Source organism: Pseudomonas sp. MF6394 (genome assembly GCF_002018845.1).
Lineage (GTDB): Bacteria > Pseudomonadota > Gammaproteobacteria > Pseudomonadales > Pseudomonadaceae > Aquipseudomonas > Aquipseudomonas lactis.
On record NZ_MVOJ01000001.1, the window covers coordinates 224,972 to 332,383 of the forward strand.

At 53.5% G+C, this 107,412-nt stretch carries 145 protein-coding genes (2 of these 145 only partly in view); 17 read left to right on the plus strand and 128 right to left on the minus strand.

What is annotated here, in order from left to right:
* The 7 genes from MF6394_RS01160 to MF6394_RS01195 all read right to left on the minus strand — a co-directional run.
* Positions 1–444, minus strand: the 5' portion of a protein-coding gene (locus MF6394_RS01160; RefSeq protein ID WP_078465888.1) for a hypothetical protein. Its footprint begins 24 nt before the window's first position; the window shows 444 of its 468 coding nt (coding positions 1–444); its start codon is at positions 442–444; the stop codon falls past the left edge of the window.
* A gap of 10 nt (positions 445–454) precedes the next feature.
* Positions 455–802: a hypothetical protein gene (locus MF6394_RS01165; protein WP_011923250.1), complete on the minus strand. Its 348-nt coding sequence runs from the start codon at positions 800–802 to the stop codon at positions 455–457.
* Positions 799–1,431, minus strand: coding sequence for a hypothetical protein (locus MF6394_RS01170; protein WP_177345121.1), 633 nt, complete (start codon positions 1,429–1,431; stop codon positions 799–801). Before MF6394_RS01170 ends, MF6394_RS01165 begins: the two co-directional genes overlap by 4 nt.
* Before the next feature lie 8 nt (positions 1,432–1,439).
* Positions 1,440–1,835 carry a hypothetical protein gene (locus tag MF6394_RS01175; RefSeq protein WP_078465891.1) on the minus strand — a complete coding sequence of 132 codons (396 nt, stop codon included), beginning with the start codon at positions 1,833–1,835 and terminating at the stop codon, positions 1,440–1,442.
* A 433-nt stretch (positions 1,836–2,268) separates the two neighbouring features.
* Complete coding sequence (locus tag MF6394_RS01185; RefSeq protein WP_078465893.1) at positions 2,269–2,598, minus strand: hypothetical protein; 330 nt, start codon at positions 2,596–2,598, stop codon at positions 2,269–2,271.
* A complete protein-coding gene (locus MF6394_RS01190) occupies positions 2,595–3,005 on the minus strand; it encodes a hypothetical protein (protein WP_078465894.1) in 411 nt (136 codons plus the stop codon). Before MF6394_RS01190 ends, MF6394_RS01185 begins: the two co-directional genes overlap by 4 nt.
* Positions 3,005–3,448 (minus strand): hypothetical protein, encoded by a 444-nt coding sequence (locus tag MF6394_RS01195; RefSeq protein ID WP_078465895.1) that lies wholly within the window; start codon positions 3,446–3,448, stop codon positions 3,005–3,007. The genes MF6394_RS01190 and MF6394_RS01195 overlap by 1 nt, the downstream gene beginning before the upstream one ends.
* Positions 3,449–4,523: 1,075 nt before the next feature.
* Between MF6394_RS01195 and MF6394_RS33645 the strand changes: the two genes are divergently transcribed.
* Positions 4,524–4,769 carry a hypothetical protein gene (locus MF6394_RS33645; RefSeq protein ID WP_153045965.1) on the plus strand — a complete coding sequence of 82 codons (246 nt, stop codon included), beginning with the start codon at positions 4,524–4,526 and terminating at the stop codon, positions 4,767–4,769.
* 96 nt (positions 4,770–4,865) lie between these two features.
* Here MF6394_RS33645 and MF6394_RS01200 read toward each other — a convergent pair whose 3' ends face one another.
* Together MF6394_RS01200 and MF6394_RS01205 are read right to left on the minus strand one after the other, a co-directional pair.
* Complete coding sequence (locus tag MF6394_RS01200; RefSeq protein WP_230383543.1) at positions 4,866–6,035, minus strand: replication protein; 1,170 nt, start codon at positions 6,033–6,035, stop codon at positions 4,866–4,868.
* Positions 6,036–6,201: 166 nt separating this feature from the next.
* The gene (locus tag MF6394_RS01205) at positions 6,202–6,612 is read right to left on the minus strand and encodes a hypothetical protein (protein ID WP_078465896.1); all 411 of its coding nucleotides are present in this window, start codon (positions 6,610–6,612) and stop codon (positions 6,202–6,204) included.
* A gap of 187 nt (positions 6,613–6,799) precedes the next feature.
* Between MF6394_RS01205 and csrA the strand changes: the two genes are divergently transcribed.
* Positions 6,800–6,988 (plus strand): carbon storage regulator CsrA, encoded by a 189-nt coding sequence (gene csrA, locus MF6394_RS01210; RefSeq protein WP_011923241.1) that lies wholly within the window; start codon positions 6,800–6,802, stop codon positions 6,986–6,988.
* Positions 6,989–7,420: 432 nt separating this feature from the next.
* Here the strand turns inward: csrA and MF6394_RS01220 are convergent, their stop codons facing one another.
* The 11 genes from MF6394_RS01220 to MF6394_RS01275 form a co-directional block, all read right to left on the minus strand.
* Positions 7,421–7,954, minus strand: coding sequence for a hypothetical protein (locus tag MF6394_RS01220; protein ID WP_078465898.1), 534 nt, complete (start codon positions 7,952–7,954; stop codon positions 7,421–7,423).
* Positions 7,951–8,427, minus strand: a complete 477-nt coding sequence (locus MF6394_RS01225) for a hypothetical protein (RefSeq protein WP_078465899.1) — start codon at positions 8,425–8,427, stop codon at positions 7,951–7,953. Before MF6394_RS01225 ends, MF6394_RS01220 begins: the two co-directional genes overlap by 4 nt.
* Entirely contained in the window at positions 8,424–9,116 is a 693-nt protein-coding gene (locus MF6394_RS01230; protein WP_153045966.1) for a hypothetical protein, read from the minus strand. Before MF6394_RS01230 ends, MF6394_RS01225 begins: the two co-directional genes overlap by 4 nt.
* On the minus strand, positions 9,109–9,354 hold the full coding sequence (locus MF6394_RS01235; RefSeq protein ID WP_078465901.1) for a hypothetical protein: 246 nt from the start codon (positions 9,352–9,354) through the stop codon (positions 9,109–9,111). Before MF6394_RS01235 ends, MF6394_RS01230 begins: the two co-directional genes overlap by 8 nt.
* A 44-nt stretch (positions 9,355–9,398) precedes the next feature.
* A complete protein-coding gene (gene rdgC / locus MF6394_RS01240; RefSeq protein ID WP_078465902.1) occupies positions 9,399–10,319 on the minus strand; it encodes a recombination-associated protein RdgC in 921 nt (306 codons plus the stop codon).
* Positions 10,320–10,419: 100 nt separating this feature from the next.
* Positions 10,420–10,809, minus strand: a complete 390-nt coding sequence (locus tag MF6394_RS01245) for a hypothetical protein (protein ID WP_078465903.1) — start codon at positions 10,807–10,809, stop codon at positions 10,420–10,422.
* A gap of 31 nt (positions 10,810–10,840) precedes the next feature.
* Positions 10,841–11,293, minus strand: a complete 453-nt coding sequence (locus tag MF6394_RS01250) for a hypothetical protein (protein ID WP_011923235.1) — start codon at positions 11,291–11,293, stop codon at positions 10,841–10,843.
* Positions 11,290–11,985, minus strand: coding sequence for a hypothetical protein (locus MF6394_RS01255; RefSeq protein ID WP_078465904.1), 696 nt, complete (start codon positions 11,983–11,985; stop codon positions 11,290–11,292). Before MF6394_RS01255 ends, MF6394_RS01250 begins: the two co-directional genes overlap by 4 nt.
* Before the next feature lie 121 nt (positions 11,986–12,106).
* Positions 12,107–12,610, minus strand: coding sequence for a hypothetical protein (locus MF6394_RS33650; protein WP_153045967.1), 504 nt, complete (start codon positions 12,608–12,610; stop codon positions 12,107–12,109).
* A 916-nt stretch (positions 12,611–13,526) separates the two neighbouring features.
* Positions 13,527–13,970, minus strand: coding sequence for a hypothetical protein (locus MF6394_RS01270; protein ID WP_011923229.1), 444 nt, complete (start codon positions 13,968–13,970; stop codon positions 13,527–13,529).
* A gap of 199 nt (positions 13,971–14,169) precedes the next feature.
* Positions 14,170–14,568: a response regulator gene (locus tag MF6394_RS01275; protein WP_011923228.1), complete on the minus strand. Its 399-nt coding sequence runs from the start codon at positions 14,566–14,568 to the stop codon at positions 14,170–14,172.
* A gap of 323 nt (positions 14,569–14,891) precedes the next feature.
* On the opposite strand from MF6394_RS01275, the gene MF6394_RS33655 reads away from it, so the two are divergent.
* Positions 14,892–15,077, plus strand: coding sequence for a hypothetical protein (locus MF6394_RS33655; protein ID WP_116827419.1), 186 nt, complete (start codon positions 14,892–14,894; stop codon positions 15,075–15,077).
* Here MF6394_RS33655 and MF6394_RS01285 read toward each other — a convergent pair.
* The 12 genes from MF6394_RS01285 to MF6394_RS01335 form a co-directional block, all read right to left on the minus strand.
* Positions 15,074–16,186, minus strand: coding sequence for a tetratricopeptide repeat protein (locus MF6394_RS01285; protein ID WP_153045968.1), 1,113 nt, complete (start codon positions 16,184–16,186; stop codon positions 15,074–15,076). The two genes, MF6394_RS33655 and MF6394_RS01285, sit on opposite strands and share 4 nt — an antisense overlap.
* 150 nt (positions 16,187–16,336) lie before the next feature.
* Positions 16,337–16,648: a hypothetical protein gene (locus tag MF6394_RS01290; RefSeq protein WP_011923225.1), complete on the minus strand. Its 312-nt coding sequence runs from the start codon at positions 16,646–16,648 to the stop codon at positions 16,337–16,339.
* A gap of 124 nt (positions 16,649–16,772) precedes the next feature.
* On the minus strand, positions 16,773–17,435 hold the full coding sequence (locus tag MF6394_RS33660; RefSeq protein ID WP_153045969.1) for a hypothetical protein: 663 nt from the start codon (positions 17,433–17,435) through the stop codon (positions 16,773–16,775).
* Between the two features lie 112 nt (positions 17,436–17,547).
* Entirely contained in the window at positions 17,548–17,799 is a 252-nt protein-coding gene (locus MF6394_RS01295; protein WP_078465908.1) for a YheU family protein, read from the minus strand.
* A 286-nt stretch (positions 17,800–18,085) separates the two neighbouring features.
* Positions 18,086–19,123, minus strand: a complete 1,038-nt coding sequence (locus tag MF6394_RS01300) for a hypothetical protein (RefSeq protein WP_078465909.1) — start codon at positions 19,121–19,123, stop codon at positions 18,086–18,088.
* Positions 19,124–19,192: 69 nt separating this feature from the next.
* Positions 19,193–19,507 (minus strand): hypothetical protein, encoded by a 315-nt coding sequence (locus MF6394_RS01305; RefSeq protein ID WP_078465910.1) that lies wholly within the window; start codon positions 19,505–19,507, stop codon positions 19,193–19,195.
* Between the two features lie 1,092 nt (positions 19,508–20,599).
* The gene (gene ssb, locus MF6394_RS35085) at positions 20,600–21,151 is read right to left on the minus strand and encodes a single-stranded DNA-binding protein (RefSeq protein WP_078465911.1); all 552 of its coding nucleotides are present in this window, start codon (positions 21,149–21,151) and stop codon (positions 20,600–20,602) included.
* 102 nt (positions 21,152–21,253) lie between these two features.
* Positions 21,254–21,667 (minus strand): hypothetical protein, encoded by a 414-nt coding sequence (locus tag MF6394_RS33665; RefSeq protein ID WP_153045970.1) that lies wholly within the window; start codon positions 21,665–21,667, stop codon positions 21,254–21,256.
* A gap of 56 nt (positions 21,668–21,723) precedes the next feature.
* Positions 21,724–22,251 (minus strand): HD domain-containing protein, encoded by a 528-nt coding sequence (locus MF6394_RS01315; protein WP_161952146.1) that lies wholly within the window; start codon positions 22,249–22,251, stop codon positions 21,724–21,726.
* On the minus strand, positions 22,244–22,819 hold the full coding sequence (locus MF6394_RS01320; RefSeq protein ID WP_078465913.1) for a hypothetical protein: 576 nt from the start codon (positions 22,817–22,819) through the stop codon (positions 22,244–22,246). The genes MF6394_RS01315 and MF6394_RS01320 overlap by 8 nt, the downstream gene beginning before the upstream one ends.
* A 436-nt stretch (positions 22,820–23,255) precedes the next feature.
* Positions 23,256–23,486, minus strand: a complete 231-nt coding sequence (locus MF6394_RS01330) for a hypothetical protein (protein ID WP_078465915.1) — start codon at positions 23,484–23,486, stop codon at positions 23,256–23,258.
* A gap of 557 nt (positions 23,487–24,043) precedes the next feature.
* Positions 24,044–24,577 carry a hypothetical protein gene (locus MF6394_RS01335; protein ID WP_078465916.1) on the minus strand — a complete coding sequence of 178 codons (534 nt, stop codon included), beginning with the start codon at positions 24,575–24,577 and terminating at the stop codon, positions 24,044–24,046.
* Between the two features lie 1,008 nt (positions 24,578–25,585).
* Between MF6394_RS01335 and MF6394_RS01340 the strand changes: the two genes are divergently transcribed.
* Positions 25,586–26,059 (plus strand): hypothetical protein, encoded by a 474-nt coding sequence (locus MF6394_RS01340; RefSeq protein ID WP_078465917.1) that lies wholly within the window; start codon positions 25,586–25,588, stop codon positions 26,057–26,059.
* 62 nt (positions 26,060–26,121) lie between these two features.
* On the opposite strand, the gene MF6394_RS01345 is transcribed toward MF6394_RS01340, so the two are convergent.
* Both MF6394_RS01345 and MF6394_RS01350 read right to left on the minus strand, forming a co-directional pair.
* The gene (locus MF6394_RS01345) at positions 26,122–27,495 is read right to left on the minus strand and encodes a hypothetical protein (protein WP_078465918.1); all 1,374 of its coding nucleotides are present in this window, start codon (positions 27,493–27,495) and stop codon (positions 26,122–26,124) included.
* Between the two features lie 81 nt (positions 27,496–27,576).
* Positions 27,577–28,224: a hypothetical protein gene (locus MF6394_RS01350; RefSeq protein WP_078465919.1), complete on the minus strand. Its 648-nt coding sequence runs from the start codon at positions 28,222–28,224 to the stop codon at positions 27,577–27,579.
* Between the two features lie 155 nt (positions 28,225–28,379).
* On the opposite strand from MF6394_RS01350, the gene MF6394_RS01355 reads away from it, so the two are divergent.
* Positions 28,380–29,087 (plus strand): YcbK family protein, encoded by a 708-nt coding sequence (locus MF6394_RS01355; RefSeq protein WP_233100525.1) that lies wholly within the window; start codon positions 28,380–28,382, stop codon positions 29,085–29,087.
* A gap of 3 nt (positions 29,088–29,090) precedes the next feature.
* Here MF6394_RS01355 and MF6394_RS01360 read toward each other — a convergent pair whose 3' ends face one another.
* The 12 genes from MF6394_RS01360 to MF6394_RS01410 all read right to left on the minus strand — a co-directional run bounded on the left by MF6394_RS01360 (position 29,091) and on the right by MF6394_RS01410 (position 38,618).
* Positions 29,091–29,753, minus strand: coding sequence for an OmpA family protein (locus MF6394_RS01360; RefSeq protein ID WP_078465920.1), 663 nt, complete (start codon positions 29,751–29,753; stop codon positions 29,091–29,093).
* A 130-nt stretch (positions 29,754–29,883) separates the two neighbouring features.
* A complete protein-coding gene (locus MF6394_RS01365; protein ID WP_078465921.1) occupies positions 29,884–31,485 on the minus strand; it encodes a DUF4942 domain-containing protein in 1,602 nt (533 codons plus the stop codon).
* Between the two features lie 59 nt (positions 31,486–31,544).
* Positions 31,545–32,042, minus strand: coding sequence for a hypothetical protein (locus MF6394_RS01370; protein WP_233100526.1), 498 nt, complete (start codon positions 32,040–32,042; stop codon positions 31,545–31,547).
* 481 nt (positions 32,043–32,523) lie between these two features.
* Complete coding sequence (locus MF6394_RS01375) at positions 32,524–34,017, minus strand: UvrD-helicase domain-containing protein (protein WP_078465923.1); 1,494 nt, start codon at positions 34,015–34,017, stop codon at positions 32,524–32,526.
* A 110-nt stretch (positions 34,018–34,127) separates the two neighbouring features.
* A complete protein-coding gene (locus MF6394_RS01380) occupies positions 34,128–35,006 on the minus strand; it encodes a hypothetical protein (RefSeq protein WP_078465924.1) in 879 nt (292 codons plus the stop codon).
* 60 nt (positions 35,007–35,066) lie between these two features.
* Entirely contained in the window at positions 35,067–35,441 is a 375-nt protein-coding gene (locus MF6394_RS01385; RefSeq protein WP_078465925.1) for a hypothetical protein, read from the minus strand.
* A 52-nt stretch (positions 35,442–35,493) separates the two neighbouring features.
* Positions 35,494–36,144 carry a hypothetical protein gene (locus MF6394_RS01390; RefSeq protein ID WP_177345122.1) on the minus strand — a complete coding sequence of 217 codons (651 nt, stop codon included), beginning with the start codon at positions 36,142–36,144 and terminating at the stop codon, positions 35,494–35,496.
* Positions 36,122–36,409 (minus strand): hypothetical protein, encoded by a 288-nt coding sequence (locus tag MF6394_RS32865; protein WP_234288206.1) that lies wholly within the window; start codon positions 36,407–36,409, stop codon positions 36,122–36,124. Before MF6394_RS32865 ends, MF6394_RS01390 begins: the two co-directional genes overlap by 23 nt.
* A gap of 108 nt (positions 36,410–36,517) precedes the next feature.
* Entirely contained in the window at positions 36,518–37,342 is an 825-nt protein-coding gene (locus MF6394_RS01395; RefSeq protein WP_011923203.1) for a hypothetical protein, read from the minus strand.
* Positions 37,343–37,354: 12 nt separating this feature from the next.
* On the minus strand, positions 37,355–37,963 hold the full coding sequence (locus MF6394_RS01400; protein ID WP_078466153.1) for a hypothetical protein: 609 nt from the start codon (positions 37,961–37,963) through the stop codon (positions 37,355–37,357).
* A gap of 63 nt (positions 37,964–38,026) precedes the next feature.
* On the minus strand, positions 38,027–38,359 hold the full coding sequence (locus MF6394_RS01405) for a hypothetical protein (RefSeq protein WP_078465926.1): 333 nt from the start codon (positions 38,357–38,359) through the stop codon (positions 38,027–38,029).
* A gap of 67 nt (positions 38,360–38,426) precedes the next feature.
* Positions 38,427–38,618, minus strand: coding sequence for a hypothetical protein (locus MF6394_RS01410; protein ID WP_078465927.1), 192 nt, complete (start codon positions 38,616–38,618; stop codon positions 38,427–38,429).
* A 984-nt stretch (positions 38,619–39,602) separates the two neighbouring features.
* Between MF6394_RS01410 and MF6394_RS01425 the strand changes: the two genes are divergently transcribed.
* Positions 39,603–40,058, plus strand: a complete 456-nt coding sequence (locus MF6394_RS01425) for an LTXXQ domain protein (protein WP_153045971.1) — start codon at positions 39,603–39,605, stop codon at positions 40,056–40,058.
* A gap of 80 nt (positions 40,059–40,138) precedes the next feature.
* Here MF6394_RS01425 and MF6394_RS01430 read toward each other — a convergent pair whose 3' ends face one another.
* The 8 genes from MF6394_RS01430 to MF6394_RS01470 all read right to left on the minus strand — a co-directional run bounded on the left by MF6394_RS01430 (position 40,139) and on the right by MF6394_RS01470 (position 45,986).
* The gene (locus MF6394_RS01430; protein WP_078465931.1) at positions 40,139–41,227 is read right to left on the minus strand and encodes a hypothetical protein; all 1,089 of its coding nucleotides are present in this window, start codon (positions 41,225–41,227) and stop codon (positions 40,139–40,141) included.
* A complete protein-coding gene (locus tag MF6394_RS01435; RefSeq protein ID WP_011923197.1) occupies positions 41,224–41,538 on the minus strand; it encodes a hypothetical protein in 315 nt (104 codons plus the stop codon). Before MF6394_RS01435 ends, MF6394_RS01430 begins: the two co-directional genes overlap by 4 nt.
* A 447-nt stretch (positions 41,539–41,985) precedes the next feature.
* On the minus strand, positions 41,986–42,510 hold the full coding sequence (locus MF6394_RS01445; protein ID WP_233100528.1) for a hypothetical protein: 525 nt from the start codon (positions 42,508–42,510) through the stop codon (positions 41,986–41,988).
* Between the two features lie 11 nt (positions 42,511–42,521).
* Positions 42,522–43,685 (minus strand): phosphoadenosine phosphosulfate reductase domain-containing protein, encoded by a 1,164-nt coding sequence (locus tag MF6394_RS01450; protein WP_078465932.1) that lies wholly within the window; start codon positions 43,683–43,685, stop codon positions 42,522–42,524.
* Positions 43,686–43,867: 182 nt separating this feature from the next.
* Complete coding sequence (locus MF6394_RS01455) at positions 43,868–44,236, minus strand: hypothetical protein (protein WP_078465933.1); 369 nt, start codon at positions 44,234–44,236, stop codon at positions 43,868–43,870.
* A gap of 250 nt (positions 44,237–44,486) precedes the next feature.
* Positions 44,487–45,242 (minus strand): hypothetical protein, encoded by a 756-nt coding sequence (locus MF6394_RS01460; RefSeq protein ID WP_011923192.1) that lies wholly within the window; start codon positions 45,240–45,242, stop codon positions 44,487–44,489.
* Positions 45,243–45,318: 76 nt separating this feature from the next.
* Positions 45,319–45,708 (minus strand): hypothetical protein, encoded by a 390-nt coding sequence (locus MF6394_RS01465; protein ID WP_078465934.1) that lies wholly within the window; start codon positions 45,706–45,708, stop codon positions 45,319–45,321.
* Positions 45,696–45,986: a hypothetical protein gene (locus MF6394_RS01470; protein WP_078465935.1), complete on the minus strand. Its 291-nt coding sequence runs from the start codon at positions 45,984–45,986 to the stop codon at positions 45,696–45,698. The genes MF6394_RS01465 and MF6394_RS01470 overlap by 13 nt, the downstream gene beginning before the upstream one ends.
* Before the next feature lie 219 nt (positions 45,987–46,205).
* Between MF6394_RS01470 and MF6394_RS01475 the strand changes: the two genes are divergently transcribed.
* Positions 46,206–47,363: a replication protein gene (locus MF6394_RS01475; protein ID WP_078465936.1), complete on the plus strand. Its 1,158-nt coding sequence runs from the start codon at positions 46,206–46,208 to the stop codon at positions 47,361–47,363.
* A 1,485-nt stretch (positions 47,364–48,848) separates the two neighbouring features.
* Here MF6394_RS01475 and MF6394_RS01480 read toward each other — a convergent pair.
* Both MF6394_RS01480 and MF6394_RS01485 read right to left on the minus strand, forming a co-directional pair.
* Positions 48,849–49,247, minus strand: a complete 399-nt coding sequence (locus MF6394_RS01480) for a hypothetical protein (protein ID WP_011923188.1) — start codon at positions 49,245–49,247, stop codon at positions 48,849–48,851.
* 19 nt (positions 49,248–49,266) lie between these two features.
* Positions 49,267–49,524, minus strand: coding sequence for a hypothetical protein (locus tag MF6394_RS01485; protein ID WP_078465937.1), 258 nt, complete (start codon positions 49,522–49,524; stop codon positions 49,267–49,269).
* Between the two features lie 394 nt (positions 49,525–49,918).
* Here MF6394_RS01485 and MF6394_RS01490 point away from each other — a divergent pair, with 394 nt between their 5' ends.
* Positions 49,919–50,182 carry a sulfurtransferase TusA family protein gene (locus MF6394_RS01490; protein WP_078465938.1) on the plus strand — a complete coding sequence of 88 codons (264 nt, stop codon included), beginning with the start codon at positions 49,919–49,921 and terminating at the stop codon, positions 50,180–50,182.
* 38 nt (positions 50,183–50,220) lie between these two features.
* Here MF6394_RS01490 and MF6394_RS01495 read toward each other — a convergent pair whose 3' ends face one another.
* Positions 50,221–50,481, minus strand: coding sequence for a YebG family protein (locus MF6394_RS01495; RefSeq protein WP_078465939.1), 261 nt, complete (start codon positions 50,479–50,481; stop codon positions 50,221–50,223).
* Between the two features lie 69 nt (positions 50,482–50,550).
* Positions 50,551–51,357 (minus strand): N-6 DNA methylase, encoded by an 807-nt coding sequence (locus MF6394_RS01500; protein WP_011923186.1) that lies wholly within the window; start codon positions 51,355–51,357, stop codon positions 50,551–50,553.
* Positions 51,358–51,550: 193 nt separating this feature from the next.
* Here MF6394_RS01500 and MF6394_RS01505 point away from each other — a divergent pair, with 193 nt between their 5' ends.
* Entirely contained in the window at positions 51,551–51,931 is a 381-nt protein-coding gene (locus MF6394_RS01505) for a hypothetical protein (RefSeq protein ID WP_078466155.1), read from the plus strand.
* Positions 51,932–52,151: 220 nt separating this feature from the next.
* Here the strand turns inward: MF6394_RS01505 and MF6394_RS01510 are convergent, their stop codons facing one another.
* The 14 genes from MF6394_RS01510 to MF6394_RS01570 form a co-directional block, all read right to left on the minus strand.
* Positions 52,152–52,640, minus strand: a complete 489-nt coding sequence (locus tag MF6394_RS01510; protein ID WP_078465940.1) for an Arc family DNA-binding protein — start codon at positions 52,638–52,640, stop codon at positions 52,152–52,154.
* Between the two features lie 164 nt (positions 52,641–52,804).
* Positions 52,805–53,302, minus strand: a complete 498-nt coding sequence (locus MF6394_RS01515) for a hypothetical protein (RefSeq protein ID WP_153045972.1) — start codon at positions 53,300–53,302, stop codon at positions 52,805–52,807.
* A 648-nt stretch (positions 53,303–53,950) separates the two neighbouring features.
* Positions 53,951–54,478 (minus strand): DUF262 domain-containing protein, encoded by a 528-nt coding sequence (locus tag MF6394_RS01520; RefSeq protein ID WP_078465942.1) that lies wholly within the window; start codon positions 54,476–54,478, stop codon positions 53,951–53,953.
* Between the two features lie 60 nt (positions 54,479–54,538).
* The gene (locus MF6394_RS01525; RefSeq protein WP_078465943.1) at positions 54,539–54,862 is read right to left on the minus strand and encodes a hypothetical protein; all 324 of its coding nucleotides are present in this window, start codon (positions 54,860–54,862) and stop codon (positions 54,539–54,541) included.
* A 238-nt stretch (positions 54,863–55,100) separates the two neighbouring features.
* Complete coding sequence (locus MF6394_RS01530) at positions 55,101–55,835, minus strand: hypothetical protein (protein WP_011923180.1); 735 nt, start codon at positions 55,833–55,835, stop codon at positions 55,101–55,103.
* A 90-nt stretch (positions 55,836–55,925) separates the two neighbouring features.
* On the minus strand, positions 55,926–56,453 hold the full coding sequence (locus MF6394_RS01535; RefSeq protein WP_078465944.1) for a hypothetical protein: 528 nt from the start codon (positions 56,451–56,453) through the stop codon (positions 55,926–55,928).
* Between the two features lie 59 nt (positions 56,454–56,512).
* Complete coding sequence (locus tag MF6394_RS01540; protein ID WP_011923178.1) at positions 56,513–58,177, minus strand: SNF2-related protein; 1,665 nt, start codon at positions 58,175–58,177, stop codon at positions 56,513–56,515.
* Positions 58,174–58,530: a hypothetical protein gene (locus MF6394_RS01545; RefSeq protein WP_153045973.1), complete on the minus strand. Its 357-nt coding sequence runs from the start codon at positions 58,528–58,530 to the stop codon at positions 58,174–58,176. The genes MF6394_RS01540 and MF6394_RS01545 overlap by 4 nt, the downstream gene beginning before the upstream one ends.
* A 170-nt stretch (positions 58,531–58,700) precedes the next feature.
* Positions 58,701–59,120, minus strand: coding sequence for a hypothetical protein (locus MF6394_RS33670; RefSeq protein WP_153045974.1), 420 nt, complete (start codon positions 59,118–59,120; stop codon positions 58,701–58,703).
* Between the two features lie 70 nt (positions 59,121–59,190).
* Entirely contained in the window at positions 59,191–60,174 is a 984-nt protein-coding gene (locus MF6394_RS01550; protein WP_078465947.1) for a hypothetical protein, read from the minus strand.
* A 68-nt stretch (positions 60,175–60,242) separates the two neighbouring features.
* A complete protein-coding gene (locus MF6394_RS01555; protein ID WP_161952147.1) occupies positions 60,243–60,743 on the minus strand; it encodes a J domain-containing protein in 501 nt (166 codons plus the stop codon).
* A 35-nt stretch (positions 60,744–60,778) separates the two neighbouring features.
* Positions 60,779–61,033 (minus strand): hypothetical protein, encoded by a 255-nt coding sequence (locus MF6394_RS01560; RefSeq protein WP_078465949.1) that lies wholly within the window; start codon positions 61,031–61,033, stop codon positions 60,779–60,781.
* A gap of 170 nt (positions 61,034–61,203) precedes the next feature.
* Entirely contained in the window at positions 61,204–61,581 is a 378-nt protein-coding gene (locus MF6394_RS01565) for a hypothetical protein (protein ID WP_078465950.1), read from the minus strand.
* Positions 61,582–61,626: 45 nt separating this feature from the next.
* Positions 61,627–62,091, minus strand: a complete 465-nt coding sequence (locus tag MF6394_RS01570; RefSeq protein WP_078465951.1) for a hypothetical protein — start codon at positions 62,089–62,091, stop codon at positions 61,627–61,629.
* A 147-nt stretch (positions 62,092–62,238) separates the two neighbouring features.
* Between MF6394_RS01570 and MF6394_RS01575 the strand changes: the two genes are divergently transcribed.
* Positions 62,239–63,045, plus strand: a complete 807-nt coding sequence (locus MF6394_RS01575; RefSeq protein WP_078465952.1) for a cold-shock protein — start codon at positions 62,239–62,241, stop codon at positions 63,043–63,045.
* A 162-nt stretch (positions 63,046–63,207) separates the two neighbouring features.
* On the opposite strand, the gene MF6394_RS01580 is transcribed toward MF6394_RS01575, so the two are convergent.
* The 39 genes from MF6394_RS01580 to MF6394_RS01780 form a co-directional block, all read right to left on the minus strand.
* A complete protein-coding gene (locus tag MF6394_RS01580; protein WP_078465953.1) occupies positions 63,208–64,182 on the minus strand; it encodes a hypothetical protein in 975 nt (324 codons plus the stop codon).
* A gap of 254 nt (positions 64,183–64,436) precedes the next feature.
* Positions 64,437–64,964 (minus strand): hypothetical protein, encoded by a 528-nt coding sequence (locus MF6394_RS01585; RefSeq protein ID WP_153045975.1) that lies wholly within the window; start codon positions 64,962–64,964, stop codon positions 64,437–64,439.
* 100 nt (positions 64,965–65,064) lie between these two features.
* The gene (locus tag MF6394_RS01590) at positions 65,065–67,005 is read right to left on the minus strand and encodes an AAA family ATPase (protein WP_078465955.1); all 1,941 of its coding nucleotides are present in this window, start codon (positions 67,003–67,005) and stop codon (positions 65,065–65,067) included.
* Entirely contained in the window at positions 67,002–67,418 is a 417-nt protein-coding gene (locus MF6394_RS33675) for a hypothetical protein (RefSeq protein WP_153045976.1), read from the minus strand. The genes MF6394_RS01590 and MF6394_RS33675 overlap by 4 nt, the downstream gene beginning before the upstream one ends.
* A gap of 83 nt (positions 67,419–67,501) precedes the next feature.
* Positions 67,502–67,873 carry a hypothetical protein gene (locus MF6394_RS01595; protein WP_078465956.1) on the minus strand — a complete coding sequence of 124 codons (372 nt, stop codon included), beginning with the start codon at positions 67,871–67,873 and terminating at the stop codon, positions 67,502–67,504.
* A gap of 2 nt (positions 67,874–67,875) precedes the next feature.
* On the minus strand, positions 67,876–68,358 hold the full coding sequence (locus MF6394_RS01600; RefSeq protein WP_078465957.1) for a hypothetical protein: 483 nt from the start codon (positions 68,356–68,358) through the stop codon (positions 67,876–67,878).
* Between the two features lie 86 nt (positions 68,359–68,444).
* The gene (locus tag MF6394_RS01605) at positions 68,445–68,984 is read right to left on the minus strand and encodes a hypothetical protein (protein ID WP_078465958.1); all 540 of its coding nucleotides are present in this window, start codon (positions 68,982–68,984) and stop codon (positions 68,445–68,447) included.
* Between the two features lie 30 nt (positions 68,985–69,014).
* Positions 69,015–69,260, minus strand: a complete 246-nt coding sequence (locus MF6394_RS01610) for a hypothetical protein (RefSeq protein WP_078465959.1) — start codon at positions 69,258–69,260, stop codon at positions 69,015–69,017.
* A gap of 586 nt (positions 69,261–69,846) precedes the next feature.
* On the minus strand, positions 69,847–70,221 hold the full coding sequence (locus MF6394_RS01620) for a hypothetical protein (RefSeq protein WP_153045977.1): 375 nt from the start codon (positions 70,219–70,221) through the stop codon (positions 69,847–69,849).
* A gap of 154 nt (positions 70,222–70,375) precedes the next feature.
* Positions 70,376–70,819, minus strand: a complete 444-nt coding sequence (locus MF6394_RS01625; protein ID WP_078465962.1) for a hypothetical protein — start codon at positions 70,817–70,819, stop codon at positions 70,376–70,378.
* Between the two features lie 25 nt (positions 70,820–70,844).
* The gene (locus MF6394_RS01630) at positions 70,845–71,165 is read right to left on the minus strand and encodes a hypothetical protein (RefSeq protein ID WP_078465963.1); all 321 of its coding nucleotides are present in this window, start codon (positions 71,163–71,165) and stop codon (positions 70,845–70,847) included.
* A gap of 680 nt (positions 71,166–71,845) precedes the next feature.
* Positions 71,846–72,001, minus strand: a complete 156-nt coding sequence (locus tag MF6394_RS34105; RefSeq protein ID WP_161952148.1) for a hypothetical protein — start codon at positions 71,999–72,001, stop codon at positions 71,846–71,848.
* A 361-nt stretch (positions 72,002–72,362) separates the two neighbouring features.
* Positions 72,363–73,232: an RNA polymerase sigma factor RpoH gene (rpoH, locus tag MF6394_RS01635; RefSeq protein WP_078465964.1), complete on the minus strand. Its 870-nt coding sequence runs from the start codon at positions 73,230–73,232 to the stop codon at positions 72,363–72,365.
* Positions 73,233–73,283: 51 nt separating this feature from the next.
* Positions 73,284–73,472 carry a hypothetical protein gene (locus MF6394_RS01640; protein WP_078465965.1) on the minus strand — a complete coding sequence of 63 codons (189 nt, stop codon included), beginning with the start codon at positions 73,470–73,472 and terminating at the stop codon, positions 73,284–73,286.
* Between the two features lie 31 nt (positions 73,473–73,503).
* Positions 73,504–73,773: a hypothetical protein gene (locus tag MF6394_RS01645; protein WP_078465966.1), complete on the minus strand. Its 270-nt coding sequence runs from the start codon at positions 73,771–73,773 to the stop codon at positions 73,504–73,506.
* A 101-nt stretch (positions 73,774–73,874) separates the two neighbouring features.
* Positions 73,875–74,027 carry a hypothetical protein gene (locus MF6394_RS34110; protein ID WP_161952149.1) on the minus strand — a complete coding sequence of 51 codons (153 nt, stop codon included), beginning with the start codon at positions 74,025–74,027 and terminating at the stop codon, positions 73,875–73,877.
* 298 nt (positions 74,028–74,325) lie between these two features.
* On the minus strand, positions 74,326–74,592 hold the full coding sequence (locus MF6394_RS01650; protein WP_078465967.1) for a hypothetical protein: 267 nt from the start codon (positions 74,590–74,592) through the stop codon (positions 74,326–74,328).
* Positions 74,593–74,668: 76 nt separating this feature from the next.
* Positions 74,669–75,244 (minus strand): hypothetical protein, encoded by a 576-nt coding sequence (locus MF6394_RS01655; RefSeq protein ID WP_078465968.1) that lies wholly within the window; start codon positions 75,242–75,244, stop codon positions 74,669–74,671.
* Between the two features lie 90 nt (positions 75,245–75,334).
* Complete coding sequence (locus MF6394_RS01660; protein WP_078465969.1) at positions 75,335–75,688, minus strand: hypothetical protein; 354 nt, start codon at positions 75,686–75,688, stop codon at positions 75,335–75,337.
* A gap of 46 nt (positions 75,689–75,734) precedes the next feature.
* Positions 75,735–76,370 carry a hypothetical protein gene (locus MF6394_RS01665; RefSeq protein ID WP_078465970.1) on the minus strand — a complete coding sequence of 212 codons (636 nt, stop codon included), beginning with the start codon at positions 76,368–76,370 and terminating at the stop codon, positions 75,735–75,737.
* Positions 76,371–76,912: 542 nt separating this feature from the next.
* Positions 76,913–77,245, minus strand: a complete 333-nt coding sequence (locus MF6394_RS01675) for an Arc family DNA-binding protein (RefSeq protein ID WP_011923151.1) — start codon at positions 77,243–77,245, stop codon at positions 76,913–76,915.
* A gap of 396 nt (positions 77,246–77,641) precedes the next feature.
* On the minus strand, positions 77,642–77,998 hold the full coding sequence (locus MF6394_RS01680) for a hypothetical protein (RefSeq protein WP_078465972.1): 357 nt from the start codon (positions 77,996–77,998) through the stop codon (positions 77,642–77,644).
* Positions 77,999–78,953: 955 nt separating this feature from the next.
* Positions 78,954–79,265 carry a hypothetical protein gene (locus MF6394_RS01690; protein WP_078465974.1) on the minus strand — a complete coding sequence of 104 codons (312 nt, stop codon included), beginning with the start codon at positions 79,263–79,265 and terminating at the stop codon, positions 78,954–78,956.
* A gap of 20 nt (positions 79,266–79,285) precedes the next feature.
* Complete coding sequence (locus MF6394_RS01695) at positions 79,286–79,768, minus strand: hypothetical protein (protein WP_078465975.1); 483 nt, start codon at positions 79,766–79,768, stop codon at positions 79,286–79,288.
* 344 nt (positions 79,769–80,112) lie between these two features.
* Positions 80,113–80,802 carry a hypothetical protein gene (locus MF6394_RS01705; protein ID WP_011923146.1) on the minus strand — a complete coding sequence of 230 codons (690 nt, stop codon included), beginning with the start codon at positions 80,800–80,802 and terminating at the stop codon, positions 80,113–80,115.
* A 67-nt stretch (positions 80,803–80,869) separates the two neighbouring features.
* A complete protein-coding gene (locus tag MF6394_RS01710; protein WP_011923145.1) occupies positions 80,870–81,196 on the minus strand; it encodes a hypothetical protein in 327 nt (108 codons plus the stop codon).
* Between the two features lie 50 nt (positions 81,197–81,246).
* Positions 81,247–82,164: a hypothetical protein gene (locus MF6394_RS01715; RefSeq protein WP_011923144.1), complete on the minus strand. Its 918-nt coding sequence runs from the start codon at positions 82,162–82,164 to the stop codon at positions 81,247–81,249.
* A 136-nt stretch (positions 82,165–82,300) separates the two neighbouring features.
* Positions 82,301–82,630, minus strand: a complete 330-nt coding sequence (locus MF6394_RS01720; RefSeq protein ID WP_078465977.1) for a hypothetical protein — start codon at positions 82,628–82,630, stop codon at positions 82,301–82,303.
* 272 nt (positions 82,631–82,902) lie between these two features.
* Positions 82,903–83,502 carry a hypothetical protein gene (locus tag MF6394_RS01725; RefSeq protein WP_078465978.1) on the minus strand — a complete coding sequence of 200 codons (600 nt, stop codon included), beginning with the start codon at positions 83,500–83,502 and terminating at the stop codon, positions 82,903–82,905.
* Positions 83,503–83,589: 87 nt separating this feature from the next.
* Positions 83,590–84,375: a hypothetical protein gene (locus MF6394_RS01730; RefSeq protein WP_078465979.1), complete on the minus strand. Its 786-nt coding sequence runs from the start codon at positions 84,373–84,375 to the stop codon at positions 83,590–83,592.
* A 114-nt stretch (positions 84,376–84,489) separates the two neighbouring features.
* Positions 84,490–85,431, minus strand: a complete 942-nt coding sequence (locus MF6394_RS01735) for a hypothetical protein (protein ID WP_078465980.1) — start codon at positions 85,429–85,431, stop codon at positions 84,490–84,492.
* A gap of 92 nt (positions 85,432–85,523) precedes the next feature.
* Entirely contained in the window at positions 85,524–85,934 is a 411-nt protein-coding gene (locus MF6394_RS01740; protein WP_078465981.1) for a hypothetical protein, read from the minus strand.
* Positions 85,935–86,198: 264 nt separating this feature from the next.
* Positions 86,199–86,477: a hypothetical protein gene (locus MF6394_RS01745; protein ID WP_078465982.1), complete on the minus strand. Its 279-nt coding sequence runs from the start codon at positions 86,475–86,477 to the stop codon at positions 86,199–86,201.
* Positions 86,478–86,602: 125 nt separating this feature from the next.
* A complete protein-coding gene (locus MF6394_RS01750) occupies positions 86,603–86,959 on the minus strand; it encodes a hypothetical protein (protein WP_078465983.1) in 357 nt (118 codons plus the stop codon).
* 77 nt (positions 86,960–87,036) lie between these two features.
* A complete protein-coding gene (locus MF6394_RS01755; protein WP_078465984.1) occupies positions 87,037–87,684 on the minus strand; it encodes a hypothetical protein in 648 nt (215 codons plus the stop codon).
* A gap of 60 nt (positions 87,685–87,744) precedes the next feature.
* Positions 87,745–88,077: a hypothetical protein gene (locus tag MF6394_RS01760; protein ID WP_078465985.1), complete on the minus strand. Its 333-nt coding sequence runs from the start codon at positions 88,075–88,077 to the stop codon at positions 87,745–87,747.
* A gap of 66 nt (positions 88,078–88,143) precedes the next feature.
* Positions 88,144–88,407: a hypothetical protein gene (locus tag MF6394_RS01765; protein ID WP_078465986.1), complete on the minus strand. Its 264-nt coding sequence runs from the start codon at positions 88,405–88,407 to the stop codon at positions 88,144–88,146.
* A gap of 157 nt (positions 88,408–88,564) precedes the next feature.
* On the minus strand, positions 88,565–89,074 hold the full coding sequence (locus tag MF6394_RS01770) for a hypothetical protein (protein WP_078465987.1): 510 nt from the start codon (positions 89,072–89,074) through the stop codon (positions 88,565–88,567).
* A 483-nt stretch (positions 89,075–89,557) separates the two neighbouring features.
* Entirely contained in the window at positions 89,558–90,256 is a 699-nt protein-coding gene (locus tag MF6394_RS01780) for a hypothetical protein (protein WP_078465989.1), read from the minus strand.
* A gap of 243 nt (positions 90,257–90,499) precedes the next feature.
* Here MF6394_RS01780 and MF6394_RS01785 point away from each other — a divergent pair, with 243 nt between their 5' ends.
* The gene (locus MF6394_RS01785; RefSeq protein ID WP_078465990.1) at positions 90,500–90,928 is read left to right on the plus strand and encodes a hypothetical protein; all 429 of its coding nucleotides are present in this window, start codon (positions 90,500–90,502) and stop codon (positions 90,926–90,928) included.
* A gap of 133 nt (positions 90,929–91,061) precedes the next feature.
* On the opposite strand, the gene MF6394_RS01790 is transcribed toward MF6394_RS01785, so the two are convergent.
* From MF6394_RS01790 to MF6394_RS01870, 14 genes are all read right to left on the minus strand, one after another.
* Positions 91,062–91,505: a hypothetical protein gene (locus MF6394_RS01790; protein ID WP_078465991.1), complete on the minus strand. Its 444-nt coding sequence runs from the start codon at positions 91,503–91,505 to the stop codon at positions 91,062–91,064.
* A 31-nt stretch (positions 91,506–91,536) separates the two neighbouring features.
* Positions 91,537–92,058: a hypothetical protein gene (locus MF6394_RS01795; RefSeq protein WP_078465992.1), complete on the minus strand. Its 522-nt coding sequence runs from the start codon at positions 92,056–92,058 to the stop codon at positions 91,537–91,539.
* 65 nt (positions 92,059–92,123) lie between these two features.
* Positions 92,124–92,489 carry a hypothetical protein gene (locus MF6394_RS01800; protein ID WP_078465993.1) on the minus strand — a complete coding sequence of 122 codons (366 nt, stop codon included), beginning with the start codon at positions 92,487–92,489 and terminating at the stop codon, positions 92,124–92,126.
* A 171-nt stretch (positions 92,490–92,660) separates the two neighbouring features.
* A complete protein-coding gene (locus tag MF6394_RS01805; protein WP_078465994.1) occupies positions 92,661–93,143 on the minus strand; it encodes a hypothetical protein in 483 nt (160 codons plus the stop codon).
* A gap of 28 nt (positions 93,144–93,171) precedes the next feature.
* Positions 93,172–93,594, minus strand: coding sequence for a hypothetical protein (locus MF6394_RS01810; RefSeq protein WP_078465995.1), 423 nt, complete (start codon positions 93,592–93,594; stop codon positions 93,172–93,174).
* A 132-nt stretch (positions 93,595–93,726) separates the two neighbouring features.
* The gene (gene orn / locus MF6394_RS01815) at positions 93,727–94,299 is read right to left on the minus strand and encodes an oligoribonuclease (RefSeq protein WP_078465996.1); all 573 of its coding nucleotides are present in this window, start codon (positions 94,297–94,299) and stop codon (positions 93,727–93,729) included.
* A 76-nt stretch (positions 94,300–94,375) separates the two neighbouring features.
* The gene (locus MF6394_RS01820) at positions 94,376–94,837 is read right to left on the minus strand and encodes a hypothetical protein (RefSeq protein WP_078465997.1); all 462 of its coding nucleotides are present in this window, start codon (positions 94,835–94,837) and stop codon (positions 94,376–94,378) included.
* Positions 94,838–94,934: 97 nt separating this feature from the next.
* Entirely contained in the window at positions 94,935–95,552 is a 618-nt protein-coding gene (locus MF6394_RS01825; protein WP_153045978.1) for a hypothetical protein, read from the minus strand.
* A gap of 990 nt (positions 95,553–96,542) precedes the next feature.
* A complete protein-coding gene (locus MF6394_RS01840; RefSeq protein ID WP_078466001.1) occupies positions 96,543–96,758 on the minus strand; it encodes a hypothetical protein in 216 nt (71 codons plus the stop codon).
* 834 nt (positions 96,759–97,592) lie between these two features.
* A complete protein-coding gene (locus MF6394_RS01850) occupies positions 97,593–98,111 on the minus strand; it encodes an NADAR family protein (protein WP_011923119.1) in 519 nt (172 codons plus the stop codon).
* A gap of 217 nt (positions 98,112–98,328) precedes the next feature.
* Positions 98,329–98,919 (minus strand): glutathione S-transferase family protein, encoded by a 591-nt coding sequence (locus MF6394_RS01855; RefSeq protein ID WP_078466004.1) that lies wholly within the window; start codon positions 98,917–98,919, stop codon positions 98,329–98,331.
* A 168-nt stretch (positions 98,920–99,087) separates the two neighbouring features.
* Positions 99,088–99,885, minus strand: a complete 798-nt coding sequence (locus MF6394_RS01860) for a hypothetical protein (protein WP_078466005.1) — start codon at positions 99,883–99,885, stop codon at positions 99,088–99,090.
* Between the two features lie 187 nt (positions 99,886–100,072).
* Entirely contained in the window at positions 100,073–100,399 is a 327-nt protein-coding gene (locus MF6394_RS01865) for a hypothetical protein (RefSeq protein ID WP_078466006.1), read from the minus strand.
* A 75-nt stretch (positions 100,400–100,474) separates the two neighbouring features.
* Positions 100,475–100,792: a DUF5983 family protein gene (locus tag MF6394_RS01870; protein WP_078466007.1), complete on the minus strand. Its 318-nt coding sequence runs from the start codon at positions 100,790–100,792 to the stop codon at positions 100,475–100,477.
* Positions 100,793–101,088: 296 nt separating this feature from the next.
* Between MF6394_RS01870 and MF6394_RS01875 the strand changes: the two genes are divergently transcribed.
* Positions 101,089–101,784 (plus strand): GNAT family N-acetyltransferase, encoded by a 696-nt coding sequence (locus MF6394_RS01875; protein WP_078466008.1) that lies wholly within the window; start codon positions 101,089–101,091, stop codon positions 101,782–101,784.
* A gap of 351 nt (positions 101,785–102,135) precedes the next feature.
* Here MF6394_RS01875 and MF6394_RS01885 read toward each other — a convergent pair whose 3' ends face one another.
* A complete protein-coding gene (locus MF6394_RS01885; RefSeq protein ID WP_078466010.1) occupies positions 102,136–102,456 on the minus strand; it encodes a hypothetical protein in 321 nt (106 codons plus the stop codon).
* Between the two features lie 515 nt (positions 102,457–102,971).
* Here MF6394_RS01885 and MF6394_RS01895 point away from each other — a divergent pair.
* Positions 102,972–103,274, plus strand: coding sequence for a hypothetical protein (locus tag MF6394_RS01895; protein ID WP_177345123.1), 303 nt, complete (start codon positions 102,972–102,974; stop codon positions 103,272–103,274).
* Between the two features lie 52 nt (positions 103,275–103,326).
* Positions 103,327–103,524, plus strand: coding sequence for a hypothetical protein (locus tag MF6394_RS33680; protein WP_153045979.1), 198 nt, complete (start codon positions 103,327–103,329; stop codon positions 103,522–103,524).
* A gap of 52 nt (positions 103,525–103,576) precedes the next feature.
* Here the strand turns inward: MF6394_RS33680 and MF6394_RS01900 are convergent, their stop codons facing one another.
* Complete coding sequence (locus tag MF6394_RS01900) at positions 103,577–104,890, minus strand: phospholipase D family protein (protein WP_078466012.1); 1,314 nt, start codon at positions 104,888–104,890, stop codon at positions 103,577–103,579.
* 123 nt (positions 104,891–105,013) lie between these two features.
* On the opposite strand from MF6394_RS01900, the gene MF6394_RS01905 reads away from it, so the two are divergent.
* From MF6394_RS01905 to MF6394_RS01915, 3 genes are all read left to right on the plus strand, one after another.
* On the plus strand, positions 105,014–105,445 hold the full coding sequence (locus MF6394_RS01905; RefSeq protein WP_078466013.1) for a hypothetical protein: 432 nt from the start codon (positions 105,014–105,016) through the stop codon (positions 105,443–105,445).
* A 106-nt stretch (positions 105,446–105,551) separates the two neighbouring features.
* Positions 105,552–106,064 carry a hypothetical protein gene (locus tag MF6394_RS01910; RefSeq protein WP_177345124.1) on the plus strand — a complete coding sequence of 171 codons (513 nt, stop codon included), beginning with the start codon at positions 105,552–105,554 and terminating at the stop codon, positions 106,062–106,064.
* 24 nt (positions 106,065–106,088) lie between these two features.
* Entirely contained in the window at positions 106,089–106,979 is an 891-nt protein-coding gene (locus tag MF6394_RS01915) for an ankyrin repeat domain-containing protein (RefSeq protein ID WP_078466014.1), read from the plus strand.
* Between the two features lie 288 nt (positions 106,980–107,267).
* On the opposite strand, the gene MF6394_RS01925 is transcribed toward MF6394_RS01915, so the two are convergent.
* Positions 107,268–107,412: the end of a hypothetical protein gene (locus tag MF6394_RS01925; RefSeq protein WP_078466016.1), read on the minus strand. It continues 314 nt past the right edge of the window; the window shows 145 of its 459 coding nt (coding positions 315–459); its start codon lies beyond the right edge, outside the window — the gene reads right to left on this strand; it ends in the stop codon at positions 107,268–107,270.

A 107,412-nucleotide genomic window follows, 5' to 3' on the forward strand; every position in this document is an offset into this window, starting at 1 on the left:
GTATTTACCATCGATCACAACGACCTTTGTACGGTTGGGCTCAACCTGGACGGTATCGGAGAACGCTTTATTACTCATGTTCACCTCTTGATTTTGACCGCAGGAAAAACGCTTGCCGTCGACCAGACTATCAAGGGTTGAGACCTGACCGATGACCTCGACAGGCTGCGAGCCATCAGCTGCTTTGGGCAAGGAGCGCAAAGAGAGCAGCAGACCAGTTTTGTACTGGGCTTCCCGGCAAACGTCCCGCTTGGTTGCACCATCCTTGAATGCTGCCTGGTAACGATGGCTCTCACGAATGTCGAGCTCGTATTTGTTGCCATCCAGAGCGTAGTGGTAAGCCTGTGGCTCTTCAGCACCTGCAACCACAGAGACCTGCAGTTCCGCGGTTGCTGCGTGGGTTACCAAAGGGACCAGGCACAACATGAAACCAATCCAACGCATTGGTAAGTCCTCACAGGATATTGGCAAACTTGCTCATGATGAGTTTGAGAGCTGGTACGTCACCAAAGGTGGCGTGATCAAGCTTCGCTTTTGGGGTTGCAGGGTATTTGTCGAAATCGAACTCAATGACCTCAGGAACACCCGCCCAAGCTGTAACCTGATGGCATTCGGTGTAACCGTTGCAAAGAACGTCGATCAGGAAAGCATCCTTCCCATCCGGGTACGAGACACGGCATGTCTCGAACATACTTTCGTAGTACCCCATGGCGTATTGCGCCAGCTCGATCGAAGTCAGTCCGTCAATCGAACAGGCCACACCGACATTAGGGGCAAAAACCAGAACCGTTTTCGTAGTCACAGTGGTGCGGCCCGGACATTAACGCTGATCGGTTGAACCGAACCGAAGTTGAAGGTCTTCTCTTCACCAGGTTTGCCGTTGAATCGGACGTTCAAACGGTCCATGTGGATCAGCGGGTTAGGTGTATTCAACTCTGCAGATGGGACGTAAGTCCGATCGACACCTAGGCAGAAACTCAAGTTTTCGTCTTTGAACTGAGGCTGTGCAGCACGGACAAAGTAACCTTCAGGGAAGTAGAACAAATCGCCCTGTTTGACCATGCCATTTTTGTCGACGCCGACCATGAGAGTCTTGTCTTTCTGAAAGTCGCGCACCAGGACATCACGGCCGTGGTTTGATGGGAGTTCAACCTTGATCAGGTTTCCGTAGGTGTCAGGGCTGTGGTCAAGGATTTGAATTTCAATCCGAAAACCGGTGATCTGTTGAACACCATTGGGTTGGTAAGTCCGCTCATCCCGCCAGCGCTCTGTGCACTGTTCATCAGGAACATTGGTGGTTTCGGTAACAGCTACGGTCCCAGAGTGCTCTTTGGAGTCGTACTGGTACGTTTTCTGCTGGAACTCGGGCTTGCTAGCACAGCCCGCGATGGCGAGGCAAAGAGCTGTGAGGCTGAACAAAGACTTGAGCATGGTCATCCCTAATTGGCCGGGAGGCAATATTTGTTGAGTGAGGATTGGTTCACGATGCCGGCCAGGCCGAGTTCGTGTATTGCTTTTACGACATTGGTCTGGTTGAGCGGAGGGATAACAATCATTGACCGTTCGGGTTCTCCATTGCCGACAACCTGAGGACCAACACACATGAGCATTGCGGGGGTGGTGTCGGTTATTACCTGAGCCAAAGCCTTGAATGGCTGGGACCTGAAACCCTCAAGCCCAAAGACAATCACCAGGTCAGGCTTTGATTCAGCTATTTCCTCAAGTGCTCCGGCAACGGTATTGCACGCACGAACCCTATCGAAGAAGTCGCTTAGGATCTGCTGAGTGTGAAACGCCTCGGACGCGACGTCAGTGAGGATGAGTGCTCTTGCCATGACAATGGTCAGTTCTGGCCCATGATTGAGCAGATTCTAACTGCCGCGGCACACATGACAATCCAAAACACCTCATCAGAATTCGGGAAGGGCGTTATGACTTGCTGAGAGGGGGAATACCGGCACAGTGGTTTGATCTATACAACCACTGGTGAACCATGGCAGATGAGTCCGCTACAACCTGGATGAATACCTATTCAATGCCAGTTGTGCCAAAGGGTGAGAGGTATGTGAAGCTCAGCGGCCTAGCTGAGAAATACAAGCGTGAGGCATGGGAACAGATATCGAGCACCAATCCTGCCTTGGCTCAATTGCTGAAAGAGCCAGAGCTTAGGGAAGCCATAAAATTCTTCGACGCTGATCTCTTTGTCGAGGCGTCATCGGCCCCTTGCCTTCCTGTGGAGTCGCTGAAGGGCCGGAAGCGAGCGGAATCTTAGAACGGCGACCTTAGGTCCTCTTTCAACTGTTCGAAGCGTCTACGGCGCTCGACGATGTCCAGCTCTGGTTCAAAATGCTCGGAGTTGCCGCCCAGGGGGCTAAGGTCAAGGCAAGCCTTGGGCGGGGGATCTGGGAGAACCAATTCTGCTGGATCTTTTCCAATCGACATCATCAGATGAGAAATAGCAGCCATGATCTGTTCGACAGATAAACCGCTTGGTGGCCTCGCCACTTGGTGGCATAGATTGTCGACAGATTGCTGAATTTCTTCAGTGTTTGGCTTTTCATTCGAGAGCCATTCTTTTGCTTGCTCCAACGGGCTCATCTGAAACCTCCTGGGCGAACCAATGTGGATCTGAGCTCTTGCAGCCTGCTTCGCTTTTCCTCCTGGCTCAGCGGTGCGACCGTTACCTGATCGGGGTACAAGTTCCCATAATCAAGCCCTGCTGAACCAACAGTTGCCAGCTTAGTTTCCAAGCCGTCACTGATCGGAATTTCAGGGTAGGAGGGGAGGTCTGATAAGTCGCCACCGCCGTCGACAAAATGCTCAGTCAGAGCGTCGTAGGTATCCCGAGAATCATCGTCGTTGGCGATAGCACCTTTGGAAACCTTGGCAACTATCGCTGATAAGGCTTGCTTCACATCGAGCAACTCAGGGTTGGACATGAGCCATTTCTGGGATCGTACGAGCAGTGATTGGGTGCCGCCAATTGGACTTGCTTTTGCGTTCATTAGCGTGCGGCTCCAGAGATCTCTTCATGCCCAGGCTGTACCGGCATCCCGAGTGCTTTGTTAGTCAAGCTTCGTATCAAAGTCCGCTCTAGAGCGACTGCTAGTGCGACCATGGAAATCATGAGCAAACCAGCTATCGTCATCTGCAGACCGCGTTCGCTCAAGAAACCGAGCAAGCAAGCGAAGGCAAAATCCAAAGGGACTGCAAGCCCTCCAATCAACAAGGTTGGAGCCAGAAGCCATGACATCGAACGCACCGAGCGAGCAATCACTAACGCGATGATGCAGGCTGGTGATACAGCGCCAGCGAAAGAGATAACCGTTGGGCCTACTGGTAGTGGCGAAGGAGTAAGCATCAGATACCCGATGACCAAGCTCCCAACGAGTGACCCGACCGTAAAGCAAATGACGGCAAAACGACCGTAGGCGGTTAGTCCTTCCATAGTGAAATCCTCGCAGTGAATGTGAGGGTATTAAGCTACGTAAGGGCGCGTGCCAGAAGCGGGTAAATCAAAGGAATAAATAGGAAAAGGACAAAAGAAGGAAGGAACTCAGGAACCCAATAACCGCGGGCCTTGCAGCGTATCAACGTGGACCAAACCTGACTCCAACCGTGCATCAATCCTGATTAAGAGACAAAAAGGAAGCCGGAATCATGGACCAATCCTTACTGTATAAGAACTGATCGTGAACTAAACCTCACTAGCCTTAGCTTGATCGTGAGCCAATCCTCGCTAAGGAAAGCTGCTATTTAGAGCGAATTTCTGTGGATAACTAGAGATACAAAGGGTGAATGCACCAATCCTGACTACTATCGTGAACCAATGCTTACTACTGTATAGCGGTGAAAAGAACAAAATATTTTCACTTGGTCAAAATTAGAGACGAATGTCAGAGAACAGTTCATTCCTTTCGACATCAAGGAATCGTGAAGCAATCCTTGCTAAGCGGTACCGAGAACACAGTTAACATTGAAGTCAATTCAGAAAAGGGCGCGAACGGGCAAAATGCAAGTCTGCCTGGAACACACCGATTTGGAATTTTCGAATCGTGCATCAATCCTTGCTATCGTCGCTGGTGAATCGTGGAGCAATCCTGACTGTTCAAATGACAGTAATCGATCGATGGCGGATCGGCCAGATGTCGATTTTGAATAAGGTTTGAACGTGATTCGACAGCGAGGTCTTGCCATGAAGACGCAGAGTCCTCGGATTGGAGGCAAGGAAACCGAGTGTAATTTGGTATCGAGAGAAGATTAGGCTCGGCAATCGTGCACCATTCCTGACTTCTGATTTGCCTGCACCTGGAACATGTTTCAGAACAGGTTGGTTTGAGAGAAATACAACTATAGCTGCCTATTCAAACCTGTCGCAGCGGGCTTAGGATTAATGAGCGCAACAGGATGGCACCTAAGCCTTCGGTTACAATTGGTCTGTAACGAAGGTTCTCCTGAATCCATTGAGCGATGCTTAGGGGTTCAATTATGATTAGTCAAACTCTGACCCAGGAAATCAAACCATGATCGAAAAACAGAGCATCGATGAAAGGCTTGAACAGTCAGTCAGAGCAGCAGGCAACGAGGGCAGTATTAGATTTTTGGATTCTCCGAACGACCCTTGGCGCAATGGCTATCGAAACCTCTCACCTTCTGAATTTGAGACGATGAAGGCATCTTTGGTTGGACAGCCAAATACACGCACTTCTCCCAACCAGTGCCCGGGCTGCGTAATAGACGCAACCCTCACGGCCGCTACCAAAGCTTGAAAGTCATAATTTCCCAAATCCGAGATGTGTAGGGGAAGTTTTCAGCAAGTGCAAAAAAGCCCGCATGATGCGGGCTTAATGCTGTATGCCGGTTGATTACGCTGTGAGGGCAAGCTGGCGGTTGTTTTCTCGACGATGGCCATCGATCATCATCCCGACAAACTTTTTAGTTGGTAGGATTTCGTAGACGTAGTCGATTGCACCTTTGCCCTTAGGCTTCTTGATCGGTGTCGACTTAAACTCGGAGAGCACCCCTTCCTGCACAAGCTCGGCCAAGGCTATGTTCACCGCCCGATAATCCTCAGGCATGCGTTTGGACAAGCCCCTCGCTGTATTACTCAAAAACTCAACAAGGTGGAAGCGATAGGGGTGGGTAGGGGAAGCATTCCGCCAGCGCATTGAAAGCTCCCGGTTTAAAGTCTTAGCAAGACTGTTCGTGAGTTTCATCGAGGTTGAGTAGTGGTACAGGCGGTAATCGCCCCGTTCGATGCCACGTGAGATCAGGGGGTGTAATACGGCCATACACAGAGTGGCGTCACCCTTCTCCTGATCGGAAATATCCTTCACATCGATGTAGTTTTTGCTCTTCTTGTTCTTGCTTCGCAAGTAGAGAAATGGGAGATAGTTGGAGGTAATGTCTATCACGTCTCCATCGGAGGACCGGGTTTGTATCGTCAAGCTTGATTTTGCCAGGATGTCCAGCGCCTGGCGCAGTTCATCGTAGGTGTAGGTATGGCCTACAGACTTGAGTTCCTGCCGGAGGTCGTAAAGGCTGAAGCTAACAGAGCACTTCACCTCATTGAAGCGCCCGGGCTGTGTGCTGAACTTTCGAAGAGCCTCCTCAACACACTCTTCGCGGCTGCTGGGGTACAAGCCAACCCACTCCGTCTGGCCAGTCGCCTTTCCTTTGATTTTAATTGGGATCTCCATGCTCACAGCCTTCATGACCACACGGAAGGGCTGACCATTGAGGCTGCCCTCAAGCTGGGTGCTCATCTGGCTCATGTCACGAACAGTCTTCGAAGCCCAACTGAACCGAGGCAGAGCATCGTAGATCGATACCAGATTACTGTGATCAGCATCATCAAGTCGGATTTCATATGGGTTGAATAGTTCGCCCTGCAGATCTGGCCCGGCCGAGCGTTGCATGTTGCGATGCTGCATGTTGCGCAGCTTGGCAGCGATAGAGTTGTCGGGGCGGCCAGCCGAAGCTGATACATTTTCCATCCCAGGGAGTTGCTGTGTGCTTGGATTGCTGTGGTCCATTAGGGGTTACCCGTGCACCCCGCGATGCATATATGCATTGCGGCGGTTGAAGCAAGAAGAGTGAGCTGGCTCACTTTACTTTTGAATTTACGCACTTCGCTTTCAATCTGCCGACATGGAGGTAGACAAGACGATAAGGAAAGGCGGACGAAGAATGCATGGGTGATCAAATACCCTTGTTGGCTTGTGCCATAGCTACGATTACGCGGAAATCACAGTCAGACATGCCGGATTTCGATTCCATAACCCCATCAATGACGCGTTGAAAGTCCTGAACATTGTTCGCGACAGAGTCAAGCATCTGAGAAACCTCAATGTATTGGGCCGCAGTGGCTTCAGCAGATTGCGTGCAGACCGCATATCCTTCCAGCCGGGCTTTACCCAAACGTGTAGACGCTGCAGGCAGATCAAAAGACTTAGGATCAGCAATGAATGCCTTGCCGATCGCCAATCTTACGGTGTCAGAATCCTCAACCTGCGCAGTAGCAAGTGCTTGCACATCGTCTGGCCGCTGCAAAGCTGCGTATGCAGCAGCTGCCATCGCCATGGCGGCAACGGTCAAAACGATCTTCTTCATTGAAATCTGCACAGTCTTGGTCTCGAGAACAGGTCAGTCTCCGAGGATAACGGCTGATATTTCGATTGCACGCCAAAAGGGGTCGTCGGAATTCATGAGAATCCCAGCACTGAATTCGGAGGACCATTTTTCGGATGCGTCGGACCCGAGCAGGGGATATGGTCTTGGAGTCAATACAGGAGGCAACATGCTCGTACTTACTCGAAACAGCGGTCAATCAATCAAGATTGGTGATGACATCACGATTACTGTCCTGAGCTGCGTTGGTACCCAGGTCCGCTTGGGGATCACTGCTCCGAAGGATGTTGATGTTCATCGAGATGAGATCTATCAACGCATTCAAGATCAGCGCCAGCTGGAGAAGGGCAGTGCCTAGAACGACAACAGCCGTGCTTCTATTGACCGTTGCATCGTTAGCTGGATGTACATCCGCTTGGATAACCGATCCAAGCCCGGCGATGGCGAGCCTGATCAACGATCTCAAGCTTGAAGGATTCAAATGCAAGGCTGGGTTCTCAAATATCGAGTGCCGGCAGATTGATGCATTAGTCGAGAAGTCAGCAAAAATCTGCTCCTCAGAAAAGGGTTGTGAGCCTCAGCCTTGTCACGATGTACGCCTTGTTTACACCATCACACAGGCCCGAGACGGAATTCCGGGTATAGCTCAAACCACTGAGCGTACTGAGACTCGAAAGCTCCCGTCGGGCGACATGTATTCACAGGAACGTATCGCTGACCTTAAGGAATACTGCGCCATTCGATGACGAGGTTGACGCGGCCAGGCTCGCCGGCCGCGGTCACCGCCTGATTATGAAATAGCGCTGGCGGGTGGATAGGCCATCAGGTGGGAAAGGTAAGGGACAGGATCACCGTAGTAGAGACGGTGCAGCCCATTGAAAAAACTTAAGACCTCAACCTGGTTCGTAAGCACTGTTGTTGGCAGGTGGTATGTACGCTCACCTGAGTAATCGTGATCAATGGCGATGCCGTCAACAAGATGCCGAGCCAACGTACGCATAACGGTTCTGGTTTTATCTGCCCCACAAGAAAAACCTTCAGCACGCTCGATGGCCTTTCTTACATGTGACTCAATAAAGTCCCCATGCTTAAACAGGAATTTTGCACTCGAGTTACCCCCAAGTTTCGCCAGGAGCAAGCCGTCCACAGCTCTCATATGCTCGACACTCAGGTGCATCGAGAAACGTTCGGGCGTTCGTTCTTCGATATCCTGAGCGAGCTTTGCATAGAAATCTGTTTCGGCCAGACCCAGGTATGCTTCATGGCTCTCCTGTTCAAAACCATTCAATATTCCGCCAAGCACAGCAGCTAAGGCGTCTTTCATCGTGGGGTATCCGCTATTTGGGCGGATGATTTCACCAACCCCGAGCGTAAAGCATCCTTCTCAAAGGCCGGGAGGTTTCCAATCGTGGCCCAAACCTTATTATCCGAACCCTCAATTCCAAAGCGCCCGTATACCACTGGCTCGGGTTTTAGTGGATTATTAATCGTGGTGTAACCCTCTACTGTCACCTCGATGCTCTGGGATTGGACCAGACACTCAGATCGTGCTTCGAACACGTTCCCAGCAGCCGCAAAATAGGCTTTGAATGCATCGCTACCCCCGCCGGCCATTGCAATAGAGCTTGCCTCGTATATGAGGAATAGGGATTCGGGATGCGAGCAGACTATCGAATCGGTTTTCAACGAGGTCCGTATTGGTTTGGGCAGTGTTTCTACAGGTGCTGCAAGTGCTTGCACCTGAACAAGGCTCAAAGTGATCAGCAGACCGATCCCAGCGCTGAGTGGCCTTCTCATAAAAACACCCCTGCATCAGTCTCCGTAAAGCTGATGAACGATCCTGACTGGCAACGATAGATAGTTGGCTGGAAGCCAAGCGTGCGTGCTTCAGCTGCAGCGATGTGCGGGTTGTTGGTAGGGCGTAGTTGTTGAATGTCTACACCCCCACGGGACTGGGTCCAAAGCTCAAAATACCGAACCCCAGTGTCACGTAAAGAAGTTCGCTCAGCGATCATCAGGAGGATTGAGCGAGGGAACTTATCACGTGGAGATGACATGGCATGGCGCACCGACATGTTCAACAGCTCTGTGAACTGCAGTGGTGAAAATTGACCTCGGCCGAGTGCCAAGAGCTGATCCACGGTGAACGAAGCCGGCAAGTAGAACATCGTGTCCGGCTTATCGGTCAGTTCGTTTCCGTCCGGAATACCGAACGACAAGCTAACCCCTACACGCATCGGTAAAGCCTCGTTCGATAACCCGCACACCTCAGGCTCCATGAGGGCAAAGGTGATGCCCCCCTGATCAGTCAGTAAAGTGAGCTTTACCCAGTCGCCCTGCAGATCAAAGCTCGTAGGTAGACCTACCTCAGCAAGACCGCTGGCAATGCGGGTAGCTAGATCAATGAGGCCTTTGGTGAAGCCAGCCAGTAAGGGTTGCAATGCTTGGATTTGAGTCGCGGCTATCGGCTGATAGGCATCAGTCATCATCTAACAGCCTTGCATGCCGCGCAGCAAGCCCAGCCACAGTATCTGTGGTGGTTTCCTCGATTGTATGAAGGGCTGAGCGAAGATTGCGAATGCGCTCTTCGTCAAGAGCAGACTGTTTGTCCGCGGAATGCTCCAAAGCTGAGCCTATAAGAGCTTGGACTTGCTCCAGACTGAAGCTGTCCGGTAGCGCATCGGTCTTCAGGACCGTGAGAATAAAGCTGTCGACATCATTCATGCTTTCACCATAAGGCCCGCATGCGGCGGGCCTTATTCAGTCAGTTAAACGCCGGCGGGAATATCCTCGCCGCCCAGGGCGGTAAGCAACGCTGGAACGGCTTCGTTCAAGGTTTTCATCATGAGCAGGAAAGATGCGTCAAATTGGGAATCTGCATCATCACCACCATCCTGAACTGCCTTCTCATGCAGGAGCGATTCAAAACGGAGGCCCTGAATTGCAAGCTTGTCGTTCACAGTGAAGCTCAGCAAGTCCTTGTAAGCCAGATTGATCTGGCTGACGATTTTACCGCTATCGAGCAGTTGTTTGATCTCGTCAGATGTAAGGTCCTGATTCTTGACCTGGATTTCCCCGCCGTCCTCACTGATGTCGTTCAGACGGCAGTTGCTGAGGACGTAGAAATCATCAGCAGCCTTCTCGGTCTTGATCCAGGAAGTGTAGGTGGCCGTTGGTGCAATTTTGACTGCTACAGGACGTACCGGCAGGCTGCCCAGCACCTCTCGCAATGTCGAGAGAAGTGCCTCTGCCGATTTAGGGCTCGAGGTGTTCACATAGATCAGGTTCTGTTTGAGATCGATGGCAGCGTAGGTTGTTGCCTTTTTGATGAAGGCGCGCGGCAAGAAGGCCTGGGTGATCTCGTCCTTGATCTGATCCTTTTCCTTTTTGTAGACCTTTCGCAGCTGACTGAGCTCGATTTCTTCCACCTTCTCAGCGACAGCATCAGCTACTACTGCTGGGGGGAGGATACGTTCATACATCCGGAGTGCCACGAGAAACACACCATCAACAACGTGAGCAAGGGGAGCGTCGGGGTTCTTGCTGTTAGGAGCAAGGAAGCCAACAGTTTGGAGGACTTGGCTTTCAGGTAGCTTGGCAACCTTGGTACGCAGCGCTTGCTCAAGGCTCTCGAGGGTAAGAGGCAGATCTTGGGTCAGCCGATAGACCAAAACGTTTTTGAACCACATCGTGCACTATTCCTCTGTAATCAGTTTAATGAAGGCGAACAGGGTAACGCACTGCCCGCCTTTGCCAACTCAAAGGAACCGCTCAGAAATTAGAGCTTGGTTAGCCTACCAGCGATAAAACTGTCAGTCCTATCATCGCTGGATGGGCCCAGGCCGGCGGCGATGTCCTCTCCCAGGTCATGATCGTACTTTCGGCAAAGCCTAGCTTCGATCCGAGGGAACCAGGGGTAAGGCCCAACCGCTCACGCAGACTACTGAAGCGCTCACCAGATAGCGTTTTCACCCCTTGATCAACAAACATAAGGCTACCTAGGCCTAGGCAGGCAATAGTCATCCACGGCCGAGGAGATGTTTTCTCTGCAGTTATGATGGTCGTACGGGCAACGTCAAATTCGATAGCCAGCTCAAGCTGGGATAGCCCGAGCTTGTTTCTAGCTTCACGTAGTGCGTTGAACGGCCTGTGCTTCTTGCTGGTTGATTTCTTCTTCATACGTCTCCACCCATCCCGCAATGATCTAGTTCTAGGCAGCAGCGAGCCACACAAAGCAGGCTTCGGTTTTGAGGCCGCCGGCAACAGAGAACAGTTCGCGAGCAGTCGCCATATTCGACATGGGCAGGTACCAGGATCTGGCTGTTCTCAATGCCTCGGAGAAGCCGAAAGTGGGTGCTGTGTGAGCCACGTCGGTACGCAACAGCACTGTCAGGTTTGGCCCGTCCACTCCGTCATCCATAAGGTCGAGAGTGAATCCAATATCATCAAGAATCTCGCCTGTTCGCGGGTTGATGTAGCAATGGACAACATCGCGACCGTCCCGATAGCTGCTCTCGAGCTGGTACCCATGATCAAGAAGAACGTCAGCAATCGCCTCACCTGCGGCTTCTACCAGCCGCGGAGTAACAGACCCGGCGTTTAAATCCCGATGTTCAATATCAATCAGATGTTGAATTACAGCTTGGTTAATCCGTCGGCTCACTTCACACCTCCGATCCCCAAGACCTTCAGCACCTGGTCAAAAGCGGCCTGGGCCGATCGAGTGATCAAGAGGTGATCCTCATCGGGAAAGGCCTCGGCCAGCTTTGATGTGAGAGATGCCGCGGTTTGAGAGGCGCCGTCGTTCACGCAACCCGCTGTCAATGTGTCCAGATCCAGTTCGAGAGCCCCAATTTGCTTGCGGCCCAAGAAAAGGCAGAGAGTCATCGTCTCCTGGAGCACGACCAGTTCAACCTTGGTCGTGCCCTGGACAATTACCCGCCCAGACTTCACTTGCTCTTCTGTTTTAAGGCGGGAATCGAGGCGGTTTCTGAAAATTGACTGAATGACGTACTGCGGGCCCAGGTCCGGCATGCGCTGGATCGGTCCGAAACGAAGACCAGGGGTGCGAAGGCCTACCTGACCACTTTCAGAGGGATACAACTCTGTGTGCCCGAGAGAGATCGCACGGTCGAGTAGAGCTCGCCAGGTCGTCATGCCCATGTGGAGAACGCGATCATCAACGATCATTCGTGACAAAGCCTCCCCGGCTGCGATCCCAGTTGGGTTGGTAAGGTCGAGATCCGGGATGGATTTAGATCCAGACTTGTTGATGCCGCCAGAAAGGGCCATGCCAGTGGGGAAATCGAATCCGAGCTGGGGTGTAGTAGAGCGGGAAGAGATGGTGGTGTTCATGAGTACACTCCTAGAAATTAACCCCATTGGAGACGTACTTGTCGCGTGGCAGAAGCCTCACACCAAAAAAGGGGCTAGGCCCCAATTCTGGTTACGGCTCGATTGAGCGGTCCGAACGTTTCTAAATAGCGGGTGAAGGAGTGTGGGCGGTGCCAGAAAGACCAATGAGATCACCGAGAAGGTCAACAGCTGAATCACTGCTCTTTGGATTGGCATAGGAGCTGAGAAATGAAGAAAGCAAGTCGTTGAGCATCTTGCCGCCAGGCTCTCCTCTGAGGACGGTCATAATGCAAAACTGCTCGAGGAGCGCAGGGTTCACGCTTGAGAGGAACCCTGCGCCTACCTCATTGGCTATGTTGGTTAGGAGAATCCTAAGGTAATGATCAGGTGAGCCGCTATTCTCAGCAGGGTTGACCCCATCGTTAGAAAGACTCAAAGGGCGTTGATGAGAAGGGCCGTGAGGCAGTTCTTGAAGGACGCCTAGCGTGCGGGTGACATGCTCGCTGACGTCAGTGCAATCAGTCTGCATGACTTGTCTCGTATTATAGATACGTTCAAGGCTATCAGCGTTCTGAATAAGGGCGTAGCGAAACTGCCAGTCTAAATGAACAATCGATTCAGACAATGCTACCGAGCCCACTGACTCACTGCGCAGATGTGCGCCTCGTCTAGGAAGGCCCAAGCCTGAGCTGGAGTGAACGCGCCTAAAAGGTCGACATGGCAAAGGGCGAGCGCAACCATGAGTCGATCCATATCTGAGGAAAGGTCAACAATCACGCCGGCGTCCACAGCACGAATAAGCGAAACGAGATGAGTGGCTTCGGGAGTGCGGATTGCATCAGGCCGATCAAGTCGATGTGACCTGATCCAGGTTGGAGCGAACCGGTAACCACAGGGTTGTGAGTGGTTGTTATCGCAGGAAGTGACCAGTCCATTATGAAATTTGACGAAGGTTTCAACAACGGCCCCATCGATCTCACAGCACACCAGGAATACGCCCGAAGCGTCGTTGCTTGTGTAAGCGAACTGATCACCAATTGGGTGGCGAACAAGAATCGAAGCTTGATTCACAATGAAGGAATCACCTGGCTCCGCGCCAGAGACAACCATATGTTCTGTCGTCGGCAAGTCCTGAAAATGGAATTGAGATTTGAATGTGCCTCGCATTAGAGCGCAACCACTTGATGAACAAGGGTCTGAGGCGGCTCTGCCTGAGGAACGAGGTATGGGGCGAGGAGATTAAGGTACTCCTGAGGCACACCAGCGTCTTCCAGAGCTTGAGTGATTGAGCCTGAGCGCAAGGCCTGCACCTGAGGAGCAATCTGACTAAGGAGAAATCCTGCGCGAGCACCGTGTGCGTGGTCGCCTTGGGCAGCGGGCTCGGCAAGAGCTCGGGAAAGAGCCTCATGGACGGCCCTATAGCCGTCCAAACCGCCAAACGCATTATGAGTTTGCTGTAGATCCGTCATGTTCCCTCGTTGGACTCACTGGATATTGATCCAACTTTGACACTTTACAGCGACCGAATCACGTCAAAACGGTTATGCGGAATGCGCGTCTGTGGAAAGTTCAGCAGCCACTACCTTGCCGCCAATACGGCCGGGCAACAAAAGGATCCCGCAGAAACTTACGAATGCGAACCACAGGCCACCAACGCAGAACCAATCCTGAAGTGCGCTGTTGGATGCGGTCAAAGCCATGGTGCTTGCAACGGCGCAGGTACCGAAGAAGAGCCCCATCGTTAGAAACGAGACGCGTAGGAATGACTCGGAAAGTTTGTGACCGGGTTTTGCAGCGGCAGCCCTCGAGGCCCAAGTTACAATCAGAACGAAGGCAACGAATGACACCCAGATACTGCTCAGACTGAGCTTTTCGACAGCCGATAGGGTATCCGCACGGCTTAGAATGGTGCTTGTGAGCAGCGCGCTCGCAAATGTGTAGATGCCAATGGCGAAGTAGGCAATACGAAGAAGTGATTCAGTCATACGTGTTCTCCCGAAGCGATCACAGAAGGGGTCGACATTGACACCCTGTTTGGTAGGCCGTTGGCCTGTGATACTGGGATAACGTGTGAATCTGAGTTTACAAGGGTTGAGATGGAAAATGATGTAAAGGTGGGGTTAACGGGGCCAAGATGGAAGGCCCCGTGGCATCGATAGGGTCATTGCTGATTGGTGCTGCTGGTCACTTTGTAGTAATCGGCACAAAGGTAGGAACGTGCTTAGTAACGGCAGCGATCAGGTCTTCTTGCTTGAACGGTTTTGACAGGTAATCAGTTGCGCCGGCGGCCATACCCTTGGCTTTGTCGAAAACCCCGTCTTTCGAGGAAAGCATTACTACTGGTTTTGAATTGAGGTGTTCGTGAGACCGGATGACCTGGGTGACCATGTAGCCATCAACTCGGGGCATCATTACATCAACGAAGATGAAGTCAGGAGCGAAGTCTTTGATTTTGGTGAGGCAGTCAAACCCATCCTCTGCAAGCATGACTACGCATCCGGCACTGGTCAGGATGTCTTCGCCAGCTTTGCGAATTGTGCGGGAATCATCAACGATCATAACGCGTAGTGGTGAATCAGCCATTTCTCAACCTCGGGGAAATTGGAGCTCCATGCGGGGCCATGGTTACCGATAAACGGTAGAGTAGCTACCCAAAACGATGGTGCTTTTTTTAATCAATCAACAGAGCGCAACGAGTGCTCTCAAATTTCGAAGGGCCATAATGACTTGCCTACGATCCTTGACCATATAGAGTTGCTGCGACCCGTAAGCGTAGACATGAGCTAATGAGACACCCCAAAACACCGCTACTCGAACATCAGAATTTTTCGCGGGGCCCCGCCAACATTGTTATTTCCGAGCTCGACCTTCAAGCCCTGAAGGTACTGAATGGGCTAGGAGGTTCTGTGCTCACTGCTGCAGACTTGGGCGGTGCACTCAACAGCAAGCTGGACAACTCGCGCAAGTCGATGCTGGGCGGGCGTCACCTTCGTCGCCTTCAAAGCGTCGGTTTTGTAAAAGCTATTGAACTGCCTGGTGGTGGTTACGAGATTACGGTTACTGGCCGCGCGGCGGCCAGCGTCGCTAGCTAGCCATCGATTGCAGCGTTCAGTTCTGCAATGCAAGCATCCATTCTTCCTGGGTACTTTTTGTCGGCGAGGGTTCTGACTCCCGCCAAAGACCGAACCTCTTCCCGTGCTGGCCCATACCCGCGGGCGGCAGCCACGGAATACCAGCAGTAGGCCTTGAATTGTGGATCTCCCTGGGCGCGTATGCGCCCTAGTGACAGGTTGAGCGCATATTGGTAGATCGCTGAGGTGTCGCCTGTTCGCCCCAACTGCTCCAACTCATCACCACCATCCCGAATAGCCTGGCGTGGTCTGGCTTCATAAGGCCGCTTTGCTGTATCCGCTCCCGCGCTAAGTGCGGTACTGGGCTCAGGTTCAGGCGCAGAAGCTGGGTTGGCTGTGAAAGCTGCCGCAAATGCCTTAGCGGCCTCTGTATCACCTGCTTCGGAGGCCGACTTAAGATATTCGAGCCCTCGCTCCATATCATTCAGATGAGGAATGCGCTGGTTAGTCAGCGCCATACCAAATTCACGTTTGGCTCTAACGCTGGTCTCCGCGGATTTAGCTAGCAGCATTTCACCATAAGCAACGTCTTTGCCTACCCCGTTACCCATCACATATAGCCAGCCCAAGACGCGCGTAGCTTCTGAATGACCCAGGTTCATTGCAGAGTTGAGGTACCCGACAGCGGCGTCTGGGGCTTTCTCAACACCAATGCCTGTGAGATAGATCTTTGCCAATTCATAGAACGCGTTTGGATTGCCCATGTATCCGGACTGCTCAAGCAAGGCAAGCTGTCCCATAAAATCTCCAGTACGTCCAACCCGGCGCGCCTCTTGAAGCACCTCATCGGCTTGGCTTGGGGTTGTGGTTGGCTGGGTCTGACCTGGTGACGAAGGATCAGAGGTATCCACAGCTGGAGAAGGGACAGAGACGCTAGAGTAGGGAGCTTCATCTACAGCATAAACCTGTACATCAGACTCCACCGGCTGGTCTGAAGCCCCATCACTTAGTTCAACCTGATTGGGGAGCTCTTGCGGAGTTGCGGGAACAGGTAGTGGTGGCTGACGTGAGACCGAATCGACAACCTCAGGTGCAGCGAGAGGCTCATCAAACGGATTGCCGGAACTCATAGGCCTCGTACTTGATGAACACCCAGCTATGACAGCAACCGTGAGGATACAAAGAGGTAGTCTGGTGAAACTCATGTAAGTGGAATTCCGGCATTTGCGGGAATCAGATCATTACACCAAGCAGGGTGTGTTCACAGTCAAAACAGGGGTTCAGAATTCATTGTTCTCAGCCGGCTGGACAAGGCCAGGGTAGTCATCAAGAGACAAAGCATTGGTTCTGATCGCCGGGGAGACGGAGGTAGCCGAATCAGCTGGTGTTTTGTCCGCCTGGTGGTCTCGCATTTTTTCGAGCTCGCGCTTGAACGCCACTTCCTGGACGGTTGGGCGTTTCACATAAGGTTTAGGGTCCGGGGCTCGCTCTGCGGCATAGAGCACGACGGCATCAGGATTCTGCTCAACGGCTTCTGCAAACTTTGATGCTAGGAATTCCCGGAGTGCATCCTTAGATGGGGGTGTGTTCAAAACGATTTCTCCTATGTAGCTACTACCGAGGTGTTATTTCCCGGCACAATCTTTGGCGCTGTGGTTAAGAGCAGAATCAATGGGGTTGGTCGCTATTAAGGGTAGCCTAAAGCAGCAACGCTGGTCAGACCACCGAAGGGACTTTGCGACCATGGAAGCTCCAGATCGATGGGGACGTGCTCCAAAGCTCAAGGCTCGCTAACAAGTGTTCAAGCTCGGCGTTTGACGCACCAGATATAGCATCCCACCGATGAGCAGTCGTCATATCGGGATTAGGACGTTCTCCTACATTGACAGCTAAATGAAGATCGCTCATGCCGTGTCGGCCGGCAGTCCAGATAACGATGCCACCAGTGATAACGCAGGCACCCGGTCCGTCACTAGATAACCAATTCTCTACCTCGAGCAGGGCGTCAAAAATCTTGAGCACAGTCTCAACTGCACAGGACGCCCTAGCTACCTGATTCGACCACTCCGCTAGATAGGTTTTAACTAGCCCCTTTGACTTGGGGCGAAAGCGGCCAGGAGACTCAAGGAACCTGCTCACACTTTCAGTGATCTGCATCATATCAAGGTCATCAGCGCCAATCAGTGCGCGAATCGGCGAACAGGATGCGCAGCCGTCTGTGATCTGGGCGCAGTGCAGTACCGGGGTGTGCTCCAGATGAAAAAAGACGTGACCGTCGATAACTGCTGCATTCCCCAGCCCTCGTGAACGAATCAGACTGGATAATCCGCAAAGCAATGATGGATGAGGGTAGAGAGCTTGATGCGCTTGAGTTGGCATTGACGTGAGGCCTTGGACATCAGTCCAGTATTGGTTGCTGGCTACAAAATACTCCCCCTAATGCAAGACGCAAATCCATACCAGGGCAGTTAAAAACTGCCCTAGCGAGAGGCTATCCCTGCTGTTCTTCCTTCCATGCCCTGATCATTTCAGGTGGAACCTGGTTACGGGCCGCGAGGATGCACTGGCTGAACTCAGCATCGTAGTAAATCACTGCAGACTCAGCATCGAGCTCGGCGCGTACCCTGGCCACCTTCTGAGCTTCGGTAGAGTCATCACCGTTATCAGTGCCTTCTCGGCTGACGAAATCTTCGATCAACCGTTGAAGAGTTTCGGGTGAGAGACGCCCGGGAGGGATGATCATTAAAACTGCCTCCCTACCTGCAGAGATCCTGAAGAGTGATCAATTAGACCTTTGCTGCAAGGGTAGGTGAGTTGACCATCTTGCCAGCGGACAGCAAAGCTTCTCCCCAAGCAGCCTTCCATCTGACAGCGACGACTACCGCCAGTCAAAATTCCGAAAGTGGTACCGTCGGTACTGTATACCCGCTTCTGCGGGGATGAGGCTTCGAAATCTGCAGCTGATCGCATGGTTTGCTCCTCTATGAATGATAGAGAATCCTCGGTTCATCCAGGCCGTGGCAGAACCCCTAGCGGTCTGTGCAGTGCTTGATCCAACTTCTGACCAGGTCCTGCTCGCCTGTTGCATCGACCAAGAAGCCGTAGAACGTGTTGGAATCCTTAGTGTGGAAACCAAAACCGAGTTGTTCGCCACCGGAAATGGCCCACAGCATTGAATCGTTAGGGGTGAAACTGGCGAGTACATAGTCACCACTGACTGATGGTTTTCCCTGCAGGGAAGCAATCGGTAAGAACTGCTTGTTAATGCGTAGGGTGTAGTTCGTGGCGTTGCGAGTGATAAAGCCGTTGTTATCGCCGGCGTCATAAAGGGCTGAAAACCTCACCCGCTGATTTGGAGCGCACGACATTATCAGCTTGCCTGTGCCGTTCCAGGTCTGCTGACGCCCCATCAAATAGACCTGCCCCTGCTTTCCTTCGATACCCCATTCAGCCGGAAGCACACCGTTGTTCACTAGGTTGAGCCTAGCGGCGTCAGAGTGCGAAAGAAGCTCCATCTGACCTCGGCCGACTTGGACCATTCTTTCGAAAAGGGCAGGCACTACGCCCATCTTGATTAAGTAGGCAGTGATGGCCGCGGAGAGCACCTGAGCAACATCAAGATCCGTCGACTGTGCGGTGCGCCGGTAAAACCGGTGAATCCCTAGCTGGGAAGCTGGATCAATGAACCTGAACTTACCGCCAGCATAAGTTAGGACGCAGGCACTCATGCATTTCCCGGGGGAGGGGCGTCCAGATGTTTTCCCCGGCTTGCCGATAGCGGTGTTCATGCTAGACCCGCGGATAAGCTCACCAAGCCGCATACCAGCTTGAGGATCTCCGCCGGCAGAGTCCAAATACACGATTGAACCAGCCAAGCCTCTGCTCGGTATTAGACTTGCGAGCTGTGCGACGGTGTCGTCAGTAATTTCGCCAGCCAGGTATACCTCTGGAGGGGAAGAGGCTCCTGCAGTAGCCGAAGGTAAAATCTCAATATCGTTTGCTGTAGCAACGCTAGAAATAGCGCTGAAAACGGAGGCTGCGAGCAGCCCGCAGAGGAAGAAGCGCATTCTAAATTCCTGAGGCTCGCCCACTGACCAAAGAATTGAGGCCGGGCATCCTGTAGTAGGAGCTCGATCTCAGAACTCGAATTTATGGTAGATGACGCGGCTCATTGGTAGCGCTTGGACAAGGTCACCATCATCATTACGCTTGAGTTGAGCGAGACGCTTACCCTGGGTGTCGAAGGCGGTAAAGGTGGCACCCTCACGCTTCCATTCGGAAATCGAAACAGCGCGGCCATCTGCGATGATCTGGTCTTTTTGAATAATCGCCAACCCCACAGGGCGCGGCTTTTCTTCGGCGTACTGGATAGAGGCCTGGTAGGCGCCATTGATACTGTCGCCGCACCCAGCCAGTAGAAGTGGGAGCAGCAGAAAGGCGAAGGGTTTCATTATCGATGTGTCCTGGAATACTTGAGGACAACGTACCGCAAAGATTCAGAATCACCAGTCAAAAGGTGGCGTCCGAATTCGAAGCTTAGCTCTTTGAGCGGCTTGCCCTTCTACGCGCTGGCTGTGGAATGTCTGTGAGCCCCGCCTTTGACATACGGCGGTACTGATCAGCACGAGGTGGGGGCGGAGACGGTAATTCGTCCGGTAGAGGTATGCCATCCCGTTCAGCAATGCGCCGGATCAGGTCATGGTAGGCTGCAGTGTAAGATCGCTTGCCTATGTATGCCCGAAGGGGTTTCAGTCCAAGCACATGGTTGCTCCCCCAGTAAGAGCGCCCCATAGGCGATTTAGAAACGATCAGTGAAACCCCAGACCAAGGCTTCCCAGCTGATCTGGATCTCAGACTGCCTGGCTTTATACCAAGCTTCGACTCTGTTGCATCGCGCCAGGCTTTTGCTTGGAGAAGGGCTTCTTCAATGCTGCCTCCAAAATCCGATGCCCTGAAGCATTTATTTGGGTGCTCGCCATCCGAGCCATGCCCCTGCTGGATCATGGGCCGGTACCCAATCAGTTCTTTTGACTTGTTGTGAAGCTTTGAGATTCTGCGCATCTCAAAGGCATCCTGATGCTGCCAGCGCTTGGATCGCTCGTGAATAGGGGGGCCGCATTCGGCTTCTACTGCCGGCGGATCGTCCACGTCGACTGTATCCGCCAACGGTAGGCAGGCTCGACGACGCATGAAAATGAGGTCGAAACTCGTGGCTGATTGGATTTCAGGCACAGCAGAAGTGGGTTGACGCAATTTTCCAGAATCCATTGGTACTTAGCGGCTCATAACGATCTGGGGTGCCAGGTCGACGGCTCATTTTTGCATGGCGCGATCCTGGTGCCCGGTCGTACCCTTCGTGTAGGGGCACATGAAAATTCTATGGTGAAGCAAGTGGCGTATGTGGTTTGCAAGGCCTTGCACGCCGAATGTTACTGAGACGATACAGCAAACCTGCAGCTATTTTAAGATGGAAAATTCCATAACGGCCACATCCACATCCGGCTTTATCGGCTTTAAGCAGGTGCAGTATCCACATCAGGACTTTAAACGGGAACGTTTCTAAAGAAACTTTCATCATACTCAGGCATGTCGTCCATCTGTGGGGGCGGCGGGGTAAAGTCCGCATGCTCAGGTGGGGATTGGTAAGACTGACGATTTGGGGCGGGGTGTCGTTGGCCTTGGGGTTGGGAACCCTGCTGAGGTCTGGACTCTCTCTGAGCCGGCGCGGATGAGGTTCGAATAGAAGCACTCGCACTTTCCACAAAATGGCACTGTCCGTCGAAGTCATCAACGATGATCTCCGTAATCGACTTCTCAACGGAGCCAACAGTGTATTTACGAGATTTAAGCTTGCCCACGACGTAGAGATCTCGGCCCTTGCGGCCACCCTGCGCCACTACGTCAGCGTGCCTGCCCTTCAATACGATGCGATGCCACTCAGTTTCTTCAGCCTTCGAACCACTTTGTTTGTCAGTCCACGACTCGCTTGTAGCCAGGGAAACTACGGTGGTGGAGCCGTTATTGAACTGCTGAACCTTCGGGTCAGAGCCCATTGTTCCGATGATAGTGACAGTGTTAACGCCGCGCTTTGCCATTGTTCGGGAAGACCTTAAAAGACTGATTTAACGCCGAGCGAACCCAGCAATACCCGCTATTCAACCATCGAACAGATCGCAGACGTACTCAAAACACACCTCTCAAACCAGAATTGGCTGATCAGCCAGCTCGCCCAATAACCGGTGTAGAAGGTTGGCGAGATCTCGACGGCGGTCGGCAGTCAAAACTGAACCATCGCCATAAAGCCCTTTGGAGATATGTCGAAGGCGAACAAGCTGTTCAGCTTCAACAAAGAACCCTTCATCTGAAGATTCGTCGGTTGGTGGTTCATAGCAGTCCCTCCAGTGCGTAACACTATCGGTCAGATCAAGGCTGTCCGGACATTCACTAATCCAGCGGCCGGACCACATGTCACCGTCATCGTCATAACGGACGAAACGGGCTACCCGTTGTGAACCCCATTCGAGGAAAACCATGACTGGTACAGATCTCGCGTACAGAAACTCTCTGTCGGGCAGAACCGGCAAGGCGCGGGTTACTTTGTGCCAGGGCATGGGATGAACCTCAAATAAGATGAGATCATCATGCTGCCTATCGACTCGTGCCAGAATCACCCATCCAGAATATTTTGTATCATCTGACTCAGGCGCTCGTGTAGGACTGGGGAGCCCTGGGTTGTCAAAGGCAGGATCAGCTTTTTCTCGCCCGCGTAGGTGAGAGCAAAGGCAGGGGAGCGCTGCTGCAGGTCAGAGAAATTGTGTATGGCATCGGCAAGCCTTAATGACTGCCCATCAGGCGACGCCTTGGACAGGTGCTGGCGGTCGATCGCTTTTCGAACCGCCCTGCTACCATCATTCATTCGACTCGGGTTTGTGACTTCTTTCACGAGCTGAAGGACGACAGGCCCAAGAAGGTCGAGAATCACTCGCTCACGCTGAATGCGAATTTCTTCAGGGCACTCAAGGGTGTCATGGAGATAGCCTGCCGCGATCAGTTCCCAACTGTCTGAGATCTCCGCCAACAAGTTTGCTACCGCAGTAGGGTGTGTGATGTATGGCACATCGGTAGTGTAGTTGCGCAACTCACCCAAATGCCATTCTGTGGCCAGTCCCATCGCAACCTTCAACCGCTCATCCATGGAGGTGAGTGCCTGAAGCATCCAGCACTGGATGGACCCAGTACGCCAGGCAAGGGTAGACCGGTAGATCTGAAGGGTGGGGAGCTTTTACCTTGCAGAAGCCTGCGTTCGCCAGGCCGTTGATGCCCAAGTAGTTATTGGTTTTAAGGCCAAGTCGAATTAGTGAACCTTCCCCACTATATTCGTCGTTGCGGATGATCCGGAACTCAGGAATGCCAATCTGTATGCCGGCGGCCCACCCCCAGGCAGTTGCCTCGCCGTCACCGATCTGGACAACTGCGCGGTCCAGTGGAGAGCCAGGGAAGACATCAATGCCGGAGACCGCGTTGAAAACAGCTCTCTGACCTGCCCCGACATTTCCAGAGAATAAGTGTCGGAACTGTTCAGGAACGGTAGCCAAATGTCCCGCCTCATGCAGGAGTGCAGAAGCTCGGCAGCGAGGATCAACGTTGATTGATCCCGCAGAAATCTCGCAGTGCTGGGCAAACCCAGTAGCTCCAGGTACTAGCCTGACAGTGATGCCAACTTCGTTGAGGAAGTCCATGGTTCGCGTGAGGTACTTGTCCATCTGAAATCCAATGCGCTAGCTAATGAGGCGGGTAAATAGCAACCGCCGTGTTTGACTATAGCGTGGCATGACCTTTGATGTGGCACCACCCTAGTGGGTCAGTGGCACGATGAGGCGATTAAACGGATCAATGCCTCCTCAGGGGGAATAACTTCCCAACGCCGGCCAAGCTTTTGGCCCGCGGTGAACGAGGTGCCCGCGTAGTGCCCCTCCAACCGAGTGATTGTTGTGTAGCGACGGTGAGCCACGTCCTCGACGCGAAGGAGGGCGTTTTCACCGGGCTGCATAATGTATTCACCGGGACGAAGCTGATTGGTGGATTTGGTCTGTCGCTGAGAGAGGTCTAGGGACATCGATTGAGCACCTGCAGATAACCACGTTATCTAGAGCTTAACTATCAAGTCCCATATTGCACTCCAAAAGAGGGTGCCAAAAATCAGGAGGCTACTGGGGAAACAATGAAATGAAGGCTGGCATAGGCAGAATTACAATTCCAAACCTCCACTCCGGATTTGCTGAAGTAGGCCCACCCATCACGAATCGTCAGGTCAGCTTCAGGCCACACAGAGCTGTGACCATTGATGCCTGCCTTGAGAAATGTAGCCTCTTTGCAGCGGGCCAGGTAGACACCGGCCTTCAGCTTGGTTGGTTCATTGAGTCGACTCATCTTTGGGCTCCACAATCATGCGCTGAATCATACCAGCCGGCGCATGACTGCACAGGGAACGCAATTACAGACAGAACCGCCACTGGAGAAATAAAAGGATGTTGCTTTCGATGATGGCTCACTGGACTCTGCGCCAGAACCAAGGCCGTCCTCAGTAGCTGTACGCTCTTGAGCCTGTGCAGCCAGCTGGGCCATTACCTGATCGGCGAGGTACTCGAGCAACCCCTTGTGAGGCTGGGTATGAGAACCAATTTGATTGGTTGGGTACAAGCTAAATCCTCCATCCGGGCTTTAGACGCTAATGAGAGCATTTGAAACACCAAAGCTGAGTCACCACCTTCCCGATGCCAGGGTATCGGCCGCACAAAGGCATGCCTTAGAAAGTGTGATCTAACCTGAAGCAGCTCAGGTTCAGAGCTAGTCTGATAGGCATCAAGGTGTGCCAGAAGCAAAAAACCCCCACAACCTGAATAAGGCTGTGAGGGTCCTCCCTGCTAGATCAATCAATCTCAGTGCTCGGAACTAAACCGTTGAAGGGCCAGAACATTGCACCAATATCAAGCGGCCAGCTTTGTCGGCTGGCTATGCTTGGTTTCAATCTTTTGAAACTCTGCAAGCATCTCGCTATACGTCAACGACCCACGTTGATGGGCTTCGATGTGCGCTAGGCGCTCGCAACCTTTTTTCCACTCCAGGGTGGCTGACAGTTTGTCGAGAGTGTCTCGTGGCGCGACCCGGGTGAACCCAGATTTAAACGCCTCAAGGACTGCTTCGTCGAGGGTGTCAGTTGAATAATGGGACATCCATCCTATGTCACGGAACGCAGAGTAACGAAAGCGTCCCGCTTCTGAAGCATCCGGCAAGATCAAAGCCCACGAATCCCCCGATTCGTTTTGCAAGATCATGCCGAGGCCAAGCTCATCGAGCTCGACATACACCGCCTGTAAATTCTCGTGTCGAACCTCAATTTCCCGGATTAAGGATTTCTCGAGCGCACAAGGGGTGTCTTTGTTCGATTGGATTGGACGTAACAGTTCGCGCGTAGCCTCGATTTGGTCGAAGTAGTAGTTACGAAAGCTGAATGTGGTCATGGGTACATCTCCGAGGAGGGGCATCCATGCCAGAGCATGAGAATGCCCTGGTGGGGTGGTAGGTACGACTCTGCTTGCCTAGGGCGCGCAGCTTGTTACGGCGCGCAGCGGCCTGATTAAGCAATAGCTGTGGAGCACCCCAACTCATGAGTTTTCATAGGGTTTCTCTCGCCAGTAGAACGGTGGGCACATTACATATACCCGGTGCTCTAAGGCCAGGTTCGGAAGGTGGGAACCAACATTACCTGGCCAAAACCTGGGGATGTCAGGCCTTACCGGAAGGATCCGCTTTTGCGGAAAGGGTGATCTGTATCGCGTAGCCAGCCACAAAAAGAGCATTAGGCGGAAGCCGATCAGATCAGACATTGCGACGGGTCAAGGAGGAACTCAACGGCAAGCCGTTGGGGTCCGCACAGCTGGTGAGCTGTGTTCTGCGCAATGGATTTCTCGTTACCGAGGATTTACCCAAAAGCAATGCAATGAGCAAAGCTCCAAGCTAGGCGCTCATACCTGAAGGAAATGAAAACACCAAGCCTGACGGCAGGATGTGATCTCTACCGTCTGGGGGAAGCACCTTCAAAGAAGGGCAATGCGATCATCACCAACAAAAGTCGATGCGATCTGGATGCGTAGGAAGGTCGAAACCTTGCTACGAATTTAGATTGATCTAGCAGTATCTACGCAAAGGAATGGCAGAAATAACTGACAGTCCAATGAGTCCCTGCAAACCTGACGGATTAACGTCGAGATAGGTAGGGTGCGCAATCAAGGATTGGGCATAGAACGTGATCTTTTTAGCACCGCTCGCTCAGGGCCACAAGTCAAAAAACCACCCCAAAATTCAGTGTAGCGGTGGAATGGCATTCGTTGTCGCACCTGGGGCATGAAGATATTGATATGAAGTTTGACAGGGATACACGGCATTTTGGCGACCATTGCTTGGGTTGGGATAAGGCGCCAATGGGGTTACGCTAGCTCAGCTGCAGCACAATTTCTCAAGGAGCTATCATGGATACATTCAGTGCCGAACCAAAGCCGCCAAAGACAAAGCAATCGATCGCTTGGCTGGTTGCCATCGTAGCTTTCGCTTTGGCGGGATTGGTGCCCATGCCTGTTGGGGCTCAGAATCTTCTGACTCTACTGGGACTCGGAGTCTTTGGCTTTGGGGCTGTGATCGGCATTAAGCACGATAGGGCCCACGCGAAGTGGCTATCAACTCAACCAGCCTCAGTAGATCCAATGCGTGGATCTCCGAAGCTTCCTCACGTCCCCCAACTCATCGCTTTTTTGATTGGGATAGGCTCAATAGGAGCCCTCTGTTATCTGGGGCTCCCACTGAAGGATGGCGGTTTCACCAGCGCAGATTGGTGGCTTCTGCTGCTTAGCATCACTGCCTTGGGAGGGTTTGGTTATGCCTCGAAAATCCAGAAAAAACACAACAAAGCCTATATGGAATGGCGGAATACCAAACATCCCCTCTAAGTGCGGTATCCCTTCGCGAACACATTCAGCTAAGCCCCGCTGGTATACAGCGGGAGCCTTCTTCACGCCGCCACTGACTCAATCATTCCAATAGTTGCCTTGGCGTCTTCCAGCTGCTGGATGATGCGCTCCACGGTGTCGGCTGTGGTCCGATCAGGTCGAAGCTCGCCGAATCGTGGCAGAAACAGGCTGTAGAGGTTTGTTTTCTTGTTGGGCTTGGTGACGTCGTTGAATGTCACCTTGATGATCGAGTCAATGTAGCGCTCAGGATTGTTGAAAATCTCAAGTCGCAATTCGTCCGAAAAGCCTGAAATGTTGACCTCCAGCATTCCGCACTCACTCACGCACTCAAGTGCGCCGAACGTCTTCGCATTTTTACCCTTCCCTTTACTCAACCCCTTCACCCGCAGCTCAGCTGGTGCTTCCATTTTGATCTTGACGCTGAACGGCGAACCACTGGAACCGGTGTCGCGCCAAGGGCCGTCAGGGTGCTTGATGACCGCACCTTCTTTGCCATTACGGATATGCACACCAGAGGCGGCATAGGCCTCGTCCAGCGAGTAAACGACCTGTGTGTGAATCAGCCTCACCTTACCGCCGCCCAGATCCTCGACCACTTTACCGACTTGCGAGAAGCGCTCTGAGTATGGCGTCAGGCAGCTACCTCGTCGGGTCAGGGACTCCAACGGCACAACGTCCCAGAGGTACGGCACAGGCACGCAACCAGCTTGGAACGGGGTGCCCTTGTTGACTGACGTAAGCATGCCATTGCCAATCTCACGCGGCAGGATTGCCCCATCTTTTTCCACGAGCATTTCGCCGTGGTACTGGCCGTCAGGCCAGCTGGCAAAGACCTCACCCAGATCACCGTACAGCTCAAGGGGCCACTCGAAACCAGAACGGCTGATGACGGTTGCGCCACCGTTTTTAACGGTGAGGGCAAAAAAGGTACCGTCCGCCTTTTCTTGTAGATAGATTCCTCGCGCCCATGGCCAGCTTTCCAGATCTACATCTGAAGGCAGGCTGCAACGCATGTACGGTACTTCGGGAATGGTAAGCGGCAGAATCTTATTGATTGAGCCCTCAGAGAAACCTGCCCTCGGATCTCGGTGGAGCACTCGCCACAGCAGCTCCGAGGATTCTGGAGTGAGGGTATTCAAAGCCGATTGCACTTCACGATTTGCGGCGTCCCCTGAGAGTTGGCGGGTAGCCAAGCGGTCAAGCATCAGCCAAGTGTCATCGGTGAATACCCCGGTACCGAACACCTCGGAGCGAGCTGGACGCTTGTAGAAGCTGATCAGTGGATTGAGCATGAGCTTCATCACGCGTTGGAATGTTGGGTCAACCATATAAGTTGTCAGAAGCGCCGACTTCTCGAGCTTGCCGCTTACAGCAGCAACGGTATCAAGGGCACGCAGGATTTCGCAGGAGTTCATTTAGGCAGTCTCTTTAGATGATGGGATAGATTTTACGGGTGGCTAGCTGTGCCACCAGCGGGAACAGGGCGTCAAAATTCACTAGGCAGCTCGTGCCAGCAGGCCTGTGTTGATCCCAGTTACTTGAACTTCAGTTCCTACCTGGTGGATTGAACGCAGATGGGCCTTCGCGAACTCCAATCCCGTATCACAGTCAATCGCTCGAACAAAAAGGACGGTGTCGTCGCAATCACCTGGGTAGCGAAGCTGATAGTGGTAAATATCACCCGTAGCATCAGCTATAAGAATGCACTTTTGGTTCAAGCTGAATAATTCAGCATTGGGAGCGAGCAAAGCCGCGATCGCTTCGGCTTCATCCTTGGGGTAATACCCGAGCGTCACTCGAGACTGCCTGCCTGCTGCGTCCTGAAGAGCCACTTCGGTTACACAGCCATACCACTCAACCTGCTCACCACTTGCATGCTCAGCAACCCAGTCCATTGCCGAACAGCTATAAGGCCCATTGGCAATATGGTCCAAGCAACCTTGGTAATCATGGTCTGCGATCAGTAAGAAGCTATCAGTATCGGCAACCAATCTGAAGCCGGGAGCTGTCCCTACATCCATGGCATGGGCATCCAGCAAGGCTTGATCTTGCTCGGGGTGGGCTGACAGGTAGGCGAAATGATTCGGGCCAGCAGGTGTAAGTAGCTGGCCGAGGGTGCGCAGAACTGGATATGGGCGGGACATGAAAAACTCCATATAGGTGGTGGAGCCATCTTATGGATGCCGCCGCGTGCCAGAAGCCCAGCTCAAGCAGAGCAAGGGGAGCTTTGAAAAAGGGCAGGGGGTTTTGAGTCGCGATGTGAAGGATCAAACCATACACTCGCCCCAGAATAAGCCACATGTTGCCTGTTGGTATGAGCCAGAACATCCTCATGAGCCGCCGTAGCATCGTCACTGCGGCGATTGCAGCGCCTCTAGCCATGGCTGCACTACCAGCCTTCGCAAACAATCCAGGTCAACGCGACTGGCGTGCCGTGCTCCTAGACCACGACCGATTCTTGGACCTAGAGCGGCCACAATCAGGAGAAAAAGCCAGGTTTTACTACTACCGAAAAGGGCAGGGATGGGACCCCCGCGGCTATGCCATCGCTTGCACCATCCTGAGAGACGTTGTCTCGAAGAAAACGGTGCAGATCGATGCCAAGCTCCTTGATCTGTTATGGATCGCAACTGCTTACCTCAGGGTCAAGCAGCTGCCTGCGAAGATCATAGTGACCAGCGGATACCGCACGCCTGAATTCAACTCGTCCCTAGAGGGCGCCGCCCTCAATTCGATGCATGTGAAAGCCAAAGCAGCTGATATCAGAATCCCGGGTGTGGGAACTGAAGCTCTGGCCAACCTGATCAAGGTGATTGGTGTTGGCGGAGTGGGGACCTACATCTCGAAAAACTTTGTTCACCTAGATGTTGGATCTGTCAGAACGTGGAGGCAGGCATACTATTCGCCCTACGAAGAAAGCTGGCTTGCGGGTTATTCAGCGTTGGATCTTGAAAGCGTGCTGGCCTCGTCAGATACACCTGAACAAGGCCGGATCGTTTACGCCTGATTTTCAGCCTTGCTTGATCTGGATCTCTACCCGGCGGTTTTGTGCGCGGCCTTGAGCAGTAGCATCGGTAGCCACCGGCATGGAAGGGCCGACGCCTCGCACTGCAATAACTTGAGCGGGTACACCAGCGGCATAGAGATACTGGGCTACTGCTTGAGCGCGGGCATAGCTCAGGACATTATTGAACTGACGGCTGCCCGTACCATCTGTGTGGCCAGTGATCTCCAACCGCAGATCTTTCTGGTCTTTCAACGCAGTGGCAATTGCACTAAGGCCTTGGAACGCTGCTGGCTGTAGGTCGGCGGATGCGGTGGCGAAGGCAATGTCTGCTGGGGCTTCAATGGTCATCATTTGACGGCCAGTGACTGGGTCGAGACTGGTCGTTGCATCCATACCCTTCTGGCGAAGCTCTTCTTTCAGCTTCGCCGATCGCTTATCCATCCAGTAGCCCGTACCGCCACCGAGCGCTGCGCCAGCTGCAATGCCCACCAAAGCACCACGTTCGCCCCCTACTGCTGCACCCAGGATGCCACCGGCCACCCCGCCTATGGTTGTACCAATCGCGGTGCGGTTGAATTCCCGTTCGCCTGTCTGAGGGTTCACTGAGCAGCCGGTAACGATGGCGAAGCACAGGGCAAGGGCGGCAGCTTTGATAACGTTTTGCATGGGTTAACTCCTTAGTAAGTGGACCCATGTTCATTGCAGATAGGGTGTGCCAGAACCCCTAGATAAAAACAAAAAGGCAGAGTGTGCCTAACTACCAGAACAGTCAGGATTGGCGCACGATTCTGAATGCTCAAGTTGAGACCCTATCCGCTCGAAGGATAGCCACCGAAGCGCCTGTACCCTTGAACTCTCCCTCATAGACCTTCGACCATTGGTGCTCCCAGCCTGGCAAGATGTCCTTACCCCGCAGGCTGGCTGGGAGAATCGCAACGATGCGCCGACGTGCGATCAATGAGGCTGACTCAAGGTGAGCAATGGCCCGCCCACTTGAATAGGGTGGGTTCATAGCGACGACATCAAAAGATGAAGCGTTCAAAGCCCAGGTAAGGAAGTCAGCTTGGACGACCAGGTTGAAATCAAATTTACGGAGGATTCCACAGTTAACCTCGGAGACCTCGACGCAAGTGGTCCGGTTTGCGGGCAGATATTGAGCGATTCCAGCCTGGCCAGCGCTAGGCTCGCATACCGTCTCGCCAGGCCGGATATCTGCAATTGCTACTACCTCCTTTGCCAAGGTTTCACCTGTACCATAGAACTGGTGTGTCTTTTGCTCCGGCAGACGCCCAAGGGAAACAACAAGGTCGACTACCTCATTCACCTCCGGGTAGGGAAAGGCATACTCCTGGTAGTCAACTTTCGCGCCGCCGATGGCCTGGATGATCATTTCTGCTTCAGGCATGAACTTCATTTCAAAACGTGAAACGTCAAGGGTCCAGACGCCAGTAGGCTTGATGCTTTGGCGCTTCAGTTTGGAAACGATTGCAAGAGCACCGAAGCTCAATGGGACTTCCATCAGGGGCCAGTCTTTGTGAACAGCCCGCTTTTTGGTCGGGCGACGAAACCTGTCAGGGATGGCGTTGGGGTAAATCGAGGCCAGGATTTGGTTGAGCTGCCAAACCATTTCAGGGTGAATTTCGACATGCACTGTCCCGCTAAGGTGAAAGCGAACCCGCAGAGCCCCGCCGTCAAGAAGGATCCACTTGCCAGGGTTATTGCACCCATAGCTCATCGCTCTTGGGTTCGAGCCAACTGTACGGTCCCGGCCCATCAACATGGCGATCACATAGCGAAGGTCGGCAATCAGGCGAGTCTTCTCAGACTCGGGATTGCCTGTGGCCTTGCAGCGGGCGTACTCGAGGATCATGCGCTTTCCGAATCCTGCAGGTGAATTCGAAACATGGTTAGGTGACAAAGCATGGAACACGCCATCGACTTGCTCGGCTAGGAATCGAGATCTGCTAGCCAGTAAGGATTGCAGTGTGTCTCGAACTGCCAGCTTCTCGAATGGCAAGCACGTTCGGTTTTCGATCTGTTGATCCCACTCCTTCTGACGTGCGGATGGCATGAAAACGCGGACATCCGTAAGGCTCAAAGCACGATTCCAGTATTCAGCATCTAGTGCTTTTACCGCGGCCACAGCATCGAATAGCTCGGGTGTTGCCCGCATGCGCAAAGCCAGTTCGCCATCAGCGCCGGCGAGGAAATACCCCAGGATTTCGTGGTACCCACTCCCGGCCATCAATTCGCTCACACGCTCAATGAGAGCCTTTTGGTACCGGTGTTGGGAAACCAAGCTCTCGATCAGATCGTATTCATTAAGGTCTTTAAGGCCTTCGGCAGAGTCAACCAAGTGACCCTCTGGGGTGGCCAGGTTCGCTAGAGGCGTTGCCATGTGATAAATCCTGTATTTGATGGGCACAGGATGTAGGCAGTATTGGAGTGGCAGAACCCTTACGGCTCTCTAGATACACGCCATCTCGCAGTGGGCAATAAGGCAGTGGCCACTGCCAATCGCTTGCTCACCTGGATGTGGAACTGAGTGATTGGTTGTTGGCGACACTCTAGATCGTTGATAGCCACCCTGTCCTGTACTGCACTGCAAACGCTGCAGCTATTCAGCACCACTGAAGCCTTGGATGGTTGGTGGTAACGTTTGCGGATGTCACCCACTTTGAAGGACCGAAGATCCTTGGGCAGCAGCTCGCCCAGTAGATGAGCAGGTATCTGCTCAAGGCCGTAGAGAGCAAATGTCGACTCACGGTAGGGAGAGATGATCTCGATAGCAGAGCAGAGATTGGTCCATGCGCGGCACGTGGTGCATTTGGTGAACCCGCCATCAACCCGGACAATTGCCGATTTTCCCTCACGTAGCGTTCCAAACCACAATGCGCCATTCAGCGCCGAGGTGATGAAATCTTGAAGAGGTAATATCTGGGCCCAGTCACTCAATCGGTTAAAACTCCGAGTGCCGGAAGGAGTACCCGACCCGGCAAGCAAGGCAGTGTATCCGCTCGCTTCTGACCAGGTCACATGGGCGGCTGGTAGATCAGCCGCCGGGGTGAAAGCAGGGAAAGGTAAAAGCCACATACCCCTAATGCCGGCACCCCGTAACTCTCTCTGTTTGGCTAATACCGCTTCGGGGCTCGATCCCGCACTCGGAACCTCAACTGAGATTGTCACCCTGCCTCTCCTGGCGCGAACTGAAGCCCACCCTGGCCCCGATTTACTGAACAGGACCTGCCAGCCACACAGTGCAACCGCAGATGAAATGACCTGCTTCAGGGAGGCTGGCTGGGGAACGCGGGAAGAAGGCATGGGCAGAACGTTGCCAATTCGTGGATTTGGCACCGATGATGACCCAGCGACCGATAAGCTGCTATCCAAAATGGGCAAGTCAAACCTTCGGGTAGATGCTGAATTAGCGCTGACTTCAATTCAATCCTGCACGGCGATCCTTGGCGTGCTGCATCATCGAACTGACCATTGTGTTTAAGGCAAGCATCTTCATCCCTCTGGTTGAGACCACATAGTAGAGGTTGATCTCGTCGTTGCGGCGATCAGGATCATCCTTCGCGGCCTGCTCATCCAGGGGATCGTAAGTAAAGTCATCACCGAGCTGAACGTAAGGCCATTCGAGACCTTTGGAGCTATGCCCTGTTGAAAGGGTGACTGTCGCTGCCATTTCCTGCTCAACAGTGATCTGTTCCAAGCGCTTGATCAGATCAGGAAGCGAATCACCATAGTTCTTGAGGATTTTGATGATCCGAACCATTTCTGGATCTTCGGTTTGGTCCGCAATCTCTGCGTATTCCTGAAAGCTCTTATAGTCCCGTGTGAGCTGGAAATTCTTGATCTTCGATGGCTGGTTCAACGAAAACCAGTACATGTCCAAAATGGTTTGAATATTGTATTTTTTGATGCCCCCGACCCAATACACACGCTCCCCGTTGTCAGGCTCCTGGGAGGCGGGCAAGCACATTAGCGCCCGGTCGATAACACCAGCCACTGTCCGATAGAGGTAGGTACGGTGCTCAAGTCCATCAGGCAGCTTCGACTTGATCTGCGTCTGCTGACCGAAACCCTGCAGTAGCGTCTTTTCACCCTTGAGTGCCAAGATTGTATTGGCGACATGACTCGCAGCCCAGCCAAAGCGGAAGCTTTTTGAAAGGGTGTGAACCTCGGCATCCTTGAGCCATGGCTCGTCAAGGGCATTCTCCGCCCCACGGAACCGATAAAGTTGCTGGTGGCGATCGCCGACAAAAATGACTTTGCAGCCATTCAGATATTGCTGCTTCACGAATTGGGTCAACAGCTTCGTGGTGTCCTGCGCTTCATCAAGCAAAATGGTCTTGAATCGACGACTCATGTCCGGGTTGGTGAGTAACCATGCCTTCAGATACCCGTCCTGGCTCATTTTAGCGTCAAGATCCTGAAGATCGCACATGCGGTTCCAATACGAATGGGCGTGTCTCATGACCAGCTGGGCATACTGGATCTGGCGGCTGTTGATTGAGATGCCTCGGAAGCGCACCAAGTGGTGCTGAGCAATTTCAGTGTCAGGGCTGCTCAAGAAAGAATTGAGCATCCCGACAACGTCCTTGGCCATCGACCAGTCAGATGTATTCATCGCCTTGGCCACGTCGGTGAGGCGAATGTTGTTACATAGCTTGTGGCTGTACTTGCTGCCCAAGGGACCATATGCAAGACCGTGGGACGTAGAAGAAAATGCATTTCGTGGGAAGCGGCGTTTACCCTCAGCGGCAACCTCTGTGTTGTAGGCAATGTAGAGGATCTTTTCATCGGGATGGTTCTCGGCGTAGCCGACCAGAGTCGTGGTTTTGCCGGTACCAGCGAACGCGTTTACTTTGACCAACCTAGCAAGTGTTGTGATGATGGGGTATTGCTCTTCAGTCCACTGGCGCATGGCCTGTCGTCCTTCTGAAAAATTGTGTCAGCCATGCCGAAGTGGACAAGCCTATCCGACGACTGCTCTCTATGCCCGCCATAATGGAGGCACAAAAAGTGTGCCACCACCTACCGAGCTAGATCTGTTGGCCATGCACAATCGAAGGGGGCTACATCGAAAGCGAGTCCGTTCGGTGATAGGAAGTCAGCTTGTGCTTCGCCGTAGTTCACCGCGGCGGTGAGTGGAGCGCAGGTCTTCTCATAGACGCTCACCGAAGTCCCATCCACAGAGTGAGCACCAGCGGCCGCTGAGCAAAGCAGAATGCGCTTAGCGCTATTCACCCTGCCAATATGGAGGTGGCATCGCCGACGACGCGCCAAGAGGCCCCAGCTATGTGCAGTTTTCAGCTTCCACCCTGTCGAGCCCCCAACAAAGATACCAACTCCAGGATTTAGAAGGTCACGTACGTCATCGGGAACCATCCCGTCTTGAACTGCCAGCAGCGCCACGCCTGGAATGCCTTGAATTCGGTTGAGCCACTTGAGTGAGAACTCAAGGGACTTTAGGCCGCCAGCGACGATGTCTGGCACGACAACCATTTTGGCATTCTCACCGAGGAGATCAAAAGCCTTCCCAAAAGCTCGCTCGTCGAATGCCTCTCCCTGTGTGAAGGCAGTCCAAGCTCCGTTATCCAGCATGTACGGAAAGCCTTCAGTGCGCAGGACACCTTTGGCAGACACCAAAAGACCCCATCCATTGGCACGCATAGCGTCAAGATTGCGCTTTGTTCCAGTTCGGCTGGCGTATGGGATCATTGGGGTCCTGAGGCTACCAATCAGCTCTTCGATTGCGCCATCAGTGTCAGCAGAACCATCAGTGCAGTACATCTCACCATAGGCCTGCAGGGCTTGTGACCGTCCGATGCGGGTACCGTCCCGGTAGGGTTGCAACCAACGCGGGGCGGTATAAGCGGGCGCTTTAGCACTGGGAAGTTGGTGAGTATGCATTCGATGGTCTCCGAAGTTGTGGAGACCATACTCGGCCGGAGAATCGCGTGGCAGAAGCCTCTACCTCAGGTTTTTCAAGGCCGGTAGAAGACTCTCAGGGATTTTGCAGAAGGCAGCCAGATCGTCAATTGAGAGTTGTTTAGTGAAACGCTTCATGCGCCAACTCTCGCTCGGGTATGAAGCCGAGGTGTAGCTCGGCTTCAGCCAGTTCAGAGCCTGTGCAAGGGATTGAAAACGATGAATGCCTTGGTATCCAAGGTCGGGACCAATATTCACGCAAGTGATTCGGCTCCGAAGTCTGACAGGAACAGACTCAATAAGAGTGATTAGTGGGCTGGCCGGTGTGTACACCTGGGGCAGTCTCCCATTGATGGCAAACTCCATCATGGCTTTCGGGCTGCGCAGCATCAGCTGAATTCGTCGTTGGTCGTTCATAAGTTCTCCTAAGAAAACACAATGATCAGCGGCCCCGGGTTGTGCCAGAAGCCTAGGCAGCTTGTGAGGATGCATCCTTTGCAATGGCTACGTCAGCCATATGAGCCTCCCAGTCGCCGCGAGAAAGCTTCAGGCGACGTGCTGGAGCGTCATTACGACTGAAGGGATAACGTGCGTCAGGGCGCATGCGATAACGACTCAGGTTGATACAGTCGCTGTTCCAATCCACCGAGGTAACCCACCAAACCTGCAGGTCATCGGAGCGGGGCATCATCTCGTCATCATCTTTACCATCGAGCAGCACAGCTACGCCGGTGGCCACACGGATGTTGCTCTGGATTTCACCATGCTGGCCCGCCAGCACAGCCTTGAACGGTTTTAAGCCTTGAACCTTCTCCCACATGCGAGCGAAGGTGCCACCAGAGATGCAGGACTGGGCATAGAAATGTTCGTCGAAGGGGCGAAAGACTCCCACGCAGGTACACATACTGAGCGCATTGAGACGGTTGGCGTCATCAGGGTTAAAACCCATTTTGAGACGGATCGCGGACATCAGGAATTCGTTAAGCGCAGCGCTTTTTTGTCGATCGCCAATGGACTTTGCAATGCCGGCGGCGGCGGCAAGCATGAAAGCCAGGCCGGTAGACTGGGCTTCGTTAGTTGTCTTCATCGGGCTAGCCTCAAGCAATAGCAGGTTGAGCATCGGGATTCAATGCGCCGTGGACTTTGAACGTCCCGAGGTTTGAGTAGACATTGGCAGACACCCCGTGTGGGAAAAGTCCACCTTCACGCACAATGCGAACGCGCCAGTTGCCGAGGTTGGTATCGAGAGCCTGGAACACAGTCCCGCTGATCACCGGGGCGAGTTCGGAGATTTCGTTTGGTGTGAAGGTCACGCGGTCGAGCGGGCTGACCGGGCAATTGGGCAGAGTGGTGGCAGGGGCTGAGGTATTTTGAACATTGATCACGGGGGAAAGTCCGGTTGGCTGTATTGATGCCATGTTCCCCCAAGGCCGAGCGTGCCACGAGCAGGCAGAGAGGATTATTTCGAACAGCCCAGGATCACCGAATCCTCGTCAGCTCGCACCCGCCAGGTAGTGTTCAGGACCTAGCACAGCAGGCGTAATCCGCTGGATCTGCCAGCCACGATGAAATAGCTGCCCGTCTTTGACCAACCATGTATCACCAAGCAGGCTCAGCATGTCCGCAGCTACTCGGGCTTCGATCTCTTCAGCCGTGAATTCGACCGATTCACCTTTGGCTTGCCGTTCATTGGACAAGAATCTGAGATGTGCAACTTGCTGATCGGCAACGATCGATGTGAAGCGACAGCCTGCCTTTCCAGCCTGGCCTGAGGCGATGAAAGCGGCCTTCAAATCCTCGTTGCTCATCTGACCGGCTCGAGATAACCAGCTAGCATCTCGCTCCGCACGCCAACGGCACTCAGCTTCGACCAGATCTGGAGTTGTGAGCTTGGTGATGTCTTCTCGGTGCCAGCATACAAGATGCGCCGTAGTGGTCTCAGCAGCCTCATCGGCCTGCCAAATGCGCCAAACAAAACCAAGCGCGTCCCAGCCCGGGAATGTCACGGAGAAATCAGTGTCATTACCACCAGGAAGCCGGTCCCAAACATCCTGACAGATCGCAACGCCATGGCGTGTATCCCACTCAGGTGTCCAATCAGTTGGTCCGAAAGGCAGGGGGACTGGCGTGTCAGACTCGACAACGCTGTACCAGGGATAGCTATGGTTTAGCGGGGGGCGAATAGCCAATGGCTGCAAACCTTTTAATAGCCGTTGGTACAGAGACGACTTGGCAAGGATGTGATTTTCCAAGCACCCCTGTGCTGACACTACTTCGCGGTACCGAGCCAGTACGCGCTCTTCATTCGGGATTTCCATCTCGGATGTTCCTCAACGGCAGTGGCGGCAGATGCCGCTCGGAGCTTGATCAGCAGTGACAAATTGGCCACAGCCTCCACACTTGGGCGTCATTCGGCGCTGGGGAAGGGGGCGCTGTAGCGTGATGCCAGTTCCAGCAAGAGCTTCATCAACCGACATGGTCACCGCCGAGGCAACAGGGCGTGCCCTTGCATCGACGTAAGCCTTAGGCCAGATCTGCCGAGTGAATGCGGAGGCTTCGCTACCAAAATGGGAAAAAGCTTCATCCAAGGTAAAGACGGAGGCTTTCGTCAGATCAGTGGTCAGAGCATCACCGCTAAGCCAGAAGATGTCGTTCCCGTCAAAGTGGAACCTGGCCGCGACATAGCAAAGTTCAGTTCCGCCCCTTGGGACCCAATGGATAGTGACGTACTGGAAGTCCACCGCCATCTCGTGTCGTGGTCTGACAAAGCCCAGCGGCCAAGGGATATCGCTCCAACGTGATGCGTGCTGACTCATCGCATCGTCACGTGTGAAAACCTCAGCTTGATTGAGGTCAGTGGTATATGAGCCACCCTCGCGCCACCAGCTTATCCGGCTACCGATCAGCCCGCGGGAGTCTTGCAAGATGAACTGTTCCATTTCCTTCAACCCATTCAACCCAATCATTGATTGGTGTGACGATCGTGAAAATCATAAGTAGAGTCAGAACGGCGACACTAGGTCGCCGTCCAGGTTGTAGAAGACTCGGTTGTCTATGGTGTTGTGCTGTGAGTCAAGATAAGCAGCTCGCCACATGACATCGGGTATTTGGATGGAGAGCTTCGAAGCAATCGCTTTGAAGTGGGCAAGGTCTGATGGATGCCCGACGTCGTCAAGGTTGCTGTAAACGATACCTTCATCGAACTCATCCAAACCTTCCTCGCCATCCTTCTCGACAACCATGTAAAAGCCTTGGAGAGGCCGGTCCCAGCCCAGTTGGACGCGAACTAAGCAGCTGCTTTGAGCGTGGTAGACCTTAACGTAGTGCTGGCTCATGCAACCTCCTGATTTGCTATGCCGCACAGGCTACATCCCTGTACGACCGTCACATATCCAAAACAGGCTAGGGTTTTTCACCAGCAGCCAAGGCGGTGAGGGCGCCACCAGAGATAAACGCCAGCACTATCGAGATCCAGCCGAAGCTGTCACGGATGAAGCCTTCAACCACTGCGCCATAGGTAAGCGAGAGATATTGCATACCCATGGCCACTAACAGAATAACAACGGCGCCGAGGCTATAGATGAAGCTGCGCATGATGATGCTCCCTTGTTGAGTGAGCCCATTATCAATGCGTTCTAGGCGTGCCAGACCCCTCTGCGCGCACACGGATTGCGAAGACATCAACTGGCAGATCACCAAAGTGTTCATGCTCAATTGTCTGCTCTTCAAACCCCAGCCATGGGATTAATATCTCTCGCTCTGCATCCCCCTTATTGGGGTATCCCCAGCACACCCGAACCATGTCGTAAGTGCGCCCTTCCAGTCGAGTTCGCCAGTAGGGAGTCCGCAGTCGGAATTCAAAGGTTTTGGTGCCCGCCTTGATCTGATGGAAGTAGGTGCCGATCAGGTTGAGAGTCAGGATCCTCAAAGGGCAACCTCTGACGGAGCTAAATGGAACCCGCAGGGTGTCATGCCACAAGTGCACAGGGCGGTGATCATTTGGAAGGGCGTTTTGAGGGTCATGTCGAACATTCGGTACACCTCCAGGGCGGGCTATATCCGGGCAGAGTTAAGGGCGGCCAACTGAAACTAGTGGCCAGATATCTACACCTTAACGTGCCCGAAAGGAGTCAACACCTTCGCGCGCGGGATTCACAAGCTAATCTGATCCATCACCCCAGCGCATCCATGCTAGCTGCCGTATTGCAGCGATCCCAATTCCCACCAGTAGAGCCAGAAAATCAGAAGTATTCCCAAGCCAAGTCGCTATGGCCAGGGTTGGCAAAATCAATGCGAAGGCAATGATGGCAAGTCCGGCCGGGCTTCTCAGCCAGAAATACGTGGTACCCATCGTGATCTCTCCATAGTCATTCGGGCTGACCGCCCCTTATTAGCTAAGACAAGATATTAGTCGAAAGGTCGATTTTTGAGTTGTGACTGATGCCCGCGGCATGGCATGGCTATGTCATAGCTCAGAACCATTTTGGCTTCCAGGTTTTGGGTTGCAGACCATTATCGACGTGGCATTGTGCAAATTCGATTCCGGTAATACTTGCCGGAATGGTTATGGAGTTCACCATGCGAAAGAAAATCATCGCTCTGCTGCTCGTTGCAGCGGCGAGCCCCACTCTGGTAATGGCAGGCGACAAGCACGGTTCTGACTGCTGCCCTAAGGGTTCGCACGGCCACTTCGAAGCTGGCCCCCAAGGTCCAGTCCGTGACTTTGCTGGCAGTCCAGGTCTCCTAGGCATTGATCTGAATAGGGATCAGCGCAAAGCAGTTCGTGAGGCCGGCCGCGATGAGCGCCTGGCTGTCAGCAAGATAAATCGCGACTATCTGGACAAGCTCTCTGAGGCTGATAAGGCTGCTATGAAAGGGGCTATCCAGACGGCACGATCCGATTCAGAAGGCAAGGTTCGTATGGCGCTGAATGCTGATCAAATCAAGCAATTCGATGCAAATCTGAAGCGCGAGGCCGATCAACGCGCAGAATGGGAAGAATTCCAGAAGTGGAAGGCAGCCAAGAAAGGCTGAATGGAAGCGTCAACCGGTCCACGCAACCGGCTGACGTTCACTTTAGATTCCGCATGGGGAATGCTTTTGCGTCTTCTCCGTCAGATCTTCTCGGCAAAGCTGGGCCGCGCACCAGAACAGAACTGAGCAAAGCTATCGATCATCTCGCGTGAATCGTTGACGTCGATAGTGAACTGAGCTTTCAAATCCGTAGCATCTTTCTCATACGAAAAACCGACCGTTCGACCTCCTCTGAATGCTGCCAGCTGCTCTGGGGTGGGATCGAAGGTGATGTAAGAAAATCCATTCTTCAAACTGGGACCGACCTTTCCGTTACGGACTGAGAACCGCTTGTTGTCAACGATCAACGACAGCTTATCCATCAGCCCAAGCACGCTTGTGTCGTACCACGCCTTGTAAAAGGCCCCCATCGATACTCCACCCTGAGAGTTGCACGAAATCCCGATCCTGCCGGTACCGGTGATCTTTGTCTGCTCACCCATCAAGTACACAAGCCCGTGCTCACCGCGAATGGTCCAGGTTGCTGTTAGCGATCCTGCATTCACCAGATCCAACTCATAGGCTTCGAGCGGAGTAAGATAATTCATGTCTGCCGGACCGGCTTTAGAGGCAACCTCAAGCAAGCGAAGATCGATTCCAAGGTTGCTGAGGTGGTTAGCAAGCAGGGTAGAGGTGATCTGGCCCGTGGCTATGTCCGTATCCCCAGCTACGCCGCTGGCCTTGAAGAACTGGTGGACACCCATCTTGGATTCACCGTCCATCAACCGAAACACGCCGCCGGCGAAAGCAAATGGGCAGGCACTCTCACAGTAACCCGCACTGGGGTTGGTATGAGGGCCATTCCAGACTCCAATGCGCGTTGAATAGCCGCGCTCCCGGATCAGTTGGCCAAGCTCCATAGCCGCAACCAAATCCCCACCATGAGAATTGAAATACACAAATCCAACCTGCCGGTCTTTCAGGAAGCCGTTCTTGCGAAATGCTTCGACCGTAGGCCGGTGGATGTAGCCATCGATGTAGACCTCAGGTATGTCCTGCGGGGTCTTAGGGGGAACGAAATTGATCTGTGCTGGGATTAACCGCTTATCAACGTGATCATGGGCCACTGGCGCGGCTGCTACAGAGCAGCAGAGAAGCAAGGAAGCAACCGCAAGCAACGGGCGAATCACGAGCGCTCCTCGACCTGCTTAAGGAAAACGAGACCTGATTGGGCTGACAGAAACTCAGCGAGTTCCGAGCCCGCGGCCAGTACAACCCCAAGGTCGGTTCCCTTGAGCCGAATGCCTTCTTCGCTAATAGCCCCAGCGGGGTCCAGCTCCAGACCCAAGGCAGCACAGAGTCGATCTGCCTCTGCCTCGATGCGTGACCAAACATCAGAGTGAAAGCCTTCATCAGCAATGCGGTCAGCAGCCCATGTGAACGGTATTTCGATGTAATGCTGAACGTGGAGCGCGGGGGTTGTTACGCGTGTCATGGTCATAATGCTTGCCTCATCAATACTCAATGATTGCATGGTGAGGCAGGATTGCGTGTGCCAAAACCTGTGTACCAAAATTAGTCGGTAGGCACCAACATGCCCGGTTTACCTGCAAGCTCACTGACACCTAGGACAATGCGCTGGACCTCTTCCTCCAAGCTTTCACGTGGGACAACCCACCGCAGCCCCACGTAATCAACGCTACAGGCCGAGTGCGGCCGCAGCCATGTCAGCGGCCCGGGGCGCTCACTGACTCGACGGTAGCCGCGTCACTCTCCTGCCGATCGGGCCAGAGCTCAGAACATACCAACCAACTGGTAGCCGTACTCAAGATGCCTGGAAGGTCACTGATACTCTCCGTTGGGTGTCGGGGTTCGTGAGAGTCATCAGACGACAACACAGCAACACTCGCCGCGCTTTCCAAGGCTCGGTTCGCAAACAAGTAAAGGATCACTGCGTTTCCTCTCCAATGCTGGCTTTCCAAGCGCTCTGGATCGCTGGAACCTTGGTCGACCGAACCCCAATGGCATCCAGCCCCTTCCTAATCTCCCGATAGGTCTTCACGAAGTCCGATTTAGGTATCGTCCACTGAACGCACAGAAAGCCGTCATCACCCTGCGGACGCAGCCAGTGATGCTTGAGTGGCGAAAACGCAAACACATCGCCCGGGCGGACCGTCATCGATGTAACGAGCCCAGGAGCCACCATAACTTCAAATAGGTGGTTAGCTTGAACAGCCAGGGTGAGGAAGATCGACTCACCCCAAGATGGATCGGTGTGTGGGTGGGCCTGGACACAGCCAAGCCAGTCGGCAAGATCAGTCCTAGGAAGGGGAAGGTCATCCAACGCGACAACCTCAATATCCCAGGATGCAGCGCATTCTAGGGCAGCCTCTGGTATCTCCAGCCTCTCAATGCTGGCTGCGTCTATTCGCATGCGGCGCAGCGCGCGAGGAAGGGCGCATTGAGTATTCATCACACTCGATCTCATAAAAAGGACAGCTGTTGAGGTTGGATCTGTAGAGCCGGGATCAACTGGATAGCGCTCTCACCCTCTTCAGCAGCAACCCCGCCCTTCAGTCTCATCTGTTCCATCAGTTCCTCGTAGCGTTGAATGATGCTCTCGGGTGTGGAGCATTTGATGGTAAGCCCCACGCCCGCCGCTACCTCGCTGCGAATTTCTGCCAGCAATGTAGCCTCCTCAAATGTTGGGATGCAGGTTGGCCAGCCTTTGGTGTAGAGCAGATGTTTAGGGATTGCGGCTTCTAATGCCTTGCGGCGTAAGGATACCTGCTTCGCCATAGCCAGGCGGCCCAAGGTTTCTGAGGACAGAAGGGAAGGGTTTACATCTCCGAGCCATTTGTTGCTCTGGAAGGCGAAAGTGGAATCAATCTCCAGATCAACCATCTGCCGGTATAGGGGATGTCCGGCCTCATCCAAAGTGGCGTTATAAGCGTCGCCAGCACTCGACATAATGCACCACCGGCAACTTACCCTTGTCATGTTGAACCGTGTATATGCCTCATGTGGCTCAAGTCCCACGCTGGCGATTGCGCCCCATACAGCCCCCACATCCCACTCAATGATCGGGTTCCACTGATAAGCATCAAAGCCGCGGCGCGCGGCCACAGGTTCATGCTTGGCAATGGGCATTTTGGCTCGATTGGGCGATTCCTGGCGGCGAACCCCAGTGGCATTGAGAATATTAAAATCAGGGTAAGTGCGCTTAAGGTGGCTGCGTATTACGGCGCTCTTGAGCTCGGATGTGCAGAACCGCATCGAGGGCGTTGACCACGGCAGGATCAGTTGGACACAACTCAGATCAATGTAACGCTCAACGTTATTTTCCCAGCGCTTCAGCCATCGCTCCATCATTCCACCGGCGGCACGTTTAACAACCTCAAGCTTCCAGCCAAGCTTGTCGGCAACCTCCTGGCACTTGAACAAGCTCTGTTCCCATTCAACCGAGCCCAAGTCCGCATGCACGGCGCACCTCGGCCCTTCGAACCCAATGCTGTCCAAGTAGCGATGGACCGCAATCAGGCACGCTACGCTATCTTTTCCTCCGCTGACGCCGACGGCTACAACCGTCTTCTGCTTCAGGAGAATGTCGATTTCAGGTGTAGTGGCTACTGGGGGAAGGGCGAGCATGGTGTGGATTCCTGGCTTGGATTCGATGATCCATGGTGAGGTCGGCCAGAGAGTGGCAGAAGCCTTTAGGCTGATGTTTCAGCGCAAGGTCGGTTGTCCAGGTAGAGAATGAATACAGGTAGGATAAGGGGCAGGATCATTGAGGCCGAGCACCAACGATCCTGCGAATCAGCTAGGGTCGGCTACTGGTTGTAATGATTTTGTTCTGAAAGCGAGTTATCCAGCAGTGATGAAAGGCGCATGCCTCCAATCTCCGCAATCAGGTTCTCGACAGTGATAAGCGCGCAGACACGTATCTGGTGCTTGTCGATTGAACCTGTTCCACCGCCCAGCACCACTGAAGCGTTGCAAGCCGACAGGCTAGCGATTCTACAGCCAGTCTCATACAGGCTCACAACCAATGGCCGATCACCCTGAGAGCAGACCGATCTCGGCTCCGCATGGACTGATATGTTGAAATCCGTTTCGTTAATACGGTGCTTGAACAGATCAATCTGCTCTACCTCTACCATCTCACCTTTGCGTCCAGCAACGAGAATCGAGTGCGACATGTTGTATTTCCTTCTACAGGTCCTAAGACCTCATCCATTTCACGTGCGCCCTTGGGCACAACAGTTGGCCTTAACTGGCTCTGACTCCCTTTTCGGCAGAAGTACCGAGTTATTAAGACCGTTCGTCGGTTCTGTGAAGGGTTTCACAAAATTGAAGTGATGCCTCGCCACTCAGACTTTTTCGTAGTGCCGGCAGTTCCTGGCCAAAATGGGAGATGTACGGGAAAATTGTTTGAGATCGGATCAGCCTTTATTGGCCATTCACGGTTTCGTCGGTTGCCAGAAACACGTGCGGTGCTCTGGCCTGCGCAATCGCTTCCCCCTGCTTTGCTAGCTGGAAAATGCCCATGTCCCTACTCTCTGGAGTTTGAGGCATTGGATCAATGAGGTTGTAGGCAACCCGAATACGGCGCGCGTCGTCTTCAGGCCTAGTGCTGAGGATCAAGTCACGATTCTGTAGAGTCAGGCCAATGTCAGTCCATGTGACGACCTGGTACTTCAACCCAGCATGAGCCGGCACCCCGGAAGGCATAGCCTCGTCCCAGGCAATACACCGGGCTTCCCACTCAGAGAACGGTATGTCATCGGGGCCGTCAGTAGCGTTCTGATAGTGAAAGTCCGCAAACCCCGCTTGGGTGAGCATCTGCGTGAACCCTGGGTTGTTTTCAAGGTAATAGAGCGCAAGTACATGCTCATGGTGGGGGATTAGAATTACTTGGAATGTAAAGTCCCAGTCCACGCTGCGTATCCCTTCACCCTCGACCTTGATGCGCTGCTGCTTGAGGATGTCAAGGACTCTCCAGTAGAAGCTGCCGTACTCCTTACGTGGAATGGGGATGAAGTTCTGGTCCATGTCAGCCCAGTAGTACCGCTTTGCAGCTATGAGCTGTGCCACTGCAGCTTGTGCCCTTGTCACTGCCTCGGGGCGCAAATCCTTAAGCCTGGCCAGCGCATCGCTGAGAGTTGCATTCCTCAGAATACGGCCGTTGTATAAATTGGTGCTCATCCACGTCTCCTCAATCCGATGAGCACATAATCAAGCAGACGGTGTCGTGCCACTACCCGAATTGATGTATCGCTTTTCAAAGCGCCAGATGGATGCCCGACAGAGCTAGGGTGAAGACAATCATCAGGATGAAGGTCAACTTTACCATCAGTATTCGACCACCACAGACCAGCAGGGCAGGGGAAAATCCTGCAAGTTGGGCTTGTGTCTTTGACGACGTGGAGGCGAACCGGAGAATGCCGGCAGTCATGACCACGACCAGGGAATGAATGATCACAAAAATCACTGCAGCCTTTGGACTAACTTGGGAGAAACAGCTCGCGAGCACACCACCGAGCCAGTAGGGGAAATAGTCAAACACTTTGCCTATGCTGAGGGGCGGAACGTTGAGCTCAGCAGATGGAAGCAATCCTTCAGCAACGGTTCCAAAACCGGCGGCCGCAAGTATGCAAATCAAAGGGACCATGACTTCGCCTCGGTAATAGGGAAAAGGGCACCTACTGACGTGAGATCTTGAAGCATCGCTTTCACTTCTGAACTGTCTTCGTTGACTTCTGATCGCAGGGATCGGCTACTACCTTGCTTGAGCTTGAGGCAAGCATTCCCTACCTTCACCAAGTGGACGATGGTACCGAAAGCCTCTGCCCGAGAGGTCGAGGTGTAGCCCTTGTCGAGCTGCTTGAGGCGCGAAAACCAGCCTGAGGATTCGATATTCGACTGGGGTTTCATGCGGACCTGAATCATGGATCAATCCTGCCTAAAAATTGGGAAGCCATGGTGGAGGCAGAGAATGTGTGGCAGAAGCTGAATACAGGGGGGGTTAAGGTCATTCAGGCGATCGGCCAGGCCTTGAGTGCGGGCAAGAGCTGCACCGGGTAGAATGGAAAAATTCAACTCGTAAACCGAGGTTCTACTCAACGAATCTGGGCAAATCGTATTTTGCAGAATGCTGAGGAGCAATTGATGGCTAGCACCGGAAAAAAGGGTATTGCGAAGACTGGGAGCAAAGCTACAGACAAAACACCCCAGCTCGCCCTTTTTGAGCTTCTAGACTCCTCGGAATCTGACTACAGCAATACGATCGAGCTTTATGACGCCTTACCGAAATACGTTTGGGCGAATACTGAACTCGACCTTAGAGAAAACAGCGTTATCACCCGGCAGTTAAAATCTCGCGGGGCGGTGTACACGATCAAGATCAAGCCGGCCGTTGTTGAGCGGACGAACGATAACGGCGAGACGGTCAGCGTCATGCTCTATCCTGGGTCAAGAGAGGAGATCGTCGAGGAAGCACTGCGGAAGATTGCGGTGAACGGTAATTCCTTCGAGTCGCCAGACGATAAAGAGGTAGGAGTTTACTTCACCATCAGCCAGCTTAGGAAAGAGCTGGCCAGAACGAAGCACTCTTACAGCGCCCAGGAAGTACAAGAGGCTCTTGATGTCATGAGTTCATCACTACTCGAGTGCTCAACAGGCTCGGGTAAGGGGCGGAACAGTTACCGGGGCAACCTGCTGCCAAAACTCGCTATCACAACACGCGAAGACTATCTGAGCGATGGGTCGGCAAGGTGCTTTGCTACTTTTCACCCGCTGGTGACCTTGGGGGTAAAAACGCAGGCGTTCAGGATGTATGACTACAGCATTTCGATGGGGCTGAAGTCCGACCTTGCTCGCTACATTTACAAGCGCATCTCCCATTACTGGACCCAGGCATCGCTGAACCATCCTTACCAGCCAAAGTTGGTCAGCTTCCTAGAGCAGAGCCCTCGTGGTCTCTCAGAGCGTATGAAGGACAACATGCGGGCCATGCGCACAGCGCTGAAAAGCCTCGCCGAACAGAATGTGATCCTGCCTGGGTGGAACGAAGTGATGATCAAAGACGATCATGACAAGAGGGTCACCAAGGATATTCAATTTGAAATCCTACCCCACGACAATTTCATCAAACACATGATGAAGGCCAACAAGAAGGCTAGCGATATCAAGGGCAAGATAGGCATCGCTGAGGCTAAAGAAGCGGTTAAGGGGAAAAATGTCATTGAAGGTTCCGCTGAGGCTCCGCAGAACATTGGCGCAGAGGGCTCATTCCCTGAGGACGGATCCGACCAAGTGTTCGACTGATCGGGCCCACCAAACCTACAACATCGTGAACGAATGCAGGGTCGGACTAGGTCAGGCCCACTGAACCTACAACATTGTGTTGCCATCTAGAGCGCACCAAACCTACAACCTACAGTGATGTGGCCAAGTCTCGATGAGATAGGGCCCCACAAACCTACAACCCTATTCCTGCTTACACCCGCCGGCGCTACCTCATAAATGCAGCGCATCAAACCTACAACCCACGGCGGTCAATCCAACCTGCAGCATTCCCCCAACACCCCACCTGCGTCCAGGACAAACTCAAACCTAGACCACGTAGGCTGATGTCATGTCTGGTCTACAGCCCCTCAGGGGTAACGGCTTGAGCCCAATTTATGTGGCCGTGGTGGGAGTGATGGTGAAGAAATAGGGCACATCAAACCTACAACGTGGGCTGAGTTTTCTGAGATTGGGCGCAGCAAACCTACAACGGTCGATTTGCATAGGCACTAATATCAGATGCTTAGGAATGATACATACCTTGAGATCGAGCTATGTACCGTAACCCACTGAATCCTGGCTAATTAGTGAAAACTGAGAATTTCATTGAAATTGCACGCTTGGTTGCAATTTAGGGCGCAGTAAACCTCCAACCCCAGCACTTGCGAGAAGATAGGGCGCATCAAACCTCCAACCCGTACATGCCGGCCAACGAATGCGGGCGGGAGAATCAACAGCCGAGCTGGCATTAAGACAATAACGTAAGCCACTGGAATTGAACGGTTAAACCTATGATTGGTGCAGTCAAAGCCCTCACCTGGGCGGTGAAAAGTAGAGCGCAGCATACCTACAACCTTGAAAGCCATAGGACGGTCCAACAAGGGCTCACCAAACCTACAACACCACACGCTGGAACTGCCCAGATAAAGAGCGCACCAAACCTACAACTCAGGCCAGATATAGCTTGATACTGTTCCTCATGGGAGGGCTGTGGCTAAGCCTGTGTGTAACTGAGAAAAAGTTGTAGGTTTGCAGGGCCCGAAACGCAACAGGTTGTAGGTTTGATGCGCCCAACCGATTTCGAGGCGACAGACACCAGAAGAAAAACCTCCTGAATTGCTGCAGAGTTGTAGGTTTGGTGCGCTGCACAGGTGAGAGCCTTTCCAGATCCACCAATTAACTTCAATCGGGTTGTAGGTTTGGTGGGCTCAACTGGTCATTGGAAGTGCTGGAAGGGGGTAAATGTGGATAAACTTGTGGATAAAAGCAGGCCAAAAATAAGCGTTGTAGGTCTGGAGGGCCCTAAGTAGTAGGTCTGTTCCGCTCCATGATGTAGGTATGCAGGGCCTGAATTTTAGCTGAGATCCACGTAGCACAAGGGCCGTAGGCTGAAATCCATCGACCTATCCGTTCTTAATCGCTCTTAGCCTTTTAACCAAAAAAACAACAACACGCTTCGCAACCGGTGAACAGGAAAAGCCCGAAAAAATCAGAAAATGGACCTAGGCAGGAAAACATCGGACACTATCTTCCAGTAAAAATAGGATTGGTTTCGTTCTCATCGCGAATCGCATTCATAAGATTGTAGAGCGCTTCACGCACCTTTGGGGATCGACCACCTCCTGTGACCGAGGTGCAAAATTCTAGAGCTAGTGATTCACCCTCTGTGCTGATCACCTCGATGATCACGTCAGCGTCACCATCCATGATCATCCGGAGCCGGCCCAGGCCCATGTCATCTTTCCTCTCGAAGAACTCAAGCAGAGGAATGGGGGGGCTCGACTGACGTTCCAATGTGACTAAATGCGCTTCTGCAGCAGCAATTACTTGGTGACCAAAATAATCTGTCTCGAGACGCCCACCATTGTCATCGATAACGTAATCACGAACAGCCTGGATTGCCGATTTACTGATTAATGACATCGCGTTGTCTCCACACTGGTTAGATCGTTGAAGTCTGCTTGATCCAAGTGGCCCAACCTAGGCCTTTGACCAAGCACGACGGATCAAGGTTACCTGGGATCTCATGCAGAACATCAGCACTGATTGCATGCTTGAGGGCCATGGCCATGCCGGCATCAGAAGTGAGCAAATGTACTGCTCCATGACGTAAATCCAATCCTGTGACTTCGAGATCAAGCTTATCCTCACCAGCTTCAAAGACGCACTGGTACCGTCGGTATAAGCGATTGGCCATCATTTCAACGGGGCCCCTGTGACAGATCGGTGAGCCTCACTGAGGCCAGCCAGCGCCTCACGCATTTGATCTCGCTCGGTACGAGTGAAATGATCGGTATGGGCTGAGCGCCAAAGCTTGTGTTTAAGGTCACTGTGCTGAGCGTAAAGCTGGGCAGCATCACACGTAGGAGTCAACAAGGGGGGTAAAAGAGTGGTTTGAAGTTTCATGCATATATCCATCAGATTTCATCTCGGGAAATCATTCATACCGAGTGGTGATAAAAAAACGATGTGGACGGCGAAGTCGCCTTGGCCACTAACCGAGTCATCATCATTTTGAAGGGGGCGTGCCAGAAGCCCCCCGGGCGAATGCGGGTTACACTGGGCGCACTATCAAGTACTAAGGACTCGGCGCAATGGCTGCCACAAATCCAGACCCATACCAGGACCCTGACGGCATCGTGGATGCAAGAGGACTTCAATGTCCCATACCGATCCTGAAGGCTCGGCTCGAATGCAATCGAATGTCACAAGGGCAGGTACTGCAGGTCTTGTCGACCGACGCTGGGAGCAAGAGGGACTTCAAAACCTTTGCTCAACAGACTGGCCACGAATTGATAGGAGAGGCAGAAGAAGGTGGAGTGTTCGGATTTTGGTTGAGGATCCAGCGCAGGGAATGAAGCGGTACGGGCAGTCCTTCAGCCCGTACCGAACTCGATCAACCCTCAGCTTCTCGACCAATCTCAAGCAATGCAGCCGGATTATTCTTGAAAGCTGAAGCAAAGGCCGAGCGATTTTTCGCCATGAAAATACCTACTTCTTCACCCATTTTTTCATCTAACCCAGGCACATTCTGAATCAGTGCCGCAGTGAGTGCTTCGCCAAGCTCAAGCATCGCATCATGTTGATCTGCCAGCTTTTTTTCCACGAAGATTGTCTCCAGGTCTCGGGTACTGCGATACAAGGTTTCTACAGCCATGATCGGCCTCGTTTATGTGATGACTTTTAGTCGGAAACTGATTCAGCAGGTAGGGTTCTCTGCTCAACGCTACAGGTTGCTAGCCTGTACAAAATTATTGTCTACGGCTGTGTGTGCCAAAACCCCACAAGTGAATTCAGAAAGCTGCGTAGCTGAATCCTCTTTCAGATAGGCGATTCCCATCTCGCTTTCAAGTGAAAAACCGCGCTTGAGCTTGTAGTCAAAGAGATTCATGGCATGTGAGGGGGTATGCCAATGAGAATACTCAGCTAGCGTCAGGGTATTGCCGTGTACCACAACGGCCGGGATGTGAAGCAAGCTCAACTGAATGAAGGCCATGTGAACGGCGCGTATGTCGAGATCGATCAAGGTGGCGTGCAGGTGTTGCTGGTAATTGATACCCAGTTCGAGCATTGAATTAGCAAACCCGATGACCATGGCACCAGATCCGCTTGCGGGTTCCGAAAGCGTCACGAAACCTCTGCGCTTCACCTGTGCTTGAATATGCTCGGTATCCATCGCGAGCTTTGAAAGCACGGTTGAAATAGAGGGTGGGGTGAAAAATTGCCCCATATCGGCATTCGATACCCCGAGGCGCATGTAGAGCTCGCCGAGTAGATCACCAGCCTGTAAATCAAGGGCTTGAACGAGATGCTGCAGTAGCTCACCGAATTTGGGCTGATCTTGTGGTTTGTACTTGCCAATGAGGGTTAGATAGCGGGCTTCCCGAACATCACGCGCAGATTGGTCGCACGAATTGCGTATCGCGATTGCGGCCATCTCAACAAAATCGGCGAATACGCTCCTGGCTGGGTAGTAGCCTACAGAGCTGATGATGCTAGACATCGTCGCAAGGCTTTCTTTGGTACTGGGCATTGAAGCACTCCATGATTGAGCTATAGGAGTGAGTCTCTAGCGAGTGGCTGAGTGCCAGAACCACCATTTTGCTTACGGCATTTTGGCTCGCCGTATTCACAAGGTGCCGTTATCGTGAGTAGTGGGCGTCATCCATGCCTGCTACCTGGCCGCAATGAAGCGGCCAGGTACCGATCTGAACAGGAATCTATTCGTGAAGAAAGTTGCACTAATTGCCGCTGCTGTATTGTCCTTGGCCGTCCTGGGCGGTTGCGCTAACGGAAAGTCACCTCTTGACTACGAAACTGGGACTTTCGTCGCGCCAGAGAAAGTTCAACAACTTAAAACTGCTCGCGCATCTCAAGAGCAAGTTGTTAAAGAAATCGGTTATCCATCTTCAAAAGGTGAAATCTCTTCCAAGGAAATTTGGCGATACGAATATAACCTCATTACCGCGATTCCTTTCGTAGGTAAAAACAAAGCCGAAGCGACCGTCTTTGAATGGTCGAAGAGTGGTAAGTTGCTGGACGCTTACAAAACCAATGGTGGGAATGGTAGCTCCAGTAACCCACTCCTGAAAGCCGCTGGTATGTGATTTCAGTCAGATCAAAGAGGGTCTCAGATTGAGCCCCTTTTTTGTTCTTTGCTCATGATAGTCGCAAGGGTCAGGTCGGTGCTCACAGATGGCTGCAGATGGCGCTAATGACATTGTCATAGCTTGAGGCCGGCAAGAGTGAGAAAGGCGGGAGGCAGGTCGTAGAGAGGCAAGGACGGTCAAAGGAGATGAGAGGCGGGCCGCATTTAGCCCGCGCGGATCAGTGTTTGACAACTGCCGAGGGGAATTGAATGTCAGGATCTTCACATCGCTTCAAAAGTGCTTCAATTTGTTGGCTGTAGTAGACCCAGTCAGCACAAGCATTGGCAATCGCAATCTTCATGGTGTCGGCCGATGATGCTTTAACCTCATCCCGCAAGCCTTCTGGAAAGCGAATGTTGAAACCCTGTACGGTGCCTTCCTCAGGATCAATCCGCTGGAACCTTAAAAGCACCTCGTCAGCCACATCTGAGCCCAGCCGGGTGGCCAGGGAGTTGCGCATTGTGATCAGCCGGCGATGACTCTCAAATTGGCTGATAACTGCGAGTGCCACTTCACTGTTGAAACTGCGGAACTGGCGTCGAGCCACCTCTTCGATAGCTTCTTTGAGCACGATCGGAATACGAAGTACGAATTTTTCAGCCGTCCGCGACGGGGCCGCAGGGAATGCGGAATCCGGGGTTGATGTCAGGCTGGTCGAGCTATTCATGGTGTCAGACTCAGGTCGGTAGTCAATAAAACTGGGCGCATTCTCCGCTGAACCTTATCATTTTTCCAGTCAAGAACATGACGCCAAATTGCCTGTTGTCGGATTTCTACGGCAGTTTGGCGCTTTGTTCATGTGGGGAATAGGTTTCAGCAGATGTTTTGCATTCAGAGGCCTTTGAGTGTCTCGTTCAGGAACTCGATTTCTGATTCACCATAGGCCTCAATCAAACCTTTCTTCACCTCAGGGGTGAAGATGTAAGGGAAGACCTCAACTTTTCCTGGAGTTGAGTTGAACACTACCAGTGTCGACTTTGCAGTGGCCTCACGCAATTCACGCACGATGTCCATTTCATCGGCTATTTGGGCAATGGCCAGGCGCATGAAGTCAGTTGGATTTGTGGGGCGGATTGCATTCTTGGGGATCTGCGTGAGATCCAAGCTGAAACCATGCTTCACTAGATTCTCAATGATCTGTTCTTGAAGCCCCTTGTTCAGTACCAAGGTGAATTCTCGATTGCGCTCAGAACCTGATGCAGAGCCTACAATTGCACCAAAGAAAAGGAGTGAGCACGACCACTCTCGGTTTCCAGGACTGGATGACGGTCCCTTAAGATTTCCGAGGGTGAGTTTTGCAGCTTTTGCCGCGCGCAATGATTCGAACATGATCAGGTGCTCTGCTGTTAGGAAGCACCAGAATCAGTGGCTTTAGGGTGTGCCAGAAGCGGGTCATTTGAGAGATTCAATAACTGTGAAATACAACGAAAGCGCCTATTCACTAATTCCACGGACATCCATAAGGCTTAGCTCATAGCCAGCTCGATCCTTGTTGCATAGTTCAATGCCTATGGAGATTAAAGCTCTGCGCGTGCGATATGAAGCACGCGCAAATTGCCCGCGGTTGTGGTCGATCTTGTTCTATTCACGTGGCAACCAAACGGTACTCGCATCAAGATCTACGGTGAATCCTCATGCTGCTATTTCTGCGGCTGCCAAGGCGTAGTCGTCGCCCCATGACTATGTGAGGAAACGAAGTCATCAAGTATTAGCAGTTCGATAAAGGGCTTCTTGCGATCTCGGCCGTTCCAGTCGCTACCATGTCCAGCTACCAGGTGCTGATGTGAATCTCGCAACCGGGGCATAGCTAACGGATGTCCACAGTTAGGTTGATTGAGGCATAGCCCTTACAGCTTGAAGGAGACCTCCACTAGGCATGCAGGTTTCGAAGTAGCAAAGAGCTTATGAGGTCATGGGGGCTCGCTTGATCTTCTTGCTGTGGCGTCCTGAGCCGCACTGAGGTGATGTGACAGCAAACTACTGGTCCACGCGCGCCATGTCGGCTTCGGTGTGAGGAACTCCGCCTTTGTTCAGCCGTTTGTAGAGCGACTTCAAGGTCAGTTCGTCACCGATGTACTCGATCTCCATTTGAGGGAATGGATGGTGTAGAAAACGTCGCATCTGATCGGCGCGGGGAATATCTGACCAGTAGATGTCACCAAAGATTGGGAACTCGCCGGCAAGGAAGTCACGCACGGCCGATACTCGCTGCTGACCATCCAGCAACCATCCAGCCATGGGAGCCGGCTTAGCAGAATCTCCCTCCCACTCACGGCCGTTTACAACGAGAAAACCGGTTCCGAAGCCTAAAAAAACACCTTCGATGAAGCTAACCTTCTTCTCACGGTCCCAGCATTCAGCACGCTGCCAGTCGGGCAACACGAAGCGCATGATTTGGCGGCTTTCTGGAAGAAGGGTGAGGTCGCGATTTATTGAAGCCGTAGGGATCAGGCATTCGATCGTAAAAGCGCGGGTCGTACCATTGAGCAGTCGAGGGGGAAGCATTGCGGTATCTCCATAACGGTTATACCGCACATCTTCTGGTGGTTTATATCGTGCCAGAAGCTACCTATGTATGACTCCACTGATAGCGTCACTAGGCATAAAGCCAGCGACCATCTCAAGACCAACATCGCCTCCGGAAGTCATCAGCAGGGCTGCCATTGGGTGCTGACGCGCCTCTTTTGCGTTCATCCCGAAAGCGTTAAACACTGGGATGCCAAAGTAGATCTGATCTGTCGGTGCAATGCCTACCTGTTCGGAAACCGCAGCCAGGGCACCACTCAGAGCGGCTTTACGCTCACGCCATGGCAGCTCAGAGATAATTCTGGCAGATCGGTTAAATGGTTTACCTACATTGTCCAACGCTTCATAGGGCACTGATTTCATCGACGGTTCTCTGTATTCAGAAGTTGAGTGCACCCATTGTCTTGCTATTAGCGTGTGCCTCAAGCCTGGTCATCCATCTGGATCGAAACTCGCAGACCGAGGCCCTTAATCAGTAGCGCGGCTTGCGTAGGGTTGATCAGCGAATTCTTGAATTGGCGTGGGTCAGACATGAGAATGAGAGTTGAGTACAATCCAAAATGGGGCATGGAATGCATGCCCCTTGGGATGTGCTTTGGGATCAGAAGCAGAAACCATGCTGCATAGGAGCGCTCGATTCAGGGGCAGAATGGGCTGGCTCATTTGTTGGCTTTGGCTCCGACACTGGTGCGACTACCGAGACAGCTGTAGGTGGCTGGTATTCGGGTTCAGTGATCTCACCCTTCTGGACGCGAAGCGCTTGAAGGGATAGGTAGGCTTCAAGGTATGGTCGAAACTTAGATCCGTGAAGACCGCGCGTTGAAAGGTCGCGTCCCTGGGTCTGAGCACGATTCGCGATGTAGTTGCGCTTGTTTTGAGACATCAGCAGGACGTAACCAGCGCTATACCAGCCTTCGATCATTGTGATGATCGCCGGCATGTTCTCCTTGAACACCCGCTGCGCAGATTTGAGCTCGTGATCAAGCCGGGCTTTCGCTTTCGTCAGATCGTCGTCCAATTCACTTACACCACACCATGCTCGGAGGGCTTCGCGTGAAGCTCCTTGGGCCTTAGGAAGTTTCAGGCCTGCAACTGTGCAGAACACTTCTTTGCCAACTGAATTCAGTCCATTGCAGATGTGCTCAAGGCCGTAGAAATCTTTATTCAAAACCTTCTCTGCAAAGCCGATGTGGTACTCGCGGACGTCCGCAGGCTGGCCGGCGCACTTCGCGTGCATGCTCTGCATGTAAAGGGTCGCGATCGAGGTGATCAGTTCAGCCCGGGGCAGACCGGACTGCAACAGGGTAGGGGTGGCATGGCTGGAAGTGCTGATCATCTGAATGAAGCCTCAATGTAGTGAATGAGGCTATTTTCAGATCGGAAATGATGTGGCAGAACCCCTGGAAGAGTAGGCGTACGAGGTAAATCAGGATGCTTGTATGTCTTCAGTAAAGTGTTCCTGGATAGCACTCTCACAGCTAACCCGGTGAGGGCCTGGCCAGTCTTTTACCCATTGCGGCGCCTCCACTGCTAGCCTCAGGTCGTCGGAGTGGTCGTCGTTGTCCTTCAGCTTCAGCGCTTGGAGCATACCCATGTCAAGTATGGCGGCCGTGACATCGATCTGCGTTTCACCCGGGTCCGCCACAGTGGCATTGTCTTGAATCCAGACCTCTGGGTAGAACGTTACGAAAACACGTTGCGATTCTGAGGCTGACGCCAAGTACCAGGTGCGGAATTGAACTGCGGTCGCACCATCGGATGCCGCGGGAAATCGGTCAATGATGTAACCACTGACCTCGATGTTGTGGGACGGTTCGCCGTCGCGTGAACAGGCGAGAAGACCGAACTGGCCTTTGAGATGTGACGGTTGGAAGCAGACCAGTTGCTTCATGCTGTCTTTGTAGTAGACCCGGCAGTTGCCGTTATCGGTGTGGTGGAAAGTCAGAAGTTTCATGGGCGCTCCCAATGATTGGACGCGCCCATGATTAGACCTGGCCCAGCGTGGCAGAACCCTTAGGCTGCCTGTTGAGCGTTTTTAGGCAGATAGCGCTCTACCAACAGTCGCATGCGGCCTGTATCCGGCACATTCGCCTCAAAGACTCGGCCGGGGTCAGTGATACCTGTGCCTTGTGCAGCCTTAACTCCCAAAAGTTCGATGATCGGAGGATCTGATCCATCCTCTGACACAAGGAATATGGATAGCACAGGGTTGGGCTGACCTTCGCGGTCTAGCCTTCCTGTGACCTGCTCGTGCACTTTGGGCGACCAGTCCAGTTCACCGTGCAGCACAACACTGCATCGAGCCTGTAGCCCGTCGAGGCCTGCCCCGGAGCGCAGTGACAGAATCAGAACATTCGACTCTCCCGCTAGGAAGCGACGTTTGGATTCTTCCTTCTGCTTGGGCGACTCACTCCCCGTGTACATAACGGGGTTCCACTGGGCCAGCTCTTCATTCCAGATGTCGTAGACGGCCCGATGCCAGCCTGCAAGAACAATGGGCACATTGTCCTCCAGAAACATGCGCGCGTATTGAGCAATAAATCGAGCCTTCGAGATGCCAGTGGCCTGGCGCACGAGCATGTCGAGCTCTCTGCCGGCCTGACCACGCTCTTCGAAAGTGCCAGTTTGGTACCTAAGGGCTAGCTTTCGAGCTATCTCTTCGATCGACTTCAGAGCCTTCTGATCATGGGCAATGTCCTCAACCATCGTGCTGACCTGGGGCAGCTGTCGTCCTACATCCTCTCGCGTGCGCCGCAGGAAAACCTTCTGTTCCCTAAGGTAAGATCCCAACGCCTCTGGGTCTGATACGTGCTGGCCATCGCTACACCACTCTCGAATGAATTCTCCACGAGTACCTAACACATCGGTCTGAAGGATCTCGAAAATATTAAAGATCTCAATCCCAAAGTTGTACACCGGTGTTGCTGATAGGCCCAATCGAAAGTCCACATTCTGGGCGAGCACGTTCGATGCTTCGCCTTTGACGCTCTCCAGGCCTTTGCGAAGGCCGCCGATCTCATCCCAGCAAGCTGATTTGAAAAAACGACTTCTGAACATATCAACCCACCCGGCCAATTTACCGTATGTGATGATGTAGACGTCGCTGGGCGGGAGGTCGTAGGGCGTTCCGGTCCGGATTATGTGCGCCGACAGATCAGAGAATTCCTCTACCTTGTTCAGCCATTGTTTCTGAAGGTGAGTGTCCACAACCACTAACCCGGGTCTACATGCCGGATTCAGCAGCCACATCACGGTAGCCGCCGTTTTCCCGAGTCCGATGTCGTCCCCCAGCAGAAGTGTGCCGGTAGCGTGGGCGAGTGCAGCAGCTTGCATTTGGTAAAGCCGTGACTGGCATGCGGGCTTCAATCCTGAGCATGGGGACGGAACGAAGCTGGGAAGGAGGATCTGTTCGAGTTCAGCCTTCCGAGCCTGAAAGCCTTTGCGGCCCTTTTTCAAAGCCCTGGCTGCAGAATCCGAAATGTCGAGAGGGTAGCGACTGGCAAACCATTCAAGATCGCTGCAATGCTCCAGATCATTAGGGAACGTGAAGCAATCAACCTGAGTTTTCGATACTCGCGGGAAAATCTGCTTGAGACGGATCGCTACGTGCGGAGCTAACCCCTCAAGCAGCCACTGACGTTTACTGTCTGTCAGGGTCAACTTGCCATAGGTATTCATCGCAGCCACCCCCGGCCCATTGAAGCGAAGATGGCGGGGGTGTCACTGATCTGCGGTGGAATGGCAATTGCTGTAGCGCTGAGCAGGATGATCCCGTCCACGCTTTGGTGCTTTGAATAGCGCTCTAGTTGGCGGAGGATCTTCATCCGTTGGCACCGGGTTTTCATTTCGAGAACGATTGAGAAGCCCGATTCTGAGATAAGAAAATCGGGGATGTCCTGGGCTGAAAGTCTGTGTTCGCGTTTGATGTCAAAACCTGCGCCGAGAAGTAGAGTCTCCATTTGGGCTTGGGCGACCTTCTCATCTTTCATCGCGACGCGTTGACTGGAGCAGAACCTGACAATCTTGGACATGGCTAGTCGAAGAGCCGTTATCCGCTCGTCATTGTCGATAGCCGTGCCCACAACGGAGTGTGTTGGCATATGTGGTAACCATGGGAGATAGTCGTTCAAGTACACCTTAACGACGGGCATCCGGCTATCCAAAACCCATGCATGAAAATTCGCCAATGCTTTGTGACTACTTAACAGATTTCGGCAGCCTGCTCTCGCGAGGAACTGAAATTACGGGTCAGAGCATTGCGTTTCCTCGCTGCAATGCGTTCTTGGATACGGGAGCGGGCGGCCAGCCGTTCTTCACCAAAAGACGGCAACGCTAAGCCCAGCAGGTGGAAGCGCAAGCGTTCTGCTGCAGTCATCCAGTCCAATACTGTGCATCCTGCAGAATCACCCGCCATGTAGTGCCCTGAAGGTTCGGCCAGTCCTGCGCGGTCACCCGTCTCGTACCTGGATTTGGATATCTCAGTTAAGGAATGGCGCTCAGCCGTAATAGCGTCGACACTCAGTGATGAACGGATTTCTTGGGCATGGGCCTCATCGCTGGTTACCGCGGTAGAAGGCTGCGGTTTAACTTCCAGCACAGAAGTTGTAGGTATGTATTTCATGATGAGCCCCGATCAGTGAGTGATTGATAATCGGGGTGTAATGGTTGTGGCAGAAGCCCATGTGGGGTTATCAGTGCATCAATGCCCGGTCCATATCCACTTTGACGCCCGCCCAAGCTTCGAGCTCCCATCCTGATCCGAGCTTCACTCGATAGCTTGCCTCAACCTCGCCGCTTGTGAATACGGCCCGACCATCACCAAAGTGAATGCAGGTGAACCCTTTGTACGGCACCAGGTTTAAGCAGTGTTTTTTCATGTCGACATCTGAGGGAACGTAGTGCTGCTCAACCTTCACCATTTCACCGTCAACCTCACGCTGCCAGACGACCACGGAGCCCTCTTCGACAACCACCTGTAGCGTTTCCTCCTCATCACGATAGAGGACGCCGTATTCCTCACCAAAGGCTAGAGTGCTGCCGGGCATCCAAGGTCTGTGTTGAGGGGCTGCCGTTGTAAGGCTTTGGCGCGTACTGCCTGACTTCAGCTCCATGAGTGCATCCGTGGACCATGCCTGAAGGCCGATACCCCGGCGAGCAAGCAGGTCAACCAAGGCCAAGTGAAGGGCAGATGCAGCATCAGCTACTACGGAGTCATCGTTGTCTGAGCTCATGACCTTGTTCAAGCTACTACCAAGTTCATTAAGATGTTGACGAACACTCTCAACCGAACTGTATGCGGTCGGTACCGCAGCTTTGCGGAACCGGTTAAACAGAGCATGCACACTCGCCTCAAATGAGGTTGGGAGTGGTGCCAGACCGACGTACGCGTCCTCCCGGCGGGTCACGGCTCCCGAGTCGACATCCCCAATCAGGACATACTCACGCTCGCCTGGGTATTGGGCGATGGTGAATAGAGGATCACCCGCCAGGTTGTCTCCGGAAGACGTTTGGTAGGACAGGCTGAGCAGCTCAATAACAAGCGCTGTAGGCCGGCCGATGAAATCCTTCATCAGGGAATAGAACAAGATCTCAGGGTCTTGGCTGTCGTGACTGGAATTGGAGTAGAGAGTGGCCGCGGCCGGGTGGCCAATCTCATAGATGATCCGTTTGCCCATAAGTTGAAGCTCCATCTGGTGAACGTTTAGCCATGATCAATTTTGTGCTCGGAAGCCGACAGACCTGGTTAGAAAATGACGTCTTTGAATAGGTAGGCAGCTACGATAACTTGGAGCATAACAACGAGGTGTACCGGCCGGTTTAGCAGCCACCTGATTGTCGGTGGGGTGTTCTGATTGTCCGCTACTCGTCTCATCATCCGACGCAGCTTCTGCCCCATCTGAGTGTTCGCCACGAGGTCTAGAAGTCCGGCGGGGTTCGCAGAGATCGGTGCTACGCGTTCGGGAATATGTGGGGCGGGACGCGGCTCTTGCTCAGTTCTGTGTGATTTCGCTGCCAGTGCAGACTTGCGTGCTGCCTTCAGTTTTGCATCGTAAACCGAGCGTTTATCCGGTTCAGAGAGTATTTCATAAGCATCTGTGATGATCAGAAATATCCGGCTGGCTTCCTCAGCGTTGTCAGAGTTCCTGTCAGGATGATAGCGCTGAGCGAGGACCTTGTAAGAAGCCTTGATGATTGCCTGATCTGCGTTCTCTTGGACCTGCAGGTTGTGATAATGGGTACGCATATTCGAAATCATGTCTTCTTGGAGAGTGCAGGCGGCTACTGACCACCCATCGCGGGCAAAAGGATCCAATGATAGATGCCGTTCATGTTTGTCAGCAGGAAGCAGGCTTGCAAGGTGAGCAGCCAGCGAGCTTTTATTCTACCGGCATGACCAGCAAGCATCGCGCTGCTCACCAAGAACAACACGTAACCGTAAGAGGAGTAGGTGACATTCAACGACAAGAGCACAGCCCCGGAGATTCCTGCGACAGTGCCAGCTTTTTCCAGAAACCGCGTCAGGTCGAATGTCATTGTCCTGCCCTCATGAGTTGGTAATTGGATTGTGTGTGGAAAGGCTTTGTGCCACCAGCCAAAACGAGGCAGCATTTTCAGGACTTCTGGTTGTGTGGCGTGGTCTTGAGGAATTGAGCTCCCCTCGAACCGTCTGGCGTGGCGAAGCGATAAGCAAGAGGGGAGGTCGGTCAGGTTGGGATTCGAGCGATCTTGAAGAAACACTGGTAGCTATCCCACTGCCTGGCGCTGGCGTATGTGTCGGCCAACACTTCAAGTGCGACGGTGGGAAGAGACTGCACGTTTTCAAATTGCAGAGAACCGGGTTCCTGGAACTCACCGTGCCCTTCAGCGGCAAGTCGTGCAGCGCATGAATCAAACAGCGATTGATCTGCAGTGATATGTGGGAGGGCATACCCAACAAACCGCATCAATGCCGCGTGGGCCGAAGGGTAGAACTCTGGGCCAATCAATCCATCCGAAATGTTACCAAGATCGTGAACATCAGCAAAAATCAGGACATGAGCTGCAGATGCTGGCTCATTTTGTAGTGTTGAAGTAGCTGTCATGTTTCCTCCAGATTAAAGGAGCCCGCAGGCTCCACAGCCATCTGTTTATTCAGCGTCCGGCTCGAACTCTTCCCACAGGCCGAGTTTCACAAGCAGGGCTTTCAGCGCGATGGTAGATGCCTCTGGATCAGTCCCCTGCTCAACGTCGAGCACAGCCTCACGAGCGGAGCTTGCGAGCTCCCGCAGTTGATCTCGAAGGGAGTTCGCACACACCACTGAGGTGTGAGTGCCGGGGATTTCAATAGCGATGCTATCTCCCTCAATCTCACTCCAAACTGCTTCGCTAAGAAGGCACTCGGTGCCATCAGAGTCCGCGAGGTAGACATCATCACCCACCTGCTGAGTTTCAGATGCGTCCCAGTTCAGCTGCGAGCCGCCGGTAAACTCGAACTGCGTCTTGCCGGCCTCTTTGAAGATCTGCTGAGGTACGCCAGCTGGAATGAACTCGATGGTCTTTTCCAGGCGCAGGCCTGTAGTTGGGTGATATGGGAAGAGTGTGGTGGTGGACATGGTGACAGCTCCAGTGCGTGTTTGGTGGAGCCATATTCATGCCTCCTCGCATGTGCCAGAACCCCCTAGCAAAAGAACAACCACGTTTAGAGTTGTGTCAGCTCAGTGCCGGTAGAATCCCCCACATCGGATTTAAAGGATGTGTTTGTGGATCAGGAAAATATCGCTGCCGGCAGTATTGAAGGTGAGGTGATCAGTTTTGTTGCCTCGAAAGGCTACGGTTTCATCAGCGGTGATGATGGCGAGCGATATTTCGTCCATCAGAAGGACGTCAAGGGTGGCGAGCCTCTGACATCCGGCCAGCGAGTGACCTTCGTTCCTACTCCGTCCCCCAAAGGGTCGAAGGCCAGGCATGTTCTTCCAGGAATCGGACCAACCCTGATTTATACCAATCCCGACAATTTTGTTTGGTCGAAATCCGGTGCTCCGAAAGGGATGGAGGTCATGATGATCACCGGGGATGGCTGGGCACAGTCGAACGATCCCAATCTAGCACGCGGGATGTTGGTGGCTCAGGCTCAGGAGAATGGCGCGAATGCTGTGATCTTTGCTTCGCTTGAGAAGTACACCGACTCAGCCGCATGCAGTAATTACCGCTTCACCATGCACCGCTTTACAGGTCAGTACGCCATTGTGAAAGTCGTCAGACTCAGCTCAGATCCAGCGGCCATCATGGAGTCTCAAGCGCAGATGCAGGATCTTCACGACTGGTGGCAAAGCAAGACAGTCCCTCGAAGCGAAACGTGGGAGCTGTCGGCAAACGAAACTAGATTGATAGAACCCGCAAAGGTCAAGTTTATCCTGGGACTAATTTGGTCTTGGTCACTAACCCTACTCAAGATACTTGGGCTTTCTTGTCTGTTTTTTTACCGGCAAGGGGTGAAGTTCATCAAGGGGCGGTTGGCTGCTGACCGAATTGAAGACAAAAAAAGGCCGGATGACCCAGGGGAGTAGGTCATCCGGCTCAGGACCGCGGAGGGGACGCGGATTACTTAACACGATGAGACTGGGTGTCATCCTTGGCACCTGTTCTACAGAGTAACGGCTTGTTCTTGAATGACCACCCAAAACACCCATTTCTTTTTCGTCGCGCGTCTGCCGCTGTACGGGCATGGTTCAACCAACTTTCGCCGAATCGCCAGAAACTTCGCGCGCCTTCTTCACTTCAATCCCCAGTTCAGTAAGGTGGGAAGCGTTGTCTCCACTACGGCACCCGCTAACCAGACCAAGATTTGATAATCCAGCCATGACCATGCCGTCACGATGACTGGCTGCGTCTATTGCGTAAAACAGCGCTTGGGCTTCTCGTGAGTCTAGTAGGCCAGCCACTCGAACTGGATCCGGGTAGCTGCCAGATCCGTCGCATGCACGGCACTTGTAACGACTCGTCCAACCGATCCGCTTGTCCCCAGCACCATTGCACACTGGACACGTTTCGACTTGAGGATCTGAATCAGCCTTTCCAGCAAGGTGTGCGCTATAAGCCCCATTAAAGGTAAGTGACACGATTTCGCATAGTTCGCTATAGGTGTCGGCCTGAAGTGTCCCTTGGTTAGCCGGAAGGATTGTAGGGCCGCCGCCCCACCGGTCGCCGATCTTGAAAGTGATCTGTGCCTGGCACGCCTGCAAATCCAAGTGAATTTCGCTGTAGAAAGAATCCCCGGAAGATCCCAGCGGCCGGAACACATAGGCGGTGATCCTGCGACTACCTCGTTGTGCTACTTGAAGCACGCTTGCGTCGACGTCGTAGCCGATAACGTGGCCCCGCGGAAGCAGTAGTGAGTTCTTCAGTCTGGGGAAGACTTCATTCGCGACCTGGCGGGTGCTATCTGCGATATTCGAGCGGATGGTATTGAGCAGCACCTCTTTCGAGAAACGACCCATCATAGATGCAACCGTAAAGCCACTGTGCTTGGCCTTAGTAAAGCGTCCGTCCTGCTCAAACGAAACGCCCGCCCGGGCGTACGACATATCAGCGCAACCCAGTGATTCAAAACACGCAGCGCGGACACGGGTCGCTAGCATTTCGGTCTCGCGCTCATCTAATTTAGGTGGAATGGTGCAACTCGATTTGCTGGTGGCAGTGTTCATGATCTGGATCCTGATGGCTAATTGACTGAGGCCAATGATCAAGCTAGTTGCGGCGTGCCAGAATCGCAGGCCAAAAAAAACCCACGCCTGGGGGTGTAGGCGTGGGCCGATAAATTTAGGGGATGCCCGAAGGCTTCGAAATCTCCAGCAACGTGCTCAAGGCCGTGAAGCTGGTGACTTGCATGCCCACCCCTGGGCAAATTGATTAAAACATCACTGTGCCAGCACAACTACCCAAAACACGTTGCCAAAATTCAATGGGCATGAGCCCTGCTGCGAGGTCTATCACTAGGGTGGCGTGCAAGGTGAGCTTCCATCGCAAGTTGGGCTGCGTTGGTGACTTGATGTGGTGTCATTAACTCAGCTTGGATTGCACCTGCTTGAACGAGAACGTGTCCGTTGGAGCGGGTGTTCCAGTCGACCACAACAACATGTACGCCTGGAACCATGGTGTACGAGGGAAGTGTGCCCCAGAGACGTGTTCCACGGGTGAAGTTGAACATGTGAGCCAACAGGTTTTGCTTGTCTTCTTCTGTAGCACCTGATGAACGGGTATCGAAAATCGCTAATTTGTTAGCGTACTCATCACCGGCGTTCAGGGTGAGAGAGGACAGGAAATCCTGTGGTAGGCCATTTTCATAGATAGCTTTCAACATTTGGCCGTGGAGCCTGCAACCAGCCTCGTAACCGTACGAGTAAATCCATACGGGCACAAATTCGAGATTTTCTGCTGGTAGGTTTTCATCAGGGGCCCACCCTTTTGCCAGCACTTGTTGCATCATCTCCGCGGTCTTTGGTGTGCTTCGTTCCGTCATACAGATGCCTCAGTGATTAGGTGAGTGCCTATGATGGAGTCCTCCACGTAGTGCCAGAACCGGGGGGTCAGGATTTTTTGGATTTCGCAGACAGATCCGTAGCCCAATCACGAACCTCTCCAGGCACGATTAACTTGAAGCGTGCCCGAGTGCCGCCGGTGTAAATGGCAGCCAGCGCTTTAGCAGCGCCCATTCGGTCGCCGGACTCAATCCTCGATAAGAGGTCAGGTGCGAGCATTACAGTGTCGACCTCTGCGTTTCGAGCATCCGCAACTCGTCCGAGTTTGATAGGGGCGCGGCCAGTAGCATCGAGCCACAAAAGCGATGCTTCGAAATCGGTGGCTTTGTAACCCTTCTTGAGCATGCGTTCTATACGGATAAAGGCCAGGTCATCCTTGGCCATGTCCTTCACAAGGGACGCCCAGCTTGTGTACTTGAACAGTGCACTGTGCGACGGCCGAACGCTTTTGTTGAACAGCTCGATGCAATCAAGCACGAACAGCCTGAACGCTTTGTCTGCGCCTGGCAGAAGACTGAATTTTGCCCCGGCATTGCCTAAGCGCTGGAACCACTCGAATAGGCCCCATTCGGAGTTGCAGAGTATCGTGGCCGGCTCGGTTGGGATCTCGGCGTTGTCGTAGTAGATGACTTTGGTGTCACGCTCTCGACTGCCCTCCATGTGGGCAACTCGAACCACTGGATTCTGGTCGATCAGGGTATTCACTACACCCTCAATCTGCCTACCTGCCCTTATGGAGTGAACGACCTCGCGGCTTCGGGTAGCCGGCGAGCGTTTGCTCAGGTTTCCATCCAGCCTCTGGCATGCGTCGCCGAGAGTGATCACGGGCTGTGGGCAGCGATCCAGGAATGCGCACATGGGCCACGTGAGGTCATGACTCTCGTCAATGATGATGTGGGTGTAGCCCGGGTCTATGAACGTATCGAGCGCCAGCGCCAGGTGCTTGATTCGGTGGTAACCACGCAGAGGCATTTCAATCCGAGGATCCGTAGGCTCTATAGTTTGTTGCCAGAACACTTGGGCATATTGAGCTAAGGCGATTTTATCCAACTCGGATAGTTTGGTATCCAATGGGGGGATGTGGCGAGTATCTAGCGTTGTGTCCCGACTAAAACAGAACCTCATCACCATGCGGTTGCATGTCTGGGCCACTTGCCAGGGTGCCATTGAACCTACTGGCCCAAACCCAAGGCGCTCAGCAGCCAGTGAGGGTGCGAGCTGGTGGGTAGACCATGCGCGCTTACCTGCCCGGCGATATGGCTTGCTCTGGTCTCGCTCAAGACACTCGGTAGCTAGTTGCCCGAAAGTCATCCCAGTTACACGATTTGGACCAATGCGAGCCATCAGGGCTTGGAGCTGAACCTGAGTGTACGCTAGGAGAAGAGGGCGATACCTGCTTAGGCTATCGACCATCCGCTCGATCAGATAGGTTTTCCCTGTCCCCGCCAGTGCCTGGACGTCCATGCTCTCATCAAGCTCACCTCGAAAAACGCTGAAGGTGCGGGCCTGCTGGTTAGTCAGGGTGAACTCTTTCCCGTCATTAGTAACAAATTTCTCAGTGAAGGGATTTAACTGGGCTGACAGCTGGCGCTTAAATTCAAAATTCCACTCCCCATTGGGGAAAACAAAACCGCCCTTTGAAATCAGCTCGGGATCTAGAAGACGTGCGGGGATTCGTTTAAGGTCATTTAGGCCTGTATTGAAGTTATCTCGGTTGAAGCGCTCGGCCATAAGCCGACCAAACTCACCCTGGCCGTTGGATCGCTCAACCTGAATGCCGATGCTGATGAGTTCGGCTAGAGCCTTCTCGGTTTTGTCAGCTCTGAGGTTGTGGCCAGCAAAAGCAGTTGAGTTCTGGATTACAGCCGCACTAGCGATTTCATGAACTGACCATTGGTGGAATAACTCAGCCGACCGTGAGTCCACAGCAGCAAGTTCCTCGGCTTTGTCGATTTCCAGCGGTAGGAAAAGAGTAAGTTTCGGTGTCATTGTGCTGAGCTATTTGACAGCGTCGATTGTGTGTTCAGATTCATATCTTGGCCTTCAATCGTTAGTGAGACCAAGCTGAAGGGACCATTCAGTGCTGTGGCTTCCAATACCGCGGTCCAGTACCCAGGTGTATCAGCTGGTAGCGAAGCCAACTGGTGCACTGAATTATGGTCCGGAGAGTGTACAACTTGTAGGCGTAACAGGGCATCCGGGCCTTTTTCAAAGATTGAAACCTGGAAAATGTCCATTCTTTCGTTGAATGGGCTTGCCACGTAATTCTTTGACCCAGCAAGCGCCTCAAGAGCGCGTATCAGACGCGCGCCCGCACCGAGATATCCATAAAGACTGAAAACTGCCATTACGGCCGCTTCGCGCACTATGTGAATTTCGGAATGATTGAGCCGGTTATGCATGGGAAATGCCTCTAAATTGATGAGACACATTGCCCCTGATCACAGTGTGGCAGAAGCCGTGCTTGTCGATCATGGGTAAAGCTTCAGGGAATGAGCTTTATCTCAGCATCGTCAGCCCAATCAAGCAGCTTGGCTAGCTGCTCGTTCAGATCATCAAGGGCTAAACCTGGTGGATCCTCTGGGTAGCCAAATGGCTTGATTGCATCAAGGCCGTCGATGATGGCAGCCAGATCAAAATCGAAACTGTCACCACCCTCAAGCAGCCATTGGACAGGCAGCTGCTGGCGCAGAGTCAGGGCAATGTCGGATGCAGCTGCGGAGCACTCCCGATCTGTGACCGCCCGGCTGTGCCGGGTGAACACCGAACGAATCTTCAGGGTGCGCGGGGCGGTGCGAGTTTGCACCTTCACACCGAAGGTGATGCTATTGCGTGTCTGAGCGGCAAACGTACCCATTTTCAGATCCAAATGTAGGTTTTGGGGGATTCGGGCTTACCGATTGCGGCCAGGCGACAACGCACGGCGTGTAACTGAACATTCAAGGATGCCAGATCAGCGTTTTCAGCTGAACCTCGAACCAGAACCGCTTTTTGGATGACGGGATCGGCTTCCATCTCAGCCGCTCGCCGACAGAGGTCTTGCCGCAGCATTACGAGGTGTCCTTCTGAAAGGTCAGCAATTGGTGTTGCCAGGGCCTTCTCAAGATCTTGCTGCCCTATCCGGGCACAGCTACGCACAAAGTGGTGGCTGTGACTCATCATCTCAGCCCGTGCGTTAGAAGAGATCATTCCCCAGAAATCACTCGCCAGGCGGGTCAGAATGTTCTTGTTGATGCCCTGAATGTCTTGGGCAGAAATGACCATTTGCTGAGTCAGGTTCTGAATGAGCTCTTCGTTGCTTTCGTACAGGGCTTGGAGTTGGGGCGGGCTTGGGTATTTCATGTCAGGCTCCGTTGAATATGAAGCCAGCATGCGGCAACTTGGTGCGTGCCAGAACCGGGTGGTGCGTTGAAGCCCTACTGTTGCTCTCAACCAACTAGCCGAAGTCCTTGGGTGACTCTCTCAGCCCTTACAAAGGTCTGGTGAGGGTGCTCCCCCGCGTCCACAGAACGAATCAGCACTTGAAATGCGGCCTCGATTGACCCGATGTCAGTAATCGCTTTCGCGGATTGAAGGTCCGAGCGGACACGATCCATCAGCCCCCAAAGTACGGGCTGGAGCTCTGGGAGTGAATCCACCCAGTCATCTTCCATAAGCATAGAGTCGACGTCATACCCTAACGAGGCGCCCAGAGACTTCATCCATCGGCTGAAACGTCGGACAAACAGGATGATCCCCAGGAACTCCCGGCTACCAACGCTGCGGTACCAGCCCGCTCCGCGCTCGGGGAACATGGCCAAGTCACTTGTGAGCATGGCGGCGATGTGTTCGGGCGGGTGTGCTGCCCGCGCGGGCATCGGCAGGGCATTATGGATTGCCTGCGTGAGCATGTTGACGTCGATGAAGTAGTAAGTGACCAGCTTCTGAGACCAGACGGCACGGTCGTACTGGCTGTTGAATTCGGTCATTTGTTGGTACCTCAGCTATGTGTTCTACGCTTATGCCGGCAGAGTTGCTAAAGGGCCTGCAGACGGATAGTCATGCTGGACCATATGGAACAGTGGGTTTTGGCCCACATCAATACCGGTAGCGTTGACATGCGCCTCAAGCGCCAGCATATCGTTGCGAACCATCTTCGCCGTGGCCAGAATTACGTCAGTGCCCTGAGCCTGGGTCTTCGCGATCAGCTTTAATGTTGCAGCTGACGCGACTGCGGCAAGCAGCAGAGTGGTGGTGCGGTTCATTGGTGAAGCTCCTGAAATCTGAATTCCATCTTTGCCGGTGTGCTGAAACAGTAAGGATTGGTGCACGATAGGTGCCGGGTTTCTATGCTGTTTCCTTGGAGTTAAAGCACCGCTTGTGATACCACTGCCCATTGATCTTGAGCTGTTCGCCATGGACATCCTGGACCAATCCGCAGCCAGGTATATTGTCGCCAGCTGCGTACTCCCGTGTAGGCAAGGGCATTCCGAAGAGAGCATTCCCGCCTATCAAGTCCTGGGGCCGGCTCGTGGACCACTTACGGCGTAGCTCAGCAACGCCGCTGGTATCCCCAAACTGGGTATCGGCAACATACTCAGCGTTCTTGAGCCACATCCCCCGGGACAAACCATCGAATGTGTGGCGGATCGATTGGTGGCTGTCCCTTAATACCCTCTCCGTGGCCCTGAGCAGGCCAGATAGGGTCTTGTAGGCGGTTGGATGTCCCATTACGCATTACTCGTTCTGAATTTGAGCGGTAAGTCTTAACCGTAAACAGATGTGCCCCAACCCTCACAGAAAGATTCTGCATGCGGAATCTTTTTATCCGCCCCCAGTGTGTTCGCTGACCTATTCCCGGACGTAAAGGGTGAGGTTGCTCTCTTTCGGAATCGGGAAGGTGTTGATTGGAGCCAGGGCTTCAACCTTTGCCATCGTCATATCCCCACGCGCCGACTTTAGGCAGACGCGCTGATCAGCTTTTACGACCCATCTCTCATTCGGTTGGCCGGCTGCTATTTGAACCAGCTTCCCCATATAGGTACAGGAAGATGCTGACCCCACTACCTTGAGGACAACAATTCCATTCATTCCCGAGGTTATTGGCTGGAGGTTCTGTACCTCCAACGTTTTAGCTGTTGCATAGGCCGGGAGGGCAATCATCATGGCGGAGAGAGCTACTCGCCTCCATGGCAGGCGAGCTTTGTTAAGGGTGGGGCTTCTCATTAATACGTACCTGACGTTAGGGCCGACGCATGATGAGGTTCGGAGGGGCAAGGACAAACCCAAAATGGGGTCGCGGTTTTCAGGATAGGTAAGGCGGTTGTGCCTAACCTTCCCCCAAAAACAGGGCGAGCCCTGCTAGTGCGGTCTTCGCGTTCTATTTAGCGATGGGATACCAAGTGTAAGGGTCGTTCTGCTTCATGCCGGCTCGGACAGCTTCAAGTTCTTGATGCGCCTGCCAGGCTTCATGAAGCTCTGGCTCAGGCAGGGTGTTGGTTGTATGACTCACAGTCCCCCAGACATGCTTCACAGGGTCGTAGCCCACCAGGCGCGCCACCTGTAGGTCAGGGTAACTATCCGGCAGCTGGACTCGCTTAGCCCCACGCTTTTTGCTTTCAACCTTGAGCTTTACGACTAGGCGAACCTGAGCCACCATGTCATCAACATACACCGTCGTTTGCTCGCGGTAGGTGATGGAGCGCTTATTGATCTGCGGCTGCAGGTCAAAGGATAGGCTGACAATCTTCGACAGATCTGTGATGCCGGCACTCACCAGTAGGGAAGAGGAGAACAGTGGGGTTTGCTGTGCTGCTGACTTCATGGGGTCACCTGTTTGGTTGATGGGCCTATTGTTTGGCCTTACCAGGTGTGGCAGAACCCCTGTTGCGGATATTCTCCAGCGCCATATCCATCAGTTTGGAGAGTGTCATTCCTTTTGAAACCAGATGTTCAAGATCTGCTGTTCCGATTCCCTGAGTCAGGTTCCAAAGTGCGGCGATCCGCCTTGCGACCATCTCTTTGGTCTCATCCAGTTGTTGGTAATTGTACGTGGCCGTGCAAAGAGGTATTTTCCCCCCGTTCAAACGAACCGTACGGTATCGATGGCCGCCCACTTCTGCCGTGTGGTTGACCATCCGCTCGATGGTTTGGTCCGGATCGTATGACATCGCAGCAATTCCTAGAAGTGATTTACTCCATTGAACCGCCGATGTTGACGTGCCAGAACCGGGGACAATCAACCTATGGTTTTATGTGGACTTGGTAGGTCGCGCTGGGAGTCTGAAACGTAACGTTCGTCTCGACGGGTTCGCCTTTAGCCCGCATGGTTACGCGGTTATAGGGTGGTACAAGCTTGCCTTCCCAAGCTTGGGAGTTACCGACGCTGACCGAACTTATGGCCTTCCCGTCGCGGGTGCAAAGATCTTTTGACGATAAATCCTTGGCTGTGACTACGTTGGGCTGAACAGGGTTAAGCAGAACGCAACCCCGTGCTGGGTTCTGGGCAAGTGCGGGCGTGCAGGTAAGCAAGAGGCATAGCGCGGCTGCTACGGCTGGATCGGACATGAGGTATTCCTGACTTCTGTCTTGGCACATGGCCTTAGCTTACACGCGTGCAGCGAAGGACTTTGCATTAAAGCCTGGCTTGAACCTGGGGCTACCAACATGAAGCTAGAGCTGTCAGAGCGTGGCCTTACATAGGTTGGCCGCTTCCTCGGCGCATTACCCTTTGAGTAGCAGGCTGAGGAATTCATCGCTCGCCGTTCGCCTCAAGCTCGCGTCAGGTGTCACCGTCGATCTCTTCATGACCTTCGGAGCATTTTGATCCTGATAGGTGAAAGTTGACCTGTTAGGTCTGGAGCGCTGGCTCAGAAGGTACCCATTGAACTGGGGTTTGTTGCCGGCGGCCACCGTAATTGGCAATGCCATAGATGCCTTTGCACTCATCCGCTGTGATGATAGTGATGTTCAGGCGGGCATCTGGAGAGAACGTAACCTTGTTCATCCTGGGGCTCCTTTTGTGAGAACCGTAATTCTCAGTCGGAGCCCCGCGTGCCAGAAGTGGGTAGGTTTAAGCCGAGAGCTTGGCGGCTATTGCCAGTGCTCTTCCGCGGCGCCGTACCAGGGCGTTATGCCCGCATCGGTGATAGAAGTTGTCCTGAACAAGCCCCGCATGCCCCCCGAAGCGAGGCGCTGACCATGTCCAGAGTAACGTGAAGGCTCGCACAGCCCGTGAGCTGAACCTTCGATTACCCACCCGGCCTGTTGTAGGCGAGCGCTCGACTTCCGCCAAGGTGGCACCGCTCCTGAGCCAATTTGCCAACTGAATTTTGTCTTTGATTTCCAATTTGAGTCTACCTTCAGGGTTACGCTGCCAGAGGAATGGCGACCTTGAGCTTGGCTAGGGCCAGCTTTTCGATTTGGCGGATACGCTCAGCTGATACGTTGTACTTGGTCGCCAAGTCATGGAGTGTCGCTTTGCTCTCCGAAAGGAATCGCTGCGCAAGTATGTCTCGGCTGCGCTCGTCCAAACTGTTGAGCGCCTCATGCAAATCATCTGTCGAAGTGTCGGCCTCACTCTCGTACTGATGGGCAGGATCGTAACGGTGGTCTCCAATCTGATGGGCCGGGGTGAGGTATGCCGATTCATCATCTGCATCTGCGGCAGGGTCAAACGACGTGTCGTTCCCTGCCATGCGCGTCTCCATCTCCTTAACGTCGAGTACGCTCACATTGAGGGTGTCGGCGATGTGCCTCGTCTCATCGGCAGTAAGCCAGTTGCGGGACCGGGGTTGCTTGCGCAGATTGAAGAACAGCTTTCGCTGAGCCTTCGTGGTCGCCAGGCGAACCATTCGACCGTTGCGGATAATGAACTCGTTGATCTCTGCGCGAATCCAGTGGACTCCGAAAGTGATGAGTCTGACCTGAGCTGCGGGATTGAATCGCTTCACGGCTTTGATCAGCCCGATGTTGCCCTCTTGGATCAGATCGCTTAAAGGCAACCCATATCCTGAGTAGCTTCGCGCGATATGCACGACAAAGCGAAGCTGGGATGTAACGAGTTGGCGCGCTGCGTCCATGTCATTGTGCTCTACAAGTCGCTCAGACAAACGTCGCTCTTCCTCGGCACTCATGTTTGGTATCGAGTGAATCACGGTCAAATAAGCATCGAGGTTCGATCCCGGGACCATCGGGATCTGGGCTGCCGCCTTGGTAGATAGTGTTGAAGTGTTCAATGTTGCATTCCTGGAGAGAGTGGTGGCCCGCCGTCCCGGCGGGCAGTCTACTTAGAGAGCGGCAAGCTCTTCATTGATGATGCATGTCAGCTTGTCGCCATGTTCCTTGCGTACAAGTTCGCCAAGCATCGAGGTGTATGCGGCCTTAATCTCGTATGTTTTACCGTCGCTCAGCTCAAACACAATCTTCTGCTTGATCGATTTCCTCAGAGCCTTCAAATCCTCCAACTCTGCGGCCATAAGCCCAATAGCTTCCTCAAAAAAACCGAAGTCATTGGTAGGTACGGGCAGAGGGAAGTCGTCTCCCGGTGCTAGGTCGTAGCCTGATTGTTTGAGTGCAGAGCACACAGCTGATACCGCACTCGTCAGTGCATGACGTATCGAGGTGTCCCAGACCTTGGTCCACCAGATGCCCGACTTTTACTCCATTGATAATCAAATCGGCCGACCACATGCGGCCATCCATTCCATTCGCTGCCTTGAAGTTCTTCAGAGCGATGCCAGCCTGAATGGAGCGTTTGATGTTGTCGATCAGTTGCATTTTTAGTTCCCTCAGAAGTTGATGAGGGGATTGTGGGGTGAGCCTGGGTGTGCCAGAACCACCTTCAACTAGATTGGGATTGTCGCGCGAACTTGAGGATCCTAAGCCTTGCGCCAGAATGCGATTAGGCTGTCGGTGCCCCAATAGCAATCCTCTGCGAGCTTCTTGAAAAACTCCTTTCCGTCGTTGTAGCGGACATCAATCAAGCCAGTTACTGGGCGGCCTTTACGATCCCAAGATACCCAATCCTTCATGGTTTGTTCCTCCAGTTCCCGGAAGTCGGTGTCGAAAATGAAATTGCTGTTCGGCTCAGTCTATTGACCCAGGCGCTCTGAGTGCTACCCAAACTGGGGATCAAAACCCTCTAAACTCGGGTTTCTTTAGCAAGCAACGGCGCCGGTTGAATACGCTGGGTCAAATATCGCCCGATCAGGACCGCGGCCACAACATAAGCTACCCAAGACAAGCCCTGGGTGAGCGCCGGGGTTAAGGGGTCAACAGAGCTCACCATGCTAAGCAGCGCAGCTGCACTACTGCGCGCCAGGCAGTCCATCAGCAAGGCCAGCATGAAGATGCGTGCATCGGCCCAAGTAAGTGACCATTTCGCATTTTTGTCGGCATCGGGATACCAGTGTTGCGAGCCAGCTGCATCAGCGGGGTTACGACCAAAGATGCAAAAACCAATGCAACGGTTTCGTTCGGCGCTTCCTGAATCAGACCGGTATGCAGCAGGGCGAGGACGGCAACGTTCGATAACAGAATGCTCAGTACGAACCCGGCCCAGGTGTAGTTCACGCGGTTGCAGAACAGATATTTCATGATTGGCTCACTTTCTGGATGGCTAGAAGTTGAAGATTGAATGGGATTCAGGCATGCCAGAATCCCCCGCGTGGACTTAGGCTGCGATTTTGTCTGGCGTCTTTACCCACATGCCGCTCGCATTCTGGTAGCCAGCGGCGTGAAGCATGGTGCGGCCCAGACGTGTTGCCAGAAGGTAGCCGTCGTCTTCAATCCCTTGCAGTTCAGTTGTGAGGCCAGCCTCATGAAATGCTGCCAGGCACTCCTGCGTGGTTGTCTCGCGGTTGGCCATGGCAACGTACTGGTCGAAGGTCACACCAAGCTTGAGCATGGTGCCGTTAGCCTTGAGGAAGTCCAGTTCATCGACGATGTTGGAAGCGAGCTCAAGCTCTGCCCGAAGGCCCAGTCCAGTCAGCCCTAACTTCTTTTCCGTGATGCTGCAGGTGCTGTGCATGAATAAGATGCCCTCAACCCTCGCAGTGGCCGTAACGAAGAAGCGCTCTCCATGCCGATTGGTGACCAAGCAGGCAAAGACCTGTCCATCCAGGGAGTAGAAGAGGATGCCGCCAGCAAAGCGCTTGTAGAAGCCGCTCTCGTCACCCGTGGTTGGTGTCTCTGCAACGATCTTCGCCGCGGGAATCCACTTGTTGCCTGGGGTGATGATGTGTTCCATGTTGCGCTCCTGATTAGTTGATACCCCTATTAGAAGAGCGTCCAACGTGTGCCAGAAGCGGGCGGAACAGATTTAATTCACCCGGGTTTTCTAGCTCGCAAGAACCAATGTTGGGTTCTTCTTTCGATTCCGGATGTTGGCTCTCAATGCTTTAAGATCGGCAGCGGCGTCGTCGTGGTAATCGGCGATGACATAGCGACGACCACTGTCCGTCGTGATGATATCGGCACCAACAGTCTTGATCCGAGTTGTTTGGATGGGTGTTTCGTCTTCAAAGCCGATTCGGCCGTATGTGAAGCCGCCGGCCTTTGGCAGCAGCTGTGCACCATCATGCACAAGTCGAAAACCTGATATCACGCCATCGGCCTTTTCTTGTTTGGCACGATCGAGAGCGGCCTGGATGTGCGGGGCGTGCTTGGCGAACGGTGGATGATGCTTGCGCATGAAGACCTCCCTGATTTGGGGAGGGCGCCGGGCCCCCTGGTATGCTCTACGCGGCCACTTTGTTCTGTTCGAACCGCCAGTTGGCATGCTCGCCGCCTTTGGACTCCTGTTCGAGACGCTCGCGGGAGAAGTTAGTGGTGCCTTCACCCATGGTGATGCTTACCAGCTGCGATACGTGATCAGCAGTGAACTCTCCCTTGATCCCAGCAACAGTACGATCGGCGTCGTACATAGTCTGGGCTGGGATAGCAGCCAAAGTGGCCTCCATTGCAGGAACAAGCAGATTGCATTGCTGCAGGGTGGTGATCAGGTCGACATCCCGCTGGATGCACACCGCGCTCCCGCTCGCGATCAAGTCACACAGCGCCTGCATCTCAGAGCGTTGGCTTTGGCCGTTTGGGCCTCGCCCGTGTTGTCGAATGGCATGGTCTACAGCCTTTTGATAGGAACGCTCGGAAATCCCGTCGAGGACAAACGTTGCAGCAACTGCATATGCGCTTGCGAGCTTAGGATCCCAATAGGAGGTTGTGTAATCAGCGAGAAGGATGACCTTAACAAATTGCTCCGATCGGCCCTGAATGCAAACCCGAGCTCGAGCGCTCACATTTCGGACAACGCCTTGAGCGTTATAGAGATGAAAGGCCTGGTTGAGGTTTAGGGGGGTGGCTTGTGCTGTTTTCATCAGGACTTGCTCCAGTTAGTTAATGGAGCAATGGTCAACTGGTCTTTCATGTGGCAGAAGCCCTTGAGGTGAATTGCCTAATGGAACTCCTTGTCCTCCGGAACCGCCGTCGGCCAGTGCTCACAGCAACCCTTTCGCTGGCACCGGAGGAACTTTGAAATTCCCACTGCTGGCTCTTTGTCACAAAGCACTGTTCGAAGCCCACAGGCGGGATTTGAACCATCCAGCACGATGTGTGCTTTCTTGGAAAATCTGGTGTCTGGCCGGGAAAAAAAGCTGGCGTCTCGAAAAGCCGCTTTGATGATGTTTACGGAGGGCCCTGCGTCCTTAGCGATGACTCCTTCTTCGCCTTGGCAGCTATCACACAGTCCAATTTGTGAAGCTTCGAGTTCGGTCCAGCAATTGTCACAGTGCTCTAAATCGTGGTCCATACCTTTCTCCTTATTTCTGAGCGGGACGTCGGTGGTGGCGATTGATAGACATAAAAAAGCCCGGAGCTAGCTCGTTTTACGAGGTTCTTCCGGGCTTTGTGCGAGTTGGTGTTAGGCAACGCGCGACTGGGAAACTTCGGTTAATGCCGGCTTGATGGTCATCAATTCCAGAATGGCTTTCTGGTGCGGGCCATGCATGTTCCGGAAGGCCTTAATGAGTTGCTTCTCGCCTGCAGTCAGGCTGGAGGCATCAACCTGAATTGCGGCTGCTTGGGATTCTTCCGCCAAACTAGTCTCCAGGCGGGCAATGATCTCGGAGTTCATGCTTCGATGGTGTACTTTGGCTATGTCGGCAATCTGCTCACGCATTCCGTCAGGGAGGCGGACAACGAACTTGTCAGCTGTGCGGCTATTGAAGGGTGCTAGCTTGGGTGTGGTCATCATGTGTTCCTCTTTTCATGCCGTCGAGTTCGGCTCATGTCGCACAGTTTTAGGCTTGTTTGTGCGTGCCACCAGCACCCCGAAATATCATTATTCCGTATGCCTAGTGGCTAAATAGTATTGATATGGAGCCGAAACGCCAGCCAAAACAGGTTCCCGAATTTCAGGATGTTTTGGACGTGCTCAGCGCATTCACCATGATCCTGGTGCAGCGCTTACAGCTGACAGATCCGGCTACGGCATAGTTTTGCCCTGTGTCTTCAGTCAGGGTTACGCCGCAAAGGCTTGTTGTCCCGGCGGAGCGAAATAAGTGAGTAACGCACCCGCCTGCACTAGGTTCATACCGACAGTAGCCAATCCATGCGTCCGCTGGTTCAGGTACCCACAGTCGAGTGGCCTTCAATGCATTTGCCCGCGCTCGTTGAGCACTTGTGCAACCAACCGATTGTTGATCAGAACGTTGGCGACCAGTTGCTCGCCACGGTTACTGATGAGCTGCTCAAGGGCGTTCTGGCCCTGCAAAGCAAGCTCAGTGTCCACAAAGACTGGCGACTCTGTAGGTACCAGGGCTTCAAAGGGGATCTCAGCAACACCCATACCGGTGTGCAGCTCAGATACCTTGATGTGAGTGCTGGAGGAGAGGTGACGATGAATCGCGAAGGTGAAGGTCTCGCCGGCGATGTCGGAGTCAAAGGTAGCGAATAGCTCAGCAGAGCTTATGCCTTCGCGGGTGGCGAGATTGATTAGCTGGTTCAAGTGATGACTCCATCTGTAAGTTGATGGAGCCATCATCAGGTCTCCCAGCATGTGCCAGAACCACCTAGTGGGAATAATTCAGGAAGCATTAGTCCATGATTAATGAGTCATTCCAGGGGTGTTTGCTGGGTGGCTTTTAAATCTGAGCTGAGGAGATCGAGCCCTCGGAGTGGAGATACCGCGGTCCTGTGCCAGCTGGGTCCACTTATCTCCAAAGGTCTTACCCAGCCAGCTCTTGACGTAGACCTGGCGGTTCTCAATTTCCAGCGTTGCGGTTGAGCCCGGCATCACGCTGTAGGTACGTAGTGATAAGCAGTTGTCCTTGGTGACCGTAACAACCCGAACACGCATTTTGGGTTGAAACTTGGAGACCTTGAATGCGAAAGCTTGCTCGTCATGGCCAGACTCAATCAGGAGAGACTGGATCTGAAGAGCTGATTCTTTGGTGGCCGCCGTCCTGCGAAGTGAGGATCGTACCGTGGGGAGTCTGCGAGCGAGGAGTAAAGCTGAGACTGCGCAGCCGGCCCAGATCAGTGGTGCCTGGAACCCGGGTAGCAGATTAACTGCGGTCACTGCAGCTGTTGCGATGATTAGGGTCAGGTGGATCCGCGCTTTTCGCCTCTCTCGCCTGGATTCGAATCTCAAGTCCAGAGATGAAGCGATATCGACCCCTCTAGCTAAGTCCTTGCTGTCGAGAATTCCGGTTTTACTCATTTTTTTTGCCGGGAGGCGGATGCCCCCAGCCAATCCTGGTGGCTGCGTTAGGAACAGGTATATCTAAAAGATGGCGGCGATGCCACCGGAAATTGAATTCTAATATTGGCAATCGAGCAGGTTCTCGCAGGCTTGTTTCAAGCGGCCAACCCACCAAATTGCCAAGTCAAAGCCAGGGCGCATACCTTCACCCACGGGTTAGCAGCGAGTAATACGGACTGCGCGGGCTCACGCCACACAGTCAATGACCGCCATGAAGGTTTTCGAGTGCCTGTGGATCTGGATGCCAGCCTGCCAGCTGGCAGGCTGCATCGAAAGCTGCCATGTCACCGGAGAGGCGGAATTCGGCAGTCATACCCTGGATCTGATGTGCACGATCCTTCATGCCGCTCACGGTCACTGCAATCGAGTTACCGATGACGCTGGTCATTGCCGATGTGCGCAGGACGTCGGCAGATTCAATCATCTGAATTGCCATTTCGTCCATGCAGGCTGCGATGGCTGTCAGGTTGGTTTGAGCCGCTTGAGTGTTGATGGTTGGTGCCTGGATCATATTGTGTTCCTCTGTGTCAGTTATCGAGTGGCCGGGCGAGTAGTGCTGTGCGACCTTGGTGGTTCGTAGATACGGGCAGCCTTGAGCTCTTCTGTGGCGCGAATGAAGGCGGCAGCTTGTTCGTCATTTAGTGCAAATACACCGGTACCGCGCAGCGTTTTCAGTCCCGATGCGGCAGCCATTGCCTCGCCGTAGCTCAGGGTGCTCAGAACCGGCTTAACGGTGCCGTCGGCGGTGGACAAGTCCACTTCAACCAGCAGATTGTTGCCTGCCACTTTGAATCGTACGCTTGGCTGGTAATCGGGATTGAAGGAGGGCTGGTGGGAGCGCACTTCTTTCATTCCCATGGCCAGACCTTCAAAGAAACCTTCCGCCCAATGCGTGCACACCGTCCAGCGTGTGAAATCGTCACCGAAGTGGCTATACGCGTGCTCCGCAGATGCCACGGCAAGGCCTGCTCGGTCTAACGCCCTGGCCAACACTCTCTTGACGCTCTTCAGCATGGTCTCTGCCTCCTCAGTTGTTACCAAGTCATTGCTTGATGGAGTAATTCTGTGGCCATGTTCTGTGTGCCACAATCCCGCAGAATTAGCAGATAGGTGCTGCCGGCGGTGATGCATCCTTATCGGCCTGCCGTTTTGCCTTGCGAAGGCTCGCAGAGCGTTTTGACTGAGCCGACTTGACTGCCGCCTCAGGGCTGACAGCTTCAATTGAGTAGATATCGCACTCCGAATAGTCAGGATCGCTTGGCGACCCGCCATAGCTCCAGCTGCCATTTGGGAAACGAACTACCGTCCAAATCCTGCTCATGTTTGATACCTGCGTTAAGTGGGTGAATAAAATGCCGTTACCCGGCGAGTGCGACTTGTTGATCTTCAGCAGACCAATCAGTGATATTCCGGTAAGAGTTGACCATTGAGATCAACTCTTGTGGGATGACGACCGGCCTGACTGCACCCTTGCCAATTCGGACGAATCGGAGCTTTGCGGTGATGCGCTTGATGACCTTTTGAATGCCCGGTGTCCCCAACCGCCGGCGCGATGATTGCCAGTTCAACTCTGAGACTTCACGTGCCTCGCAAAGGGATTTCACCGCATATCGGGCTTGGTCGAGGATCGGGCGAGCCTCTGGTACCTCTTCAGACATCTCCCAGGCGGCCAGGCGGCATGCTGTGTCGATGCACATCCAGCCAGCCTCATTGAAGAGTGACTCATTCGTGCAGGTCGGATGAGCAGGAGTCATCTCTCGATAACTCCAAGAGCCATCCATGTAGTTGTGACTGGCGGTAGCCTTGAGAGCTGAGGGGTAATCGCTATTGACCCTACCGTAAACGTAGGAAGGGCCCGTGTACTGGATGACTGTGTAGTAGTCGGCAATGCGCTGAATCAGCAGTGCTGTGGCTCGACGGATGTTAGATGCAGTGACATCGTCGGCCATCCCCAGTTGAGCGCGCAAGCGGATGCGATCCAGGGGGGCAAGTGATCCAACATCCTTCGCCCCTCTCAGTGTTTGTGCTGAATCTGGTTGATTTCGCATGATGCGCCCTCTTAGTTGATGGTCATCATTGTCATAGTGTGTTGCGCGTGGCAGAAGCTCTTGAAAATTAAGATTCGCGAATTTCGCCGCTGGCCCTTGGTCCGTCAAAGTTCGGGTATTTGGAAACAAACACCTTGTTGTGGGCCTGGATCATTTCGGCGGCTTCGCCAGAGATCCCCCAGTGTGCCGGGAGGCAGCGTTTTCCAGTGAAGGTCGAGCAGGGGTCAACCAGTCCGTACTCCAGATCTAAGTCTTCGCTGCCGAAGCACACGAGCACTTCGGGCGCATCCAGTTCTGCGTACATGTCGTAATCACTGAGAGGGTAAGTGCCCCACTTCAATTCCGGGTGCATTTCCTGAAGAGTCTTGAGGAGTTCCTCGGTCGAGGGTGCCATTTCATTTCCTTGGTGCGCCAGCGGGCAGCTTATTGAGATTGTCGAGGGGCTCAAGCGGCAAAGCGTTCAATGCCGAGTTGATTGCGCTTGTTGCCAATCACGTTGAGCGAAACCCCAATCTCTGTGGCCAGCACGGAGTCTCGAACGGTACCTAGTCTTTGCACCTGTGCTTCAGTCCACTGATGCCTAGGTTTTGGGGTCTGAGCTTCGATGCTCAATGCGTTCCTCCGCAACATTACTGTCTGTAGGGTTACGCCCAGTTGATCTGCAGCTTCCCGATCGGTCATCGTGCCGAGGATTGCATCACGTTCGGGTGTCCAGCTACTGGCCCGACCACCAACGAAAGCGCCGATCTGAAGTTGCTGGCGCTTGTAGGCAACGGAGCTGCTCGAGATGCCTATCGCTGAAGAGACGTCTTTATCGGACATCGTCCCGAGCAACCTGAGGCCTTCCTCAGTCCATACCACTTCTTGTTGAGTTACCAGGGCAGGGATTTTAAGTTCACTTCTACGAAGGGTTACGCAGCTCCGGCTGACCCCAAGTAGTTTGGCCAGCGTCTTGTCCGGCATGGTGCCGAGCATCTTAATTTTGTCTTCAGTCCACTCAATGCGGGCGTGGGTGTTGAAAGCCGAGATTTGCAGCTGAGCCCGTTTTTTAGTGACACGCTTATTGCTCACGCCCCAGATCCTGCCGAGTTCATAGTCACTTTTAGTGCCGAGGAGTTTGATTCGATCAACCGTCCAGAACTTGACCTTGGGTGTAGATTGTTCTTTGGGAGCAGCCTTAGGCGCGGCTGGAAGCGCCCCATGCTCCGGGGCACCCTTGGACCGGGATGGCTTGATGTTGAGCCGAGTACGCTTGCTGGAGACGACACCAATGGTAATCCCAAGCTTTGCGGCTACAGCGCGATCAGTATCAGTACCGAGGAGCGCGAGAGCTTGATTAGTCCAGGTGTAGGTGGGTTTCATAAATGAGTCTCCGTTGAATTTCAGAATGGGCTCATTTTCCTGTCACCTAAGGTGTGCCAGAAGCGGCAACATATGAAATTTTCCTTCGAGAAAGCAAAAGCCCTCCACGTTGGGAGGGCTCATTCAATTCAAGCGGTCAGGCGGCCAGCGCAGCGTTCGGGCCGTAAAGAAACTCGGCCCCCACCACACTGATTCCTTTCAGCTCGCACATTCCGTGATTTCCATCTACCTCGATATCCAGGCCCTGAACCGTGTACGACACCTGCAGGTGCTCAAAGACTTGCTCCCCCATCACTTGATCAATCAGTGACTCAAGGGTGGGGTAGTTGCTCTTGAAGCCTTCCCACGTATCGGAAACCCGGCAGCAAGCTTCGACTCCATCGTCCATGGCCATGTAGCCGCAGTGGGTCTCGGTAGTACCGAGGGTCTTGAATTCGGTGAGGATGATGGTGAGAGAGTTAGCCATGTGTGGACTTCCTGTAGTTGAGTGATAAGTCATCTTCAGTCATGTCATGGTGTGCCAGAACCCCCAAAAATTGATCACTTCAGCTACGCAAGTCGGTGCCGTCCTGTGATCCAGTATCCCGATCGTTGGAATGTGTCTGGCCCAAACCTGGACATCAAAGTGCTGATGTCGTCTGCTTGAGGCACAGAATCGGCAGTCGGTTGTTTAGGTGGCATATGGTGAATCGTGCTTGAAGGAGTTAATCAGGGGAGGAACGCGAACGATCAGTTATGTCAGGCAAAAGTTGGGGCCTCAATGTCTCCATCAAGGATCGCTACCATCAACCAGCCCGCGTCGGGTTGCGACCCCCGGGCCTCGACCAAATCTTGATGAGCCATTTCCATTGAGAGGATCTCAAAGCTGGGTCGATCAGCCCAATGCTCTTGGTCACGGCTGTGAACTTGATAGCCAACGATCGCCGGTGCCAGCGCCGTAATTGGCAAGTGCTTCACGACGACCTTCTCGAAGCTCGACAGCGCGCGGGCGAAAAAACCAGATTCGGGAGGGCAAAGCGATACAAGGTCTGCAATGGTCATTTGCTGAATGGTCGCTTTGCCGACAGTCATACGCTGCCAATACTCGTTGAACTGCTCGAGCGGGCGAATCCCCGTGGAGTCCAACACAAGATTGTTTTTTGGACTGAGAAGGGCGCAGTGGCGCATTTCACCGTTTTCAACGACAGCGACTGCTTGCCCGGTCTCGGCCAAGATGTTCAGGGCGACAGTGAGGAAGCTTGCTTGAAGGCACGAGGCTTCTTGCTCCGCAGGAAGCTCAATGATCAACGCTTTGGGGCCAGTGCAGAGTTTCATAACGAGCAGTTGAATTGGCTTCATAGGGCCTCCTGAATCAGTGAGACCTTATGTTCATCGTGATTCGGTCGTGCCAAAAGCCAGCGAGGCTGAATCGCCGGCCCCCCAAACCTATTGCTCGGTTGCAGGTTGCGCAGCATCCAGCTCAGCCGCTTGCTCTTGCGTACGAGCGTAAGGTGGGATGTGCTCGAGCATCTGCTTGCGGTCGTGAGTTTCTCGATCAGCCTCTGTAGACGGCAACATCTGCATTCGGATCAACTCACTTCTGACCTGCGCGTCGGATGTATCAACGAGGTTCTGAAATTGCTCATTCACTCGGGCGTTCCTGACTTCCTTCATAATCAACGGTACTGCTTGAACGGCAGCTTTGATCTGGTCGAGGGAGTCTGTCCGATCTATGGAGTATTGCTCGGCTGGTGTTGGAACGCCGGTGATTCGGGAGACAAATGGCGACGCGACGTTCCAACCTATGTTTGCTGCACCAGAACCGATGAAGCCTATCAGCACTGCTGCGCTTAACATTTCAGCGATATTGAACAGGGTTCTCCGGAAAGGGTTCAGCTTTTTGCGAGCTTCGGCTTCATCCTCGGCTTTGCGTTTTGCACCCAGGTCGCGAGCTACAGATATCATTTCGATCAGCTTGTCTGCTTCTTCACGGGTAGTGAAATGAGCAACTGTTTTCGAGCCGGAGTGGTCGGCAACCACGTAAGAGAGAGGTTGCTCGTACCCTTGGCGGGTATCTACCTCGTCCAGAGAGCGGAGTGAGTAGCTGAGGCTGCCATAGCCGCTTGCGATCTCAACAGCAAAACCCGGAGCCAAAAGTCTTATCGGCCCACGCTCGCTCGCATCGACAGTGATATCAGATGCCGCTGCAAATATTGTTGGGTTGCTTTCCATGTGAGGATCTCAATGAACTAGTGATGCCTCATTTTGAAGAATAGCGCCCTCTCTGCAACCCAAAACCATGTTATGGAATTCCGGATCAAATTCCATGCTAATGACGACTACGGATCAGGAAGGACACCCGATGCTCGATTTGGCACCGAAAACGACAAGTTGAAGAAGCTCCAAAGCCCGTGCCGTATCGATCTCGCTCAGCTCGTCTCGGAAACAGCAGGGGCATGGAATTCCATCGTCTCCCGATGCAGATGGCGAGGAAGCACACTCTTGTGAACTGCCAAGCCACCCGCATTTCTCGCACTCTGCCAGGTAGTAGCGCGAATTAAGTGGCACACGTCCAAGGCGGCCCTGGTGCATTGCAGCTCGCAGCACAAAGCCTTCGTCTGAAGGGGCATCAATGATGGCCTTGAGGTCGGCCGGCTGGATCAGAATTGGGCAGCCCAGTGATTCGGGGTGGTCTTCTCCATCACCTTGCCAGACCCAGATGGAAGGCTCATCACTCTGGTACAGGCGGTATAGGTTGAGCTCAGCCTGCAGTCGGGCGATCGTTTTATCCTGCGCTTTCGCATGCTGAACCAGACGATCGAACTTGTAAGCAGGGACAGAGCGGCCCTGCTCAGTTGAATTCGAGCTGTCCTGAACGGGACGGATAGTAACGCCAGCCCGATTACCTGAGGTGCATGCCTTTCGGTTGATATCCACCTGATGCACTAACTCATTTGCGATCTGAATGCAGTGCTCCGCGTTGAAGGACTGACATCCGCCTGCAGAGGGCCCATCATTCAGCAGCTGGCGTATCGCCTTGGAACCCTGACTGATGCAGTGATTGAAGCCCTCGATATCCCATGCGGCCGGGCTGGAGGGCTCCGCAATGTGAGTTGAGTTCAGCATAGCGAGGAAGCTTTCGGCGGCGCTTCTATCGACTTCCGGTGAGGCAATGAGAAAAGGCTCCACTGTCTGCTTCAGTGAAGGCCACAGCAGCTTTAGGGCCTGGAGTGTATTCAGTGAATGGTCGCTGTCGTTGCTGTCTACGGACGTAGTTGCTGAAGTCATTGGCTCAACTCGGTTTTAAAGGATGGGGTGGCTGATCGTTAAGTCAGCCCTTCGAAAACAATATGCCGAGATGCACTCGTGCCAGAACCGGGTCAGGAAGATCCTGCAGTAACAATTCCAAGCTGTTGGCCAGCCTCTCGGACTAGGTCGAGTGAAGCGTTGTCATACCCCCAATAATTGAACTCGCGTTCACCTGGTGGGACTGTTTTAAAATACTGATGTCGGATCTGATCCCCCGACAGAACAAAGTCACGGATCGCCCGCACGAAGTCCCTCAATCCGCCCCCATGGCAGAAGTCTGGCCAGCTTCCATCGCTGTGCGTATCAACGACTTTCTGGGTGTACTCGTCCAGGATCAGTACGCGTTCGTTGTGTAGGCTCAGTTCTGCAATCCGTCCGCTGGCTTTGTGCAGGAAGAACTGCCGGCCATGACTGGCAATTGCGTTTAGAAATGAGTTGGCGATGGCGAGACGATGCTCTTGAGTCTCTGAGGAGGTTGTCACGGCGGACTCCTATACTGTATGTGGTAAAGGGCAAGATCAGCTGAAAGGCAGCATTTCTGGCAGAACATCTATGGCCTCGAACTCTCGTCCGGCTGCATTCTCCGCAGCGCGTGTGCGGGCCAAAAGCCGCTGGGGTATCAGTGACTGGGCGTCTGACCAGGCGCGGCATCGGTGAGCAGGGAAAGCCCCCAGTAGTTGCGGAAAGGACATTATCCCTTATAGGGAAGGCCCCCCAGCGAAAACCGAGGTGCCTAAAATCACGCCTCAAGCTGCTGCGCTTGTTGCTTCGTAGTCAATTCTGTTCTGAGTGTTGCCATTCCAGCCGCGGGGCTTTTTGTCATCCCGGTATTTGAGGCTGAGGATTGCCGAGTGGCTTTGGGACTGACCTTTGCTCAGATGCGCCAGGTGGGTCTGGGCGTCGCGGTAGGTCATTTGTTTGCATTCCTCGAAGAGGACTGAATCGCTGCCGCTGGCGGCGATGACCAGGTTCCCGACGAAGCTGACTTTTCGGATCAGAAAGCGAAAGTCATAGAGCGCTGCCATGGTGTTTCTCCGTTAGGTTTCGATGAGGTCATCATCAGCCCCTACGGGGTGTGGCAGAAGCGGCTAAAGCGAGTCAATTGGGTGCCTATCTCAAAGGACAGGCACCCCCACAATTACTGGGTTGGTTACTCAGCTGGCTTTGCTTTCTTGCGGGTGGGTTTCTTCACAGGCTCGGCCGGTGCGAGCTTTTGAACCGCTTCGCTGATTGCAGACTTGTTCTGGTCGATCCAGCTAGATTCAGGAGCAGGGTCAGCATCGATTTGCAGCGTAACTTGGTCCACCAGCCTGGGATTGAAACCACGTGGCAATCGGCTTGCTGGCGACAGGTTGAGCAGGTGGCGTGTCCAGTATTGCTTCCATTGCCCTTTCGGGCGGGCGAATTCCGCAGCGACCATGCCGGCCACCGATGACTTACCAGCGCCACCCTTGGAAAACAGGTTCGCCTTGTTGCTGAAGAGATGTGCCTTGAGCGTTTGAGTCACTGATTTATCCTCACAATCTTGTCGTGCCGGCGACGGTCTTGCCGACGCCAGCGTGGTTGAAGTGTACCGCAATGCTTTCAAGGGGGCGTGCAGGCCGGTAGTCCAAGGGTGCTGGCCCCTTGATACAAAGTGTGCACGGTGCCATCCATAAGCTGCACCTGAACCCACGAGTGCCCATCGCATGTGTAATTGAAGGCTAGCGCTTCGGCCGTCATTGCCTTGGCCTTAGCGAGCGCCTCATCGTAGGTAGCCCACTCATGGCTGTCGGACTTGAAAGTCAATACTGTAGGGGTCGAAGCGTTCGGACCCTCTGTGCCGTACTCAACGTTAAACGGTGGCAGGAAGACGGAAACGTGGAGGTTCGGGTCCTCATACCAGTCCGGAAGATCCTGCCCCAAGCTGGTGCCAATCACCGCCAAGGTGTAAGCGTGAACGAGGCTGGAGCCCATGTAAGATTGACCGTCAGGTGTCTCGACCAACCAACGGCCAGTGCCGATTGGACGGCTAGACAGCTGCCACTGAGCTACCAAGGGCATGATGGCGAGGAGGGTGTTAGGGTTACTGACAGCTTTTGGGGTGTCGAAAGGTCCAAACTCGCGGCGATTGAAAATTATGTCGCACTGCCAATCATCCCACGGGGCGCGAATAAGGCCTTTCTTCGAGGGCTCAAGTGCAATAGCGAGGTAGAGGCTGAGCAGGTTGCCTTTGAGATTCTGGAGTTGCATATGGGTCACCAGTTGAAGTTGATGACCCATAGTCCGTCTGGATTGGATGTGGCAGAAGCCTCACCAGCCGCGATTTCTATTCAGCTTGGTCTGCTCCATTTGGTTGGCCAGAAAGGACTTCGCTTTAACATCCAGCTGCTCGCATGCCTTCGCACTCCCGTCGCCCCATTCCATGACTGAGCCACCACCCGGATTCGCGCCATGCCAGCTATTTTGAGCGGCTTCCTCAGTGGCGTGACCGGTTGAGACCCACTCAAACTGGTCCCCGTACTCGACGTCCCATTCAGAATCGTGGTCATCGTCATCATCGTTGATAGGCCAGCACTCATAGAACGCCAGCGACCACTTGCCATCCTTGGACTGCCAACAAATGTTTTCCCGGTTGAAGCTCATGCTCTTTTCCCAGCTATTCGATAAGGGGCCGGCAGGGCTGGCCGTTACTATAGGGGTGGATGCGCCTTAGTAGTCTTCGTCGTCCTGAGCGATTTGAGCCATTACCCAGTCCCAATAGTCGGGGACTGTTTGTTCACCAACGGGGTTTGCTGCGCTCCAGTCCGAGCGCAGGTAGTGCTCGTGCTCGCCAGCCTCAAGGAACTTGGCCACGAGCTCGCTGCGAGATAGCCCGAAATCCTCGTAGTCGTAAGGGAGTGAGCCGGTATTGGTGTACACCTCAGCTGTGGATTTGTTCGGGGCGAATGTGGCGGTAGAGGTAGGATTATTCACGGTTAGCTCCCTGATTTTATGAGCTATATTCCGTCGAAATTAAGGGTGCCAGAACCCTCCCGCTCAGAAATTCAGTGAGCGACCGATAGACCCTCAACTCTACGAATCTCAGGGTCGGATCGGAATGCCGGGGGCCTGACCGCACGTGGTTGCTGAATTAGGATTGAGCACACTCAATTTTCGAAGCGACCCAGTTCCAGTAGCCCTGCAAGGTGTCACAATTCAAGACCTCGTATCTCCAGTCTTCCTTCGTATACAGGCCATGCTCACCTGCTGCTGAATACTTCGTCGACACTTGCAAAGCATCCAGTCCAATGTCTGGTTTCCGTTGCAGCAACAGGGTGGGGATACCTGCGACGAAACCCTCAAGCAGGGAAGCAAAACCAGGGGCCCCGGTTTCCGCCCAGCCATAGACCTGATCTTTGGGTTCAGCAAAATTGTCGAACCGCACCCTGCTCAGTATTTCGCTTGACGTGGTGTGTGAGAACTCGAGAATGCAGACATCGAAACATTCAAGCAGTGGCTCAAGTTCCTCTGCAGTTTGAACCGGGTGGCGGTCGTGAGAGTAGTTGCAGACTGCTTTAAGGGTCCAGCCTGCGATCTTGAGGGTGTTGATGAGAGCGTGGGCCATCATCACTGTTGTTGCTTCTGGCGTTGGTTCTGACATTTGGCACCTCCTGATTTTGAGGATCCCAGGATGCTTGGCTTAACCGTGTGCCAGAACCAGGCGAGGAATGAATGTTAGAGAGGAATTGCAGTTCCACTCAAAGTGCAGGCGACGTCTCAGGCTTCAAATATTCCGGAGAGATAGCGTCGGCGGGTATGTCCAGCCCCCACCACTCAAGTACCTTCTCGCGGAAAAGGGCCCAGTCAGCTACGGTGGTCGAACCGTGGGTACAGAGCCTGCACTCTGGCGAGCCAGCAAGCTGTTCGGTAATAGTGTTGTGAAGGTCGATACCTCTCTCACTGAACCGTCCGACAGTGCTGGCGTCGCTGCATTGGACCCAAATTCTGTCCCGCAGCGGGGTGGTTTCAAACCAATATTCGAGAGCCAATTTCGTTACTCCGTAACTGGCCATTTCGGCCCGTGTGACACCAGATTTTACCCGTAGGCGTGGATTGAATCCAAGGTGAGGCTCTTAATCAGGGCTCACCGTTCCTCGGCGAGGATCTCATCGATCAACTCGCCTGTAAGCATTTCCATTTCCGCAACGCGCGCTTTGGTACCGGTGACGGTATCGAGCTGCTCAAGGTAGGCATTGAGGTGGCGGTATATGGCCAGCGGCTTGGGCGGTGCTGTCACCTCTTTGTAGAAGGGGCTAGTCATCCCGAGTTCGTAGGCAAGACCGGATAGAGCAGCTATCACGACCTCTTCAGCGGCGAGTGCCCAGTTCAAATCCAAGGTGCTGATGTCGACCCTATCCAGTAGGCACCCATTTGCCCGGAACCTCTGCGTTAGCTTGCTGGATGTAGGAAATCTCTCACCACGGGTATGCTCAATAGCCAGGACGTCGATGTACTCAGCAACCAGTTCTCGGTCCTGCCTCAGGCGTGTGTAGTTTATTAGTCGGCCGGCGTGGAAAATTGCGCTAGGACCACCACTGTTGGCTTCCACGATATCACTGTCGCTGCGATGTCCTTCCAGATCGCTGTAGTTCATTTCTGTACGCAGATCACCGAAGCAGCTGAGGTCAGGGTTTCCTGCCTCTAGCTGGGCGTCACAAGGCTCCAGAAAGATAGCCTGCAGAACGTCCATACGGCACGTGAATTGGGAGGGGAAGGTGAGCATGACCCCCTTAACGAAGACGTCGACGTTGTTAAGTGCGGGGCGGGCAGTGATGAGGTCCATAATTATGTCCTTATGCGAATATGCTTATGCTGCGGTCACTTTGCCAGTGCCAGAAGCCCATGGCAGGTAGTTAAGCTGGCCGCCAAAGCCCCATCCCCTATTACATACCCGCTTTTGAAATGACGAAACTGGATGCAGTCGGGGAGGACGCTGAATGTATCGATATTCGGTAACAGGGTTTTGGGTTGCTGTACTGCTGCTGTGCTTTATGTTGGAGGTCTTCTTCAATTGCAGGAGTCACCCATGCAAGTCAGTCAATTCAAATGGGACCGCTTTCATCAAGTCGATGTGTTCAGCCTGGTCGAGGGTGATCAGGTCATCGTTGCAGGCAGCATGGTCACCGTAGCAGCCCCAGCTTATGAAAAGGATGGTCAAGTTCACCTGCCGGCCGCGCCAATCGAGCAAGCAGTAATTTTGGTAGACTTCTCCGATACGGCTGCAACTCGCGCCATGGATTACGTAGGGTCTTCAGTCCATGACTTCGGGGACGGTACGGCGATCATTGCCGAACTCGATGGGTCTACAGACCTGGTCTACTCACCTCGACTGCCCAAAGCAGAGCTAGAAGCTTTCTGCCAAGAGCATCTTGAGCGATATCGGGCGTTTAACTCCCAGCACAGTGAAGCTATCGAGGAAGGTGAACCGGTTCCCATGGAGCCATGGTGGGCTTGATACGAATCATCACCCCTCGCTCTCAATGAGTTTTGATTTGAGTGAGGGAGTGGGTTGACCCAGATAGGGTGTTATTGGCTGATAGTACGAGATACAAGCTGGTTTCAGAGTTCAGAATGCCCTATGGAACGTCTCATTCTGGCTTCGCAGATCCCTGCGCCGCTAGTGACGCCAGCAGCTTATCTTTGGCGATCGACACAGTAGGAATTCCCGCATAAAACCGATAGATCTGATGGGTTACAGATTCGGCTTCTTCTCCGGTATCTCCTGCCCTGATGGAGAAAGAGTCACGCTCCTGCAGCGCGATATCGGTGATCGCCGAGAGTTCAGGCTTCAGCAGGAAGCCCTTGAGCAGCACTGAGCCGAACTTGGTTTGACCTTCAGGGGAAAGCCTTTGGTATCCATCCCAAACCATCGCGTACTGCCGTGCGCTCATCTCAGAGTGCTGCCAGTAATAATCTGAGCTCTTAGAACCAGCCCAAATCGCGCAGCCGGTTGCCAGGATGAAGAACCAAGTGCTGGCAAAAATGGATTTCTTGGTCGCTGCAATTGGTTGTTGAGGTTGTTCGGAGAACATTTGAGTCCTGATAGTGTTTAACCGGGGGCACTCAACGAGATCGAATGCCGAACGTCTGGTAAAGAAGGATGAGGCCTCGGCTGTAACGGCGGTATTCCTCATCGGTTTCGAGGTGGTCAGCATACCCAACCCCGAACTCTCGAGTAAGCCCTTTGCGTAACACCCAATCGATGAACAGTGGTCGCATCACCGTTTCTGCGAGTCCGCGCGTTTCGTGCACCCAGCACAGTTCGGCCGCCGGCGTGACTACTTGTACCAGGGAGCCTTCACCCTGGATGTACTTTACGGCCCAAACATCTGGCGTCGTATCCATAGCAATAGAGAACCAGATATCTCCGCTGGGTTGATCACTGAGCTTCGTTAGCGAGCGTTTTCGATAGGCATTGCTGACCATGCCTTCAAAAGCGAAGCCAGGCGTGAAGGTCGCACGATCAGTACCAACAATCAGGCGAGGTCCGAAATAATCCAATTGATCCCGAAGGATCTTGGACAATTCCGGGCCAAGCCGGCGCATGTAAAAAGGCTCGACGTAAACTTTAGGCTTGTCGGTCATAGGATTCCTCAAGTAGGAATGGAGTGGTCGGGTAACACTGCTCGGTGAGACCCAATATCACGGCACTACGTGGGAACAACGGAAAGCCTGCCCAGCGCCTGGTGACGCTTCAACCGATCAGTTGTAACGGGAACACCATCTGCAAAGTCGCGAAAGAGGCGAGCAGCTTCTTTGTTGACCAAGCCTGGCAGCGCGGACGCATTGGTAAGTGCAACCAAGCAAACAAGGCGGATTGCAGCATTAATCCGACTTCGCTCCGTGTCGACCTGGGATGGGTCAACCGGGAAGGGCCGGCGCGCTTGATCTATGGCCACGAGACACTGGTGAGTGGTGATGATGGAACTAAGGTCTATATCGGTCCCCGCGAGAACCTCGGCAAGAAGCGAATTGATTTCATCAGTGCGAGGTAGGACATTTTCAACGTAGCTCATTGGGGGATCACCCACTGACAGCGAGCTCCAGATAATAACCCAGGGGGAGTGCATTCCATTCCGGACGTAGGCATCGAAATTCAGCAGGCTCGTGTGACCTCAAGCCTGACCTTTTGTAATCAGGCGTTGAGAGGGATAGAGCAAATAGCCTACAGGGACTTACTTCGGGTGCTACCGGGGTGAGAGGGCTCGTGCCTCAGCCACTGCTGCACGGAACGCATCCTTGCCGTCCAATCCCATAAACTCAAAAAACTCCTCCTTAGGCAGGGCATTCAGCCAGCTACGGTACTCCTCATCCGACATGTCGTCGATCATGTCGGCTAGGCTCAGGAGCTTAGGTAGCAGGCTCTTGTAAGCGTCGTTCTCGCTCAGATCCTCAGGCGCAGTGGGTGCTGATGTCGTCACCTCGTTCTCGCCTTGTGCTGACGTTTTGCGTGATGAATATCCAAGTGCGATCTGGATGATCATCCGCTCAGCTTCCTGGAACTCATCACCCTCGACTGCGAAAGCCATGCAAATGCTGGCCAGCTCATTCATCAAGCTGCTCGGTGGTAGCTTTCCGTGCTTTCTCCAATGGAGGACATCGGCGGACAGCTGGCTTAAGTTTGCCTCCACAAAACCGCGGGCGGCCAGTCGTTGAATCTGTGCAGTCATGGGTACAGGCCTCACTTAGTGATTGGGGTCATTCAATTGGAGCCAGGTTCACCGCGCTCAGCATGTTGTTGTGAGCATTACCAATTGTTGGGATGTATGCGACGGCGTGGCCTTCAGCATTCGTCCAGCGAAAGGCCAAGTAGAAATGGTACTCAAGAGGACTGGCAGCGCCCGGCCAGCCCGCCAAATATCCTTCAGCAGCTACATTGCCAACGTTATGACCGCCCCATGGGCGAATACCGGCGATCTGAATTGTTGTAGCGTTTCGAGCGCCTTCCATCTTCTCCCGGATCTGAGCCTTGTTGTGCGGGTGCATAGGCCTTTGGGGCATGAAACGACGAATCTGGCGGATTTCATTCCTCAGAATTTGCTTCCAGAAATAGGGGCGGTCGACCTCCAGTCGAAAATCAAGGCTGACCAGATCGCCGACCTGGAATTTCGGTGTAGGCATTGTGGCTTCAGCTGAGCTGAATGGCTGAGTAGGGGAGGTGACTCGTGTCATTGGTATGGCCTGGGTGCTTGTAATGTGTCAATCCTAAGGGGCATACGGCTGTGCCAGAACCCTAGGTCATGAGCAGCTGTTTTAATCACGCTCGATCAGTGGCGCGAGCAGTGCACGGTATGTTTTGGCCTCCGCCACTGACTCAAGAATGTCAGGCAAGGCTCGATGCTGCTGGCGCTTCGAGGGTTCGAAGGAGGGGGATACCGTTTTCAGGAATTCTTTCACTGAGGAGATATCCAGATTCCGGTAGTACAAGAAGTCGTGAAGTTCCGGCATCTGGGCTTCGATGAACATCCGATCGAAGTGGATGCCACTCCCACACAGCGGCTCGACTTTCTTGGTGACACCGTTCTGCCGGTAGAACTGAATCAGTTGGTGTTCCGCGGCCTTGAGAGTAGTGAAGGACTTGACCACCTCATCGAAGAGTCCGTTATTCGTATGCATGCGCGTGACAGCCTCATCACTGAGCTCGAGGACACGAACCATGGGCTGCTGGATCACGATTGAGGTACTGGCCAGCACAGTGAAGTGTTCATCAGTGACCACTGCCCCAATTTCGAGGATACGGTGTTCGTAAACTCTACGGTCGAAGAGCTCAGTAAAGCCTGTGGTTTCCAGGTCAAGCCATGGGAGCCTGCGTTGAGATCGGGTCATTGGGTCATCCTCCATAAATTGATGTGCCCATTGTCCAGCCGGCTTGGGTGTGCCACCACCCAAACTACGCTGCCATTCACTCGTTAAAACTGGCCCTCGGGTCAATGCAATGCTCCGGTGGAATTCCAGCTAGAGTGCGAATGGCATCGAACTCCTGAACCGCCGCCCACGCCCCGTTACCCGGATCAATGCGCCCTGATACGTACACTGGGAAGGGGACGCGCTCGACTTCACCGTATGCCCTGGGATTGGCGAGCATTTTGGCCAACTGCGACTCGTGATCCAGATAGGCCTGCTTGTTGAATTGAGCAACCAGTTCCTCTGTAAGGATGTCAGCACCGCACGCGATCAGGCCGACCTGGCCGTTCACCAGCCGCTCGAATGCTGCCTGGTCTTGATGGTAGACATTTGGGTCGTACTGTTCAGGTGTGAGGCGGATAGACAGTCGGTGCTTGGCACCGTTGCTCAGCTGTACCTGGTAATGGTGCTCACCGCGATATGCGCTGAGGAAGTTGAAGACAGGGGATGTGGTGCGCATGGTCAGCTCCGGAGTTTGATGAGGACCATGCAATCGTAAATGCCCCTGCTAGTGCCAGAAGCACCAAGCTTCGCCAGGGGCGTTGGCACTAACAGATCTACTTGTAGCTTGCTGCCGCATACAAGAATACTAATACCAAAACTATCACACTCGTACTAAGGATTCCAAATGTAACTGAACGCATGCTCTTCCGTGTGTTGAGCGCAAATGTCGGGATGTATGTCATCACACCGAAAATCAACAGCAAGCTAACATACCCCAATAGAATGGAGAGCAGGCTAGGATCGTTACTTGAAAATAAGAACGGAATTGCAGTGATGCTTATGAATATCAGGCAAAGGTCAGCGCCAGTGTCGACTACTCGCCTCAATACGTCGTGACACCATAGAAAAGCCCCATTTTGAGGCTCTTCAGTGCTATAAAACAAATATGTGATGCAAGCCAGGATTGCGCTTCCAGCCAGCATCAGCGTGATTGTGCTGATGCCTATCTGCTCGTCTAAAACTTTGTTCCCAAACACCGACAAACTTTCAGCCTGGGTGATGAGCGTGAGCAGTCCCCCGAGTGCGAAATAGAAGATCATGAAGCCGGCACGGTCGGCCAGATGCTTTTTCAGGTATCCGAAGTTGAAGCTGATGTCCTCTCGGATTGGAAGGATTATCTTGCTGCGCACTGAGTTAAAGCTGCGTTTTAAACGCTCAAAAAAGACTGCCATAAACATCCCTATCGTTGTGGAACGGAAGAAACCGATCTGTCCTAATTCCCAGACTCTTGTGGGCAACTAGCCCCGCTTAGAAATCGACGTACGCTCGGCCACCAAGTTAGCCCTGTGCCGGTCTAGAGCCATATCCAGCTTCGACGCGGCGCTCTCAAGGTTAGTGCTTAGCTGGCTGGCGGGGGCGAACACGTCCCCCGAGCTTGAAAGCTGCAGAGCCCTCAATTCTGCAAGGGTCAGTGTAACCTCAGACTCCGACTCAAGCTCCTCTTGGGTGTATTCGCTGAACAGTGTCATGCCTAGTATCCACTTCCTCAGTTGGGAATACATTATCCCTGCCACCTGAGCATTGGCTAGCCAAAGCGGAGGCCTGAAAAAGTTTTCACAGCAGGTTCTGGCACGCGAATTTTGATGTGAGGATTGCCTCCTCAACGAATGCTGCCATCCGAAAGCGCCGGTGGCAGTGAATCAACGCAAGGCGCTTGTACCAACTGGAGATTCAAACGTGGTCACTCACTACTCGCAAGACCTTGGCACCTCTTCCTGCGGCCGGACCGGTTCAACCCTGGCCATCACCCAAGAACGTGGGCAAGTCTCGTGCAAGACGTGTCTGCGCTCGATGGAGAAGGCAGCACCAACACAGCTGACTGAGGGCCAGTCCGCGCCAGCTCAACAACCAAAGCCGCTGGTCACTCAACCTCAGCGATCGGTACAGCACGCGTCGTCCAAACTTACCGCTCGTGCATCCTGGGGTAATCGTCTGGCGCAGATGCCCGGTCGCAACCGCATGCCGCGCGGCAATGCTCAACAGGTGTACATCTGACTTTCCGCTAGGGCACCTAGACGGGTGCCCACTACACTTCCACAACCCTTTGAGTGCATCACTCTCCAAGCTGACGCTCTCAAGCTCGTTGCCCGCCTCAACAGGATCCTTGTTATCTCCTATCTCTTCACAAAACGTGAACTAATTTTGCTGTCTGACCTGCCCCATCAGTAAGGCGGAAAGTTCTCCACCTGATAGTTCCAAGCCTCCATTTGCTTTTTCTTTGCCATGTACTCAGGTGTCTGGGCAATCCCGTGCTCGTCGATGCCGTAGCGTTGCTCATCGCTCAGCATGAGGGGTAACACGTACACCACAAAAACCACCATTGCAGCGCCTACAACAGCTGAGAAGCCCAGGCCGAATACTAATCCGCTTACAACCATGCGCTCACTCCTAAAAGAGATCCGGTAACTCATTATTGTCCGCAGCTAACCGTGTCGCCAGCATTCCCGGCCTATTGGATGATATTACGGGACATAATTGCTCTCGACTGAGAATTGGTCACCCTTGGCTTAGCCCACAAAAACATGAATGACTAACGCAGTCAGAAGGGTCGAGCCAATCCATGCCAATACACCAAGGATCCAGGCGGGAAGCCCCTGTTTGAAAGGGTCCCAACCCCATGTCCAAAGTGCAACCATAGGAAGCCAGTGCAGTCCCGCCTTAGGGACATCCTGCATGTTCCCACCGATCACAGCAGTAATTGCTGCCAGAACGAGGAGGGTGGTTAGCAACCACCTTGCTCCCCTGATTGTTCGCTCAAGTGGAGGCTCTACTAGCTCAATGCCGAGTACCTTCATACCGGCAGCGCCAATTTGATGGCTTGAACTTTTGTGGGCCTGGTGTAGGACTGTTTCAGAATTGAGCCTGGCAATCTCATGGGGAATCTCTGTCACGATGTGAGGCCATTTATAGGCTAGACATCGCTCAGCGCCAAACCAAAATGACAGGCTCGAATTTACGCTGATCGCAGAATATGCGGGGGACCTGCGACGGAATGGAAGCCCTCCAGGTACTCAGCATGCTGCCGGGTGCCTGCCTTCAGGTTTTTGAGCGCCGATTCCTGAAGGCTGAGGCCATCTACCCTGGCCCGCTGGCCTTCGCGGTAGGCCAACGATTTTCTATCTTGGGATCTGATCATGATTGACTGCTGTGTTCGGCTCTACTTTCTAGACGAAGAAGTATCGGCAGGATTTATGTCAATTTGAGGGCCGCGCTTATGTATACCGCCTATGGGGGTGGCCCGCGTTGATCTCGGCTACTATTTTCGACCTGACGCTATTGAGCGCCAGCCCAAGTATGTTCGAGCCGCGCCAGTTGCGCCGGTCCAGGATGCGTGGATTGGACTCCCAGAGTTTTACGCCATAAACCCCATCACTCCCGCTTGCCTCAACAAACTCAAGATCACCTGTGTTGATCATTTCAAGTTTGAGATCCTCATGCTGAGTGAACTTGGCATACAGAGCATGTAGAAGGATTGCTTCCCGCCTCTCAACCCAAACAGCCTCGACGAAACCATCGACCTTGCGCCCAATAGCTTTCTGTTCAGCGGGATCATGGGTAGCCATGATTTCCGCAGCGCGGACTTCATCTCCAAAGAGGCGGGCCTTCGCGAACATGAGCATCTGTTCGACGCAATTGAAGATAATCCCCTTGACCGTGAACGGGCGCAGGTACCAGTTGCTGTATATCTCGCTCTTGTGGTGGAAGAGCAGGAACCCATTAGCAACCTTCACGGCCAAACCTCGGACAGCAATAGCTCCACAAACGTTGCCTCACCACTGAAACTACACGAAGCGAATTGACCGAGACTCCACCTAAGCGCCCGCACATCAGCCAAGCAGTCTAGGGTTTCTATGGGCGTTAGTGTGAATGAGATAGTCACAGTCATCTGCAATGGCCTTTGGCGAGGGTGTTTGGGCCAACCTAGGTTGGCCCCGTGATCTGCAAGCCTTAAGCCGCAGCGTTCTCAGATTTGTGCCCGAGGCTTGCTTGGAAAGATCGCAATGCAAACAAACGGTCTGCATAGGCGGACAGATCACGGAATGTTTTGAGGCTAAGCCCCGCTTGTTTTGCCGCCCAAAGCCAAGGACCAATTGTGACGTCCATTACGCTGATTTCATTGCTCGCGAAGTAGGCGTACCCCTGAACCATGCTATCCATTTGTTGCAGGTACTTACGCATGCTTGTCTGTGCGGCAGCGTCACCTTCTTTGGCAGCTTCCAACAGGGGGAAGAGTTGCTTATGAAAGGAGCGGACCTGCTTGCGGTAGATGGCACGACTAGCGGTGTTGGCAGGGAGCAGTGGGGGCTGGGGGTGTTGCTCGTCGATGTACTCGATGATGATGTCGAGTTCGCCGGTTGTCACGTTCCGATCACTGAGCGCCGGGGACTCAACGACATCGACTGAAAGCGCCAGATCGGCATGCTGGGCCATGTCCAGCTCGATGTATTCCAGACCTTTGACTTCGGCTGCAAAGCGGACGATATGCGATTGTACGCAGCTAGCAGAAGTGAACAGTTTGGTAGTTGAGGAAATGGACATTTGTGTAGCTCCGGATTGCTTGGCTGATGGGTGTATATTAAAAGCTCTTGTGTGTGCCACCAGCTACCGAGCCCGGAATTAATGACTTTCGCATACCCGATCTTGGGGAATGAATGTGGACCAACCCGGCTATTGGCCAGGTCGGTAAGTTGACTTGATTATGACGCTTTAGGCTGCCGTTTTTACGAGCGGCGGCGCCAAGTACACACCTTGGATTGCGCTTTCACGTTCCGATGTGGTCAACGACCACCCAAGGGTTTTTGCAATTGCATCAACTCCCTGTTCTGCCTGTTCGATTGTCGCGTAGTAGGTATGGATTCCAGCTGGGCCACGGGCCGTTTCCGCGATGTGTGCCACACGTTGCTTGCTCTGTGCTTTAGTCACGACCAGCACCAGTGCCGACAATGACGTGTGAGGGTAGTCCCCGCTGATTTCGCTAGCCACAGAGAAGGCGTCACGATCATTCAGATTTGATCCCATTCTGGCTGCGCGTGCCATTGCGCATTGCTCTTCGGAGATGAAGTCCAGAGGCGTTGCCGATTCAATTCCTGCCTCGGGGCTCGGATACACAGGCACACCGGAGTGCCAGCCATGGAAGCGGAGCTGCATCATGAAAACACCCCACTCTCGAACCGTCAGCTGTTTAGGCATCTTGGAATGCTCAGGCTTGAAGCGCTCGTAAAAAGCGTTGTCCAGGATTTGAAGCATCATTCGAACTGCACGGTTGCACACCTGGTGATCACAAGAGTCACTAGCGTTGCCTTCGGGCGTATCCGCGAATGCCTTCTCCTTGGCTGCAACAGGTAGGAGAAGGCGCAGCAGTTCAAAGGAGTATTCCAGGTACAGTTGATTGCGTGCAGGACTGAACGGCTTGCTCGCGATCTCCCCGGCGATGTGAGGCGCCCGGATGTCTGAAAGCAGCTTCACCAGCGACTCAACTGTAAATTTTGGGGTCTGGGAGATCATGAGGTTTGTCCTTGCTGATTTAATATGAGGCCAGTTTCAGTCTGTTTTTGCTGTGCCAGAAGCAACGGTGGCACTCATTTGTTCCCCTCAAATAAAGTGCCGGCAGCGGCCTTGATCTCCCAAGGCGGGGACTCAATTAAGGCGCTGCTGACCCATGAATCCGCAGTTCGGCCTTTGCTCGATAAGATCAGGAATTACTCAAGATAACGATGAAGTGATTCCCGCTGAAGGGGCCTTCCCCAATTGCAACCCTGAGCTTATCGACGACGTGCTCCCACCCGGGCATGTCGCTATCGGAGCCCTCACCGGTCATTGATGGGTCGACGAAGATTGCAACGTCAGCAATGTCGCCTTCGCTGACCGGGCCTTGCCGGGAATGCCATGTCATCGCCTGAGAGTTATTGAGCCAGCTGATGAATTCCGGCTGTGCGAACAACTCTGGTACGGACAGCTTGATGCCCGTGATAGTGCTGGGAACAGCTGATGCAATTGCGTGGCGGATTTGAGCGGACATGGACGAACCTCTTATTGAGTCGGATTGGGTGGTAGCTATGGCTTGCATGGGAAGCCAGCAGTTACTGATGGGTGATCACCAGCTGTAAGTTGGAAGTCCGTCGACCGCATCAACAGCCTGGTCAAGCTGCACCCATGTCCCGCTCCAGGTTTGTCCGCTAGCTGAGCAGGGGAGATCTTTCGTTTTCAGCCATGCAGCGATGTCCTGGAGGCACCTAGGGATTTCCTCCCCCGCGGCAACCTTTTCCTCGATGCTTTTCAGGGAGATGAAGAAGCCGTACGGCCACGCTGCGCAGGGAACCCAGGCGTTCTCATTGCCCAAGGCTGTGAGCGTCGCTGCAACCTCTTGAGTCAGGTGGCTGGTGCTGATTACAGGAAGGGAGATCAACTCCATGGGGGCATACCTCATCGCTTGATTGATGAGCCATATTCAGGACGAAATCGGTGTGCCAGAACCCCATAATCGCTAGATACACCCGGCAGATTCATTCCCCCGGGCAGGGCTTGTAATGGTTTCCCTGCCGTGTGCATATCGGCAAAGCCCTCGTGTAAGGTCGGGGTCTGGAATCGCGTGTCATAAGCCAAAAGGTAGCCCTACTTTTTGGCGAGGGGAGGGTACCTTGTTATATTGCCGCGAGACCGACAGGCCGGTACCAGCCCCGCAGGATCATTTACCTATTGAGGATGCAAATGCCAATCTCACTTTTTGACAGCGCGCCGCCGCCCCGGGATGTTACCCATCAGGTCCTGCAAATGGTCGTGTCCAATCTGACGGAACTGAGCATGCTGGCGGTGCCGCCTAGCAACCACCTCTATGAGATCTACAAGTGGGCTGTCCCTGCTGAGGTGAATCTCTACATTGATCGAATTGGGCAGGTGCCGATCGCTCCTGTTGAGTTGCTTGTGGCATTCGATGAAGAAACCCCGGGGCATGTCCTGGGGTTTCTGATGTACTTGCCTGTACCGACACATTCCGATGCTTGTGGTGTTACCTACATGGCTGTGCAAAAGACGCACCGAGGGCGCGGCATCGGTTCGGCAATGATGAAGAAGGCAATCGAACGGTACCCGCACATCGAGCTGACCTGCCCGGTAGCAAAGGTTGGCTTCTACGAGCGACTAGGGTTCCAAGTGCTTGATACCCACAACACCCAGGTGGTCATGAACACGAGGAGCGCCAGCACTGAGGGTCAGATGGCGATTGTGGATGTGGAACCGATTTACCGCTCCAGCCAGGCCCTTGAAATCAGAGACAGGCTTTTAGCGCGCTGGGGCCGGAAGGAGATGGTGAATGCTGAAACTCAATTGAACCGGCACGTAGCCCAGCTTCAACGGCAGGCCGTCGCGTTTGTCGGGGGCAGGCTGGGTACTGGAGTGAAGGCCTAGCCTCAACGCTCTATCGGGCCGCCAAAACGAGTCCCAGCGAATCGATTCGCTGATGTGCCTCTTCCACCGAATCGCAACAATCAATCCAGAAGTCAGGATCTGCTAGGACTGATATGGCGATCGGTGGAACATCCGGGGACGCTTCACTCTGAGGGCCTACAATGACTTGGGCGCCGCTGCGTAAATAGTTGGCCATGTCTGTGCGGGTTTCTGGAAACACCTTCAGGACGTGTGCATGCTGTGCTGGGGATAGCCCTTTAAGATCAGGCGGGGACGATAGAAGCTGTTTCATTCTATTGGGTTCTCATTGGCAGGGTTGACCGTCTTGCAACCGGGGGAATGGTAACCAGATTACCGGAACTCAGCGCACTGGCGGTCGGCTTCAGTTTGAGCAAGGCCTTCCTCTGCTTTGCCGGCCTCAACAAGGTCCGTGTACATTTCCTCAGTGTATCCCGATTGCGCCATCTCACCGTTGGACCAGCCGGCATTGAAGCCTGTGTCGCACTTGGAAACAAGAACAATCCCCCATACCTGATCGCTATCGTCCTTCTCGTCGGACGCATAGTGCGGACCTGATGAAACCAGCCCCTCGATCTCGTTGGACCAATAGAACTCTACCTGAGGCATGTCACGGCCGAGGAGGGTGAAGGGGATGAGCGGTGCGCTAGACATTTTGATTCTCCGCAGATGCTTGGATGGAGTAAGCATGAGAGCTGTTGCTGCGTGACACCATCACTCGCATAACTCTGGGCGCAGTCTTAGATCCACTAACTCTCCGAGGGTCAGCTCCCCGGCCAGGTACCGATTCAGTTCAGGCAATGGTTCGGACCCGACGCCAACACCGCTGAGTTCTTCTCGAAGCCTCAATTGCCGAAAAGCCAGTGCCCGGGATTGCTGCTCAGGGTTGAGGAGGGCGGATCTAAGAGTGCGCTCAACTGTGTCGCGGTTAGTAATTGCCATTAGTGAGCCTCAATGGGTGTGGATTTGGCCAGGCTTTCATCATCTGCATGGTCGACAGTGAGGCTAACCCATGCACCCTGCATTCGATACCCAACATGAGGTTCAACAGCGTCTACTCGTAGCTGGCGGAAAATCATCGACGGGCTGTTGGCACGGTTTCAAGTGACCGAAAATTACTGCGTTGAGAAGATGCCCATCCTGGGCAGCGAATGTTGATAGAGGATCGTATGGCCGATACACGCAAGATGACTAAGGCTCAGAAATTCGTAGCTGACATGATCAAGCACCGTGGCTTGGAGTTTGTTCAACTGGACATGCAGGTCGAGGTAGATGGTGACATCGGAACAATCATCGGAATGAACGACAGCGCGAACCTCAACGTACGATTCTCAAATCAGCTAAAGTACGGGAAGCATGTTCACAACTGCCATCCATGCTGGAAAGTAAAATACTATAGTGCTGAGGGGAAGTGCATCGCTCATTTTGATGGTGATAAGTGTGTATTCCGCCCCGCTCAGACTGTTGAATAAATTTTCACATGCAGCGGCCAATTACACGCACTACTTAATCAAAGGCAAAAGAATGCAGTCATCAGACAAATCAGTATCAGAAATTACTATGTTCACTAAGGGCGCAGATGGGGTTTGGCTACCTGTAATCATGGACCCGATGGGTGATGCTGGTAGGGAAAAGGAAATCGAGCAGTATCTCGAAATTCAACGAGTTGAACGCCAAACCCTGGAGAGCCAGGGCGAAAAGGTTCTGAGCTACAAATCATGAATTCGCCCTGGTCAAACCTGGAGAACAGTAAGATTTGACCAGCTTTGTGCGTTCAGTCATCACCAATCAAGTTCGCTACTAGGATTGGTTGGTTGCTTCGGGCGGTGAACATCATCGTGACCGAAACCTTGCTATACAACCCTCCAAAATACTCATCAGCATTCACACCGGCGAGGCGCTGTTTCAAGGGTGTGGTGCTGGTAATATGTTTGGATAGAAGGTTTTCGAATGAATCGTGATCCGAGTCAATCCAAGCTTGCAGGTCGGTTCTCAACTGGGCAATTGGCTTGAGCTTCTTACCCTTGGCCTTAACCCTTGGCAGATGCGTTCCAAGCACTTCTGTTTTCTTGATGGAATAGCTTAGAGCCACTGAGAGCAGCTTTACTCCGTTGGGTGCTGAGAGCTTCACAACCATCGTCGTGTCCGAGGACATTGCTCTGAGGTCTTCTGGTTTCACAGAAAGCTCAATCTGAACGGTCTTGAATGGTGCAGGCAGGATTCCGCGAATCTTCATGCTCTGAGCTATCTTAGTTATCTGCCTCCCAGCCAGGCGAGCCCAGCCGACATGCTTCTGATTGAGGACGCAAAGGCATCGTGAGCCCTTATCCAGCGGAGGCAGGATCTTGTTTCGCTTCTTCCAGCTAAGCAGGTCGACCCCGGGCTCAAACCGTAAGCATGGTGATGCTTTGGTAGGGGTTACAGTGCCTAGATGGTTAATGCCAGACGGATGTGCGGATTTCACTGTCTCTTGGAGTTCAGCAAGGGCTGCCGTTTTCCTCGATCGCCTCTCACCCTCCAGGCGAAGCTCCTGAGCATTTAACCGTTCCGCATTTGCTCGTTTTGCATCAACTTCAATGGTGCGAAGTGACTCGTTGAACTGTTCGTATGCCTCCTTGCCGCGCTCTACATCCTCAGCCATCTGGTGGAACCAATCCCAGTCGACCTGAACTAGACCTGGATCAGTAGTCCATTCCCGCACCATATTTCGTACTGACTCACAGGTTTTGTCTCGAGCTGAACCGTCGAAACAGACACTCAGCTCCTTGTTCCGCCTCCCTCCCTGAGTCAGGTTTTGGCTCCCAAGGGTGACAAACTGATCCTCATCCATGATCACTTTTGCATGCAGCTTCGGCACTACGAAGACTTTACATTCCTTTTTGAGTAGCTGTTTGAATGCGTTCAGCTTTGACGCACCGCTGAGAAAATCGCGGAGATCGAAGCGTGTATAGAACGTAGCTTTCTTGTTCGCGAGCAGCGTTAGAGTAGGGTTCTTCGTGATGTAGGGGGAGAGCACGGTAAGTTGAGACTGAGCACTGGTGATCTGTTGAATCCACCGCGGGGCCATCTTCGTTCGAATGCGGATCATCGGTCCTACCCTGGAAAGCCGGAAATGTACGTTACGCCCAGTATATCGGCAGCTTAACTCTGTGGTCGCGTGCACATGCACCCCTTAAAATGCTCACCAGACTCCGTGAATGGAAACGAATCAATGGATGTTCACCACTTAGCACCACCAGAGCTGGTCAGCTTGGCAGCGAGCTCGAGGGAGATCTTTGAAGGCATTCTGGCTCAATCACTGGGCCACCAGCGCACGCTGGGTACCTGTCTGTATGCGGCGGTGATGTGCGCGGCGGTAATCAACCGCTTTACGAGTTTCCAGGCCGCTGTGCGTGGGGGGGATGGTGATTCGGATGGCGGGCTCTACATCGACTGGGTTGGTCATGGTCACTATTGGGTGGAGGCGACAGCCGGCGATCAAGCCTTTGTTGTCGATGTCACTGCGGACCAGTTCGGGCTCCCCAAGGTAGTAGTGGCGCCCCTTGAAGATCTGCCAGCCAGGTACATACCTGGTGATCAGAAAGCAGTTGATGAACATGCTGCTGATCTGATGCTAGAAATCCAGTCGGAACAAGCCGGGTAATGCGATCGGTTTGTTTTGGTTACATGCTGTTGGCACGAGCATTCGTGCAGTTATCCTTACTCTCACAGCCCCGAACGGGGTACTGATCACCTTCGGGAGCGTCATCGTGAAGAAAACTGATATTGGAGTCGGCCGGTTCTATACCGACGGCAAAGCGGGTCTGCGTGAAGTCCTTGCCGAGGGGCCGCAATTCAAGCTGTACGAAGCAGTCGCAGATGAAGACTGCCTCCGTTATAAGCCCCATGTGAGTTCGGGCGGCATTCCTGCTGGGACCGAAAGTAACACCACTCGAGTTTCATTTGCCGCCTGGGCCAAGTCCGAAGTCCTCACGGGTGATGTTGGCCAGTGGCTTATCAATCACCAGTCGATTGCCATCGCCAAGAAGCTATCACCGGGGCAGCGAGCCTTCCTCGCGACGTTTGATCGTGATCTAAACCTGACAAGCAGTATTAGTTGTCAGCGTGGTGAATTCCGCTCTGCCAAGTCTTGCCGGGAGAAAGGGTTGATCGCTGAAATGCCTGAGTCATTGGCTAAGGATATGGATCATTTCGATCTCATCTTCACCGCCCTCGGCCTGGCCGTTCTAAAGCGGGTCCTTGAGGACCCCGCGTACGCCTGAGATGATCTGCATAGGAGCCGGACAATGGATTCCAAACGAAAGGGAAAGCAAACGCTGATCAGGTTTTGTGTCCTCGCTATATCAATTGTTGTAGCGCCGGCCGCCACTGCAGGTGACCCTGTTCAGTGTAAAAGGGTGGGAGGCAGCATTGTCGTAACGGCAACATCTGATGGGAGTGTGTACGCTATCAATGGCAGCGCGAGGACTATGGCGGCCGCCCAGGGCTGGAAAGATGGAAAAGAGCGTTACGAGCCGTCTGAACTGCTTGCGCTGCTTCAGCAGGGTGTGAAGAGCTGCTCAAGCACAGGCTCCACCTCAACCGCTGTTCCGGAATTATCGAATCACTCTGCTAAAGTCGATTCATCTCCTGCTCCCGTCGTAGCCTCAGGTGCCAAAACTTCCAGCTCGTTTAGCCGGGAAGGGTTTTCCAAGGCAGCAAGCAGCGGCGACATACCAACGCTCAAAGAGTATGTCGACGGCGGCTATGCTGTTGATACTCCTGGGCCAGACATGCCTTGGCTCAATCAGAAGGGTAATCCTGTGATCGCCGCCGCTGCGGCAGCCAAGAAGTGCGCTGCCGTCGATTATCTTCTCTCAGCAGGAGCGAAACCTGACTTCATGGGCATTAAGTACGGCTGGACCCCGATCGCGCATGCAGCGCAGGCCGGTGCTACCGACTGCGTCCGTTCTTTGCTTGCTGCTGGCGCGCGGCCAGATGTGGCATTAGAGCGGGGAGGAGATACGCCACTCATCATGGCGGCATACCAGGGTCACTTCGACGTAGTGAAACTTCTCGTAGAGCACGGTGCTAGCCTCAGCTCCAAGAATAATGACGGCGACACCGCATATCGCGCAGCCGTCGTGGGTGGGAGCAATGCAACTGCTCAGTATCTGAAATCCAAGGGTGGGAAGTGAAAAGATGACGACCGCAAGCAAGCATGAACTGGAGCCATACTGGGGGATCGTAGGTGCTGGCTTGGCCAGCCGGCGAGCAATGCCGGGAGCGATGAACATCAGCCCTGAGCACAAGGCCCCGCAATACGTAGTAACGCTATGCGAGGCTCTTCTCGCGCAGTTGCAGTCTGCGGGTGCAAATGACGTAACACTGAAGGATTTGACCCGCTTGGAGCGTACTTGCACCGGCGCTGATTACCAGCACAAGCTCGCCCTGCGGTGCTTGCAGCTTGAGCGCCCGGTCGCGGCTTAGCTCGGCTGGGAGCTTTCGTAGTTTTCAATCCAGTCTTCCAGACCCTTGGCCAGGGTCTGAAGACGTTGGGCTGGCTGGATTTCAGTGAACACTGGTCGAGCTAGCCAAGCCTCGAGCTGTACGATGATCTCGTTTATCTGT

Coding starts and splice junctions, on each gene's coding strand:
- MF6394_RS01170 (WP_177345121.1), bottom strand. CDS start 1,431: ATGCTCAAGTCTTTGTTCAGCCTCACAGCTCTTTGCCTCGCCATCGCG.
- MF6394_RS01175 (WP_078465891.1), bottom strand. CDS start 1,835: ATGGCAAGAGCACTCATCCTCACTGACGTCGCGTCCGAGGCGTTTCAC.
- MF6394_RS01185 (WP_078465893.1), bottom strand. CDS start 2,598: ATGAGCCCGTTGGAGCAAGCAAAAGAATGGCTCTCGAATGAAAAGCCA.
- MF6394_RS01190 (WP_078465894.1), bottom strand. CDS start 3,005: ATGAACGCAAAAGCAAGTCCAATTGGCGGCACCCAATCACTGCTCGTA.
- MF6394_RS01195 (WP_078465895.1), bottom strand. CDS start 3,448: ATGGAAGGACTAACCGCCTACGGTCGTTTTGCCGTCATTTGCTTTACG.
- MF6394_RS33645 (WP_153045965.1), top strand. CDS start 4,524: ATGATCGAAAAACAGAGCATCGATGAAAGGCTTGAACAGTCAGTCAGA.
- MF6394_RS01200 (WP_230383543.1), bottom strand. CDS start 6,035: ATGGACCACAGCAATCCAAGCACACAGCAACTCCCTGGGATGGAAAAT.
- MF6394_RS01205 (WP_078465896.1), bottom strand. CDS start 6,612: ATGAAGAAGATCGTTTTGACCGTTGCCGCCATGGCGATGGCAGCTGCT.
- csrA (WP_011923241.1), top strand. CDS start 6,800: ATGCTCGTACTTACTCGAAACAGCGGTCAATCAATCAAGATTGGTGAT.
- MF6394_RS01220 (WP_078465898.1), bottom strand. CDS start 7,954: ATGAAAGACGCCTTAGCTGCTGTGCTTGGCGGAATATTGAATGGTTTT.
- MF6394_RS01225 (WP_078465899.1), bottom strand. CDS start 8,427: ATGAGAAGGCCACTCAGCGCTGGGATCGGTCTGCTGATCACTTTGAGC.
- MF6394_RS01230 (WP_153045966.1), bottom strand. CDS start 9,116: ATGACTGATGCCTATCAGCCGATAGCCGCGACTCAAATCCAAGCATTG.
- MF6394_RS01235 (WP_078465901.1), bottom strand. CDS start 9,354: ATGAATGATGTCGACAGCTTTATTCTCACGGTCCTGAAGACCGATGCG.
- rdgC (WP_078465902.1), bottom strand. CDS start 10,319: ATGTGGTTCAAAAACGTTTTGGTCTATCGGCTGACCCAAGATCTGCCT.
- MF6394_RS01245 (WP_078465903.1), bottom strand. CDS start 10,809: ATGAAGAAGAAATCAACCAGCAAGAAGCACAGGCCGTTCAACGCACTA.
- MF6394_RS01255 (WP_078465904.1), bottom strand. CDS start 11,985: ATGAACACCACCATCTCTTCCCGCTCTACTACACCCCAGCTCGGATTC.
- MF6394_RS01270 (WP_011923229.1), bottom strand. CDS start 13,970: ATGACTGAATCACTTCTTCGTATTGCCTACTTCGCCATTGGCATCTAC.
- MF6394_RS01275 (WP_011923228.1), bottom strand. CDS start 14,568: ATGGCTGATTCACCACTACGCGTTATGATCGTTGATGATTCCCGCACA.
- MF6394_RS01285 (WP_153045968.1), bottom strand. CDS start 16,186: ATGAGTTCCGGCAATCCGTTTGATGAGCCTCTCGCTGCACCTGAGGTT.
- MF6394_RS33660 (WP_153045969.1), bottom strand. CDS start 17,435: ATGCCAACTCAAGCGCATCAAGCTCTCTACCCTCATCCATCATTGCTT.
- MF6394_RS01295 (WP_078465908.1), bottom strand. CDS start 17,799: ATGATCATCCCTCCCGGGCGTCTCTCACCCGAAACTCTTCAACGGTTG.
- MF6394_RS01300 (WP_078465909.1), bottom strand. CDS start 19,123: ATGCGCTTCTTCCTCTGCGGGCTGCTCGCAGCCTCCGTTTTCAGCGCT.
- MF6394_RS01305 (WP_078465910.1), bottom strand. CDS start 19,507: ATGAAACCCTTCGCCTTTCTGCTGCTCCCACTTCTACTGGCTGGGTGC.
- ssb (WP_078465911.1), bottom strand. CDS start 21,151: ATGGCAAAGCGCGGCGTTAACACTGTCACTATCATCGGAACAATGGGC.
- MF6394_RS33665 (WP_153045970.1), bottom strand. CDS start 21,667: ATGCCCTGGCACAAAGTAACCCGCGCCTTGCCGGTTCTGCCCGACAGA.
- MF6394_RS01315 (WP_161952146.1), bottom strand. CDS start 22,251: ATGGATGAGCGGTTGAAGGTTGCGATGGGACTGGCCACAGAATGGCAT.
- MF6394_RS01320 (WP_078465913.1), bottom strand. CDS start 22,819: ATGGACAAGTACCTCACGCGAACCATGGACTTCCTCAACGAAGTTGGC.
- MF6394_RS01330 (WP_078465915.1), bottom strand. CDS start 23,486: ATGAGTCGACTCAATGAACCAACCAAGCTGAAGGCCGGTGTCTACCTG.
- MF6394_RS01335 (WP_078465916.1), bottom strand. CDS start 24,577: ATGACCACATTCAGCTTTCGTAACTACTACTTCGACCAAATCGAGGCT.
- MF6394_RS01340 (WP_078465917.1), top strand. CDS start 25,586: ATGGATACATTCAGTGCCGAACCAAAGCCGCCAAAGACAAAGCAATCG.
- MF6394_RS01345 (WP_078465918.1), bottom strand. CDS start 27,495: ATGAACTCCTGCGAAATCCTGCGTGCCCTTGATACCGTTGCTGCTGTA.
- MF6394_RS01350 (WP_078465919.1), bottom strand. CDS start 28,224: ATGTCCCGCCCATATCCAGTTCTGCGCACCCTCGGCCAGCTACTTACA.
- MF6394_RS01355 (WP_233100525.1), top strand. CDS start 28,380: ATGTTGCCTGTTGGTATGAGCCAGAACATCCTCATGAGCCGCCGTAGC.
- MF6394_RS01360 (WP_078465920.1), bottom strand. CDS start 29,753: ATGCAAAACGTTATCAAAGCTGCCGCCCTTGCCCTGTGCTTCGCCATC.
- MF6394_RS01365 (WP_078465921.1), bottom strand. CDS start 31,485: ATGGCAACGCCTCTAGCGAACCTGGCCACCCCAGAGGGTCACTTGGTT.
- MF6394_RS01375 (WP_078465923.1), bottom strand. CDS start 34,017: ATGCGCCAGTGGACTGAAGAGCAATACCCCATCATCACAACACTTGCT.
- MF6394_RS01380 (WP_078465924.1), bottom strand. CDS start 35,006: ATGCATACTCACCAACTTCCCAGTGCTAAAGCGCCCGCTTATACCGCC.
- MF6394_RS01385 (WP_078465925.1), bottom strand. CDS start 35,441: ATGAACGACCAACGACGAATTCAGCTGATGCTGCGCAGCCCGAAAGCC.
- MF6394_RS01390 (WP_177345122.1), bottom strand. CDS start 36,144: ATGCTCAACCTGCTATTGCTTGAGGCTAGCCCGATGAAGACAACTAAC.
- MF6394_RS01395 (WP_011923203.1), bottom strand. CDS start 37,342: ATGGAAATCCCGAATGAAGAGCGCGTACTGGCTCGGTACCGCGAAGTA.
- MF6394_RS01400 (WP_078466153.1), bottom strand. CDS start 37,963: ATGGAACAGTTCATCTTGCAAGACTCCCGCGGGCTGATCGGTAGCCGG.
- MF6394_RS01405 (WP_078465926.1), bottom strand. CDS start 38,359: ATGAGCCAGCACTACGTTAAGGTCTACCACGCTCAAAGCAGCTGCTTA.
- MF6394_RS01410 (WP_078465927.1), bottom strand. CDS start 38,618: ATGCGCAGCTTCATCTATAGCCTCGGCGCCGTTGTTATTCTGTTAGTG.
- MF6394_RS01425 (WP_153045971.1), top strand. CDS start 39,603: ATGCGAAAGAAAATCATCGCTCTGCTGCTCGTTGCAGCGGCGAGCCCC.
- MF6394_RS01435 (WP_011923197.1), bottom strand. CDS start 41,538: ATGACCATGACACGCGTAACAACCCCCGCGCTCCACGTTCAGCATTAC.
- MF6394_RS01445 (WP_233100528.1), bottom strand. CDS start 42,510: ATGAATACTCAATGCGCCCTTCCTCGCGCGCTGCGCCGCATGCGAATA.
- MF6394_RS01450 (WP_078465932.1), bottom strand. CDS start 43,685: ATGCTCGCCCTTCCCCCAGTAGCCACTACACCTGAAATCGACATTCTC.
- MF6394_RS01455 (WP_078465933.1), bottom strand. CDS start 44,236: ATGTCGCACTCGATTCTCGTTGCTGGACGCAAAGGTGAGATGGTAGAG.
- MF6394_RS01460 (WP_011923192.1), bottom strand. CDS start 45,242: ATGAGCACCAATTTATACAACGGCCGTATTCTGAGGAATGCAACTCTC.
- MF6394_RS01465 (WP_078465934.1), bottom strand. CDS start 45,708: ATGGTCCCTTTGATTTGCATACTTGCGGCCGCCGGTTTTGGAACCGTT.
- MF6394_RS01470 (WP_078465935.1), bottom strand. CDS start 45,986: ATGATTCAGGTCCGCATGAAACCCCAGTCGAATATCGAATCCTCAGGC.
- MF6394_RS01475 (WP_078465936.1), top strand. CDS start 46,206: ATGGCTAGCACCGGAAAAAAGGGTATTGCGAAGACTGGGAGCAAAGCT.
- MF6394_RS01480 (WP_011923188.1), bottom strand. CDS start 49,247: ATGTCATTAATCAGTAAATCGGCAATCCAGGCTGTTCGTGATTACGTT.
- MF6394_RS01485 (WP_078465937.1), bottom strand. CDS start 49,524: ATGATGGCCAATCGCTTATACCGACGGTACCAGTGCGTCTTTGAAGCT.
- MF6394_RS01490 (WP_078465938.1), top strand. CDS start 49,919: ATGGCTGCCACAAATCCAGACCCATACCAGGACCCTGACGGCATCGTG.
- MF6394_RS01495 (WP_078465939.1), bottom strand. CDS start 50,481: ATGGCTGTAGAAACCTTGTATCGCAGTACCCGAGACCTGGAGACAATC.
- MF6394_RS01500 (WP_011923186.1), bottom strand. CDS start 51,357: ATGCCCAGTACCAAAGAAAGCCTTGCGACGATGTCTAGCATCATCAGC.
- MF6394_RS01510 (WP_078465940.1), bottom strand. CDS start 52,640: ATGAATAGCTCGACCAGCCTGACATCAACCCCGGATTCCGCATTCCCT.
- MF6394_RS01515 (WP_153045972.1), bottom strand. CDS start 53,302: ATGTTCGAATCATTGCGCGCGGCAAAAGCTGCAAAACTCACCCTCGGA.
- MF6394_RS01520 (WP_078465942.1), bottom strand. CDS start 54,478: ATGCTTCCCCCTCGACTGCTCAATGGTACGACCCGCGCTTTTACGATC.
- MF6394_RS01525 (WP_078465943.1), bottom strand. CDS start 54,862: ATGAAATCAGTGCCCTATGAAGCGTTGGACAATGTAGGTAAACCATTT.
- MF6394_RS01530 (WP_011923180.1), bottom strand. CDS start 55,835: ATGATCAGCACTTCCAGCCATGCCACCCCTACCCTGTTGCAGTCCGGT.
- MF6394_RS01535 (WP_078465944.1), bottom strand. CDS start 56,453: ATGAAACTTCTGACTTTCCACCACACCGATAACGGCAACTGCCGGGTC.
- MF6394_RS01540 (WP_011923178.1), bottom strand. CDS start 58,177: ATGAATACCTATGGCAAGTTGACCCTGACAGACAGTAAACGTCAGTGG.
- MF6394_RS01545 (WP_153045973.1), bottom strand. CDS start 58,530: ATGTCCAAGATTGTCAGGTTCTGCTCCAGTCAACGCGTCGCGATGAAA.
- MF6394_RS33670 (WP_153045974.1), bottom strand. CDS start 59,120: ATGAAATACATACCTACAACTTCTGTGCTGGAAGTTAAACCGCAGCCT.
- MF6394_RS01550 (WP_078465947.1), bottom strand. CDS start 60,174: ATGGGCAAACGGATCATCTATGAGATTGGCCACCCGGCCGCGGCCACT.
- MF6394_RS01555 (WP_161952147.1), bottom strand. CDS start 60,743: ATGCGTACCCATTATCACAACCTGCAGGTCCAAGAGAACGCAGATCAG.
- MF6394_RS01560 (WP_078465949.1), bottom strand. CDS start 61,033: ATGACATTCGACCTGACGCGGTTTCTGGAAAAAGCTGGCACTGTCGCA.
- MF6394_RS01565 (WP_078465950.1), bottom strand. CDS start 61,581: ATGACAGCTACTTCAACACTACAAAATGAGCCAGCATCTGCAGCTCAT.
- MF6394_RS01570 (WP_078465951.1), bottom strand. CDS start 62,091: ATGTCCACCACCACACTCTTCCCATATCACCCAACTACAGGCCTGCGC.
- MF6394_RS01580 (WP_078465953.1), bottom strand. CDS start 64,182: ATGAACACTGCCACCAGCAAATCGAGTTGCACCATTCCACCTAAATTA.
- MF6394_RS01585 (WP_153045975.1), bottom strand. CDS start 64,964: ATGATGCAACAAGTGCTGGCAAAAGGGTGGGCCCCTGATGAAAACCTA.
- MF6394_RS01590 (WP_078465955.1), bottom strand. CDS start 67,005: ATGACACCGAAACTTACTCTTTTCCTACCGCTGGAAATCGACAAAGCC.
- MF6394_RS33675 (WP_153045976.1), bottom strand. CDS start 67,418: ATGCATAACCGGCTCAATCATTCCGAAATTCACATAGTGCGCGAAGCG.
- MF6394_RS01595 (WP_078465956.1), bottom strand. CDS start 67,873: ATGGGTACGTTTGCCGCTCAGACACGCAATAGCATCACCTTCGGTGTG.
- MF6394_RS01600 (WP_078465957.1), bottom strand. CDS start 68,358: ATGAAATACCCAAGCCCGCCCCAACTCCAAGCCCTGTACGAAAGCAAC.
- MF6394_RS01605 (WP_078465958.1), bottom strand. CDS start 68,984: ATGACCGAATTCAACAGCCAGTACGACCGTGCCGTCTGGTCTCAGAAG.
- MF6394_RS01610 (WP_078465959.1), bottom strand. CDS start 69,260: ATGAACCGCACCACCACTCTGCTGCTTGCCGCAGTCGCGTCAGCTGCA.
- MF6394_RS01620 (WP_153045977.1), bottom strand. CDS start 70,221: ATGAGAAGCCCCACCCTTAACAAAGCTCGCCTGCCATGGAGGCGAGTA.
- MF6394_RS01625 (WP_078465962.1), bottom strand. CDS start 70,819: ATGAAGTCAGCAGCACAGCAAACCCCACTGTTCTCCTCTTCCCTACTG.
- MF6394_RS01630 (WP_078465963.1), bottom strand. CDS start 71,165: ATGTCATACGATCCGGACCAAACCATCGAGCGGATGGTCAACCACACG.
- MF6394_RS34105 (WP_161952148.1), bottom strand. CDS start 72,001: ATGAACAAGGTTACGTTCTCTCCAGATGCCCGCCTGAACATCACTATC.
- MF6394_RS01640 (WP_078465965.1), bottom strand. CDS start 73,472: ATGGCCGCAGAGTTGGAGGATTTGAAGGCTCTGAGGAAATCGATCAAG.
- MF6394_RS01645 (WP_078465966.1), bottom strand. CDS start 73,773: ATGCAACTGATCGACAACATCAAACGCTCCATTCAGGCTGGCATCGCT.
- MF6394_RS34110 (WP_161952149.1), bottom strand. CDS start 74,027: ATGAAGGATTGGGTATCTTGGGATCGTAAAGGCCGCCCAGTAACTGGC.
- MF6394_RS01650 (WP_078465967.1), bottom strand. CDS start 74,592: ATGAAATATCTGTTCTGCAACCGCGTGAACTACACCTGGGCCGGGTTC.
- MF6394_RS01655 (WP_078465968.1), bottom strand. CDS start 75,244: ATGGAACACATCATCACCCCAGGCAACAAGTGGATTCCCGCGGCGAAG.
- MF6394_RS01660 (WP_078465969.1), bottom strand. CDS start 75,688: ATGCGCAAGCATCATCCACCGTTCGCCAAGCACGCCCCGCACATCCAG.
- MF6394_RS01665 (WP_078465970.1), bottom strand. CDS start 76,370: ATGAAAACAGCACAAGCCACCCCCCTAAACCTCAACCAGGCCTTTCAT.
- MF6394_RS01675 (WP_011923151.1), bottom strand. CDS start 77,245: ATGATGACCACACCCAAGCTAGCACCCTTCAATAGCCGCACAGCTGAC.
- MF6394_RS01690 (WP_078465974.1), bottom strand. CDS start 79,265: ATGATCCAGGCACCAACCATCAACACTCAAGCGGCTCAAACCAACCTG.
- MF6394_RS01695 (WP_078465975.1), bottom strand. CDS start 79,768: ATGCTGAAGAGCGTCAAGAGAGTGTTGGCCAGGGCGTTAGACCGAGCA.
- MF6394_RS01705 (WP_011923146.1), bottom strand. CDS start 80,802: ATGCGAAATCAACCAGATTCAGCACAAACACTGAGAGGGGCGAAGGAT.
- MF6394_RS01710 (WP_011923145.1), bottom strand. CDS start 81,196: ATGGCACCCTCGACCGAGGAACTCCTCAAGACTCTTCAGGAAATGCAC.
- MF6394_RS01715 (WP_011923144.1), bottom strand. CDS start 82,164: ATGAAACCCACCTACACCTGGACTAATCAAGCTCTCGCGCTCCTCGGT.
- MF6394_RS01720 (WP_078465977.1), bottom strand. CDS start 82,630: ATGGCTAACTCTCTCACCATCATCCTCACCGAATTCAAGACCCTCGGT.
- MF6394_RS01725 (WP_078465978.1), bottom strand. CDS start 83,502: ATGAAGCCAATTCAACTGCTCGTTATGAAACTCTGCACTGGCCCCAAA.
- MF6394_RS01730 (WP_078465979.1), bottom strand. CDS start 84,375: ATGGAAAGCAACCCAACAATATTTGCAGCGGCATCTGATATCACTGTC.
- MF6394_RS01735 (WP_078465980.1), bottom strand. CDS start 85,431: ATGACTTCAGCAACTACGTCCGTAGACAGCAACGACAGCGACCATTCA.
- MF6394_RS01745 (WP_078465982.1), bottom strand. CDS start 86,477: ATGGCAGCGCTCTATGACTTTCGCTTTCTGATCCGAAAAGTCAGCTTC.
- MF6394_RS01755 (WP_078465984.1), bottom strand. CDS start 87,684: ATGCAACTCCAGAATCTCAAAGGCAACCTGCTCAGCCTCTACCTCGCT.
- MF6394_RS01760 (WP_078465985.1), bottom strand. CDS start 88,077: ATGAGCTTCAACCGGGAAAACATTTGTTGGCAGTCCAAGGATGGCAAG.
- MF6394_RS01770 (WP_078465987.1), bottom strand. CDS start 89,074: ATGTCAGAACCAACGCCAGAAGCAACAACAGTGATGATGGCCCACGCT.
- MF6394_RS01780 (WP_078465989.1), bottom strand. CDS start 90,256: ATGGACCTCATCACTGCCCGCCCCGCACTTAACAACGTCGACGTCTTC.
- MF6394_RS01785 (WP_078465990.1), top strand. CDS start 90,500: ATGCAAGTCAGTCAATTCAAATGGGACCGCTTTCATCAAGTCGATGTG.
- MF6394_RS01790 (WP_078465991.1), bottom strand. CDS start 91,505: ATGTTCTCCGAACAACCTCAACAACCAATTGCAGCGACCAAGAAATCC.
- MF6394_RS01795 (WP_078465992.1), bottom strand. CDS start 92,058: ATGACCGACAAGCCTAAAGTTTACGTCGAGCCTTTTTACATGCGCCGG.
- MF6394_RS01800 (WP_078465993.1), bottom strand. CDS start 92,489: ATGAGCTACGTTGAAAATGTCCTACCTCGCACTGATGAAATCAATTCG.
- MF6394_RS01805 (WP_078465994.1), bottom strand. CDS start 93,143: ATGACTGCACAGATTCAACGACTGGCCGCCCGCGGTTTTGTGGAGGCA.
- MF6394_RS01810 (WP_078465995.1), bottom strand. CDS start 93,594: ATGCCTACACCGAAATTCCAGGTCGGCGATCTGGTCAGCCTTGATTTT.
- orn (WP_078465996.1), bottom strand. CDS start 94,299: ATGACCCGATCTCAACGCAGGCTCCCATGGCTTGACCTGGAAACCACA.
- MF6394_RS01820 (WP_078465997.1), bottom strand. CDS start 94,837: ATGCGCACCACATCCCCTGTCTTCAACTTCCTCAGCGCATATCGCGGT.
- MF6394_RS01825 (WP_153045978.1), bottom strand. CDS start 95,552: ATGGCAGTCTTTTTTGAGCGTTTAAAACGCAGCTTTAACTCAGTGCGC.
- MF6394_RS01840 (WP_078466001.1), bottom strand. CDS start 96,758: ATGGTTGTAAGCGGATTAGTATTCGGCCTGGGCTTCTCAGCTGTTGTA.
- MF6394_RS01855 (WP_078466004.1), bottom strand. CDS start 98,919: ATGTCCATTTCCTCAACTACCAAACTGTTCACTTCTGCTAGCTGCGTA.
- MF6394_RS01860 (WP_078466005.1), bottom strand. CDS start 99,885: ATGATCTCCCAGACCCCAAAATTTACAGTTGAGTCGCTGGTGAAGCTG.
- MF6394_RS01865 (WP_078466006.1), bottom strand. CDS start 100,399: ATGTCCGCTCAAATCCGCCACGCAATTGCATCAGCTGTTCCCAGCACT.
- MF6394_RS01870 (WP_078466007.1), bottom strand. CDS start 100,792: ATGGAGTTGATCTCCCTTCCTGTAATCAGCACCAGCCACCTGACTCAA.
- MF6394_RS01875 (WP_078466008.1), top strand. CDS start 101,089: ATGCCAATCTCACTTTTTGACAGCGCGCCGCCGCCCCGGGATGTTACC.
- MF6394_RS01885 (WP_078466010.1), bottom strand. CDS start 102,456: ATGTCTAGCGCACCGCTCATCCCCTTCACCCTCCTCGGCCGTGACATG.
- MF6394_RS01895 (WP_177345123.1), top strand. CDS start 102,972: ATGGCCGATACACGCAAGATGACTAAGGCTCAGAAATTCGTAGCTGAC.
- MF6394_RS33680 (WP_153045979.1), top strand. CDS start 103,327: ATGCAGTCATCAGACAAATCAGTATCAGAAATTACTATGTTCACTAAG.
- MF6394_RS01900 (WP_078466012.1), bottom strand. CDS start 104,890: ATGATCCGCATTCGAACGAAGATGGCCCCGCGGTGGATTCAACAGATC.
- MF6394_RS01905 (WP_078466013.1), top strand. CDS start 105,014: ATGGATGTTCACCACTTAGCACCACCAGAGCTGGTCAGCTTGGCAGCG.
- MF6394_RS01915 (WP_078466014.1), top strand. CDS start 106,089: ATGGATTCCAAACGAAAGGGAAAGCAAACGCTGATCAGGTTTTGTGTC.